This is a genomic window from Cutibacterium nasicola (assembly GCF_051303185.1).
Taxonomy (GTDB): domain Bacteria; phylum Actinomycetota; class Actinomycetes; order Propionibacteriales; family Propionibacteriaceae; genus Cutibacterium.
This window is the reverse complement of the sequence record NZ_JBPPGE010000006.1, coordinates 1-115,343: the sequence shown is the minus strand read 5'-3', so window position 1 is coordinate 115,343 and position 115,343 is coordinate 1. Positions and strand designations below refer to the sequence as shown.

Sequence of the window (115,343 nt, the reverse complement as noted above, 5' to 3'; positions counted from 1 at the left end):
CGGTTGGTGGCCTTGCCGATTCCCACCACATGCACCCCGTCAACGATCTCGTCACCGTCCTGGGCACCGATGAACCACACATCGGCGCCACGCTTGGCCAGGCTGGCGCATTCCTTGCGGAAGATGCGCCCGTCGCGTGGGTTGTGAACGGTCGAGACGTGACACACGCGGGCAAGGGACATACTCAGGCCTCCCCGTCACCAACGACGATGACCTTGACGCCGTCCCACCTGGCCGGGTCGACGACGTGACGACCGTCAACGAGGACCTTGACGCCGGGCAGATCGGCGGGTGTCAGCTCGGCGTACTCGGGGTGGTCGGCCTGCAGCAGGACTCCGTCGACGGGCTCACCGACGTGGTATGCCTTGAAACCAAACTTGCCGAGCTCGTCGTCGGTGAACATCGGGTCGTGGACGCTGACGTCAGCGCCGGCCTTGGCCAGGATCTCGACCGTTGGGAAGACGCCAGAGAAGGCAGTCTCCTTGACCTTGCCGCGGTAGGAAGCGCCGAGAACGACGACCTTCTTGCCGGACAGATCACCCAGCACCGAGGCAACCTGGTCGACACAGTACTGCGGCATCGTCATGTTGGCCTCGCGGGCGGTGCGCACGATGGTGGCTTCCGGGTCGGTCCACAGGTAGAGGCGCGGATAGACCGGGATGCAGTGGCCACCGACGGCGATACCGGGGCGGTGGATGTGAGAGTAGGGCTGCGAGTTGCAGGCGTCGATGACCTTGTAGACGTCAATGCCATTGGCGGCGGCGTACTTGCCGAACTGGTTGGCCAGGCCGATGTTGACATCGCGGTAGGTGGTCTCGGCGAGCTTGGCCATCTCGGCGGCCTCGGCGGTACCCATGTCCCAGACACCGTTGACGCGCGGCAGATCGTCACGGTCATCAAAGTCGAGAACCTGCTGGTAGAACTCCATGCCCTTGGCGGTGCCCTCGTCGTTCAGGCCACCGACGAGTTTCGGGTAGCGACGCAGGTCGGCGAAGACACGACCGGTGAGGACGCGCTCCGGGGAGAAGACGAGGTGGAAGTCCTTGCCCTCGGTCAGACCGGAGATCTCCTCGATCATCGGCTTCCAGCGGTTGCGGGTGGTACCGACCGGCAGGGTGGTCTCGTAGGAGATCAGGGTGTCCGGAGTGAGGTGGGCGGCCAGCGACTTGGTGGCGGCCTCCATCCAACCGAAGTCCGGCTCCCAGGTCTCGTCGTTGACGAACAGCGGGACGACGATGACGATCGCATCGGCGTCCGGAATCGCCTTGGAGTAATCCGTGGTGGCGGTGAGCTTGCCTGCCGGGACGAGCTTCTTCAGCTTCTCGTCGAGGTAGGCCTCACCGGGGAAGGGCTCGTTGCCCTTGTTGATCTCGTCCACGACGCGCTGCTGCACGTCGACGCCGATGACGTCGTGACCTTTCTCGGCGAACTGCACGGCCAGGGGAAGCCCGATCTTGCCCATGGCGACGACGGCAATTTTCATTCCTGAACTCCTTGGGATTCGCGGATACCCCGTCAGTCTATCCGGGAGGACCACCACAATGAGTTCGTGTTATGCTCCCACCATCACAGTCTTGCCCATGTCATGCGTCTGACTAGGAGTTTCATCCTGTTTGCGCTGGGTGGTTTTCATTGAGGAGGGCCGGTGTATCCCGCCGAGAGACACAAGTGGCTCATCGACACCGCCCGTGAGACCGGTCGAGTGTCGGTGTCCGATGCGTCGACCGCCCTGGGGGTTGTCCCGGAGACCATTCGGCGAGACCTCGATCAGCTGTGCAGCCAGAAGATGCTGAGACGCGTCCATGGTGGCGCCATCCCGATCGAGTTCGACCTGCTGGGAGATCAACCTCTCGACACCCGCGATTCCTCCGCAGTGAGCCAGAAGGAGCAAATCGCCAGGGCTGCGTTGTCCCACCTACCAGCAGACACGGGGTCGATCATCCTCGACGCTGGATCGACGACCGGTCGGCTCGCCGCAATCGTGCCCCCCACGAGGCGCGTCAGCGTGTTCACGAACTCATCGCCGATCGCCAGTACCATGGCCACCCACAGCGCCTGCGACGTGCACCTCCTGGGAGGGCGACTACGCCCGACCACTCAGGCGACCGTCGGAAATGTCGATGCCATTTCACGGCTGCGCGTCGACGTCGCCTTCATGGGTACCAACGGCATCTCTGCCGAACATGGCCTCTCCACCCCCGACGCCGACGAGGTCGCGACAAAGGCGGCGATGATCGCAAGCGCCCATCACGTCGTCGTGTTGGCCGACTCGCGAAAGATGGGGGCGGAGTCGACGATGAGGTTCGCGGAGCTGGGTGACGTGGACGTCATCATCACCGACTCCGGGGTGACCTCACACCAGGTCGAGATGCTGCAGAAGTCCGGCGTCGAGATCGTCATCGCCTGAGGTCGTCCACCACCGAGCGCGTTCTTCGTCACACGCCATCGCGCATCCGCCACGAGGTCACCCGTCCGTCGGCCCGCCGTGACACGTACACCCCCACCATGTGTGGTATTTCGGTTGCTGACACCGACTCCTGCAACTACAGGTGGCAGACAACCCCATTCACAACCGCGATCACCACACGGCGGACTGTATCGAGACGAGCCCGGCGGGCATCGACCACGAGGTAGCGCAGTGCGCATCCAACATTTACAACACAAAATATCTGTTTTGTTGTTGCTTTCCGTGTGTTTTTGGTTTAGAGTGTCACACATCCCAACATTGAAAGGCCTCTCACATCCGCGGGACCGTTGGGAGAAGCGACGAAGGAGTCCACGTGATCGTCACAGTCACGCTCAACCCGAGCATCGACCGCACTGCATCCCTACCTGGGCCGCTGCAGCGCGGCCAGGTGAACCGACTCGGTAATTCCACTGAGGTTGCCGCTGGCAAGGGCGTCAACATCTCCCGAGTCCTCTGCGGCGCTGGAGTCGACACCTGCGCCGTCGTTCCGGCGAGAACCAAGGACCAGCTGGTCACCGGCCTCGCCGACGACAAGATCCCACACGTTGCCGTCCCGATCTCAGCGTCGGCGAGGGTCAACCTCACCATCACCGAACCCGACGGCACCACAACCAAGATCAACCAACCCGGAGCCGCACTCACACCCGACGAACTGACCGCCGTCGAGGAGGTCATCCTCGAGACGTCAACCGACGCCGAATGGATCGTCCTGTCCGGGTCGCTACCCCCGGGTGTCCCCTCGAAGTGGTACGCCACCACGACCCGCCGTCTGCACGAAACCGGGGTCAAGGTCGCGGTCGACACCTCTGACGAGCCCCTGCAGGAGCTGTCCCGAGAACTCCCCGAATCAGCTCCCGACCTCGTCAAGCCCAATTCCGTCGAGCTCGGTCAGCTCTGCGGGATCGACGGCCACTGTCTGGAAGCCGCTGCCGAACAGGGCCATTTCGACGACGTCGTCGCTGCCGCCCGACGTCTGCACGGCATCGGCGAGGTGCTGGTCACCCTCGGAGGAGCGGGGGCCCTGCTGGTCACCGAGACCGATGCCTGGCACGCCTGGCCCGACCCGGTCGAGGTGAAATCGACCGTTGGCGCCGGTGACTCCTCCCTGGCCGGATACCTGCTGGCCCATACCCGCGGTGACCAGCCCGAGAACTGCCTGCGCACCGCCGTCGCCTGGGGCACGGCCGCCGCAGCCCTCCCAGGATCAACCATGCCGACCCCTTCCCAGGCCGACGCCATCCACGTCAGTTTTACCCACCTGTGAGATCGGAGAACCGATGAACGCCCCTCTCATCACCCCAGAACTGGTGTCGCTCGACGCCGATCTGGGCTCGACCAAGACCGAAGTCATCACCTCGGTCGCCGGAATCATCGCCCGGGCCGGACGCGCGGATGCCGAAGGCCTGACCCACGACGCCCTGGAGCGGGAGTCCAAGAGCCCGACCGGCATGCCCGGCGGATTCGCGATCCCCCACTGCCGCTCCGCAGCAGTGTCCCAGCCCTCACTCGGCTTCGCCCGCCTGTCCCCCGGGGTTGACTTCAACGGACCTGACGGGCCCGCTGACCTCGTCTTCATGATCGCCGCATCCGAGAACGGTGGCGCCGACCACATGAAGCTCCTCACGAAGCTGGCCCGCGCCCTCGTCAAGCCCGAGTTCGTCAAGCAGCTGCGTCAAGCTCCCGACGCCCAGACGGTCGTCGACCTCATCGGCGGAGTCGTCGACCCTCAGGAGGACGCACCTGCATCAGCAACCGCCACCGCAGCCGGGACCGACCTGACAGCCCCCGAGCAGACGCCCACCAGCCACATCGTCGCCATCACGGCTTGCCCAACCGGCATCGCCCACACCTACATGGCCGCCGACTACCTCACGGCTGCCGGTAAGAAAATGGGCGTTGACGTCAAGGTCGAGCCCCAGGGTTCCACCACCACCGAGCCTCTCAGCTCGTCCGACATCGAGGCCGCTGACGCCGTCATCTTCGCCACTGACGTCGGCGTCAAAGGTCGGGAACGCTTCGCCGGCAAGCCGGTCATCGAGTCCGGGGTCAAGCGCGCCGTCAACGAGCCCGAGAAGATGGTCGCCGAGGCCGTCGCGGCAGCCAAGGATCCCCACGCCCATCGCGTTCCCGCGAGCCACGGGGAACGCCAGGAGTCCGAGCAGACTGGTTCCCAGATTGGCTGGGGCAAGCGCATCCAGCAAGCCCTCATGACCGGTGTGTCCTACATGATTCCGTTCGTCGCGGCAGGTGGTCTGCTCATCGCCCTGGGATTCCTCTTCGGCGGATATGAGATCGCCACGGACGGCATGGACATCGCCCTCAACAACACCTTCAACAATCTTCCGGCACCCACGGCCCATGCCTTGGGTGGATCGGCCGCCATGACCTACATCGGCGCGGTTCTCTTTGCCGTCGGCCAAGCGGCTTTCGGCTTCCTGCTTCCCGCGCTGGCCGGCTACATCGGTTTCGGTATGGCTGATCGCCCCGGCATCGCCCCTGGGTTCGTGGCTGGTGCCATCGCCGGGGTCACCGGGGCCGGGTTCATCGGCGCCATCATCGGCGGTCTGCTGGGCGGCCTGGTCGCCTACTGGTTCACCCGCCTCAACCCGCCGCGCTGGCTGCGTGGCCTCATGCCGGTCGTCATCATCCCGCTCGTCGGATCCCTCATTGCCGGTGGCCTCATGTACGTGGTTCTCGGTCGGCCTCTGGCCGCCCTCACCAACGCCCTCAACAACTGGCTGGGTGGTATGAACGGGGCCTCGGCGGTCATCCTCGGAATCATTCTGGGCCTCATGATGTGCTCCGACCTCGGTGGTCCCATCAACAAGGCTGCCTACCTTTTCGCCACGACCAACCTCGCCGTCTCCAACGTCGGGTCTCTCAAGGTGATGGCCGCCGTCATGGCAGCAGGAATGGTCCCGCCCCTCGCGATGGCCCTGTCGACGACCCTGCGCCCGAAGCTCTACCAGCCGGCCGAGCGGGAGAACGGTACCGCTGCCTGGTTGCTGGGTGCCTCGTTCATCTCCGAAGGTGCCATCCCCTTCGCAGCCGCTGATCCACTGCGCGTCATCCCCTCGATGATGGTCGGCGGAGCTGTCACCGGCGCCCTGTCGATGGCTCTGGGCGCGGCCTCCAAGGCCCCCCATGGCGGAATCTTCGTCTTTTTCGCCATTGACCGGGTCTGGGCCTTCATTCTGGCCATTGTCGTCGGTACCGTCGTGGCAGCCTTGCTCGTGACCATCCTCAAGGCATCGGCCAAGCGCAAGGCCGAGGCCACCGCCTGAAATCTCCACACCACAACACACAATCCCGAAAGGAACACCATCATGGCCAGCAGAATCGTCAAGGTCGGATCCTCCGTCGGACTCCACGCCCGTCCCGCCGCCGTCATCTCACAGGAGGCTGCCAAGCTCGGCTCCACCGTCACCCTGGCCGCTGAGGAAGGAGAGCCGATCGACGCCAAGTCCGTGCTGGGCATCATGACCCTCGGCGCTGGCGCTGGCGATTCCGTCACGGTCGCCGGTGACAACGAGGATGATGTCAACACCATCGCTGATCTCATCGAGTCCGACCTCGACGCCTGATCCCGCTCCATACACGACGAGGGCCGTTGTCGCGATGACAGCGGCCCTCTCCACGTCCGCGTGGATGCGAACGTCGTCGGAACGTCGACCGACCGGTCCTTACCACCTCCCGTCTGGCTTTCGGACTGGACCAAGACGCTGGACGTTGGTGGAAAATCGGTTCCTGATCCCATCGGCTGCCACCTGGGATGGCACCAGGAGCTGTCAGCAACCCGATCGCCACACACGATGGAGGCACCTTGGCCAAGGCATGTCAGGCTGGGTGCCTCTGATACACAACCCAGTCGACTCGCCCCCGGCCTCCTCAGACACCTGCTCAACGTCCCCCATCTTCGCATCTTCGACTGGGTCCATGGCGAAGAGCACGATCGTCACCGCAGCCAGACCCTGACCGCAAGCCGCTGCCAGCAACCACACGCTCAACAAACCGGCGAGGATGAGCACGGTGGCTGGGTTGATCACCTGGGCTCGGGCTTGAGAAGGGCGGAACCTGCGATGTGGCCGTCGGTACTGTCCTTGGCGACGGGGCCATCTTTCCGGCCACCTGCTCGAAGAGCATGATGAAGAGCACCTGGCCCACCCACAGCGGGAGGAAGGACCACAGGTGACCACGCTCCCGGTCGGTGACCTTCGGGGAGCGGAACATCGTCAGGAAGTATCCCAGAGCCGTCACAAATGTGAGCTGACAACGGGTTCAGGCTAGTACCCAGCCGTACTGTCTGTTGATTCACCCCGAAAAACCACGGCTGAGCACGGATTTCCCGCACGAATCAGCGGTCTGAGGACACTTGTTCAGCAGGATCGTTCCCCGCAGTCGTCACCAGGCGGCAGGCAACCAGCGTGAAGAACCACCAGAACAGTGCGATCGGGAAGTTCTTGATGAGGTAGGTGTCCATCAGGAAGGCCGGTATCGTCGCGAGCACCCCGAGGCACAACACCGGGCAGTCTCCGCCAATCCCCCTGATGCACACCGCGATGACGGTGCCCAGGGAGACCAGCACCAGGGCAAGGCCGATCACCCCGAGCTCCCCCAGCACTTGGGCCACAACACTGTGAGCGTGCGGAAGACTGTAGCCGTACAGGGTCTGGCGCATGCCGTGGGAGGCCCCGGGCATGAAGGCGGACTCAAAGACGAACCATGGCCAGATGGTCCCATAGCCGGTTCCCATCAGGAAACGCCCCGGTGACTCAAGGACGACGCGCCCCGCCAGAGCCCACGTCCTCGCCCGCGCTGGGTCCACCAGCGACCCCGCCCGCAGCGTCAAGACGAGCCACATGGCAACTCCGGCCACCGCTATCCCCAGGATCGCAAGGATGGCCCATTGCTTATGGCTTCGTCCGCGATGAGGGCGTCCGAAGAAAAACAGACCGACGATGAACAGGGCCAGGCAGATGATCCCGGCACGGGACCCGGACGCCGCCACACAGGCCAGGTGGCTGACGACGGCCACGCTCGAGATGATCCGGTGACGGTTCCGGATGACGGCCTCGACGGCGACGGCCAAGGCGAGGATCAGCACTACGTGACAGATCGCAGCGCCACCGAGCCTGGTGGCAACCCGCCATCCGGTCGTATTACCGACTGAGTATTCGGCGACGAGCCCAATTGGGTTCGCGATCGCCATCAGAATGGACAGTCGCCACAGCGCTCCTTCGAGGTTCTCCACCGCGATGAGTCGGCACGCGAAGACAGCGACGAGAATCGTCATCGTCGCCTCGGCCAGGGGCACGACGAGGGCATAGAGCGGCATGTCCCTGATGACCCCCATGGAATCGTCATAGACGACATGGTCATGGAAGGGGATTGAGGCCGCCGCCCAGACCAGCAGAGCCAGGAAACTGCACACCACGATGGTGAGGGGGCCAGACCACTCCCGCGGAGTCGGTATCCCCCGTGCATCCCTGGCGATGCACAACACCTCCAGCACCACAGCAGCCGCTCCGAAGAGCGGGAGCATCAGAGGGCACGCGCCATTGCCGAAGAATGGCTGGGCCACCATGACATAGGTACAGGTGAGGAACAGGCACGCGACGACCACCTCGGCCCCCCAGCTGAACCATTGGGCGGGGTCGACCGAGCGCAATGACGTCACGACCCGCAGGTCGTCAGAGGAGTCGTGGTAACCAAAGATGCCAGCCATTCTACCCTTGGGGTTGTTGGTGATTCGGTCGCCCGGACCAGGCCGAACGCATCGATGAACGCAATCGGCCCGGCCCGATCATGACCAATGTGTCAGGAGGTCCTGATGAACTCCCCGGTGGCGGCGGAGTTGATCATCGCCTCGCAGACCTGGACAACCTTGGCGCCCTGGGCCATCGTCACGATGTCGGAGTCCTTGCCCAGCACGGCGTCACGGAAGTTCTCGTGCTCGGTGCGCAGCGGCTCGGGCTTGGGGATCGCGAACCTGGTGACGTCACCTTCGGCAACACCACGGAAGTTGGCGATGTCGTCCCACACCGTTGCAACCTTGGCGTTGGAGTAGAAGGTGAGGTCTGCGGTCAGAGTGTCCGCGACGAACATGCCCTTCTCACCTGTCACGAAGGTACGACGCTCCTTGGTCGGGGTCAGCCAGTTGACGAGGTGGTTGCTCATGAGCCCACCAGAGAGCTGGCAGGTCGCCGAGACCATGTCCTCGTAGTCCCGACCAGCCTTGAACATGGTGCGGGCAGCAACCAGCTCGAACTCACGCTGGGTGACCCAGGCGGTGAGGTCGATGTCGTGGCTGGCGAGGTCCTTGACGACGCCGACATCTGCGATACGGGCTGGGAAGGGGCCCTGACGGCGGGTGGCCACCTGGTAGAGGTCACCGAGATCGCCGTTCTCCAGACGCTTGCGCAGCGACTGCAAGGCCGGGTTGTACCGCTCGATGTGACCGACAGCACCTACCAGGCCCTTGCTCTGGAAGGCCTCGGCCAGACGGGTGGCAGCGGCGGTGTCGTAGGCAAGCGGCTTCTCGATGAGGGCGTGAACACCCGCCTCAGCCAGCTTGAGACCGATCTCCTCGTGGAACTTCGTCGGAGCAGCGACAACGCAGTAGTCGACCCCAGCCTTGATGACGGCGTCGACGTCGGGCAGGACAGGCAAGTCACCAGCGACCCCAAACGGGTCCTTGCCAGAGGCATCAGCAATCGCTACCAGGTCGACGCCGTCGATGGCGCGCAGGTTGCGAACATGGTTCTTGCCCATCGAGCCGATGCCGACCATGCCGGCGCGCAGGTTCGCCATCAGGCACCTGCCTTCGCGCACGAATTGACGCCGGCGACGATGCGCTCGAGGTCAGCCTGGGACAGCGACGGGTGAACCGGCAGCGAGACGCACTCGGCGGCAACCTTCTCGGTGTTCGGCAGCTCCAGACCCGGGGCGTACGGAGCCAGCGAGGGCAGACGGTGGTTCGGAATCGGGTAGTAGACACCCGAACCGACCTGATGCTCCTCCTTGAGGGCGGTGACGAAGCGGTCGCGCTGCTCGCCGGTGGCTCCCTCCAGGCGGATCGTGTACTGGTGGTACACGTGCACGTAGCCCTTCGGGACGGCGGGGGTGACGGCCTCGGTGATGTTCTCGGACAGGAAGGCGGCGTTCTCCTGACGGGTCTTCGTCCAGCCGGCCAGCTTGGTGAGCTGAACGCGACCGATGGAGGCGTGAATGTCGGTCATGCGGTTGTTGAGACCGACGTACTCGTTGGCGTAGCGCTTCTCCATGCCCTGGTTGCGAAGCATGGCAGCCTCACGAGCGACCTCCGGATCGGAGGTGGTGATCATCCCACCCTCACCCGAGGTCATGTTCTTGGTCGGGTAGAAGGAGAAGGCGCCGAAGGTGCCGAAGGTGCCGACATGCTTGCCGTCGATGCTGGCGGCGTGAGCCTGGGCACAGTCCTCAAAGACCTTGAGGCCGTGCTTCTCAGCGATCTTGAGGATCTCCGGCATGTTGGCCGGAAGACCATAGAGGTGCACCGGCATGATCGCGGCGGTTTTGTCGGTGACGGAAGCCTCGACGGAGACCGGATCCAGGTTGAAGGTCACCGGGTCGACGTCGGCGAAGACCGGCTTGGCGCCGGACAGGGCGACGGAGTTGCCGGTGGCGGCGAAGGTGAACGAGGGGACGATGACCTCGTCGCCCTCACCAATGCCAGCGGCCAGCAGGCCGATGTGCAGGGCTGAGGTGCCCGAGTTGACGGCCACGCAGTGGACTCCGTCAACGACCTGGGAGGAGAACTCCTCCTCGAAGGCGTGGACCTGAGGGCCCTGAGCGACCATGCCGGAGGCGATGACCTCGTCAACGGCCTTGTGCTCGTCGTCACCGAGGATCGGCTTGGCAGGTGGAATGAACTGGGCAGTCACGTTGAAAGCTCCTAACTGTTCGGACGGGATGTCCGGTTTGTGGGCGCCGCGGCACCCACAACGGGGTTGAATTGGGCGACGACGACCTCAGGCCTGCTCGCCCTCGCTGACGAGGGTCAGCGTGTCGGTGTCGGGATCCTCGACGAATCGGTCCCCGGTTCGCGAGTCGATCCACTTGTTTTCACCGTCGGGATCCAGCGGGAAGCCGGAACGGCCCACCCACTTGATTCGACGAGCCGGTACACCAGCCACCAAGGCGTAAGCCGGGACATCCTTGGTGACGACCGATCCGGCGGCCACCGTGGCCCACTCACCGATGGTGACGGGGGCGACGCACACGGAGCGAGCGCCGATGGCGCAGCCGCGCTTGCAGGTCACGCCCACCTGCTCCCAGTCGTCAGCCGACTTGAGGGAGCCGTCGGGGTTGATGGCGCGCGGGAAGTGGTCGTTGGTGAGCACCACCGCCGGGCCGATGAACACGCCGTCCTCCAGCTGCGCAGGCTCGTAGACGAGCGCGTAATTCTGGACCTTGCAGTTGTCACCGACGTGCACCCCCTCGCCGATGTAGGCGCCACGCCCGACGACGACGTTCTCGCCGAGGACGGCTCCGCCGCGCACCTGGGACAGGTGCCAGATCGACGAACCGTCGCCGATGGTCACACCGTCGTCCAGGTCAGCGGTGTCGATGATCCGTGGTTCACCCATGTGGGAAGCCTTTCATGCCGGTTGCATCGGGTCCAGCGTACTCGCGCCAACGACACGACGCCGACAGGGGCACTCTCAGTAGGCCGGACAGGTCACAGGACGGCGGCTCTCGAACGTGGCGGGGGCTCACTTCTGGCCAACTGAGATGGCTCGGGTCAGAACTCGGCGTCGACGCGGAAGCCGCCGCACGTCGTCACCCTGATACTTCTCAGACCTGCGCGGAGCCAGGCCGGGTCTGAGCAGGTACTGGCACCACAGCGCAATGGTGGCCATCTGGCACCAGACCACCGGGCTCTTGAGGTACGAACTGTTGGCCATGGCCAACAGCGGGCAGAGGAGCAGACTCACACCAACCGCCTGCAGCAGGAGCGTCTCGGTGTACCCGGGATGTCCCCCGGCACGGCGGATGGCTGCGACGAGGGCAGCCAGGGCCAGAGCGACGAGGACGACGCCAACGAGCAGGCCGTAGCCGACGAAGACCTCGGTGAAGCCGTTGTGCGGGTCGATGGCACCGTAGGTGCGCCACGGCGCAGCAGCGACCTCCACCGTGTACCGACCCGGTCCGATCCCGACGCCCTTGGTGTTCACGAACATCCATCCGGCGTTCTGGTACAGGTGCAGACGGGTCTGACCAGAGTTCGAGTTGAGGTTGACGATGAAAGTGTTGTAAGCGTCAATGAGCCTGGGAATCATCCCGGAGGCAATGACGACGATGGCACCGACGCACACCCCGATGGCTGCGATCATCGTCAGAACCCGGGAGCGCACGCACATCCAGGCCACCAGCACCAGACAAGCTGCCACGCAGAGTCGAGACCCGGTGAACCAGGTCACCGGCGGCACGAGGAGCGCGACGATGAAGTAGGTCCACTTCAGCCCGCCCTTCTCGAGCTGCCATCCCACGATGAGGGCAACCATGCCGGCAGTGATGAAGTAGGCGAAAAGGTTGGGGTTGACCATGAATGAGGCGATGTCGGTCGCCGTCCTGCGGACATAGGCCGGGGCACCCAACCGGTAGTTGGGCATGTGCTTGCCAGTGGCAATCTCGAACAAGCCAGGCAGGATCGCGATGATGACGCCTCCCAGCCAGGCCCGGCACATGAGGATGATCCAGGACAGCCCGTGGCCGACGAGGGTCACGGAAATCATCGTCACCAGACCGACGAGAACCCCCAGAATTTCCTTGAACCCCTCAGCATCCCGCATCAGGAACAGGCCCATGGCGATCCAGAACATGCCGACGGCGATGAGGACCTGGGAGACGATCTCCACCCGCGGGCGCGCCGCAAGAGCTGCCAACATCAGGACGATGACCAGCAAACGCACCGGGGGAAGTCCGGCAAGGGTGATCGTCGAAGCCCATGCTGACGCGAATGGCAACAGGATGAGGAAGAACTTCACGAACCACACTGCGAACCGGGAGGGCTGGGAGCTCGCAAGAGCAGCCCGCTGAGCCATCGTCGTCATGCCTGTGCCACCGCTACCATCCGGTCGACGAAGACGTCAAAGTTGTGATCGGCGTCGTACTTCTCGGCCACCAAACGGGCCACCTCCTGACGAGTCCGTTCGGACTTGACATCATTCATCCGCGTCGCGATGAACTCAGCCACCTCTGACGCTGACGGATCGGACGGCATCAGCCAGTCCGGAGGAAGGATCTCACGAACCCCGCCCACATCGGTACCGATGACCGGCACGCCGCGCACCATCGCCTCCATCATGGACACCGGGATGCCCTCCGAGGAGCTGGTGTTGACCAGGACGTCGGCCTCGTGGGTGCGGTACCAGTCGAAGAGCTCGTCGTGTCCGAGCTGGCCCAGCCACTCCACCTCGACCCCGCGAGGCTCGAGCCTTTCGGAAACCCGGGCAGCAAGCTCGTCATGGAGACGTCCCTCACCGGCGTGAACCCAGCGCAGCGTGGTCGATCCGCATCGCTGGGACAGCTCCGCCAGGGAGTCGATGAGCAGATCGAGCCGCTTGAAAGGTGTCATGGTGCTGACGGAGAAGACGGTGAAGACGCCGTCGGGACTGGGCCGGGACCACTCCCCGCACGAGGGGATGTCGACACCCAACCGGCTGACGACCACGTGGTTCTCATCAAATCCATAGCGGCTCACGCAGAACTCGGCGCCATCGGCGGCGATCGGGGCCAGCAGATCGACCTCGTCAACGATCTGGCGCACCGCGGGATGATGGCCCAGGGGATGACGATCCTCGTAGATGTCGGCGTTGTGAGCCCGGGAGGCCACGCGGCGCACTGCCCCCTGCTTCTTCGCCAGCGCAGCGCCCACTGTCGAGACGGCCAGCCAGTAGGTGTAGACGAGTTCGATCCCGCCGTGTTCCCTTGACAGTTCGGCCAAGGTGCGTCGAACCATGGTGATCTGGGCACAGGACCGCAAGGCGAAGACGAAGCGAGAACGGTCCAGACGGCCCAAGTTGGCGAGATCGCGGACTTCTCGCCAGAAGACGCCGGACGTCAGGGCGTCAAGAACTGACAGCGCACGCCCTTTCTGGCTTCCCCACTTCCTCAACAGGCGGGTGTCGAGGGTGACGCCCGCAGGAAGATCACGGGGTTGGACATTCGGCGCGTCGTTCTTCTCCGGCAAGACCACCATGTCGACGTCGCGACCCGTCCAGTGGGGCAATTCCGCGACAATGAACTGCTCGGCAGATCCGTAGGGGAACCGGGACGTCACCAGGACGACCAGCGGCTTGTCATGGTGCCGACCGGTTGATTGGCGCGAAACCCCTTGGGAAGGGCGGACACGGCGGACCCGCTGCGCGAGCCAGCGCTTCGCGCGTCCCACCACGCCGGAGAGTGCGCCGGATCGTCGCATGGCTGATGCTCCTTGGTTGTCCTACGGGCTATGGTGGTTCCAGCCTATACACACCTCCACCCCTGACAGATCGGTCGTTGGATGCAGCTACGTACAGTGTTCCGGAACGCGCGCCATTTCTTGGCCTCATCGGCGATTGTCGCCGTCATCGTCGCGATCGTCGCTGGGGTCGGCCACTACGCCATGTCCCATGCGAGCTACGAGGCCGAGGCCGACGTCTTGTTCACGTCAGAGGCCTTTGACACGTTCCAGAATCCGGCGGCGGCCTCGGAATACACCACCCACCTCGTCGCTTCCTATGCCGATTACCTCAGTTCCGCCGCGGTGCTGGAGCCCCTCGGCGCCAGCCTGGACCCGAGGGTGTCGTCAAAGTCGCTAGAGCAGGCCATCAAGGTGACCCCTTCCCCGATGTTCCTGCAGATCATCTACTCCAGCGACAATGAGGCCGACACCAAGAAGGTCGTCGACACCATGGTCACGGACCTCAAGAAGGCCGTTGCCCGGGTGCCGCATGCCAGCAACAACAAGCCGGTACTGTCCATCTCCAAGGCGACCGTCATCATCTCTCCGGTGCAGGGAAGTGAGCGCTCGGCCACCAAGAGCATGGTCGTCGGTGTGCTCATCGGCATCCTCGTCGCTCTCATCTACCTGTTCGTCCGAGCCATCCTGAACACCAGGATTCATTCGCCGGAGGACGTCGCCGAGGTCGTCGATTCCTCGGTTCTGGGCCGCGTTTCGGCATCCCCGACGACCAGCGAGATCACACCGCTGGCCCACAACATCTCCTTCATGCCGTCACGAGACGGCATTCGTACCGTCTCCTTGTGCCCCAGCTCCGGACCCACCCAGGCCGGAGTGATTGCCGCGGCTGTCGCCGACAGCCTGGCCCGCACCGGTACCAGGACGGTGCTCGTCGACGCCGATCTGGCTCATGGCAGCGCAACCCAGGCACGTGGTCTGGACCGTACCTGCGCTGGGCTGTCTGATCTGCTCGCCGGACGCGCTCATGACGGCGACGTCCTCGTCAGCGGCAAGGGAGACGAGGCCGACTTCATCTCGGCCGGAACGGCCACCGCCAACGGCGGCGAGCTGCTCGGCGGCGAGGCGCTGACGACTCTCCTGCACGAGCTGGGCCGTCGCTACGACAACGTGATCGTCAACGCCTCAGCAGGGTTCGAGGCCTCTGACTCCCTCACGGTCGCATCCAAGACCACCTCAGCGATCGCCGTCGTGGGGGAGGGAGTGACCTCGAAGCGCGAACTGAGCGATCACCTCGAGCTGTTGTCAATGTGCCACGCTCACCTGGATGGTGTGGTGCTCGCTCGTAAGAAGTAGGGGCTCCTGGATGACCTCATGTGGCGGTTGCCGGTTCCCGGCAACCGCCACATCTTTGACGACTTCCTCAACGCGGTCGGCGCCCGAATCGCCGCCCGGAGCCGCCGTCACAACATCGGGCTGGTCGAACTCCTGTCGTCTGATTCCTCACCGCTCGGCTCCACGGTGCCGGGCCCTTCCGGCGAGGCCACTGCCGAGCCAACACGCTCTGCGTTGCAGCCATGAGATGCCAACACGCAGCCAGCGATCAACCACCACCACGTCGACACGGCGAAGTTCTTCAGCAGATAGGTGTCAAAAACCCATGCAGCCGTGGTGGCCGCCAGCACCATCGAGGTCACCGCCCAGGTGGAGCGACGGCGGACGTCATGCCAGGCATTGACCCACAGCACGACGGCGGCTGCGCACAACACCAGGAACATGAGGACGCCCAACTCCGTGAGCACCGCGACGAAGACCGAATGAGCAGAGTTGAGGGCAACCCCGAACGGAGTGCCGATGATGCCGGCTCCCGGGGCCGCAATGAACTTGTCCTCGATGGAATACCACGGAAAGACCCGACCGGATCCCACGCCGAGAAGCAGGTACGTCCAGGAGCTGGAGACCGCGTCCCATCCCACCGAAGCGGCATGAAGACGGGCCGGCGAGGTCCATGTGGCCAGACGTTGCAGAGCGGGTACACGGATAACGAGGGCGACCAGCATCACCGCTGCGGCAGCCGCAACACCCCCCGCGATGCGCGGATGGTGTCGTCCCCAGGCTGCCAGCGCCCAGGCGCCGAAGATGAACAGCACGATGAGGGCGGCGCGGGAACCGGTGGCGATCGTCATGCCGACGGCAAGACATCCCACCATGGCCAGGGCAAGTTGCCGCGGACGCGTGCGAGCCATCCGAGAAGCGTCGAAGAAGACACCAGCTGCCAGGATGATCGCGACGTGGACAACCGCCGAGCCACCCATAGCGCTGGCAAGCCTGGGACTGCGGTGGATGGACGCCTGAACCGGCCAGTCCACGAGAGCGCCGAGAAGCACCGCAGCAGACCCCCCCAGGGTCGCCAGCCGACGAGCATGGCGAGACAGGACGAGTACCGTTGCCACCGCCGCCATCAAGGTGACCAAGGCTGTCACGGCTGGCATGACCTGGTGGATGCGTGGCACCGTCGTCCGCCACACGACAGCTTTCGGGGCCACCATCGCCGAGATCAGGGACCAGATCATGATGGTCGTGATCTCGGCGATGAAGATCCAGCCGGTTCGACTCATGGAATGACGTCGTCGCCATGCTGCTGGCGCCAGACACATCGTCACGACGGCGCATCCGACAAGCTGGATCGAGACGGTCCAAGGGGTCCACAGACCATGCCGGGTGTCGATGAGCTGCATCGCGAACAGGGTGATGACGACGACGGCGACGACGACCTTCTCGAGGGTTGGAAGACTCCCGACCCTGCGCGCGTATTCCAGCCTCAACTGGCCCACCTCCCGGTGAAAAAGCGCCAGCCCCACCACACCATGACGGCGAGATCAGCGACGACGATGATGCCCATGATTCCGCGCCACAGCAACACCAGACCGGGCGGTTTGGACGGGCCACGAGTGAGCTCAGCCAGCGCGACGAAGAGCGGGAACCACAACAGAGTGGCACGGTTGACGCTCATGTACCAATAACCGATCGAGAAGGCCACGACTTGGATACCAACCCAGGATGCCGAGGCCCAACGACGACGGATCAGACAATAGATCACGACGAGGATGCCCAGCACGACCGAGACAAGCTCGAGGCGAAACACGACCGCCACTCCGGCTGCCCCGGAGCCGTAGGTGACTTCCAAGGTCTCGGGGTGGGTCGCGGGAATGGTGTGTCGCAAGGTCTCGACAGGGGTGGTGAACCCACGTCCCCATCCCTTGGTCTGCGCCTGGGACCAAGCCGTCCACGACCCGGTCAGCCGATGCAGCCACACCACGAAGGCGACGAGAACAGCGGTTGGCACCAGGAGAGTCGAAAGCCGATTGACGATCTCGGTGGTACGGCGGCGTCGAGCAGCTTGACTGGTGGGACGATGCCGGTCGCCGTCACCCAGGACCGCCATCACGGCCAGGGCGCCGACGAGGAACAGTCCCGAGACACGGAAGGTGCACGCCAGCCCGGCAAGCAACGCGGCTGGCCACCACTTCCCGGACCGGGCACGCTCCCAGGACCAGAATGCAGCGGCGCAGAATGGGGATTCGGTGTACCCGACGACGGTGAAAACCGCTGTCGGGGCGATCAGCCACAGACACGCCGGTACCGTCCCACCGATACGAAACAGCGCCCAGGCCGCCAAGGCTGACCCGACCAGGCCGAGCAGGACTCCGGTGACCTCCATCGGTAGACCGACGAGGCTGCCGACCCTGAGCAGCGCCGGGAGTCCGGGGAAGAAGGCCATTTCCACGGGATCGGCGTACCCATTACGGGCGATGGACATGAAGTGCTGGACGTCCCAGTTGGCCATCACCTGGGAGAAGGTGCGGTGGCACCCGGCCATGATGGCCACGGCGACGATGAACAGGATCGCTCGGCTCCCCAACCATGTCTGGGTCACCAGGCGTCCATCATCGGCGGGGGTGAATGACGTCGCGACTCGCGTCGACCTCGTTGCTCCGGTGCGCGTCACCGGGCAGCCCCCGCGGCGGGTTCATCCTCGAGCGCCGGGTCTGGTAGGTGGTCAAGCACCCCACCGGTGGGATCGTCGGCATACCCCGCCCTGACGACGTCATTCCATGGCCGTCGGATGTCGTCGACAACACCCCATACGAACCAGATCTCACAGGCCAGACGCAGCAGGACGGAGGCCCAGTAGACGATGTCGGCGTCAGAACCGCCGGGCAGGGACAGCCCGCCCAGATGGGCCCAGACGGCCAACGAGTAGAAGCACTCCCCCACCATGAGGACGGCCCAGTCGCGAAGGTCGGGACGTGCCAGGGCCGCCAGCGGGACGAGCAGCAGCACCCACTGCGGCGAGTACACCTTGTTGGTGATGAAGAGGATCAGCAGGGCTGCGCAGGCCACCTGGGCGATGCGCGGACGCCTCGGGACCGTCATCGACAGCCATGCCAGACCGAGCAGGCCACCAATCGTCAAGGCACCGGTGATCCAGCCGATCCCGGGGATCGTACCGCCCGAGGAGTCCTGGATGACATACCAGATCGTTCCCAGACCGGTGCCCGACCAGAAAACCGACCGCAGACAGGTCCACCACGAGGTGAGGCCCAACCACGCCGCAGCGACGTGGCACACCACCAGCACGAGGAAACCCGACAACAGGTACCGTCCGAGTTCCGCCAGCCGGGTCGCGCGCAGACAGCACACCAGTACGGCGAAGGCCACCACGGCAGCCTGCAGGCTTCCGGCACAGGCCAGGCCGATGAGGATCCCGGCCAACCAGGGCCGACGACGCGACCACGCCAGCATCGACGTCGTGGCGAGGGCCACCGGGACCATGGAGAAGTCGATGAGACCGTTCAGGTAGACCGCCGGACACAGCACCACCCAGAAGACGTCCCAGGAACGGCGTCGAGCCTGGGTGGGGCCGCTCTCCCCGCCGACCGGAAGGTTGGCGTCTGAGCCGCGACCCAGCAGCATGACCGAGATGGCGACCGCCAGGAAAGCCACGAAGAGCACGACCTGGGCGACCCCCCAATAAGCATTCGCGGCGTCGAGAACCTGCTGGTCAGTGGCTTTCGGGGAGACCTGTGCGCCGAAGGCCCACACCATTCGGCGACAGAACGCCATGAGAACGGTCACGAGAGGGGGCTGAGCGATGTCGGGGTTCGAGAACAACGCTCCACCGTGACCCATCCCCGAGGACCGATAGATCGTCGGGATGTCCGAGTAGCACTGCCGCTGGTAAGGATCGACCGCCTTCGCCGCGTCATGCTGCACACATGGGGTGACCCGGTAGATGGTCAACAACCAGACCACGATCGCGCTCATGATGGCCCACCAGCCGGGATCGAAGAAGACGCCTCGTGGCCAGGCATGGCGACCAATACGCCCACCCAGACGGCGATCCAGCCCCAGTCGGGACACGCGGGATCGCTTCGGGGCGTCAAGAGCACGGCGGGCTGCGTAACCCATGGATCCGCCATTCGGGTGCGCGACGGCACGGCTGTCGGCAACCATGGCGTCGTCTTTCGGATCGGGAATGGTCACGTCGTCAGGCTACCCATTGTGGCCCGGACCACCGGGTTGGAGCCCGCCGCGCGTCGTCTCTCCCGTCGTGGGATGACCGGTGTGCGTCGGTCGGACGGTATGGGTTGGACGCCGGATGCGGGTCGTCTCGGTCTTGGTCGGTGACGGCGTGGAAGGCTCCTGAGTGGCCGAAGCCGTCGGTCTGGTGCTCGACGTCGTCGGGATGGAACTGGGAGACGCCGTCGCGGTCGAGGAGTCCGACGAGTTCGACGAGCCCGAGTCGGAATTCTCGTTGTCGTCAGACTTGCCCTCGGCCGGCACCACTGGCCGCTCAGTGTCGCCATAGTGCTTACCGGAGAGGTTCACCCAATCGGGGTCGGCGAATGACTTGTGAGGCATTCCCTTCATCGCCGTCGCCATGTAGTCCACCCAGGTCTGAGCCGGATACCCGCCGCCGTAGAAGCTCGACGCCCCCTCCCTGGCGTAGCGGTTGAGGTCCTCGTTGCCGCCATCACCGGCGACGAACATGACCGCGGTCGAGACCTGCCTGGTGTAGGCGACGAACCATGCCGCCGTCACCTGCTTTTCAACACCGGCGGTTCCCGTCTTGCCGGCAACCTCGTGGCCGAAGTCGGAGACGGCTCGCCCCGTACCTCCCCTGACCACTGACTGCAGGGCATAGGTGACGTCGTGGGCGATGTCAGCCTGGATGGTCTGTTTGGAGGGCTTGGACGCCTCGTAGACCGTCTTGCCGGAGGGATCGACCACCTTCGCCACCACGTGCGGGGTCACCTGCCTGCCACCGTTGGCGATCGTCGCATAGCCGCCAGCCTGGGCGAGCGGACTCACCTCGGCAGTACCCAGCGCGATGCGGTTGTTGAGGTCCCAGCCGGTGCCCTTGGGAAGCCCTGCATCGGTCGCGGCCTTGACGACCTCCTTCGGGCCGTGCTTCGTGTGGGCCACCAAGTCGACGAAGGCCGTGTTGATGGATTTCTCCGTGGCCCGATACAGACTGACGGTACCGAAACTCTCGTTGTTGTCGTTGCGGACCTCGGTCTTGTCGCTGTCCGGGGTGAACGGGTCACCCTCGAGACGGGAGCGCAGGCTGAAACCGTGACGCATCCCCGCGACCACGGCATAGGTCTTGAAGGTCGAGGCAGCAGGGCGGGGGGTGCGTGCCCAGTTGCGGGTGTTGGAGATGTAATCGTCGCCACCGTAAAGGGCAAGCACTCCGCCGGTACTGACGTCGACTGAGGCCAGCGCCGGATGAAGGTTCTTGGCACCCTTCTCCCCAGCATTGCGACCAGCGATCTTCTTGTACTTCTGGCCAGTCGCGACGGCTGCCTTCTGATCGTTGCGATCGAGGGTGGTAGTCACCTTCAGCCCACCCCCCTTGATCTGCTGGTCGGAGAACCCCTTGGCAGTCAACTCGTCATGAACCATCTTCATGAGGTAACCGTCGGTACCCGCCCACCGGTTGTAGTCGGGGACCTTCGGGAACTTCGGCAGCTCACGGTAGGCCTCGTCATGCTGGGCCTGAGTAATGTTGCCGGCCTCGAGCATGCCGTCGAGAACGTAGCGGTACCTCTGCAACAGCCTCTCGCGAGCAGCCACTCCCGCACTCGGGTCGAAGTTCACCGGGCTGTTGAGGACCGAGGCCAGCACCGCCGACTGGGACAAGGTGAGCTTGGACGCGTCAGTGTAGAAGAAGGCCTTGGCGGCAGCCTGAACACCGTAAGCACCACGACCGAAGTAAATGGTGTTGAGGTATCCGGCGAGGATGTCCTCCTTGGGCACTTCCTTACCCATCTTGACCGCAAGCAAGAGCTCCGTGAACTTGCGGCTCATGGTACGTTCCTGGGTCAGGTACAACACCTTGATGTATTGCTGGGTGATCGTCGAGCCACCCTGCATCTCGCCACCACGGGCAATGGCCCACGTGGCACGAACCATGCCCCTGACCGAGATGCCGGGATCAGTCCAGAAAGTGCGGTTCTCAGCCGAGACGACAGCATTGCGCAGGTCCTTCGGCATCGACTCATAAGGAATCGACTGACGGTTCTGCACCGAGAAGGACCCCAGCCGACTGCCGTCCCGGTAGTAGATGAACGAGGTGTTCGTCTGGAAGTCACGGTTGGGGTCGGGCAGCTCGGTGTGCTCATACGCGACGAAGACGCCGATGACGGCGATGATCGCCAGCGACAGGATCGTCACCAACAGGCCCCACAGGAACTTCTTCAGCTTGCCGTGACGGTTGCGCTTCGGCCTGGTGGCGGGAACTGCTCGTCGGACTGGCCTCTTGGCAGGTTTGTGATCAGCCATAAATGTCCTCCACGGTCGGCTGATGGCGAGGTGGGCGACGACGTCGACCATCCCCCAGGACGTAGTCGACGAGGATGTGGTTCCACAGACAGTCGGGACAAACCTCGACCTCATAGACGTGGAGCTCACCGAACTGGTGCTCCATCTCCTCCAGTTCATCAAGCGTGCGGATACGTCCCGAGTACTGACCCAGCTGGTGGCCGAAGACGTGGCGCAACAGGACCAACCGCGGCGACTCGCAGACCGGGCAGTCGTGGTCGAGGGACTCGCCGTGGTGCATGGCGGCGCGCACCAGCATGGGGTCGGCGTCGCACGCCGTAGGGGCATTGAGGTCGACCTGGGGGCTGAGCAACGCCTCCAGGGTGTGACGGCGTTGCAAGGCGTGGGACACCACGTTTCGCTGCGTCTGCATACCCTCCAGGGTACGGCGCGATGAGGACGAAGCGACGCAGGTGGTGTTGTGCACCGGGGTGCAGGAGAGGCTTTGAAGGCCCTCTTGCCCGCTTGTGGTGATCGGGGTGATGATCGTGGGCGGTGCTACGAGCGGTGACGACACCGAAGTTCAGAAACCACATCACCACCACGGACTGCCCCACGACGTCACCGGCTGCCCCTATGCTCGAACCCATGTCAGAAGGCCTCCATCTCCACCGCGCGACCCTTGACAACGGAATGCGCGTGGTCGTCAACCCGGACACCACCTCCCCCGGTGTTGCCGTCAACATCTGGTACCAGGTGGGATCGGCCGACGAGGAGATCGGCCATTTCGGCTTCGCCCACCTCTTCGAACACCTGATGTTCTCGGGCACCACGAGCGGCATCGCGTCGAGCGAGCACCTGGCCACCATCGAGGCGGTGGGAGGGTCGGCCAATGCGTCCACCAGCTTCGACCGCACCAATTACTACGAGACGGTTCCCGCCGGGGCGTTGGAGCTGGCGTTGTGGTTTGAGGCCGAGCGATTGGCCCACCTGGCCGTCACCGAGGAAAACCTCGCCACCCAGCGGGAGGTCGTCAAGGAGGAGAAGCGCCAGCGCTACGACAACACCCCTTATGGCGACCTGCTCGATCTGCTCCTGGACGGGCGATTCGGGCAGGCACACCCGTATGGGCACCCGGCCATCGGTTCGGTGCCTGACCTCGACGCCGCCCACCTCGACGACGTGACGGCCTTCCACTCCACCTGGTATCGACCCGACAACGCTGTTCTCGTCATCTCCGGGTGTGTCGAGGCTGACGAAGGTCTCGTTCTCGCCGAGAAGTACCTGGGCGCGGTACCCACTGCAACCGGAGATCTCCCGCCGCGCATTCAGGAACCAATTCGCCACGACAACCGACGGGTGGTCGTTGAGCGCCCGGTGCCTCGGACCGCGGTAACCCGGTGCTGGGCCACCCCGCCCATCACCGATCTCGACAGCCTCGCCGTGGCGATGGCCATGGACGTCATCGGGTCCGGGATGAGTTCGCGTCTCATCCGCATCCTGGAAAGGGAACGTCACTTGGTCGACGGCGTCGCGATGAACGACTTCGGGCTGTCGCGGGGGTCCTCGGCGGCCCTGGTGTCGGCCCACCTCAAGCCAGGAGTCCGCGAGGAGGAGCTGACCGGGGTCGTTGACGAGATCATCGCCGATTTCGCCACCAATGGACCGCACGAGGCCGAGCTGGAGCGAGCCCGGTCCCAGGTGGAGAGGGGTTGGTTGGAGTCCCTCGCCGTCGTCGACGAGCGGGCCGACCTGCTCAACATGCACGAGACCCTGCTGGGAGACGCCTGCCTTGTCAACACCCACCTCGACCGAGTGCGTGCGATCACCCCCGACCAGGTCGCCGAGGCCGCGAAACGGTGGCTTTCCCCCGACCAGTCATCGACCGTCGTCCACAAGGAGGCGTGATGGAGACCCTCAATGATCGTCCCGATGTGCGGCCCGGCTCGCCGTGGTCCTTCCCGGAGTGCATCGTCGAGACCCTGTCCACCGGACTGACGGTGGTGCGCGTGCCCATGCCCGGTCAGCGCATCATCACCATGGAAATCGGGTTGGACGCGCCCCTGAGCGTCGAGCCTGCTGGTCTCGAAGGTTTGGCCGGACTCGTCGTCCGCACCGCCGACGAGTCGACCGGCCCTCACCCCGGCGCCGCCTTTGCGGAGGTGATGGAATCGATCGGGGCCAGCTACGACGGGTCGGCTGGTCTGGCCGGCAGCCACGTTGGCGTCGACGTTCCCGCCACGAGGTTCGATGCCGCTGCCGAGCTCTTCGTCGAGCTGTTGCGGATCACCAGCCTGGCCCAGGCCGACGTCTCCCGCCAGATCGACATGGCACGAGCCTCCCTGGCCCAGACGGCTCAGCGTGGATCGGCCTTGTCCGGGCTCGCAGCCGCCCGTGCCCTGTGGCCGGAGGGGTCGAGGTCGGCGTTACCAACCATTGGCACCCTGACATCGGTAGAGAAGCTCGACGCCGAGGCTGTCCGGGAGTTCTGGGCCGCGCATTGGACCCTCAGCGATGCCGTGCTGGTGGTGGCCGGCGAAGGGGTCGAGGACCTCGATCTGTCGGTGTTCGAGCAATGGACGGCCACCGGGTCAGCGGCGGAGATCGTTCCGGCCACACCTCGGGTCGGTGGGCCACGAGTGATCCTCGTCGACCGCCCCGACGCCGTGCAGGCCGATGTGAGGATCCAGCAGGCCACGGTGGGGAGAGCCCACCCTGGGTGGGGAGCCCTCAAGGTGGCGTGTGGGGCCTTGGGCGGAACCTTCGGGTCGCGGCTCAACCAAGTGCTGCGCGAGGACAAGGGATGGTCCTATGGGGTCGGGATGTCAGCTCGTCCACTGCCTGACGGCGGGGTGACGACGGTCGCTGGGTCCTTCCGGACCGAGGTCGGGGCCGACGCCGTCGCCGAGGCGTTGAGTATTCTCACGTCCGAGGACGACCTGCGTGACGACGAGGTTGATTCCGCCCGTGACCACTTGGTGGGGATTGCTCCGCTGCAGTACGACACCGCCGGTTCGGTGGCTCATCAGGTGGCTGCTCTGGTGCGGGCGGGTCTGGCGCCAACCTGGGTCGACGATCACCTGGCTGCAGTGGCCTCGGTGAAGGCGGATGGTCAGGAATGGTCAGCCAACACTGCGTGGCGCCAACTTCTCAACCCCGACGACTGGCGCATCGGTATCTGCGGTCGAGCGGAGGATCTGGCTCCGGCATTGGCCAAGCGTGGGTTGGAGGCAGTCGTCGTCAGCCCCACCGAGGTGCTGTCGTAACTCGAACGTGTCAGGCGAATCTGCCAAAAACTGCTCCGAAAAGCGGGATGGCAACGTCACCATGGCAGTTTTTGGCAGATTTGGCTGATTGCTCCCAGGATGTGACTCGCCCAAACGCCCCATGTTCCTCTAGACTGTCCAAGTCCACGGGGCATTGGCGCAGTTGGTAGCGCGGCTGCTTTGCAAGCAGTAGGTCAGGGGTTCGAATCCCCTATGCTCCACCAGATCAGACGTATTAGCACACCTGACATCAGCCGGATGTGGGGCCGGCGGCGACGTGCTAGCGGGACCCTCGTGGTCGTGCCGCCCAGTGTCCAGGCATTTTTGATGACGTCCGCCAGGGCGATGCAAATTTGATCTTGGTGACGTTTCAGGGGTAAAGGAGGCCGATAGCGTCCGCTGAGTAGGCTTCGAGGGGCATGGCTGCCACGGCAGCCTCCAGTCGCTGTTTGGTAGCGGTGCGGTCGTGATGGCCTGAGACCGCTCAGCGAACCGCTGCTCGAAGGCGGCTGCAACCTGCGCGTAGGTAGCCGGGGCAATGACGACATACTGGGGGCAACCGGCGACGAGTTGTTCAGTAATGCCGACAGGTACGGCTTTCCTCGTGCACGTTGTGGTGCGGGTGGCTCGTCCGGTGCAGATGTAGCAGGCGAAGCGCACGCAAAATAAGTTGCAAGCGTTAGTCGCCCTGCAATCGCGACTTGCAGGTGTCTGCAGTCAGGGGCGGTGGCGGGGTGCCCAGGAGGGTCTGGACCTGCTGCCAGGTTTCGGGGTTGACGATGGGTTCGTGAGCGCCAGGTTGGAGAGCGCTTTGGTAGCGGACCTGCCCGATGTTGTCGACGATGGCGCACCGAGCGCTCCGGCGACGGCTGTGCCAAGATAAAGGCCGGAGATGTTCAGTGAACCGGCGGCCATGGCTGTCTCGAGAGCGGCTGCGACGGTGCTGGCCTGCATCGACCTATGCCTACCACTGCGGTAACGGGTGCTGAGCGTGGCGATGAGTGCGAGTACGTGTCAAGACTGCCAGACGTGCGCGGCGCGGACCGATGATGTTGGCCAAGGGCCCGCCGGGTAGCGCAGAGCGTATACCATCCAAGTCCACGATCAGAAGCAGAAGAGGAATCAAGCTGTCGCTGCCAAGGAGGGTGAGGGTGATAGGACCGAGGTAGTTATAGAACATCAGCCCACCGCACCGCACAGGAAGATCGCGAGAACCATGTGCCGACCGGACCTCCCTTGAACAATGCGACCGTAAACCCCGCTGTCACCACCGACAGGAAGGTCCCCTGCTTGCCCCTCGAGGCTCCTTGGGCAGCGACCGTGAACGCAGTGATAGACACCGCGACCGCGGACAGGCTAGTAATGATCCGGAATAGCAGCAGGCTGAACAGGCCGGCGCACGTGCACAACCCCGGTTCGCGATCACGAACATCGTCAGTCCTGCCATGAATACGTTCTTGTGTGTGAGAAAACAATCGAACAACACCGCAAACATGGACGCACCGAATGCGAAGGCAGGTGTGAATCCGGTGAGGAGCTGCCCGGCGGTTCCGGGCGTGGTGTTGAGGTCAGCAGCAACGCAGTTGAGGACGCCAGCGATACGAGAGGCAAAGATGGCGATGGGCAGAGCCGAGAGCCATAACGATGTTCGAGGCATGGGCTTCCCCGAAGATGGTCACGGACACAAAAGTGTTCTATGTTTCACGAATATCGAACAAGCTAGAGTCGGGGGCCTGAGGCCAGGGCACTCCGTGGATCAGTCCCCAGCTGCGGGAAGCTGTCCCTGATCCGTGTCTTGGCCGCGCTCTCCGACCCATTACGGCCGGGGATCGTTCAACTGCTCTCCGATGGTGAGAGGGGTGAGATCGATGCCCCGGTCTCTAAATCCACTCTCAGTCACCGCATGAAGGGACTCGCAGCTCCGTTCCCCGGCCTACTCCCGTCTCTCCTCGCAGCAGCCCTGGCGACGCGGCCCACGTTGGGTTGACGTAGCCGCATAAACTCACCAGTGAAGACTGCCACGCGTCTTGCAGATCGAGGAACGACGCCCCTTTGGGCGATGCGTGACCCTGCAAGGAATGGTCGCTGGACGTGTATTCGTCGAGCCGAAACCGACGGGCCGGAACCTCGATCTTCCAGAGATGTACCACTCCACAGTTGTTGTGCGGGGCGAGAGTTGATTATTGGCCGACCCGCAGCGAACGTTGATTCTAGCTCGAGGGTTTGATCAGGCTCACGCAGCGCCTGCAATGACTACCGTCACACGATCCACGAGAATGACCTTCGTCTCCACAGGGGAGGCGTGCTCCGGGGAGAAGAGTGCCAAGTTGACACCGTCGCTAACGGAGCTCCGGTAGATAACTCCTTGGTATCCTCGCTTCTTAATGAATTCACATAGGTACTGACTTGGTATGTACTCATATGCTGCGCTGCGGGGTTGCACGGGCTTCGTGAGCTCTTCACCTAAGCGTTCCAGTAACGGGAGTCCAGATCTAAGCGACATGATCTGCTCCGCATTCTCGAGTATGAACGGGGAGGCACTCTTTCGGGGATCTCGGAGATCGATTGCCCGGATAGGGCGAACTTGAAAAGTCGCAATGCAAGCCTTTTCACCTGTATGCGGCCGGACCTCAGAAACTGCCGTTGTCGCAGTTGAGCCGAGATATAGATATGGAATTCCTGCAGGATTTGCGCGCCCGTGCCCGGCGAGGTGAGCGGGCGGGGCGCCCATCTCGGAGAGAAAGAAGGGCTTGTCATCCGAGAGTAAGCGAGCGCGATGCCACACGTCGGTGATCTCCTTAAGCGCGCCGGCTGGCGCGACTAGCAACTCCAGCATCTCTGCAAGACGCTCGAGATCAATTGGCTTATCGAGGAACCAACGGTTACGGTGCATCATCTCATCACGGAGAGCATCCCATTGTTGAGGCTTCTCATTGATCCGCGGTCTTACAGGAACGAAGGAACGCCGGACGATCTCGCCATCATTGAGGATCTCGGCAAGGAGTTCCTTGGCGTGCGCCTCATCCATACTAGGGTTATCGAATAGACTCCAGTCTTCTGCGAGCAGGGCTGCCAGAGATCTACCCTCGCTTTTTTCGGCGTAGCAATCGACCAACATCTCGAACCATTGACTCAATGCAGAAGGGTTGATGGTGATTGTGTTCCGAGTTCCGCAGTAGCCGCAGTCGCCATCACGAGGCTGACCGGTGCCATCCCCAATAACCTTGGGAATAATACTCTGGGTTAGCCCCGGATCTCCGAAACAATTTGCGCAGCAGTATTTCTCAGTCATTACGGTTGACGTAATGATAGTTGGCGAGCGTCTCCAGGTGGTGTTTAATCGAAAGCTTCTTTACATACCCTAATCCAGGAAAGTGGCCGTGTTCGTTTAGGTTTCGGAACTCACGAATGGCGCTAGTCTCCAGAAGCTTCGAATCGCCAGAATCAAGTTTCATGATCATCTTACCCAAGGCCTGTGCAAACTTTCCGGCCGGATCGGTTGGCGTGTCGTTCGTATCAGACTTGAAATGATAAATGAACATCGCGTCATCTTGATCTGGGTCAATGAAGGTCAGATGGATAGCGACAGCATACGCGGGGCCGCCTCCTTCACTGTAGCTGTCTCCAACCGTCAGAAAGTCCCCATAACCGTCCATCCCTTCCTCCGGGAAAGTAATATGCAGGTCTGAGAATGCCTCAACGGGTGGATAGTCCGCATTCCTCATCTGGACGAAACCATCGCTGACCAAAATTCGCGGCTTTCCTTGGAAATGTCTCCTATAGAGGCGATTCGCGTGATCAGTCAAAAAGACGTTTCGGAAGCCCTCTGCAACTCCTCCAAGTTGATCCGATAGGGCTCGTGGGTCTGTAAACCCAGCGTGAATTAGGGTTGCCTCAAGTCTCTCGGGTTCCTTGGCCAGACCACGCACCCGACTTATCAGATCAAGTGCTTGATCTAGGCTAGTTTCACTCGTGAGGAGAATTCCACCTTTTATTACGTCACTACCTTGATAGTTCCGTTCAAGAAGCTCCAATATCTTCTCGCAATTCTCTCGATGATCTCCGTATCGCGGATTCACCACCACCACCGCCTGAGCCCCGACATCAGTCAAGGACATGAGTGTCTTGTCCAGACCTTCGAGGGATGCGCGCACCGGCTCAACAATGGGAACGAAACCGGATTCTCTGAGCAGAGCGACCGATTCGCGAATTGCGATTAGTTCAAACTGCTTACCTCGGAAATAGGGGTAGTACATGCGATCCTCATCTCCAGGCAAGAGCCGTGGCTAGTGGAGTGTCAACAGCTTCCTTGATGCGGACTCTGTTGCTGGGGGTCGGGTTTACGGCTAATGAGGCCGCTCGCACCGAAGCGGGAACGGAACTAATGAATGAGGCTAAGCTGGCCTGCGATCGGCTAGCCTTGAGAGTTTTAACCGTCTCTTCGTGGACGACGGTCGGTTCGAGAGTGGCGAAGATGCGCTGAAGCTCAGAGCGAATCTTTGTATTCGGTACGTCCGGAACTTCCCGCCCCAAACGGGACAAGATTGATGTCGCTTCATCAATTCGCAAGATGTCTAGGATCATCATCGGATTAACGCGTTCGGGCTTGTTCTGAGGATCCCGAGTGGTCTGAAATCTATACCTTTCAGATAGGGTGACGATTCCCACATCCTCGGGCGTAATGCGAAGAACCTCCGGCAAATGCGACTTGCTAACCACCACATTTACCGCAGCAAACACCTGACGATAATTTTCGAGTTGGTTTCTCAGTCGAGACAGAGAGTCGCGCTCAGACTTAATCTCATAGGCGGTAGAGGTCCCATTTAGGACGACAACGTCAGCCTTGCATGAGCCAGCACGAACCTCGCTGAGAAGCGTGGCAGTGTTCAAGTTGTGACGGCCAAGGAGGATCTTCTCTGTAATCGCAGTCCGGTAAACGTAGTCGTCACGAAATTTTGACTTACTGAGTAGCTCGAATGCTTGATTGAATGCGGTTCCCACAGTCGCTTCAGACGGCACGAATGCGCTGAGGCGGGTATGGAAAAGTAACCTTGCGAATAGCGGAGAGCGTGCGTACTTGCTGAAGTCTCGCAGTACCGCTGCAGAAAAGAGACGGCTAAGGGCTGCGGCTTCGTTCTTGTCGAGATCCATATGTCAACCCTCTTCTGCTCGGCCAGCTGGTGAACTCTTCGGGCTATACAAGACTATCGTCTGGTGAGCCAGATCGCTGCATGGCTCGCCGCCGCTCGACTAGTCATCAGATGGCATCCGAGGGGATGTCGAGTGGTCGAACCTGGCATACGTCACGTGGAACTCGACATCCTGCGCCTCGACGATATGTGGGAACCCCGGACTGACCATTGATTTCACGGCCGTCTCACCCAGCTCGCAGCGGAATCCACGTGGGTCGCTACCGGCAACTTCATGCGCTTCACGACGGACATCCCCTGGCCAACCGCCGCCCTGGTGGTTTGGGCACACCCGCCGGTACCGGACCTGTCGTCCCTACAATCGAGTGTATCCCTGGCGGGTGTACCCCTTGTCGCAAACTCTCAAGATCGAGGACTCTCCCCTCCTTGCCCATGGCACCTCCGAGAAGCTCGTGCACCTCGTCAACGACTTGTGACACGCGCACGACGCGAGTGGGAGGCCATCTTGACGGACACCTCGCCTGATGGACTGCTCAGACTAGGGCCTGAGTTCACTCCTGCAGATCAAGCACCAACCGATCCCTCGTTCTGGCGTCGGTGATGAGATACCGAGGGTTGCTCGGCCGGGCTCCAACTTTGTGCACAGCTGGGAAAATGTATAACCGCAAATACCCGGTGCCGATAGCGTACTCCGACCCCAGATCAGGCTCAGCATCATCTCGCGAGTCACGGTGTGCGAGATGAGCTCAGCCTGCACTGACCCGAAAGGATGACCGGCTCGCTATCCTCCTTCGTCCTGACCGATCCTCCTCGTCAGGGCCCGAATCTGCGCCAACAACTCATCCATCAAAAAGGCTTGGTGCCGTATCCGTCAGCCCCGGCCTCAATGGCCCTCTACCTCCCACGGACCCCGACCGCCCAGAGATCACCAGGATCGGCGCCTGGAACCAATCCCGCACCGTCTCAATGACCTGCACCCCTTCCAGACGCGGCATGCCGAGATCCAGCAGGATCTCGTAACCGTGTCGTAAAGCGGTCGCCGCCCCGCCCCCACTGATCCCATACGGGGGTGTACGGGATCCTCACGGTTTACCAACGGACGAGCGCCGAGCGGTTCAGAACGCGTGATGGGCGTCACCTTTCGGCTGAGGGGAAGCAGCCCTCCCGACCGCGATCAAATGCTTTGATGGCCTGCGCGACGACGGTGGCAGGATCGTCGGCGGCCATCACGGCGCGCACCATCGCAACCCCTGCGACGCCCGTCGTCGCCAGCGCAGCCACGTCGTCAACCTGGACGTCGCCGATCGCGACGATGGGCAGAGAACTCGCCTGCACCAGAGCCGGGTACCCCTCCACCCCCAGCGGCGGGCGTCCGGAGTCCTTCGTCGGGGTGGGCCGGAAGGGGCCGGCACCTAGGTAGTCCAAGGCGTCTGCGAAGGGCTCAGCCGACCTCACCAGGTCCAGGGTTCCGGTGGTGTAACCGACGATGGCGTCGGGCCCGAGCATGGCCCTGGCATCACGCACCGGAAGGTCCTCGACTCCCAGGTGCACACCGTGAACGTTCCCGCGGGCGCGCATCGCTGCCCAGGCGACGTCGGCCCTGTCATCGACCACAACCAGCGTCTTCGGGTTCGCACGATGCACCGCCTCGCCGACCCGAAGGACCAGTGACAGCAGGTCCCGGGTGGCCAGGGTCTTGGCTCGCACCTGGACGATTCCGGCACCGGCCCCGGCGGCCAGCGCAGCCGTCTCGACGGTGTGACGGTCGGTTCCCGAGGTCACCAGGTAGCAACGCAGGTCCAGGGTCATCTCGTCCCCTCCACTCCGGTTCTCGCGACCTCGTCAAGGGCGTCGAGCAGTTGCACACGAAAACTACCGGGCTCGCCGGCACGGGCCGCCGCGACCTCGCCGGCGACGTCGAACCAGGTGACGGCCGCGACCGCCGCCTCCATCGGATCGTCCACTGCCGCCAGGCATCCGGCAGTCAATGCCCCTAGTAGACAGCCTGTTCCGGTCACCCGGGCCATGAGCGGATGGCCTCGGGAGATCTTCTCGGCCACTCCGTCAGCAGTGACGACGACATCGGTCGGCCCCGACACCACCACGACTCCCCCGGTTCGTCGCGCCACCTCGACGGCCGCGTCAACGGCGTGCTCGGGGGTGTCGGCGGAGTCGGCCCCGCGTCCCCCTCGTCCTCCGACGAGAGCAAGGATCTCGGAGGCATTCCCCTTGACGACGTCGGGACCCTCGTTCAGAAACTCCCGAGCCATCCGGGTACGCACCGGGGCCAGCCCGATCGCGGTCGGGTCGAGGACCCACGGGATGTCTTTGGGCCGAGCGGCGACAGTGGCCGGAATACCAACCATGCCATCGGTGGACAGGGTGCCCAGGTTGACCGACAGGGCGTCAGCAGCCGAGACGACGACCGGAGCCTCCTCGAGGGTCTCGGTCATCATCGGGCGTAACCCGGCAGCCAGCAGGCCATCGGCCACCAGTGACATGCTCACCGTCGCGGTGAGGCAGTGAACCATGGGCGGATTACCTCGAGCAGCCGCCACCACCTCGTCAATCGTCATGCCACCCTCGCCACCTCGTCGATGTCAGCGTCAATGTCAGCCCCCGAAAGCCTCGGTCCGAGGGCGGCGCCCAGCACCACCAGCAAACCACCCAGCACGACGAGGACCAGCACCGCACCGAGGTGTCCGAACACTCTCTCCAGACCCGGCAGGTAGAAGGGGTACAGAGCCGGCAGGATGAGGGACAGGCTGTACCCCATGCCGTAACCGGTGGAACGCACCTCGGTCGGGAACCTCTCGGACAGGTAGGCCGAGATGGGACCGTAGGCCGACACCGTCGCCACCTGGAGGGCGACGGCGAAGACGGCTGCCCTGCCGGCCGAGGCGGAACTGATCGCTCCCCACCACAGCAGCGGGCCGAGCACCGCCGCGCTCATTCCCCAGCACACCAGCAGACGGCGTCGTCCCACCCTCGTGGACCAGTGCCCGGCCAGCGCCATGAAGATCGCCTGACCAACGGAGGCGACTCCCATCACCCAGGAGGTCGCCGTAGCCGTCAACCCGGCGTCGGTACGCAGTCGCGCGGTGAGGATCAGCACGGTGGTGTCGGTGAGCAGCCACAGCCCCGTCATGAGGGTGAACACCTGCCAGAAGGCCGGCGCCCACGCCCCGGCGATGACCTCACGCACACCGGGGGTCAGGGTTTTCCATGCCTCCTTGGAGTTGTCGGAGCGGTGGAAGAGAGGGGCGTCGCAGACTCGCCGGGAGTAGTAGACGATCATCCCGATGCTCATCGCAGCGCCCATGACGAACAGGATGCGCCATCCCCATGCGGCGTAGCGGTCCGGCCCGAGAGCGGCCAGCATGACGGCGACGGCGAAGGCGATCGATGCCTGGGCCCAGGGAGCCATCGACAGGATGACCCCGGACGCCAAGCCGCGTTTCTTGGGAGATGACCATTCCATCGCCAACGGGATGGCGGCGGAGTACTCACCGGCGACGAAGATCCCGCCCAGGAATCGCAGCAGCAGGATGAGCCCAATCGTCCACGCCCCGATGAGCTGGTGGGTGGGCATGACGGCAATGAGCCCCGCGCAGGTCGCGGTGCCGGCAATGGCCACCCGAGTGGTGCGGGTGCGTCCCAGCCGGTCGGAGATGCGTCCGAAGATCATCCCGCCGAGGGGGCGCCCCAGCAGCATGGCGATGACGACGAGGGCGCCCATGGAGGCGCTGGCCGAGGGCCCGGCGAGCACCGCCATCGCAGGGGCGAGGGCCGTCAGGGGCAGGAAGACGTGGATGTTGTCAATCCAGTTGCCGACGACGCCAGCACGCAGGGCGGCCCGTCCTTCGGGAGGCATCGTCAACGAGGTGTTCGTGGCGGTGCGCAGTGAAGTTGTGGTGGTCATGAAGGCAGGTCCTTGAAAGATGGTGTGTGTCTGAAGTGGGGTGATGGTGACTCAGACGCGCATTGCCTGGTCGAAGAACTCCAGTTCATGACGGCAGGCAGTCAGGTAGGCGTGGGCCGCGCGTGCCCGAGCAGCCGGGCCGGCCTGTTCGAAGGCCTTTTCGACGACATCGAGGGTGTGCGAGGTGGCCTTGGTGAACTCCGGGTCCCGATAGGTGTCGAGCCACAACGCATAGGGATGGCCTTCCGGAACCTGCGGCAATCCAGCTCCCACCTGGGCATACAGCCAGAAGCAGGGCAGGACCGACGCCACCCCGACGACGTAGTCGTCACCCAGGGTTCGTGCCAGTAGGAAATCCGTGTAGGCCGTCGTCACCGGACCAGCCGGAACATGATCGCGTCCCGCCAACCAGGTGCGATGCAGGGCGGCCTCCTCGACGATGCAGGTCTGGGATGACTGCGCCCACCACACCGAGTCCTGCGGATCGACGGCGCGAGCCGCAAGAGCGGCCAGAGCTCGTGAGTAACAGGCCAGGTACTGGGCGTCCTGCCCGAGGTAGAAGTTGAAGGCGTGTCCTGTCAAGGTGCCGTCGACGAGGGCAGCGACGAAGTCCGATGCCTGGATCTGACGGACCAGATCCTCGCTGGCCTGCCACAGGGCCGTCGTCCACGGACCAACCGGGGCCACCGCAGCCGTGGGTGCTGATTCCGACGAGCCGACCAGGGTCTCGGGAGATGCCAGCGGTTCAATCGGCCCGAACCAGGCCACCGCCGAGGCATCGGCGGACAGTCGTCGTGCCCGGTGGGAGTGGTCCACCGGACCGTGTCCCCGGCCTACCTTCAACTCTGACCCGTGCTGGATCGCCTCGTGCAGCCAGTTGGTGACCCAGCCCAGGGCGTCACCGGGAGCGTCCCCGGCACCCAGCCGAGTGGCCAGGGCCGAGGACAGCGAACATCCGGTGCCGTGGGTGTTCGTCGTCTCCACCCGAGTGATCTGTGCGGTGTACGTCGTCCCCTCCGGGGTCACCCAGATGTTGTCGACGCGCGAGGAGTCGAGATGGCCGGTCTTGACGATGACGGCGACCCCGGTCTCCTTGGCCCAGCCGCGCGCTTGTTCCAGGGCCTCCTCGGCATCCTTCGCCGGTTCACTCTGGCACAGCACTGCGAGCTCGGGGATGTTCGGGGTGATGACGGTTGCCCGGAGGCAGAACTCGCGCATGGCCACCTCAGCGTCAGGGGCGAGGAGCCTGTCCCCGCTGGTGGCGACCATGACCGGGTCGACGACGACAACGGGCGGACGGTGCTCGTCAAGGAACCCGGCGACCGTCTCGATGATCTCGACGGTGCCGAGCATGCCGGTCTTGACGGCGTCGATCGCCACGTCGTCACTGACCGCCGCCAACTGCTGCGTGAGGAACTCGGTGGGCGGGGTGTGGATCGCGCGCACCCCTTGGGTGTTCTGGGCCACCAGGGCGGTGACGGCGGCCATCGCGTACCCGCCAGCCGCGGTGATGGACTTGGTGTCGGCAGCAGTGCCGGCGCCCCCGGAGGGATCCGTTCCCGCAATCGAGAGGACGCGCGGGGCTGAGCCCTGCGACGAATTGATGGGTATGGAAGAAGTCATCGCGGACATCCCTTCGCCAGTGCGAACTAGATCAGGTTCCACGGGTGTGATCTCAGCGCCGATACGGCGCACCCCGTGTCCACAACCAAGTATGGCACCCGGCTACGACGAGGGGTTGCCCCCGAGCCCTGGCAACGCAGAACACCTGAGAAAACTCATGCGAACGTCTCATGACAATGGGGGTCCATCGCAGCCGATCGGCGCTATCGTGGGCAACGCTGGAGTTCACCGGAGAACTCTCCGGCGAAGTCGTATGAGGAGTGAATCATGACGAACTTCCAAAAGATTTATCAGCGCAGCTACCCGGTCAGCCCTGACGGCAACGCCTACGTCCACAACGACCTGGGCACCTACACCCACAACCGGCCCGTTCCCCCCGACGACGTCGCCGAGCGGAAGGCCTACATCGTCGGGTCCGGCATCGCCGCCCTGACCGCTGCCGCATTCCTCATCCGCGACGGCCAGATGCCCGGCGCCAACATCACGATCCTCGAGGAACTCACGGTTCCCGGCGGCGCCTTCGACGGCAACGGCGACACCGAGAAGGGTTTCATCGCCCGCGGTGGCCGCGAGATGGGTCAACACTTCGAGTGCTTCTGGGACATCATGCAGGACATTCCCGCCCTGGAAATGCCGGCCCCATACTCGGTACTTGACGAGTTCCGCATCACCAACGAGAACGACCCCAACGTCAACAACTGCCGCATCATCAACAACTGCGGACACAAACGTGACGCCTACCACATGGGCCTCAACAAGAAAGGTCAGCTGGCGATCGTCAAGCTCCTGCTGGCCAAGGAGTCAGACACCTACTACAAGTCCATCGAGGACTGGTTCGACGACGATTTCCTCAACTCGACCTTCTACACCCTGTGGAAGACGATGTTCGCCTTCGAGCAGTGGCAGTCGCTCACCGAGCTCAAGCGCTACATGCACCGCTTCCTGCAATACCTGCCCGGGTTCTCCGACCTGTCGTGCCTGCGGTTCTCCAAGTACAACCAGTACGACTCCTTCGTCGTGCCGCTAGTTCGCTGGCTGACCGACCAGGGCGTCAACTTCCAGTACGAGTCACTGGTCTTCGACGTCGACCTGGAGATCACGGCCCACCGCAAGATCGCCCGAGGTATTCTGTGGCGCGACAAGGAAGGCGGCGAGCATCGCATCGACATGACGCCGAAGGACCTCGTCCTCGTGACGAACGGTTCGCTCACTGAATGCACCGGATACGGCGACATGGACACCCCTGCCCCCTACCACAAGGACATGCAGGCCGGATGGGAGCTGTGGCGCAACCTCGTGAAGCGCTCCCCGGTCTTCGGGCGCCCCGACGTCTTCTGCGCCGACGCCGACAAGACGGTGTGGCAGTCGATCAGCTTCAACTTCATCGGCGCCGACCACCCGTTCCTGCGCAAGATCAAGGAACTGACGGGCAACGATCCGCTGTCCGGACGCACGGTGACCGGCGGCATCATCACCGCCGAAGACTCGTCGTGGTGCATTTCCCTGACGATGAACCGTCAGCCACAGTTCCATGGCCAGCCCAAGGACTGGGGTGTCGCATGGGCCTACGGCCTGTACCCGCTCAAGAAGGGCGACCTCATCAAGAAGCCGATGCTGGAATGCACCGGCGAGGAGCTACTCAAGGAATACTGTTACCACTTCGGTCTGCTCGACCAGTTCGAGGAAATCAAGGCCCACACGAAGGTGCGCATCGCGACGATGCCCCACGTCACGGCCTTCTTCATGCCGCGTGGCAAGGGCGACCGACCCGAGGTTATCCCCGACGGCTGCGTGAACCTGGCCTGCCTGGGACAGTTCGTCGAGACCCCCGACGACTGCATCTTCACCACCGAGGGATCGGCCCGTACCGCCATGATGGCCGTCTACGGGCTGCTCGACCTCGACCGTGACATCCCGCCGATCTGGCCGGCCCAGTACGACATCCGGGCCCTGCTGGCCTCCGCCAAGACACTCAATGATGGACGCCTGCCTGGCGGATGGTTGTTGTCGAAGCTGCTGCACAATACTTACTTCGAGGACATCCTGCCGTGACGTGCTGACGTCATGACGCCCTGACAGTGCGGCTTCGGGGCGGTCGCGATTGAATGGCACCGTGACCGCCCCGAACCATGTCCCCTCGTCCCCGCTGCCCGTCACCAGACTGCGTGACCTGCTGATGGCCGATGTCCCGGCGTCTCGCCTGGTCATCGCCTGCGACACCGTCGGTGGCATCGGTCCGCGTCCTGACGACTCCTACCCGGCTGACCCGGTGTGGTGTGCTCATCTGGGAGCGCGGGTGCCGCTGTTGGAGGTGTTGTGTGCCGGTGCGCACCCCCTCATCCTCGTCGACACCCTCTGCCAGGATCGAAGGTCCGCCGAGCCCATGATCGAAGAGTTCCGCCACTGCGCGGTCACCGCCGGAATTGACCCCCAGGCGGTCACGGGCTCAACGGAGGACAACGTCGCGACGACCCAGACCGGGATTGGCGTGACAGTCATCGGCGTCATGCCGGAAGGAGAGCCACCCAGGGCTCATGATGGTGACGTGCTGATCTGCGTGGGGGCACCCATCTCAGCCCCTGACGACGACGTCACCCCAGGCCGGAGGGAGATCGTGACCGTGTCAGAGGTGCGAGACCTGCTTGCCTCCGGGAAGGTCCACGACTGCGTCCCGGTGGGTTCTCATGGGATCGCCTGGGAGGCGGCGCAGCTCGCCTCCGCCGCAGGACTACGGGCTGAGTTGCGGAAGGTGGAGGTTGACCTGATGCACTCGGGAGGACCCTCGACCTGCCTCGTACTGGCCTGTGGTCCGGGTGCCGTCGAGGAACTGCACGCCCTGGTGGCCCCGCGACGGCCATGGACGGTCATTGGTCGGCTCGCATCAGAATCCTGAGGGCTCGATACCTGAGGATCACCACACCCCTTGCTCACCACCGTTCACATGGGTGTTACTCTGCGATTGCCTCGAATCGGACTCGGTCCGGGGCACTCCTCAGCGAGCGAAGTCGGTGAGAATCCGACACTGTCGCGCAACGGTGATGCCTCACGGCTCAGTCCGGTCGACTCCCTGCGGAGTGGCAGGTGACGACTCTCGCCGTAGGAGTCTGCCGGGCACACAACGCGCGTGTCACAGCGAGTCCTGCGGCATGACCGCAGGGAGAACCGCGTGAGTACCCCGAAGACCACGCCGAGGAAGATCTCGGCCCTCATCACCCTCCTCGTAGCCCCCAGCCTCGCGCTGGCAGGATGCTCGGGCTCCGAGGGCAAACCTACACCGAGCGACAAGCCGGCGGCATCGTCCTCCGCCAACACCGGCGGGAGTACGTCCGGCTGTATCAAGGACTTCGACTCCTCGAAGGACTACTTCCCCGACAAGGCGACCTTCCGTGATGCCCGTGGCCTCACCGTGTCGTACCACAAGTCGTACAAGGTGGTGACGGTCAAGAACCCGTCGAACACCGCGAAGAAACCCGTGCAGTACGTCCTGGTGCAGTGCGGCGCCCCGCAGCCGAAGCTGGACGGTGACCTCGCCAAGGCACAGCGGATCACCATCCCCACCACCAAGGTGGCGCTGGGTTCGACCACTGAGCCGATGAAGTTCCAGATGATGAACAAACTGGACGCCGTGGTCGGAATGGCCAGTGTGGACAAGGTCGGTGACCCGAAGACCCGTCAGGCCCTCAGGGATCACAAGGTCGCTGACTTCGGCGTCGGGGACGGCACCACCGAGGTCAACACCGAGAAGCTGGCCGCCCTGCGTCCCGACCTGTTCATCATCAGCGGCCACGACGACCCCGGCAAGTTCGCCAAGGTCAAGGAGATGGGTACCCCAGTCGTCGCCGAGCCCGACTTCCTCGAGAACACGCCGCTGGGACGAGCCGAGTGGATCAAGTACGACGCCCTCTTCGTCAACACCGAGAAGGTCGCCAACGAGAAGTACGACGAGATCGCCAAGAAATACCACGAGACGACCCAGCTCACGGCCAAGGTCAAGACGCGACCCAGCGTGCTCTACGGCTACCAGTTCAAGGGTGTCTGGTACATCAAGTCCAACGAGAACTACTCCATCCAGTTCCTGCGTGACGCAGGCGGCGAGTACGTCTTCACCGACGTCCACGGCGTGGTCTCATCGAAACTGGACACCGAGACGATCCTCAGGAAAGCCCATGACGCCGACTTCTGGATCGACGGTCAGATCAACGAGTCGGAAAAGGCCTCCCTTCCGGCCATCGTCAAGGACGACCCGCGCATGAAGGCCCTCAAGGCAGTGCGCACCGGCAGCGTCTGGAACGCCGTCCTGCGTGATGACCCGAAGCACGGAAACGACTACTGGCAGACCGGCGTCGTCCGTCCTGATCTGGTACTGGCAGACCTGTCCGCCATCCTGCATCCCGAGCTCAGCCCGAACCACGAGTTCACCTTCTACAAGAAGGCACCAGCCAAGTGACCGCGTCGCAACGGACGACGCAACGGCGGCGTGGGTTGCCGTTGCCCGTCCGCTTCGCGATCCTCATGGTGATCTTCATCGTGGTGACGATCGCCGGGCTGGCGCTGGGGTCGGTGAACATTCCCATCGGTGACGTCATGACGATCGTCACCGGGGGTACCGGCGTCGACCCGGTGTCCCTGACGATCGTCCAGGACGTCCGGGAGCCACGCACCATCACCGCCCTGCTGGTCGGGGCGGCCCTGGGGATCGCCGGCCTGGAGATGCAGACCCTGTTCCGCAACCCGCTGGCCGACCCCTATGTGCTCGGCATCTCCTCGGGTGCCAGCCTGGGCGTCGCCCTCGTCGTGCTCGGCACGGCGTCGTCGGTGGGTGCGGCGACCTTCGCCTCCGGACTGGGTATAGGACCCGATCTGTTGATCATGGTGGCAGCCGCTCTGGGAGCGGCCGTCGTCCTGTTCATCGTCATGCTGGCAGGACGATTCATCCACTCCTCGACGATCCTGCTGCTGCTCGGCGTCATGATCGGATACTTCGTGTCGTCGGGGGTCACCGTGCTGTTGTCGCGAGCCAGTCCGGAGCTCATCGCCCAGTACACCCGCTGGCAGTTCGGCAGCTACCACGGCGTGACGTGGCAGAACCTACGAGTCATGGTGCCGATCATGGTGGTCATGATCCTGGCCAGCCTGCTGCTCGCCAAGCCACTCAACGCCTTGTTGTTGGGGGAACGCTACGCCCAGACGATGGGAATGAACCTCAAGGCGGTGCGCACCCTGCTGGTGGCCAGTACCGCGATCCTCGCCGGCGCCGCCACCGCCTTCTGCGGGCCTATCAGCTTCCTCGGCATCGCCATCCCCCACCTCACCCGAGGGGTGCTCGGCACCGCGAATCACCGCCATCTGCTGCCCGGCTGCATCCTCACCGGTGGCTCCCTGGCCCTGATTGCCGACATCCTGGCCCAGTTGCCGGGTGATGACGTCCTGCCCGTCAATGCCGTCAACGCGGTCTTCGGCGCTCCGGTCGTCATGGTCATCCTCATCCGTTGGTATCGGGATGCGGAGGCGACGTGATCGGTCTTGCCATGACGGATTTGTCCGTCGGCTACACCTCGGGCCACCACGTCACGACGGTGTTGTCCGGGGTGACGGGATCGGTGGAGGCCGGTCGAATGATCGGGCTGGTCGGGCCGAACGGGGCCGGTAAGTCCACCCTGCTACGGTCGGTGGCCGGGTTACAGCCGACTCTGGGTGGCGAGGTGTCCCTCAACGGCACGCCGACGTCAAGGATGTCACGTCGTCACATCGCCCAGACCCTCTCGACGGTGCTGACCGACCGAGCATCGGTGGCCCGTCTCACCTGCCGCGACGTCGTCTCGCTGGGACGTCATCCGCATTCGGGAATCAGGGGACGGCTGAGGCCCCACGACCAGGCCGTCATCGACGAGTCCTTGGCCGCGGTGGGCGCCACCGAGTTGGCCGAGGCCTTCGTCGGCGAGTTGTCGGACGGGCAACGTCAACGAGTCATGGTGGCTCGGGCGCTGGCCCAGGAGCCATCCATCCTGCTGCTCGACGAGCCGACCTCCTTCCTCGACCCGCCGGGCCGTATCGCCCTGCTCGGGATGCTGCGTGACGTGTGTACAACCAGGGACATCGGCGTCGTGGTGTGCAGCCACGACATCGAGCCGGTGATGCGTTACGCCGACACCCTGTGGGTGGCCGGTCCCGGCACTGACGTGACGATCGGTGCCCCCGAGGACCTGGCCCGCACCGGCACCCTCGAGGAGGCCTTCCGGACCGAGGGGATCACCTTCGATCTCCGCACTCTCACCTTCTGGCAGTCCGACGATGGACGCCCGACGGCGCGGGTCGTGGGGTCGGGGGTGGACGCCGACCTGGCTCATCACACCCTAGCACGATCCGGGTACCGGGTGGTCGAGGACCCTGCGGACGCGAAAGTAACGGTGAGCGTTTCCGATGGCGGTTGGGAGGTCGACGGTCACGTGCTGGCGAACCTGTCACAGTTGCATGATCATCTCGCTGGTCGTCGGGAGGAGAGCACCCGGTCATGACCGTCCGCTACCTCGTGCTGTGGCCCACCGCCGCCTGTGACCTCGCCTGCCCCTACTGCTACCGACGAAACCGCCGGGGCGGCCGGATGAGCATCGAGGTGGCGGACGCGGCACTGGATCTCGTCGCCGATGGCGTGCGCGGCACCGGTCGGCCTGCCCACGTCCAGCTGGCCGGCGGGGAGCCGACCCTGGTGCCGGACCTCGTCGAGCACGTCGCCCGCCGGGTCGCAGCCATTCGAGGCGGGCGGGTCACCTGCGGCATACAGACCAATGCCATCCACCTCGATGGCGACATGGTCGCCATGCTGAGACGCCATCGGGTGCGTGTCGGGGTGAGCCTTGACGGGCCGCCACAGGTGCAGGAGCAGGCGCGTGGGTCGGCAGCACAGACCTTCCGGAGCCTGATTGAGCTGGCTCGAGCTGATGTCCCGGTGCGAGTGACGACGGTGCTCTCGGCCCTCAACGTCGACCATCTGGGGGAGTTGGCGGTCACCCTGGGCGGGCTTCCCCACGTCACCGGGTTCGGACTCGACCCACTGGTGCCGATCGGGAGCGCGGCCGGTCGGGAAGATCTGGTGCCGTCCGAGGAGGCCGTCGTCGCGGGGGTCACCGCCCTGCACCGATGCCTCGCGCAGGTCAACGCGATGCGGGCCGACCCGTTGCGCTGGCGTGAGCTGGAGACCGTTCGGGCAGCGCTGCGTCGCGCGCCGAGCGGTCCCACTCGCCCCGGGCCAGGACAACCGCGTCCACCAGCCACCGGGGAAACGTCCCGGATCCGATCCACATACCCCTGCTGCATCCGCACACCAACACCCGCCGACGATTCGAGCCACACCGGCACGTCGAGCCCTCGTGGCAATCCTGTTCGTAACGACGTCAACTGCCACGCAGACGTGGTCGACCCGTCCGGGCGAGCACTTCTGCCACTGGCAATGCCGAACCGACCGTACTGTCATGCGGCGGTCGGCGAATCCTTGGCGGTGGCTCCCGACGGGAGCGTCTACCCCTGTTCCCAGGCCGTCGGAGACGTGGCGTCCCGGGTCGGAACCATCGACGACGTCGACTGGGATGGCTTGAGGCGTCGTTTCGCGCACGATGTCCACACGTTGCGTGGACCGTGTCATCGCTGCGCCCTGGCGGACCGGTGCCCCGGCGACTGCCCGTCCCGGGTGGAGGCGAATGCGTTGGCCGACCCGGAACACCGTCACACCCCGCTCACCTGCCTCATCGACGACACCCTTGCCCGTCTGGAGATCGCGTCATGACCACCCTGTGCTTCTTCTCAGCCACCGGAGGGGAACTCACCCTCGTCAGCCAGGCCCTGGCTCGGATGCGTGCCGACGGGATCAACGTCACCCTCTTCGGCCGCACCAAGGACCAACTCCTCGATCCGGAGTTGTCCCGCGCCTTCGCCCGAGCAGCCGCTCGCAGTGACGCCGTCGTGCTGAGTCTCCACGGTGGGACGGCCTCCTGCCCGGCGTGGTCGGACCTCGTCGAGGCCTGGCAGGACCGTCGCTCCCGCGGCCTGCCGCTGCCGTGGATCCACGTCCAACCCACCTCCGGGGACGACGATGGGCTGCTGGCCGCCCAGGACTGGGCCAGTGGCCTGGACGACGGCACCTGGCAGGGCCTTGTCGGGCTGCTGGGGATGAACGGTCCGGTCAACGTCGAGTCGGCACTGCGAGTCCTCGTCGACCGGGTACACGGAGGCTCGGCCCCGATCCCCGACGTCGTCCCCGCCCCCACCGAGGGAATCTGGCATCCGCGTCACGGCCTGTTCACCAGCCTCGCCGAGTATCGGCAGCACCTGAACCCCGACCGACCCACTGTCGGGATCACCTTCCCGCGCAGCTACTGGCTGGAGCACAACACGGCCCACATCGAGGCCCTCGTCACCGCCGTCGAGGAGCTCGACGCCAACACGGTGCCGTTCTTCTGCCTGCGGCTGCCCGACGCGCGACGCGGCAACCCCGGCATGGCGCAGGTTCTGGAGAATCTGTTGCGTGACGACGAGGGCCGATGTGTCGTCGACACCCTGGTCGACGTCCACGGGATGTCCATGACGGCTGGCGTGCCCGCCAATGCCGACGCCTACCCGAATCTGGGGGTGAGTGTGCTGCACGCCCTCACCTCCTACGCCCCACGAGCTGCCTGGCAGGCCACCGCCCAGGGCATGGGGTCAATGGACGTCGCCACCCAGGCCGCGCAGCCGGAGTTCGACGGCGCCCTCATCACCAAGTTCCTGGCCACCCGGGAGGTCGACACCGTTGACGACCTCACCGGAGCCGTCGTGCCCCGCATGGTCCCGGTCCTGGGCCGGGCGCAGGCGATGGCAGAGCTGGCCCTGTCCTGGGCCCGGCTGGCTCGCACCCCAGCCGGTCAGCGCAAGGTGGCGATCGTCTTCCATCACCACCCGCCACGCAATGATCGCATCGGCTGTGCCTCCGGTCTGGACACCTTCGAGTCGGTGCGTCAGCTGCTCATCCGGATGGCCGACGAGGGGTACGACGTCCCGGAACAGTTCGAGACCGGCGACGACATCGCCCAGATGCTGTTGTCGTGCCTGACCTGCGACCAGCGCTGGCTCACCCCCGAGCAGATGCACGAGAGGGCCGAGGCCCACGCCGATCTGGAAATCTCGCGTCCCTGGTACCGGGGGCTGCCGGACTCCGTGCGGGAGTGCATGGACCGCAACTGGGGGCCGCATCCGGGCACCCTCTTCGTCCACGACGACGAGTTCTCCTTCGCCGGTCACCTCGACGGCAACGTGTTGCTGACGATCCAGCCACCGCGCGGGACATTCGAGGCCGTCACGGACTCTGCCATCCACGACCCGGTGCTGCCTCCCCCGCACCACTACCTGGCCCACTACCGCTGGATCCGTGACGTCTTCAAGGCCGACGCCGTCATCCATGTGGGCACGCACGGCAGTCTGGAATGGCTTCCCGGCAAGGGGCTGGGCCTGTCCGAGGAGTGCTACCCGGAGCTCGCCCTGGATCGGATGGTCAACATCTACCCCTACATCATCAACAACCCCGGCGAGGGCACCCAGGCCAAGAGGCGCAGTGCCGCCGCCCTCGTCGACCACCTCACCCCACCCATGCGTCAGGCCGGCCTGTACGACTCCACCGCCGAGATCGACCGCATCCTGCGCGAGCACGCCGGGGCGCAGTCACAGAGCCCGCAGCGCGCCCGCCTCGTCGCCGAGCAGGTGTGGGACGCCGTCGTCGAGGCCGGCTTGGACACCGATCTGGGCCTGACCGCAGGTGACGTCGACTCAGACCCCGCCGAGCTGCTCGACAAGGTCCATCACCACCTGCTCGAGCTGCAGGATCGCGAGATCTCCGACGGTCTGCACGTCCTCGGACAACTCGTCGCCGGCCAGGACGACCCCGCCGCGGCCGAGGTGGAGTACGTCGCCCAGCTCACCCGTCAACCCAACGGGCAGGTGCCGTCGCTGCGCGAGGCGGTGCTGGATGCCTGGGGAACGAGTCTCGACGAGGTCAGCACCAAGGCGGGCGAGCCGGTCACCGTCACCGCTGACCTGCCCGACGGGCTCAGCGGACGCGAGATCATCGAGGCCACTCACCGGCAGTGCGTCGACCTGCTGGCCCCAGTCGTCGCCTGTCACCACGGTGGATGCTTCGACACCGAAGGGGCCCACGACCTCGCCGTCCAGCTGTGCCGAGAACAGCTCGGTGCCGAACGGGGTGACGTCGTCGAGACCCTCACCTGGGTCGCCACCGACCTCATGCCGCGCCTGGACGCCACGACCGACGAGATCGAGTCGATCATGACGGCCCTGGACGGTGGATTCGTCTCCCCCGGACCGTCGGGAGCGCCCAGCCGTGGCAACGCCCACATCCTGCCGACCGGTCGAAACTTCTTCTCCCTCGACCCCGAGACCATGCCGACGCCAACCGGTTGGCGAGAGGGGGTCGAGCTCGCCGAGCAGCTGCTGGCCGGGTACGCCGAGGCCCACCCCGACCAGCCGTGGCCGCGCACCGTCGGTGTCGTGGTGTGGGGAACGGCCAACATGCGCAGCGGCGGGGCCGACATCGCCGAGATCCTGTACCTCATGGGGGTGCGCCCGGTCTGGGAGTCATCAGGCCTTGTCAGCGGGTTGCAGATCATCGACCCGGATGAACTGGGACGTCCTCGCATCGACGTCTCCCCGCGCATCTCCGGGCTGTTCCGGGACGCCTTCCCCAACCTCGTCGAGATGGTCGACCGGGCCGTTCGGATGGTCGCCGCCCTGCCGGAGGATGGCGACGACAACATGCTGCGTGCCCACGTCGAGGCCGACGTCGCCGACATGATCGCTCGCGGGATCGACGTCGGGCAGGCTCGCCGCAAGGCGACGCTGCGGGTCTTCGGTTGCCCACCCGGCGGATACGGCGCCGGTGTGGAGGAACTCATCGAGACCAAGGCGTGGCAGGACAAGGCCGATCTGGGTCGGGCCTACATCGCGGCCTCCTCCCACGCCTACGGCGAGGGGGTGTTCGGGGACGTGGAGCCCGAGCGATTCACCGCTGCGTTGTCGCGGATGGACGTCACCGTCAAGAACGAGGACACCCGCGAGTACGACATGCTCAGCTGCACCGACTTCTACAACTACTACGGCGGGCTCATCGTCGCTGCGACGACGGTGCGCGGTGAGGCACCGATGTCGTTCGTGGGTGACTCCTCCGATCCTGCCCGGATCGCCACACGCACCACCACGCAGGAGGCCCGGATCATCCTGCGCTCCCGAATCCTCAACCCGTCGTGGATCGAGGGTCTGCAGCGCCACGGGTACAAGGGGGCCGGAGACCTGTCCAAGGTGCTCGACATCCTCATCGGCTGGGACGCCACCGCCGACGTCGTCGACGACGGCCTGTGGGAGAAGGTGGCGCGTCGTTATGCCCTCGACCCGGCGATGCAGGAGTGGTTCCACGAGGTCAACCCGCACGCCCTGCACAACATCGTGGACAAGCTCCTTGACGCCGCCCAGCGCAACATCTGGCAGGCCGACCCGGGCACCGTCGAGGAGTTGCAGGACACCTACGCCGACATCGAGGGGACCATCGAGGAGGTCTCCGACGACCCGTGCTCGGGCACCGGCGGCACCCCCATCCGCCCCAGGAACCCCATCAGCTCTGGGGATACCACCGGCACCGGAGACTCCCACGGCTCGACGAGCACCACCAGCCCGGCCGAGACTGCCCCACCAAAAACCTCCGACGGGGGCTTGGACCTTGCCGCGCTGAACCTCACCTCACTGAGGTTGAACCGATGACGTCTGTTCCGATGATCTACCCGTTCACCGCCGTCGTCGGGCAGGACGAGGCCAGGAGCGCCCTGCTGCTGTGCGCCGTCAATCCTCGTATTGGCGGGGTGCTGCTCAGCGGGGAGAAGGGGACGGCCAAGTCGACGGTGGTCCGTGGCCTGGCCGAGTTGCTTCCCGGTCGGGTGATGCGCACCCTGGCACTGGGGACCACCGAGGACCGTCTCGTCGGTGGGCTGGATCTCGAGGCCACCCTGGCCACCGGCCGTCCAGTGCTGCAGCCCGGGTTGCTCAGTGAGGTCGATGGTGGGGTGCTCTACGTCGACGAGGTCAACCTCCTCGACGACCATCTCGTCGACCTGGTCATCGACGCCTGCGCCGGCACACTCCGGGTGGAGCGGGAGGGCCTGACAGCCACCCTGGCAAGCCGCTTCGTCCTAGTCGGGACCATGAACCCGGAGGAAGGTGCGCTGCGCCCCCAGTTGCTGGACCGGTTCGGACTGTGCGTCGAGGTGCACGGCGAGTCGGACCCGGACACCCGCGCCGAGATCATCCGTCGTCGTCTCGACCACGACGCCGACCCAACTGGGTTCGCACGCCGTTGGCAGGACGACCAGGAACGTCAGACCGCGGCCATCAGCAGGGCACAGCGCATCGTCGACCAGATCGCGCTGAACCGCACCGTCACCGAGCTCATCTGCTCGCTGTGCCGACACAACCACGTCGCCGGGCACCGGGGCGACGTCGTCATGGCAGAGGCCACTCGTGCCCATGCTGCCCTGGCCGGCCGCAGGACTGCCACCGAGGACGACGTGTTGGCGGTCAGCGAGATGGTGCTGCGACACCGCCGACGTGACGAGACGCCGGCTGACCCTCCCCCACCGCGAGACCAGCACCCCGAGAACCGTCCGGACCGGCCCGAGGACCCCTCCCGCAATCCTGATTCCACCCCCGAGGGGTCCGATCCACCTCAGAACTCGGAGCAGGGCCCCGACCCAGGCGTGGAAAATCTGCATGGGAACGACGATGCTGCCACCTCAGGTGGCACACCGGGCGATCACGCGCACGATGACCACGGCAACGCCGAGGACAGCGACCCCGATGACGATCTGGCAGGCGGGAACCAGCAGTCCGAGGGCCAGCGCGACGCGGATCGCGACAGCACCAAGAACCCATCCCACGGCAGCGACCAGGTGGCCGCCCTGGGTGAGGCATTCGCCGTGCGCCCCCTGGAACCCGAGCAGGATCGCCTCTCCCGGCGGGCCTCGGGGCGACGCCTGCGCACCCGTAGCGAGGGCCGTCGCGGCCGTTACGTCTCGTCCCGCCCCACCGACCGTCCCGACGATCTCGCCCTGGACGCCACCCTGCGAGCCGCAGCGATCCACCAGAAGTCGCGGCGGACCGGCCCGCACCGCTCGGGCAAGACGCCCTCCAGCGGGGCGATTCGCATCGAACCCGTCGACTGGCGTGCCAAGGTGCGGGTCGGTCGAGCTGGCTCCTGCGTGATCCTCGTCGTCGACTCCTCAGGGTCGATGGGGTCACGTGGCCGGATGACCGCATCCAAGGGGGCCGTGCTCTCACTACTACTCGACGCCTACGTCAAACGTGACCGGGTCTGCCTCATCGGGTTTCGTCGGGACCGGGCCGAGGTGCTGGTCCCGGTGACCTCCTCGGTGGAGGTGGCCCAGCGCTGCCTCGCCGAGCTGCCCGTCGGCGGACGCACCCCACTGGCAGCTGGACTGGTCAAGGCCTGTGAGGTGGTTCGCCCGCTGCTGCTCAAGGACCCCGAGCTGCGGCCGCTGCTGGTGCTCGTCACCGACGGACGCGGCAACGTCGGTCTGGACGCACGACCCAACGGTCGAGCCACCGACGAGGCAATCGCGTTGGCAACCGAGATCGGTGCCGACCGACGTCTCAGCTGGGTCGTCATCGACACCGAGGATCCACGCGGCATCCGGTTGTCCCGTGCTCGCGACATCGCCGCCGCGTTGGGCGGGCCGTGCCTGCACATCGACGACCTGCGCGCCGACGACCTCGTCAACGTCGTCTGCCAACTCGACCCCACTGCTCCCCGAAAGGACTGCTGACATGGCACCACGTCCCGTCTACCCCTTCTGCGCCATCGTCGGACAGGAGGAGATGAAACTCGCCCTCATCCTCGCCACCATCAGCCCCGACCTGTCCGGGGTGCTCATCCGCGGCGAGAAGGGCACCGCCAAGTCCACTGCGGTCCGCGGTCTGGCAGCCCTGCTCCCGCAGCACCGGGAGGTTTCCGGTGCCTACCACCTGTCCCCCGAGGAGTACTCGGCCCACGCCGAGGAGCTTGGCCTGCCGGCAACCATGCCCGAGCCGCGTACCGTCCAGGTGCCGGTCGTCGACCTGCCGGTGGGGGCCACCGAGGATCGCGTCACCGGCACCCTCGACATGGAGACTGCCCTGCGGGAGGGACGACGTCGCTTCGAACCCGGTCTGTTGGCTGCGGCCCACCGGGCGATCCTCTACGTCGACGAGGTCAACCTGCTCGACGACCACGTCGTCGACCTGCTGCTGGACTCGGCTGCCATGGGGGTCAACACCGTCGAGCGCGAGGGGGTCAGCGTCACCCATCCGGCACGGTTCACCCTGGTCGGCACCATGAACCCCGAGGAGGGAGAACTGCGTCCCCAGCTGCTCGACCGGTTCGGCCTGTGCGTCACCGTCGGTGGGGAGGACGACCCCGAGCAGCGCATCGAGGTCATCCGGCGTCGGCTGGCCTTCGAGGATGATCCGGCCAACTTCACGCGCAAGTGGGAACAGCAGGGCCACCAGATCAGCGAGAGGATCGGGCACGCCACCGAGCTCGTCAAGGAGGTCCAGATCGACGACGAGACCCTCATGACGGTCGCCCGCACCTGCATCAACGCCCATGTCGACGGCCACCGCGCCGACATCATGATGGTGCGGGCCGCTCGTGCCCTGGCAGCGTGGGAGGAACGCACCACGATCACCACCGAGAACCTCACCCAGGCCGCCCGGCTCGTCCTGCCGCACCGCATGAGGCGGCGTCCCCTCGAGTCGGTCGGCGGGCCGGGGGCAGCGTGATACGTACTGTCCACCGTCATTGGCGGCCGAGGCTGAGGTGGCTGCCCCACATCCCGAAACAGACCCCACCACCCTTTGACGTCTCCCTCATCAACGTCAACGAGGTCCACGAGGGCCGGGCCGTGGTGCGTCAGATGTCTCACGACGGGAAGCGGTGGCTGCTGCCCGGCTCGATCGCCTCAGCCCTCGTCAGCCTGGTCAACATCGGGGTGCCGATGGCCCTTGGCCGCGCCATCGATGACGGAGTGGTCGCGGCCAACGCCGCTGTCCTCGCCGGATGGCTGGCCCTGGTGGCGCTGGCCTACGTGGCCCGCGCGGTTGCCCAGACGGTGCGGATGCAGACCAATGTCGGTGCCGCACTGGCCGAGCACGACCTTCGCGTCCAGGCCCTCGACCGCATCACCGCCCCGGAGGGAATCGGGGGAAGGTCCCGCCTTCCCGGTGATCTCCTCGCCGTCGTCGTCACCGACGTCCGGGCAGTGTCACGGGCCTTCATCGCCCTGGCCTCGATCCCCGGCAACATCGTCACCCTGCTCGGTTCCCTCGTCGCGATGGCCCTCATCAACGGCTGGCTCGTGCTCGCAACGGTGTGCATCGTCCCGCTGCTCATCCTGCTGTCGGTCAAGGGGGTCGCCCCGGTCAAACGCAGCACCCGCCGGGAACGACGAGCCGAGGCCGCGGCAGCTGGGTCCGCCGCCGATCTCACCAGCGGACTGCGCGTCATCCAGGGTCTGTCAGCCGAGCATCGCGCCACCGAGCGGTTTCGGGTGGTCAGCCGAGAGGGGTTGGCGGCCAGCCTGCGCAACCGGCGGGTCAAGGGGGTTTACACCGGCATCATCAATGCTTCCGTCGGGGTTTTCATCACGGCACTGACGGTGCTCGCCGGATGGCTCACCCTCAAGGGTCACATCAGTGTCGGACAGCTCGTCACCGTGGTGGGTCTGGCGCAGACTCTCGGCCCGCCGCTTCGGGCCCTCGGCGTCGACACCGCATCCATGTTGGCCAGTGCGAACGCCTCCGGGGACAGATTCTGCGAGCTTCGGGACAGTCCGGCTGCCTGGCCGGTCCACCCCGACGACGGGGCTCGCACCACTCCCGGAGACGGCCCGGTGTCGCTCCACGTTCCTGTCGAGGAGCCGGACTTCTGTCTGGACGTCCCCGCCGGGACCCACCTGGGGATCGTCGCTCCACAACACGTGTGTGATGCCCTCGCCAACGCCATCGACCATGGCCCCCGAACCCTTCTCAACGGGGTGGCGGCCAGCCGCCTCAACCCTTCCCAGCGGCGACGTCTGGTCCTGGTGGCTCCACGCTGCCCAGAACTCTTCGACGACACTGCGCGGTCCAACATCGTGCTGGAGCGCCAGACGACGGTGGCCAAGCTCAACGCCGTCGTCGCCGCCGCCGCTCTGGACACCGTCGCCAAGGTGCTGCCGCGTGGTCTGGAGACCGAGGTCGGAGAGGGCGGACGTCATGTCTCCGGAGGCCAGCGTCAGCGGCTGGCCCTGGCGAGAGCGCTGCTGCACTCCCCTGACGGTCTGGTGCTGATTGACCCCACCACCAGCATCGACGCCGTCACGACCGCCACCATCGCGGAGCGGCTGCACGAGTTGAGGAAGGGACGCACCACCGTCATCGCCACCACCTCCCCGGCCCTGCTGGACCGGATGGACGAGGTGGTCATGCTCGACGGCGACGGTCGCGAGGTCGCCCGCGCCCCACACCGCGAGTTGCTGACCCGCGAGAACTACCGGGGGATGCTGTCATGAGCACTTCCCATTGGCTACCACTCGCCACTGCCGCCCAGGTTCGTCAGGACGTCCAACGGGCAGCACGTGGCGTGCGCGGGTACTTCGTCGGAGCGATCATGGTGATCACGGCGGCGGCCCTGCTGGACCTGGCCGTGCCGATGGCAACCGGGTGGATCATTGACGCCGCCCGGGCCCACCGTCCGCCATCATCCCTGCTCACCCCTGCCCTCGCCATGGCCGTTGCAGTGGTCGGGTCGGGGATCTGCAATGGTGCGGCCCAGGCCCTGACGCCTTCCTTCTTCACGACCATCGTCACCCGGTTACGGGAGTCGATGATCCAGGTCGGACTAGGGCTGGACCAGCAGCGGGTGGAGAGGGCCGGTACCGCCGACCTGGTCTCGCGCGCGTCCGACGACGTCCAAGCGGTACGCGATGCGGCGAATGGAGCCCTTCCACGCCTTGTCAACACCATGATCATGGTCATCGTGTCAGTGGGTGCGCTGGCCAGCCTGCATCCGGCCTTCTTCATCCCGGTGCTCCTCGCGGGGGTTCTCTACGGCCTGGCGATCCGGGAGTTCCTGCGTACTGCCCCGCCCGTGTACCGAGCTGAGAGACGGGCCTCGACGACCCAGTCGCAGCACATCCTCTCGACCATCCACGGGCTCGACGTGGTGCGGGCCTTCGGGCTGGAGAACCTGCGTACTCGAACGGTGGCAGGCGGATCCTGGCAGGCCATCCGATGGGGCCTTCGCGGACGATTCCTCGGGAACACGCTGGTCGTCAGGCTGTTGGCCGGGGAGGCCGTGGCAACCATTGGCGTCGCGTGGACGGGATACCTGCTCGTCGCCAGCAACAAGCTCAGCGTCGGTGCGGCCGCGACGGCGGTCCTGGTGTTGCTGAGGGTGTTCTCCCCAGCGCGGTTCCTGCTGATGTTCCTCAACAACCTGCAGGCCGCGTGGGTGTGTCTGCAGCGAGTGGTGGGTGTCATCCATGCCCGTCACGAGGAGCCGACCGTCGTCGAGCACACCCACCAGGGCCCGACGTCGGTTCACGTGGAAGGGCTGAGTTTCGGTTATCAGGACGGTCCGGAGGTTCTGCACGAGGTGAGCCTGACCATTCCTGCCGGGCACACCATGGTGCTCGTCGGGGAGTCCGGTGCTGGCAAGTCGACTCTGGCAGCACTCGTGGCAGGCCTGCTGGAACCTCGGTCTGGTCAGGTCGCCATGTCCCCAGCCCATGCCCGAACCGTGCTCATCAGCCAGGAAATCCACACCTTCTCGGGAAGCCTTCTCGACGACGTGGCGCTCGGGTTGCCGACCACCGTCGAGGACTGGTCTGACGACCAGGTTCGCGAGGCCGTCCTGGACGCTCTGGAACAGGTCGGTGCCGAGTGGGTGGAGAATCTGCCCGACGGCGTCGACACCGTGGTGGGACGACTGGGAACTCGGCTCTCCCCGGCCCAGGCCCAACAGGTGGCACTGGCCCGGGCCCTGCTGGCGGATCCCCCAGTCATCATCCTGGACGAGGCGACAGCCGAAGCCGGTAGCTCGGGAGCGGCTGCCCTCGACCGAGCCGCCGCTGAGGTCGTCACGGGAAGGACCGCTCTGGTGGTCGCTCACCGATTGTCCCAGGTGGCGATGGCCGACGAGGTCGCGGTCATGGAGGACGGGCGGATCGTGGAGGTCGGGCCTCCCGAACAGCTGTGCGCGGGCGACGGTCCTTTCGCCCAGCTGTGGCAGGTGTGGTCGAGCCAGCGTTGGGCCGCTCTCAGCCACACAGCTGCGCCACCGTCCGACGCCTACGCCGCGAACGACCGACGCAACTGACAGAAAAAATGGCGCAGTTGGAAAGAGATGGTCCCCGAGAACCTCCATTCCCCGGGGACCACGAGTGGGTCAGAGCGACATCACATGGTGGACTCCACCTTGTCAGCGATACCGGCATCGATGTTGCGCCAGTAGGTCAGGGTGTTGCCGATGACCGGCTCCTCCATGTCGAAGTTGGTCAGCAGATCGACCAGGGTGTCGACGAGGTCGCTGCGCTCCTTATCGGAGAAGACGTCATGGACCAAGGTGTGAGCCTGACCGAAGTCGTCGTCCTCAGTGTGCAGGGTCTGGGCGGCGCGAACGAGGTCGCCGTCGGTCTCCCAGCTGGTCTCCGAGCCGAGACGGTAGCCGGTGGCGTAGTCGCGGCGATAGGAGTTCGGGGCGTAGGTCGGGGCGGAACCGGCATGCTCGTAGACCATCTGGCCGTCAAAGGTGTACTGGTTCGTCGCGACGGTCGGACGGTTCACGGGCAGCTGCTCGTAGTTGACGCCCAGACGGTTGCGGGCGGCGTCGTTGTAGGCGAAGACGCGACCCAGCAGCATGCGATCGGGTGACAGACCCGTGCCCTCGACGGTGTTGAACGGGGAGAAGGCCGCCTGCTCGATCTCGGCGAAGAAGTTCTCCGGATTGCGCTCCAGGGTGAATGTGCCGATGGTGTGCAGCGGGTAGTCCTGGTGCGGCCACACCTTGGTGATGTCGAACGGGTTGAACCGGTAATCCTTGGCGTCCTCGTAGGGCATGAGCTGCACCTTGACGGTCCAGGACGGGTAGTCCCCGTCGGCGATGTGGTTGAACAGGTCCTCGCGATGAATGTCAGGGTGATCGCCGACGATGGCCTTGGCCTGGTCGGCGGTCATGTTGTGGACGCCCTGGTCGCTGATGAAGTGGTACTTCACCCAGGTGATCTTGCCCTCGGCGTTCACCCACGAGTAGGTGTGCGAGGAGTAGCCGTTCATGGTGCGGTAGCTGAGCGGAATGCCTCGCGGTCCCATGAGGTAGGCGACCTGGTGCGCCGACTCCGGGGAGAGACTCCAGTAGTCGTACATCATGTTCGGGCTACGCAGGCCGGAGTTCGGCAGCCGCTTCTGGGAACGGATGAAGTGCGGGAACTTCATCGGATCGCGCATGAAGAACACCGGAGTGTTGTTGCCGACCATGTCGAAGTTGCCCTCGTCGGTGTAGAACTTCAGCGAGAATCCGCGAACGTCACGCCAGGTGTCGGGGCTGCCGAGTTCACCTGCGACCGTGGAGAACCGGGCCAGCATCGGAGTGTCCTTGCCCTTCTGCAGGAAACCGGCCTTGGTGTACTCCGAGACGTCTGCGGTGACCTCGAGGTGGCCGAAGGCGCCGGAGCCCTTGGCGTGCGGTTTGCGCTCGGGGATGTTCTCGCGGTTGAAGTGTGCGAGGGTGTCAACCAGGTGAGCGTCGTGCAGTAGCACCGGACCGTCGGCGCCGACAGTCAGGGAATATTCATCGCTGGGCGCCGGGGAACCGTTCGTAGTGGTTGACGGCTTGCTGGGATCAATGGGCATGACGCCTCCGTTCATCGGGTACGTCCCACCCTGCCCCCGTGACAGGCTGTATCCAAGGGGGCAGTCACGTCGCGCTCGACACCGCGGCTCGTTGTGGCAAACGTGTGTAGTAATACCCCGGTCACCACCAGAGGTGGCAGTGGTCCCCGTCCCGAACGGGATTACCACACGCCGGCACGAGCGCCATCAACGTTGGGCTACCGAAGGCCGCGGACAACAATGGAGCCATGACAACCGTCACCAGGAATGACCAGAAGTCGCGGTACGAGGCTCACATTGGCGGTGGGCTCGCCGGGTTTGCCGACTTTCGACACGAGGGGAACGTCGTCGTCATGCCTCACACCGAAGTGTTCAACGCCTTCGGTGGTCAAGGTGTTGGAGGCGCGCTTGCCCGCTTCGCCCTTGACGACATCGCCTCCCAGGGTCTGGCGGTGCGACCAGACTGTTCCTTTATCAGGGGTTGGTTGGACAAGCATCCCGACCACCCCGCGAATGTGGCCTGAACTCAGCTCGGAACCACGGGGCTGGTGCAGCTGGCGGGAGCACACATAGTATTTTGAGGATCCGATAGTCGAAAAAGGATTCTCGTGCCCATGCCCTCCACCGGATCGCACTCCACCAGATCGCGTCGCGCCTGGCTCATGGTCGGGGCCGGCGTCGCTCTCCTGGCCGGTCTCGATGGCGCCTTGCTCCTCCTCGGTGTGTGGTCGCCCGTGATGTCGTCGCGGCTGGCCGCCTGGCACGGCCCTCTCATGGTCCTCGGATTCATCGGCACCGTCATCTGCCTGGAACGGGCGATCGCCCTCGGGGCACGTCTCGGCTATTGCGTCCCGGCCATTTCAGGGCTCGGTGTCATCGTCTTGCTGACGCCCAGCCCGCCATGGCTCGGTCTGGCCCTGCTCGCCCTGGCCCAACTCGGACTGCTGGGCATATACGTCCCGTTGTGGAGACGCAGCCACGACGATGCGACGGTCATCCAAATCACGGGGGCATTCTGCGCCGCGGGTGCCGCCGCCCTCCTCACCTCAGGGGCCGAGGTGCCCGACGTCGTCGGATGGTTGGCCTGCTACCTCATCCTGACGATCTGTGGGGAAAGACTCGAGCTTTCTCGTCTCACGATGTCGCGCAATCGCGCCCTCCCGGGACTGTGTCTGGCAGTCGTGGCAGCCCTCCTCGTCTGCGTGGTGAGCCCACAGATCGGGTACCGAGTACTGGGAGTCGTGCTCGTCGCTCTGGCGGCGTGGCTGTGTCGCAACGACGTCGCCCGCGGTGGGGTGCGCCGCGGCGGTCAGGGCGCCTACATCGGCATCCTGCTCATGGTCGGCTATCTGTGGCTCGGGGTGGCCGGCCTTGCATGGGCGGTCAGCGGACCCGTCACCTCCGGTAGAGCCTACGATGCCGTCGTCCACTCAGTATTCCTTGGATTCACGATGGGGATGATCCTCGGCCACGCCCCTATCATCCTGCCGGCTGTGTTGCGCGCACGACTCGAGTGGACGACATGGTTCTGGCTGCCAGCGTTCCTGCTGGAGGCCTCTTTGCTGGCACGTGTCGGAATCGGTGACGGCCTGGGCCGACCCGCCGTTGTGCAAGCTGGCGGCGTCATCAATGTGATCAGCCTCGTAGCCCTGGTGGCCGTCGTCGCCGCCCACGTCCGACCCCGCAACCAGTCCGGACCACACCCGCAATCCACACCTTGCGTCCAGTCAGGAGAGGCTCATGCCTGAAATCTCCCCCGTCGGTCACAAACCCGACACCAACAAACGCAATTGGCACCGTAAAGCCTCACGTCCGGTCTCCGGGTGGCTAGCGGCACTACTCATCGTGGCGATCACGAGCCCGTGGATCCCACAGTCGCGCTGGCTGTTGGTACACATGGTCACCTTGGGCGTCGCGACGACGTCAATCATGGTGTGGGGGCAATACTTCACCGAGGCGATCTTGCACAACAGCCTCACTGACACCGACCGTCGTCGCCAAGTGTTGCGTATCAGACTCTTGACGGTCGGCATCATCGTCACCTGTATGGGAATGGTGGCGACGTGGCCGTGGGTGACCGTCGGCGGGGCAGTGGTGGTCGGATGCGTGCTGACGTGGTACGCCTTCGCCTTGGCTCGCCAAGTCGGCCACGCGTTGCCGGGACGGTTCGCCTCCACGGTGTGGTTTTATTGCGCGGCCGCTAGTGTGCTGCCGCTGGGAGCGGCTCTCGGCGCGATTATGGCCTTTTCTCCCACTGAACCGTGGCGGACTCGTCTGTTGGTGGCTCACCAGGCGCTCAACCTGCTTGGGTTCGTGGGACTGACCGTCGTTGGCACCCTGGTCACGCTATGGCCCACGGTTTTGCGCACCAAGATGCAGCCTTCCCAGGATCGCCACGGCAAGATTGCGCTCTACATCATGCTCGGTGCGGTTGTGGTGACAACCACCGGGGCGCTGGCCGGGCTGTGGTGGCTGGCAGCCCTTGGGGTAACGGCGCACATCGTCGGGATCTGCATCGTGCTGGGCGACCTGGTGGCTTGCGCCATCCACAAGCCGCCGCGCGACTTCCCCGGATTCACCATGGGTGCCGCCATCTGCTGGATGCTGGTGTGGCTTGTCTGGCTGACGTGGAAGCTGGCAGTCAACGGAACCGGGCTGCTGGCTGACGACATCTTCACCCTCTCGGTGCCCGTCATCGTCGGTTTCCTGCTCCAGCTCCTCGTCGGAGCCATGAGTTACCTCATGCCGATGGTCATGGGTGGCGGGCCGAAGATCGTCCGGGCCACCAATGCCAAGATGCACGCCTTCGGATCGCTGCGAGCCACCATCACCAACGCCGGGCTCGTGCTGTGGGTGCTCGCCATAGGCACCTGGACTCGTCGCATCGGCATGGTGATGGCCGTCGCCGGGCTGGCGACATTCCTGCCTGCCACCGCAGCGATGGTGCGCACCGGCATTCCCCTCCTCAAGGAGAAGGGACGCCAGATGGCGGGCAGGACGGCCGCTGCCGAGAAGGGGACACCCACGGTCTCCTCCGGCAAGGCGACCGTCTCGTCTGCTGCCAAGCCCGCAGACACCACGTCCACAGGCTCCGACGCACCGAACCGTTCCGCCGTCGCCGGGATCACACCCAAGGGTGTCGACCCGGCTGTCACCGCTCCGACTGATCGTCGCTCCTTCGTCGGAGCCTTTGCCGGTGTTGCCACCGCCCTGACAGCAGCCGCCGTCGGTCACCGACTGGACCAGAACACGCCTGTCGAGGACGCCGATGGCCCAACAGCGGTCGCCGGGAAGGTGTCCCCCACCGGCCACACGACGACGGTCAGCGTCACTGCCGAGGGAATGAAGTACCACCCCAGCACCATCAGCGTCCCGGCCGGTGACGAGCTCGTCGTCGAGATCACCAACACGGACCGCAACCAAGTCCACGACCTGCAGTTCGCCAATGGCGCTCATTCACCACGCCTCGACCCGGGGGCCCGCGCGACCGTCAATGCTGGAATCATCACCGGCCCGACCGAGGGCTGGTGCACCATCGTCGGCCACAAGTCGATGGGGATGGTGCTCAAGGTTCAGGTAAGCGGGGTGTCAGGAGCCGGCGAGCACGACGACCACATGGGCTCAACGGATCCTCGCCGCACGATCGACCTCACCAAGGCTCCCGGCAAGGGGTTCGAGACCCGTGACGCCGTCGTCCCCCCGCTGCTGGCCGGACGCGTCCACAAGATGACCCTGACCGCAAAGGAGTCGGTGCAGGAGATCGCCCCGGGAACGACCATCGACGCCATGACCTACAACGGCCGCTACATGGCCCCGGTCGTCCACGCCCGGATCGGAGACGAGATGCGCGTGCACCTGGTCAACAAGGGGACAATGGGACACTCTCTCGACTTCCACGCCGGCACCGTGTCGCCCGACAAAGTCATGCGCACCATTGCACCGGGCCAGGAACTGGACTACAACTTCACCCTGCACCGCGCCGGGATCTGGCTCTACCACTGCTCCACCATGCCGATGTCTGCCCACATCGCGGCTGGCATGTTCGGCGCCGTCATCGTCGCCCCACACGACCTGCCGCGCGCCGATCGCGAGTACTACCTGGTGCAGTCGGAGACCTACCTCAGCGAGCACAACGGGGCCGAGGTCAACATGGCCAAGATAGCCAACGAGACCCCTGACCTGACGATGTTCAACGGTCACGCCAACCAGTACGTCTTCGAGCCGCTGAAGGCCAAGGCCGGGGAGCGAGTACGCATCTGGGTGCTGGCAGCCGGACCGAGCCGCGGGTGCTCCTTCCACGTCGTCGGGACCCAGTTCGACACCGTCTTCAAGGAGGGCGCCTACACCCTCAAGCGTGGCAATCCGGAGGGCGGGGGCTGCCAGGCCCTCGGCCTGTCCAGTGCCCAGGGTGGTTTCGTCGAGATGGTCTTCAAGGAGCCGGGCCACTACACCTTCGTCAACCACTCCTTCGTGGAGATGGAGCGCGGTGCCCGGGGAATCATTGAGGTGACGGCATGAGTGAGACCAGCCTGGTCGACCCAGGGTCCGAGAAAAGGGTCGACAAGGTTGCCGACGCGCTGCAGAAACGAGGCGGGTCCGCCACCAGCGCTGAAGTGGCCGCTGACCTGGGGATCCACCCCTCGACGGCGCGGTTCCACCTCGACCGCCTCGTCGAACAGGGACGCGTCGGGACCGCTCGTGAGCATCGCGCCACTCGAGGCCGTCCACACACCGTCTTCACCCTCGTCAACGACGAGGGACCGCGCGCCTACCGGCTGCTGGCCCAGATGCTGGTCGAGGACGTTGCCACCAGCGACGATCCCATCTCGACAGCCACACGCATAGGTCAGCGCTGGGGATGTCACCGTCTCGGGGACCTCGTCGCAGTCCTTGACGACATGGGCTTCTCCCCCGCCCCCGAGGAGGAAGAAATTGTGCTGCGTCACTGCCCCTTCCTGGACCTCGCCCTCGATCACCCACAGGTGGTCTGTGCCCTGCACTGCGGGGTCGTTGAGGGTGTGACGGGAAAAGCGGCGACCATCGACGCCAATCCAGGGACACGGTGCGTGGTCCACACCGTCGCCTGGAAGCCGTCGACACAACGGATGGTGCCCACAGGGCAGGGCCGCGGGCATCACAACTCAGTCAAGGAGGTCAGTCGCCAAGGCCCGTTCCGACCTCACGGGCTGCCTCAACCCACGGATGGTCCGCGGGCACGTACTTGACCTTGCCCGCGACCTCCTTAAGGGGAACGGTCGTCGTGTCCCCACCCTTGGCGGCCACCATGATGCCGAACTCACCGTCGTCGACGAGTTTGGCACCCATGGTTCCCAGGCGGGTGGCGAGCAGCCGGTCGTGGGCACACGGGATACCGCCGCGCTGCACGTAACCCAGGATCGAGACCCTCGACTCCAGACCGGTGGCCTCCTCGAGCCGGGCCGCGAGCTTGAGGGTGTTGTCGCGCATCGAGTGCTCGAGATCCTTCTTGGCCTTCTTGGCGGCAGCCTTCGTCTCCGAGGTCTTGGAGGCGTCGACGAGGGCCCGAGCCCCAGCCATGGCAGCCGAGTCAGCCTCGTCACGAGCTCCCTCGGCCACCGCGATCACGGAGAAGTTGAGCCCCTGCTTCCGACGGCTCTCCACCGCTTCGACAATGGAGTCAACCTTGTAGGGCACCTCGGGCAACAGGATGACGTCGGCCCCACCGGCGATGCCAGACCCTAGGGCAAGCCAGCCAGCACGGTGGCCCATGATCTCGGCCAGGATGATGCGGTGGTGGGAGTGGGCGGTGGAGTGCAGCCGATCGATGGCGTCCGTGGCGATCTCGAGCGCCGTCGAGAATCCGAAGGAGTCATCGGTCCCGACGATGTCGTTGTCAATGGTCTTGGGCAGGTGTAGGACGTTGAGTCCAGCCTTGGCGAGCTTGTAGGCATTCTTGGACGTGCCACCGCCACCCAAGGTGACCAGGGCATCGAGTCCCAGTTTCTCGTAATTGTCGACGATGGTGGGGACCATGTCCTTTTCCTCGCCATCAATGATCATGCGATTGACCTTGTCACGGCTGGTTCCAAGAATGGTTCCCCCGACAGTCAGGATGCCAGAGAGGGCACCTGGCCCCAGAATGATGGTGCGGTTGTCCGCCAGCCCGAGAAAGCCATCTTGAATACCAATCAGCTCCATGTCGTGCTGTCGGATGGCTGCCTTGCCAAATCCACGGATTGCGGCATTGAGTCCAGGGCAGTCACCACCAGCGGTGAGGATGCCGACCTTCTTCTTGGACATGACGACTCCTGATCTGTGTCGAGTGTGCTCCATCCTTCCATGAATGGCGTCACCAGCTGAAGGGTGTCGACGATGCTGCCGGTCTCCGTGGCAATCGGGTTCGTCGTCACGTCGGTTGCCAATCGTTGTGGCAGGCGGCGCCCTACCCAGCATGATTGCCACAGCGGTGACAAGGAGAAGCGGCGGGTGCGGGGTAACCGCACCCGTCAATACTCGAACGGCGGGTATCAGGCGCCCGCCCCCACCGTGGTAAACCCGCGAGGAACGGCGGAGGATGCCACTCCCCGTGGCACGGCACCCCCATTCCCACCGAATCACCACAGCCGCCGACGTCGGGCAGCAATTCACGTACGCCCCGACGGCACCGACGAGATGCGCCGGTTCTGCCAAGTGGCCCAGGTCGCCGTCGATCTAGCCCAGGAGGCGCAATGCCCGTAGCCACGAGGATCGCGGCAGCCCACCTCAGGGTCAGACGCAACGCAAGCCAACAAGGAATCGAGCGCAGCCATCGAGCAGTTCATCATCGGACCGATGACGTCGGCATCGTGGGCCTGCCTACTCGCACTAACCGCTCGAGCGCTCTGCTGATCCGACACCCGGGTGGGCCGACCCCCTCTCAGGATATCGGCGTGGGATCCAGCTTCCACACCTGCTCGGCGTAGTCGCGGATGGTGCGGTCCGAGGAGAACCGGCCGGACTTGGTGATGTTCACCCACGCCTTGCGGGCCCAGCCGCGGTCATCGGCATGGTCGGCAGCCATGGCATCCTTGACGGTGCGGTAGGACTCGAAGTCACCGAGCACGTAGTAGACGTCAGGGCCCTCCCAGCCGGGCTCCATGAGGCTCTGACGCAGGTCGTGGAACCAGCCGGAACCATTGTCGTCGAGGGTGCCGTCGGTCAGTGCATCGATGACTCGTTTGAGACCGGGCACGTTCTCGTAGTACCAGCGCGGGTCGTATCCGCGCTTGAGTACGGGCAGCTGCTCCTCGGTGGCGCCGAAGATGTAGGCGTTCTCGTCACCGACGGCGTCGAGGATCTCGACGTTGGCCCCGTCGAGGGTGCCCAGAGTGAGCGCGCCGTTCATCATGAACTTCATGTTCGAGGTGCCCGAGGCCTCCTTGCCGGCCATCGAGATCTGCTCGGAGACGTCGGCAGCCGGGATGATGTGCTCGGCTGGGGAGACGTTGTAGTTGTGGACGAAGACGGCCTTGATGCGACCGTTGATGTCCTCATCATTGTTGACCAGGCGAGCCACCTCGTTGATGAATTTGATGATCGCCTTGGCGTGGATGTAGCCGGGAGCGGCCTTGGCTCCGAAGACGAAGACTCGTTTGGGGACGTCGAGGGTCGGGTCGTCCTTGAGACGGAAGTACAGATCCAGCACGTAGAAGGCGTTGAGCAGCTGACGCTTGTACTCGTGCAGCCGCTTGATCTGGACGTCGAAGATGGCATCCGGATCGACCTCGACTCCCTCGCGCTCGGCCACCCAGGTCGCGAAGTCGACCTTGTTGGCGTGCTTGATCTCGTTGATACGGTCGTAAACCGAGTCGTCCACGGAGTCGGTGTGGTTGGCGAGCACCGAAAGGTCCTTGACCCAGGCGTCGGACCCGGTGACCTCGGTCAGCAGGGCTGCCAGACGCGGGTTGCACTGGTTGAGCCAACGCCGCGGGGTGACGCCGTTGGTCTTGTTGTTGAACCGCTCCGGCCAGATCGCGTGCCACTCCTTGAGGGTTTCGCGCTTGATGATCTCGGTGTGCAGGGCGGCGACACCGTTGATCGAGTACGAGGCGTAACAGGCGATCCACGCCATCCGCACCTGGTTGCCCGAGACCGGAGCCATGTACTCGATGGTCTGGCCGTCGAGGCCGCGCTTGCCCATGTCCTCACGGAAGCGACGATCAATCTCACGGACGATCTCGCAGATGCGCGGGAAGAGACGATCGAAGATCTGCATCTCCCACTTCTCAAGAGCCTCGGCCAGCACGGTGTGGTTGGTGTAGGCGAAGGTGTGGGTAACGATCTCCCAAGCCTCGTCCCAGCCCATGCCGTGCTCATCGAGCAGGATGCGCATGAGCTCGGGGATGGACAGCACCGGGTGGGTGTCGTTGAGCTGGATGGAGTTGTACTTGGCGAAGTCGGCGAGGTCCTCGCCGTGGTGCTTGACGTAATTGTCAACGATCTCCTGCAAGGAGGCCGAGCAGAAGAAGTACTGCTGACGGACCCGCAGCACCTTGCCCTCGAAGGTGGTGTCGTTGGGGTACAGCACACGCGAGATGTCGGAGGTGCGCTCCCGCTCGACGATGGCGTCGGTGAAGCGCTGGGAGTTGAAGGCCTGGTAGTCGAACTGCTCCATCGGCTCGGCCTTCCACAACCGCAGGGTTCCGACGTTGCGAGTTCCGTAACCGGTGATCGGCATGTCGTGGGGGATGGCACGCACCCACATGTCGGCGTAGCGGACGATGCGCTGCTGCTCCTCGCGGCGGATGACGAAGGGGTAGCCCTCCTCCATCCACGGGTCCGGGTGCTCGGTCTGGAAACCGTTGTCGAAGAGCTGCTTGAACAGGCCGTAACGGTAGAGGATGCCGTAGCCGGTAACGGGCAGTTCCAGGGTGGCGCAGGAGTCGAGGAAGCAGGCGGCCAGACGACCGAGGCCACCGTTGCCGAGGGCTGCGTCCGGCTCCTGCTCGAGCACCTGGGACAGGTCGATGCCGAAGCTGGCCAGGGCCTCCCGGGTCTCGTCGACCAGGCCGAGGTTCGACAGGTTATTGAGCAGGGCTCGTCCCATGAGGAACTCGGCGGAGAAGTAGTGCTCCTGACGTCCTGCCTTGTAGACGGCGTCAGTGGCCTCCCAGTCGTCGGCAATGCGGCCCACGACGGAGGCTGACAGTCCCTGCCACACCTCCATGGGGGTCGACGCGGCGACGGAACGTCCCGAGGTCGATCGCACCTGGGATGTGATTGCTGAAGTCAGATCCTGAGTCATGTGCCCTTCCTTGGTTGGGAGGATCGCCGCGCGGCGGCTGGTACATCCAGTCAGACTATCGCGAATCTGACGTATTCCCCGGAGCACGACCGATCCCGCCGTGGAACCCCAGCCCCCGTTTGCCGATGAGGACGAAGCCAGCCCACCCCAGCAGAACCGCCACGACAACGACCGGAATGCCCAATGCTCCGGCACGGGTCAACTCCAGGGCGAACACGGCCGCGAACAGGGGCGCGCGCTGTGTCATCGACAGCACACAACCGGCTCCCACAATGGCCATCACTGCGACTTGGGAGGGAGACTCCATTCCCACCGCTGCCGCGATGAGGGTACCAACGAGAGCACCGGACGCCAGGGACGGGGTGAGCAGACCACCGGCTGCTCCCGACCTCAGTGCCACCGTGGTGGCGAGGATTTTCCCGACGAGCAGAGTTGCCAACGTGGCCGGGGCGACGGGGTGAGCCAGCACCAGATTGACGATGACCTGGCCGTTTCCGACCACCTGAGGAGCCATGAGGGCGATGGTCGTCACTCCGACCGATCCGAGCGGCACCGTCCACCACAGTCGGGAGGTCATCGGGACGCAACGTTTCATCTGCCCGAAGAGCACGCCCATCCCCGCTCCGACGAGGGTGGCCACGGCGACGACAAGGACGATCCATCCCAGAGTGGACGGGGTGACCTCAACCACCGGGGAGCGGTAGACGGGTCGATCGTGGTTGAACAGCCATGCCGTCACCGTCGAGAGCACCGAGATGACGACCGCACTCCCCACCTGTCCCCAACCACGGCGGGTGCGCAGGTTCGGACGCACCGTCAGCTCCACGGCATAGAGGGCACCAGCAACCGGCACGTTGTAGACCGACGCCAGGCCAGCCCCGGCGGCGCTGGCCAACAGCACTCGTCTCGTCGCGGCGTCGACGCGAAAGCCATCTGACAGGCCCTGGGCAGCCAGGGCAGCCATCTGCCGAGGCGCAGCCTCTCGGCCCAAGGAGCTTCCCGACCCGACGACGACGAGCTGGGCAAGAGCGTCAACGATCGTTTCGACCGGCCGCAACCGCTTCGGGGAGGCGACGTCGACAGCCTGGCGTACCGAAATGATCGAGCCTGACGGACGCAGCCACCACCACGTCAGACCGGCGATGACCGCACCCACGACCGGGGCAACCAATCGTCGCCACAGGACGACCTCGCCGACACCGGTGGTCGAGAAGGACAGGGGGGCACCGAAGGCACAGGACTCGATGAGGTGCGACAGCTCGCTGGTAAGGCCACCGATGAGTCCGGACACCAGCCCCGTCAGGACGACGGCGGCGATGCATCGGAGACGTGAGGTGCCCACCTGACAGACGCTACCGTCCCACCCTCGAGATCACGTCCGTTGACTCACGCCTGAAAAGCAACGTAAATCGTCTCCAGGAATTCCTCAATGCCCTGGTAGGAGCCTTCTCGACCCAGACCAGACTCCTTGACACCGCCAAATGGGGCAGCTGCGTTGGAAAAGACACCGAGATTGGCACCGATCATGCCGGTCTCCAGCTTCTGACCCATCCGCAGGATTCGCGCGGTGTCACCGGTGAAAACGTAACCGGCCAGTCCGACGGGGACGGAGTTGGCGATGGCCAGAGCCTCTTCCTCGGTGCTGAAGGTGGTGATCGGGGCGACCGGTCCGAAGATCTCGGTCTGCATGATCTCGGCATCGGCGGGCACACCGGAAAGCACCGTCGGTGGGTAGAACCAACCCTTGCCCTCCGGAACCTCACCACCGCAGCGGACGGTCGCACCGGCCTCGACCGCGCAACGAACCAGGCCGTCGACCTTCTCGCGGTCCTGCTCTGTGATCATGGGTCCGACCTCGGACTTCTCGTCCAGACCGTCCCCGACGGTGAGGTCGGACATCATCTCGACCATCCGGTTGGTGAATTCCTCGGCCACCGACTCGTGGATGATGAACCGGTTGGCGGCGATGCAGGCCTGGCCCATGTTGCGCATCTTGGCGCCTTTGGCCCCGGCAATGGCCTGGTCGAGGTCGGCGTCCTCGAAGACGATGAAGGGGGCGTTGCCGCCCAGCTCCATCGACGTGCGCAGTACGTGCTTGGCAGCCTTCTCCAACAGGTTGGTGCCGACTCCGGTGGACCCGGTGAAGGAGAGCTTGCGAAGTCGTGGATCCTCCAGGATGGCGTCGGTGACGGCGTGGTCACGACCGGTGATGACGTTGACGACCCCGGCGGGCAGACCGGCGTTGACGAGGGTCTTGGCGAAGAGCAGTGTGGTCAGCGGGGTGGCCGAGGCCGGGCGGATGACCACGGTGCAGCCGGCGGCGAGGGCTGGGGCAATCTTGCGGGTGGCCATGGCCAGCGGGAAGTTCCACGGGGTGATGAACAGGCAGGGACCGACGGGACGCTTGGTGACGAGCTGGCGAACCTTGCCTTCCGGGAGCAGGCCGTAGTCACCGCGAATGCGCACTGCCTCCTCTGAGAACCAACGCAGGAACTCCCCGCCGTAGGTGACCTCTCCGTAGGACTCGGCCAGCGGCTTGCCCATCTCGAGGGTGATGAGTTTGGCGAAGTCGTCCTTGCGCTCGGTGACGAGCTCGAAAGCCTTGCGCAGGATCTCGCCACGCTCACGCGGGGCGGTGTCGGCCCAGGACCCCTGGGCACGGACAGCAGCGTCGAGGGCGTCGGTGCCCTGGTCGAGGGTGGCATCGGCGATGGCGACGAGTGGCTTCTCGGTGGAGGGGTCGAGGACGTCGAAGGTGCGCGACGCCTCGGCGTCCACCCATTCTCCGTCGATGAGCAGCTGGGTGGGGAGATCAGGGGGAAGCGAGCGGTCGTTGGTCGGCATGAACCCACCCTACGACGGGGTTTCGACGCTTTGAGGGAGTTCGGTGTTCACGGGGAGGGGAACACGGCCGGCACCACCGACAATCACAGGACGGTTACTTGAACAGCGCCACTCGGGTGTCGACCGAGATGAGTGCACACTTTGTAGACGTCGTCCAGGATTCCCGGAGACAGCACGGCCGATGGCGCACCCGCTGCCACACATGTGCCCTTCGACATCAGTACAAGGGTGTCGCAGAATCGTGCGGCCAGATTGATGTCGTGAAGTGCCACCACCACCGTCGACCTGAGGCGCCGCGACAGCTCCATCACCTTGAGTTGATGATGAATGTCAAGGTGGTTCGTCGGTTCATCCATGATCAGCAGGCCGGTCTGCTGCGCCAGCGCCCTCGCGATTGTCACCCGCTGCCGTTCTCCTCCAGAAATCCGTGAGAATGTCGACGTCGCGAGATCTCCAACCTCCATAAGCTCCATGGCTGCGCCGCACAGGGCAAGGTCGCCCTCGCTCAGCGACCGCCACGACTTCTTGTGAGGTGTCCTCCCCATCCGGACGATTTCCCCGCACGTCAGCGGGAACTCCGCGGGAGTCTCTTGGAGAACCACCGAAATGTGCCGGGAGGACCACTTCGTGTCTCGCGCCCAGACATCGACACCATCGACGGTCACCGTCCCCTTCGTAGGGCGTCTCGAGTGGAAGATTGAGCGCAGCATCGTCGACTTGCCGCTCCCATTGGGGCCGAGGATCCCCACCACCTGACCGGGATGGGCGACGAAGTCGACATCCTGGACGATGTGGCGCCCCTCGATGTCGACACCCAGGCCCGCGACCACCAGTTCTGCACCACTGACGATCATGACGTCTCCCCCAAGGTGCGTCGCAACAGGAACAGGAAGAATGGAGCCCCGACAAGCGCGGTCACAATACCTACCGGCAATTCCTGCGGCTCAATGGCCATCCGCGCCCCAACATCCGCCAGCACGGTGAAAATCGCACCCAGAAGCAGTCCTACGGGAAGGGTTCGGCGGTGATCTGCGCCAACCAGCATCCTCGTAATGTGCGGCATCACCAGGCCGACGAATCCTATGACGCCACACACCGCAACTGTCACACCGACAATTGCAGCTGCCACAACGAACATCCAGGTTCGGAACCGATCAACGTCCAGGCCGAGAGAACCCGCTGTCCCTTCCCCACCAAGAAGGAGGTTGAGATTTGACGCCTCAGCCAGGCATAAGAGCATTCCCACAGCGAGGACGAGGGTGGGGACGGGAAGGTTCTCCCACTTGGCGGCCCCGAAGCCTCCGAGACTCCAAAAGAGGACTTGCGACGCCAGTTGCGGATCCGGGGAGGTCAGAACCATGAAGTTGTTGACTGCCGACAACAGGGCCGAAACCGCCATGCCGGTGAGAACCAACGTGCCTGCAGAAAGGGTTTGCCTCCGTCTGGCGATCACCAAGACGAGTAGAAGCGTCAGGAACGCGCCTGCGAACGCGGCCAACCCGAGAGAGACCGCACCACCGAGGAGCAGACCAAACCGCATGACGGTAATGGCTCCGGTTGCAGCTCCCGACGACACGCCGAGCACCGTGGGGCTCGCCAGTGGGTTGCGAAGCAGCGCCTGCACGACTGTGCCGACAGTGGTCAGCGCCATCCCTGCGACTGCCGCCAGGAGCACACGAGGAAGCCGGACATCAGCAACGATCCTGTCGATCGACGCAGTCCAATCAACGGTGACGACACCTGCCGGCAGAGCCCGGTGCGCAACGACCTTCCATACTTGGACGAAGGGAACATGAACCGAGCCAATTGACAGCGCGAGTCCCAGGACAAGAATCAACGTGACGGCCAGTACGGACAAGACTATGACCAGGTGTCCACGATGCGAATCGCCACGCCACCTGTCTTCCCCGACAGATGCCGACTCGGATGGAAGGGCATTGAGGACAGCAACGAGTTCGTCCTGCCGTTTCACAGCCGTGGATGACTCATCAATGCCACCACGTGCACCCATCATCAGCCGTGGAACTGCTTGGCAAGCTGCTCGATACCTTCAGCCGAACGCGGGCCGGGCTGTGCCAACGAGAGACTGATCACCGGGAAGGCATTGTTCTTGACGGCCTTGGTGTCCTTCAGTGCCGGAATTGACTTCAACGTCTTGATCTTCTGATCGACACTCGGGGTCTTGTAGTCGTAAATCAGAATCATGTCTGGATCAGCTTTTGCAACCTGCTCCCACGACATCTTTCCCCACCGCAGCGGTTCATTCGCGAAGATGTTCTCGCCTCCCGCCGCATCGATCATCACCGATGCATAGGCCCACCCACCAACTGTCGTCGGGGCGTCCTCACCTGAGTTGTAGAGGAACACCTTGGGGCGCTCCTTCCCCTTCACGGACTTCTTGACGGCATTGACCTTGTCGTTGAACTTTCGAATCGATGCCTCAGCTCGGTCATTCACATCGAAGATCTGGCCGATGGTCCTGATCTCCTTGGTCTCATCATCCAAGGCCTTGACCTCATTGGTGCATCCCACAGGGCTGAGATGCGTCTTGATCCCCATCTTCTGTAGGTCTTCCCGGGTGTGACCGTTGCTCCTTGAGAAACCGTCCGGGTACCCGGAATACACGAAATCAGGATTTACGGACAAAAGCTTCTCCATGGAAGGCTGCCCAGCGGCCAAAACCGACACCGAGTCGTAGGCCTCCTTGTATTGGGCACCGATGGGGCGAGTGCGTTGGTATGCCGTCCCGACCATGCTCTTCTCCAGCCCTAGCTCGAGCATCGTCTCAGTCGCCGTCGACGTCAATGTCACTGCGCGCGTCGGGGCGGAATCGAACGTCTGCTTCACCCCACAGCTCTCCACCGTCAGCGGGTATGACGTGTGCCCGGCCTTCGAACCGGTTGCGTGGGACGACGCCGTCGAGGCGTTCTGCTCCGTGACGGCGCTCCCACAACCAGCCATGAATGAGACAGGAATCACTAATGCAGCGACAAGAGCGACCCTCCGCGTGTACCTTCGCGCCATCGCAATGGTCCTTCCGTTCCCACGCCAACGGTCACAGATGGGCCCCACGTAAGGGTTTCCAACCAAAAGCCATGACGCGAGCTTGTGTCGAGTGGATTTTCATCGGCAGGTCTTCGGACTGGGGTTCAACCCGTTTCAGCACCTTCCCAGGCCTCACTGGCCCAGTGGCATACGCCGAGACGGTCACCGTCACCGCTGCGCGTCAGCCCCGGAGTCACACCGGAGTTCCCTCACACCCATTTGGGTTACCGACACACATACCCTATCAATGAAGACCTTGAACTGATCGACACTCCCCTCACACAGGCATGTCGGGCAGGGCCCCCACAAGGCCCTTCGCATCTACATGCACCAGACCAATTGTGCGTCTACACCTCCATCCGCGAGGGAATCCAATCGCATAGGAATCCATGATCCTGATCGCCTCGGAAAAATTACCTCCTCGAGTCTGGACCTCATGGTACAATTCATCTTCAGAAACAACTCGATATTCCTCGAGAATTCTAATTTCTGCTGGAATCCCCAATTGTGCGAGGCCACCTGCAAGGAGTAGATGGCGAGCCTGTGAAACACGGACATCTTCCCCCTGTGCTGCTGCAAGGGCATGATCCCAGGCCGTCGGTGATCCAGTGGTGTCAATAATGATGACGTGCCGTCGAGCCTGCCGAACCAATGCTCGCAAGGACGCCGCCAGATCGAGGACCCAGTACAAGGACCATGCAGCAAGAACGGTGTCGAAAACCCTTCCTGTGTCCATGGGCCATTGCCCCTGGATCGTCTCGATCTTGACTTCCTCGGCTTCAGCATTCTCCGAAAGCACACGGAGCATGTCCTCTGAACGGTCTACGACAGTCACACGGCAGCCGCGTTGTGCCAGCGGAATCGCGAACCGTCCAGTTCCGCCGCCAACGTCAAGGATCGATGACTCAGGTTCGACGATGCTGGTCACGGTGCCGATCTGAGCCAGGGAACTGCACGTCAAACCTGCGTGCTGGTCGTAGACCGCTGCGTGCCCATGCCAAAACGCCTTTTCCTGTTCCAAAGATCTGCGCGCGGGGTCCGATCTCCTATCGTTCTCCCACAGTCCGAAGTAATCACTGATCCTCATCGGCGCCTCCCATGTTCATCGGGACCAATCCTGTGGCATCGCCATCCTCCTACCACGGGAGGACGCTCCGATTCGACCGCCAGCACGATGTGCGACGAGGGGCCCGGACGGCACAGTGGATGACATGTTGACGACAACCCGCCCCAACCCTCACGCCGTCGCCGAATCTGTCCGCGGCGCTGACCTGCGCGCCCTCGGACTGACGAAGACCTACGGGACGACTCGTGCCCTCGACCACGTCGACATCGCCGTCCCGGCCGGCCAGTCGGTCGCCGTCATGGGCCCGTCCGGATCGGGCAAGACCACCCTGCTGCACTGCTTGTCGGGGATCCTCTCGACCGACTCCGGAAGTATCGAGCTGGGTCTGCCCGACCGCGTCATCAACGTCGAGAGCCTCTCCAATGAGGGTCGGGCGCAGCTGCGTCGCCAGTCCCTGGGGTTCGTCTTCCAGCAGGGGATGCTCGTGCCCGAGCTCACCGCTGTGGAGAACACCGCCCTTCCCCTCATGCTCAATGGTGCCTCTCGATCGCAGGCCATCGGGTACGCGGCGCAGTGGCTGAGCTCAATGGGGCTGGGAGGCATGGAGGACCGACGCATCGGTCAGCTGTCAGGTGGCCAGGCCCAGCGGGTCGCCATCGCGCGGTCCCAGGTCATCGACCCGGCCATCGTCTTTGCCGACGAACCGACCGGCGCTCTCGACTCGGCGACCGCTGTCGAGGTGATGTCCATCCTGCTCTCCGCGACGACCGGGCGGGGACGGACCCTCGTCGTCGTCACCCACGACGAGGGCGTCGCCCGTCGCTGCCAGCGCATCCTGCGCCTGCAGGATGGCCGGATCGTCTCCGATGAGATGCGTCACTCCGACGGGAAGTGGTGACCATGACCACGACGCCCGCCATTGAACCAGGAACCGCGGATCAGCAGATCCCGTCGATCTGCATCCCCGAACCACTCGGGGCCACAGCGGGACGCCCGGCGACCTCGTCAATCCTCACCATGACCCTGCGTGCCTCGGCCGCCGACCACTCCACCTGGCGGCTCCCGGTTGTCGCTTTCGCGGTCATCACGACGATCATCCTTGACGTCACCGGCGGTGCTGTCATGATGTGGCACCTGTCTGGGGAGAACGCCGTCTTCTACCGGCTGACGTCCTCGATCGCCGTCATTCTGCTGGTGTTGCCGCTGACGACCCTGGCCTCCTCAGCTGCACGGTTGTCCGCCCGACGCCGCGACGACCGGCTGTCCTCCCTGCGACTCGTCGGCGCGTCCTCCCGTCTGCTGCGAGTCATCACCCTGGCCGAGGCTGGCCTGCAGGCCTTGGTCGGATCCCTGCTCGGCATCGTCGGCTACCTCATCTGCGTACCACCACTGGGACGGTTGTCCTTCAACGGCAGCCAGATCGGGGCAGGATCGGTCTTGCTCGAACCTGCGCCGGTGGCCGGGGTCATCCTGGCTTTGGTACTCCTCGCCCTCATCAGTTCCGCCATTGGCTTGCGCCGCGTCGACGTCTCTCCCCTCGGGGTGCGGATGCGTAGTCAACCCCGCTCGGTGTCGTGGATTCGGCTGGCCATCGGGGGTGCCATCGTCCTCGTCATTCTCTCCTCGAAGACTGTGCTCAGTGTCCTGGGAGGTCAGACCGGCGTGGTCGGTGTGTACGTCTTCCTCGCCATCGTGCTGGCGGCCGTCGTCGAGCTCGCCAACATCATCGGCCCCAAGCTGCTGTCGATGTACTTCAAGCACCGCCTCGACAAAGCCAGGAGCGCGACCGATCTGGTCGCTGCCCGTCAGGTGCTGGAGAACCCGCGCGCTGCCTGGACCCAGGTCGCCTCCCTGGCAGCGGTGTGCGTGGTGGGAATGCTCGCAGGAACCGGGGCCGCCATGATGCAGGCGGCGAGCACCGGCGCTGACCCGACTGCCCGGATCATCGGGCAGGATTTGCAAACCGGCACCATCCTGCTCATCGTCTTCGCCTTCGCCACGGTGGCCTGCTCAGTGGGGGTCAATCAGGCCTCTGCGATCCTCGACCGTCGCTCGGTCGAGGTGGGTCTGGACGTCGTCGGGATGGATCTGGCCGCCCAGGACAAGGTGCGACGGATCACCGTCATCTCACCGATGAGGTTTGCCATGGTGACAGGCCTGGTCGCCACCGGGCTGTTGGTCGTCCCGATGGTGGGGGTGGCCCTCGTCGTGAGGCCGGTGACGATCCTCGTGACGGTCGGCACCATTCTCATCGGTTCAGGCATGGTGCGACTTGGCCTGTGGGTGACCCGTCCGACCATGAGCCGGGTGCTCGACGACGGGCTGGCACGCACTGAATGAGACCGAACCGGATGAGGGGCCGCCTGGCATCGACGATCAGCTCCACTGGTCGTCGTCGGGGCCTTCGTCGATCCCCTCCATGCCGAATCGCCACACCTCGTCTATCCAACCCCTCCGGACCGAGCGGATCCGACTGGTCACGGCAATGGCACTGGCCAGCACGGCAAGACTCGCGAGGAGGGGTTTGTTCATGGTGTCACTCTAGATCGCCGCGGCGCTCCCTGGCCGCGCTGGCCGCCAGAAGTTCCTTGGCGCTGGTCTTACGCCGTCGTCCCACCGCGAGCAGGCTGGCGAGGAGAGCGGCCACCGCCCATGTGACGACGGCCAGCAAGGATCCGAAGCTGGGACTGTTCCCGGCCACGACGGCCTGCACAGCCTGCAACGCAGGTCGCAGCGGGGAGACGGCGTCGCCCCAGCACACCGGGGCGGGGACAGTGCTCGCCAGCCCGGCAGCAACACTCACCGTCACCAGGACGACGCTGATGAGCCGCCCCAGACCATGCAACCATGCGGCCAGGGCGTGGTTGACCAGGCCGAACATCACACCGACGAGGAGCAGCGATCCTCCCAGTCCGATCGACCTCGGCACCGACAGCCCCAGCGCCACCGCGGCAATGACGGTCAGCCCTATGCTCACCGCGACGGTCACGATGACGCCGACCGACATCGTCCGGGCCAGCAGCCCCAGGGTCGAGCGCGCGGAGCTCAGCGCTCGCGAGGGGACCGTGCGAGCCACCAGCCAGGTCACCAGGGCGGCGAGCCAGGCACCAAGGATGAGCAGAACCGCCACCGCGGCCACCGAGGTCGCAATGGCAGGCCCATCCCCATTGACGGGAGCGGACACGACGTCAGCCAGCTTGGTGCGGTCATTCTGAGAGTAGGTCGGCACCTTCTTGGCCCCAGCAGCGAGCTCACTGGCGAACGTGCCGGTGCCGTCGGTCAGTTTCTGGGCCCCACCGTTGAGTTTCGTCATCCCGGACGCGAAGGTGCCGACCCCCACGGAAGCCTTCATCACCCCGTCGGAGAGCTGGTTCACACCGCCGACGTAGTGGTTGACCCCGTGCTCGAGCTTCGGGGTTGAGGCAGCAGCCTTGGAGACCCCACCGGTGTAGGCGTCCACACCATCGGCGAAGGTCGCAGCCCCGGCGGAGAGCCTGGCCCCGCCCGCTTTGAGTTGCCGGGACTTGGTGGCCAGGGTCTGAGCGCCGGTGGCGGCCTGGTGGATGCCATCTCGCAGCTGGGCGATCTGGCCGACCATCGTAGGCAGCCCGGTACGCATCTCAGCCGTGAACGTGGCGACCCCTTGGGACAACTGCGAGGAGCCGTCAGCCAGTTGGTCGATGCCGTCGTCGATGCTCATGCCGGAGTTGGGATCCTTGATGGCCATCGCCTTGACGGCCACCGCCGAGCCAGCGCGCACGCCGAGGACGTACCCGTCGGTCATGGCGTCGTGGACGAGAGGCAGTAGGTTCTGGCAATCCTGCGCGGTGTGCTTCTTGGTGCAGCGCGCCAGGAAGTCCGCCTCAACATGGGACAGGGCCTCCTTGTTGAGTTCGGCAGTCTTCTCCCCGGAGGCGTACTGATGAATCTCAGTGCGATACCCGACCAGGCCATCCGTGAACTGATCGATCCCGTCTGCCAGCTGGCTGGCCCCGTCGGTGAGCTGGTTGAGCTGGGAGGTGTCGATCTTGCCGGTGGCCGCGCTGACCTTCTGGTCCATCGTCGTCAGGCCAGCGGACAGCTGACCGATTCCATCGACGACCTTGCCGGTGCCATTGGTGTAGGTCGCCACCCCGCTGGCCAGCCCATTCGCACCGTCACTGAGCTGGTTGCCCTTTTCAGACAGAGCGTTGAGGCCACCCGAGAGCTGGGAGACGCCGTCAGTGAGTGTGCCCCCGTTGGCCTGCAACTGCCGGGCTCCACCACTGAGCTTCGTCATGCCGGTGGCCAGGGTCCTCGCTCCGGCGGCTGACGTCTTCGTGCCATCGGCAAGTTTCGTCGCCCCGTCATCGAGCTTGGCGGCGGCGTCGGCCATCGTGCCCATCCGCTGGGCAAACTGGTTGAAGCCGATGTAGACGTTCTCGAGATACCCCGAGGTCAGGGTGGTGTTGAGGGAACGTCGCGCCACCTGGGCAGTGAGGGCCGCGATGGTGGTGTCGGAGACCGGTGAGGTCTGGGAGGTGGTGATGTCGATGAGGGCCGGCCTGGCCTTGGTGGCGTCATTGGCGGAGTAGGAGGTGGCGTCGGACGAGAAGGACTCTGGGATCGTCACGACCGCCGAGTAGGTGCCGTCTCGCAGCCCCTTGGCGGCCCCGTCGGCGTCGGTCAAGGTCCAGTCGACGGTGTGGCCGTCAGTGATGTGAGAGCCAGAATCGACCAGTTCCGCGGTGAGCTGGCGTCCGATGGGAACCAGTCGTCCACCGACCTTGACGGCCTTGTCCTCGTTGACAACCGCCGCCTTCACCTGGCCTAGCCGGTCAGTGGTCCGCCAGGTGGTGCCGACCAGGCCGGCCACCACCACCAACGGTACGAGGATCAGGGCGACCACCGCCGGCCACCGCAATCTGATCGTGGAGTGGGAACGTTCGGTCATCATCGGGTACCTCCGAGGGATGGCTCGGGTTGGTGTTCGGTCAGGTCATGAACGGCCTGTGGCTCCAGCCAGTCAATGCGGCCGGCACGCTGGGCTCCCAGGATCACGGCGGCCTCACCGGCCTGGTTCACCTCGACAATGAGGGATTCCAGCTGGTCGCGGTGGGACTGCTCGACGATCTGATCAGCGTGGTCTATGAGGAACAGACGCGGTGGGCGTCGCGGCGGATGGGTGAGGGCTGACACGGCTTCCTGCAGTTCCTCGGTGAGGTTCTTGCCGGCGGCATCGATGAGCCATGCCACCCGACGCACCACGGAGGCCCGCTCGGGGAGGAGACGGCCACCCGACCTCATCCGACCGTGGTCGATGGCAAGTCGTCCCCCGGCCGCCAGCAGCACGGCCGTGACCGAGCCCGGTGACCCCACGACGGCCTGCACCTCATGTGGCTCGACGTGCAGGTCGAGGCCGGCGAAGAGACCGTCGACCCCGATCCCCTCGGCGTGCAGGGCCTCGGTGTGGTCAGGGGTGGGCCATTCTGCGAATTGCTCCTCGTGGGCAATCCCCTCCCCCTCGATGTCGAGTCGGGGCAGGCGGCGATCCAGCCATGTCGGCAGCCACCAGGCCTTGTCACCGAGCAGGCTCATGACTGCCGGGACGAGGGTCATTCTCACCAGGAAGGCGTCGGCGAGAATGCCGATGGCCAGGGCCAGGGCGATCTCCTTGATGGCATTCATGCCCTCCGGGATGAAGAAGACGAAGACCGAGACCATGATGACAGCGGCTGCCGTGACGACCTTGCCCGAACCGATGAATCCCCTGATCACCGAACCCTTGGCGTCACCGGTGTGGACGTACTCCTCGCGCATTCTCGACACCAGGAAAACCTCGTAGTCCATGGCCAGGCCGAAGAGAATGCCCATGACGACGATCGGCATGAAGGAGATGATCGGGACAGGACGGTCGAGGTTGACCACGGACAGGCCGATGCCTCGGTTGAAAACCAGCTGTGCGACTCCGAAGGCGGTCAGCACCGAGAGCAGGTAACCGATGGTTGCCTTGATGGGGACCGCGATCGACCGGAACACCACCGTCAGCAGCACCAGGCACAGCCCGACGACGAAGATTCCAAAAGGCAGCAGGGCGGCTCCCAGACGGTCGGAGACGTCGAGCTTGATGGCCGTCAGTCCGGTGACGGCGGTGTCAACCCCGTACTTGTCGTGCCATTCGGACTTGTGGCCGCGCAGTTCGCGAACCAGGTCACTGGTCGCCTCGTCGGTGGGACCGGTGGTCGGCAGCACCTGGATCATGGCTGTGTCGGCGTTCTGGTTCGGAACGGCCAGGGCGACGGTGTCGACGCCAGGAAGCTTCTCGATGTCAGCCTTGAGCCCATTGACGATCTTCATCGGGGCGGTCGAGGTGACGATGTCGGCGGTGACGATGACCGGGCCGTTGAATCCTGGCCCGAACTTCTTCTCCAGGGCGTCATAGGTCTGACGGGCGGTGTTGTCGGCGGGCAGTTCCGCGGCGGTGGGCAGGCCGAGGTGGAGGTCCTTCATCGGAACGGCCAGGGCCCCCAGCCCCACCACGACGACGAGGATGGTCACCAGTGGGACGCGGGTGACGGTGCGCACCCACCACCCGAAGATCCCGCCGGAGCGTTCTCCCTTGCCAACCGCAGTGGTGCTGGTCGACGGTGCGTCCCCACCAGCTGTGGCATTGTCGTCACTGTTCGCCCCGGTTGCCATCGCAGTTGGCTTCGACCCCCGTCCGCGACGAGATTTCCACGGGCGCAGTCTCTCTCCCATGAGCCCCATGAAGGCCGGCAGCATTGTCAGGGCGATGACAACCGCCAGAGCGACACCGATGGCAGCGAAGACGCCCATGACGGTGAGGAAGGGAATGTTGGCGATGGCCAGGCCAATGAGGGCGATGAGGACCGTCGCCCCGGCGAACACCACCGCCGAACCCGAGGTCGCAACGGCTCGGGCGGCCGATTCCTGCACCTCAAAGCCGTCACGCAACTGGTCGCGGTGACGCGACAGGATGAACAGGGCGTAGTCGATCCCAACGGCCAGCCCCAGCATGACGGCAAGCATCGGTGTGACTGAGTTGACTGTCGTGAACCGGGTGAGGATCGCCATGATCAAGTACGTGATCCCCACCCCGAGGACGGCTGTGATGATCGGCATCCCGGCTGCCACCAGGGATCCCAAGGTGATGGCGAGGACGACGAGGGCCACCCCGACGCCGATGACCTCGGTGATCGACAAGGAGGGCAGCATGGCCTCGAAGGCCTGGCCACCGACGTGGACGTGTGACCCCGCCGGGAGGCCAGCCTGTATGTCGTGACCCACCTGTTGCAGGTCGTCACGCCCGGAATCGGGGAAGGTCACCGCGCTGACCTGTCTCAGTTCCACCTGGATGACGACTGCGGTGTGGTCCTTGTTGACCATCCCGGTGACGTACTTGCTCCACGGTGACGTCGCCCCGGCGACGTCCTTGAGGTCCTTGAGCTCCTCAACCCCCTTCTCGATCCGGGAGCGAATGGGTGTCGAGGAGATGTCGGTGCCATCGGGCACGGTGATGACGACGTTGGCGCTCAGCGCGGAGGCTTGCGGGAAGGTCACCTGGAGCTTGTCGTAGGCCAACTGGGAGGGAGCACCCGGGATGGTGAAGGAATCGTCGTAGTCGCTGTGCAGGGCGACCATTCCTAGCCCGAGCAGAACCAGCAGGCCCAGCCACAGGGCGACGACGGTCTTTGCTCTGCGAAAGCACCAGGCCCCAAGATCGTGAAGGAAGGAGGACATCATCACCCCGCAATGAACTCGCCCGCACACCACTCGACACAAGTATGTATTCGATGCAGTACCGAACCCGATACTGCATCGTATTCAACGATCGAGGTCCCCAGGAGCGTCATACCCATCGCCACCTTCGCCCGCATGGGTGTGCCGGGACCCACCGTCGAGGAGACCTGCGAGGAGACTGGTGTCACCCTCGGAGCCTTCCACCCCAACGTCATTCCAAAGGACGAGCTGCGGGAGGTGCTGAGCCGCTACGTCGACACGAACCTGGCTGCCCTGGGACACGGGTCGGGGAAACACCACTGGCCCCGCACGAGTGCGAGGCCAGTGACAGGTCGGGGGTTCGGAGGATCAGTAACCCAGGATCTCCTTGCGACGGGGCAGCCAGGCGACGGCGTCCCGAATGCCATCGGCCGGGGTCAACTCCGCGCTCCAACCGAGCAGGTCCTTGGCACGGTGTGAGACGGTGTATGCGCCTGCGACATCGCCGGGGCGCGACGGGCCGTAGACGACATTGAGAGCCTTGCCAGTACCTTCCTCGAAGGCCTTGACGAGCTCCTTGACGGTCACGCCGTTCCCGGTGCCGATGTTGAACACCTGGTAGGGCTCGTCGACGGTCACCTCGTCAAGGTGCTCCAGAGCGGCGACGTGGGCCTGGGCCAGGTCCCAGACGTGGATGAAGTCACGGATGCCGGAGCCGTCCCGGGTGGGCCACTCGACACCCGTGACGGTGAAAGTGGAGTCCTCCATCCAGGCGTCGATCATCTTGCCGAGCACGTGGGTGGGGTGTTCGATCTGCTGACCGGTACGCAGCTTGGGGTCCGAACCGATCGGGTTGAAGTAACGCAGGCTGAGTGCCTTGAGGTCGGAGGCGTGGGCGGCGTCACGCAGGATGAACTCCACCATGAACTTGGTGGTGGCATAAGGGGAACCGGGGTCCAGCGGGGACTCCTCGGTCACCTTGAACTCCTCGTCGGTGGCGTAAATGGACGCCGAGGAGGAAAACAGGACGCGATGCACACCGTTGCGCTCCATGCCCTTGAGCAGGGCGACGGTCTTGCCGACGTTGTTGTCGTAGTAAGTCAGCGGCTCATCCACCGACTCCGGGACGATGATCTTGGCCGCGCAGTGCACGACTGCGTCGATCTGGTTCTCGGTGAAGACGCGATCGAGCAGGTCTTGATCGGCGATGTCGCCCTCGTAGAAGGTGCGGTCGCGGACGAATTCGCGGCGTCCGGCGGACAGGTCGTCCAGGACGACGACCTCGTGTCCTGCTTCCTCGCATGCCGAACCGACCGTCGATCCGATGTAACCGGCCCCGCCGGTGATGAGAATCTTCATGAGAACCTTCCGTGTCGCCGTGATCTTCGGCCTCAATTCTAGGGGCCGTTCACTGGCCTGAGCAGCAGGCGCGAACCGTGCGTGGTGAAGTGGTCGCCCATCGTGCACATTGCCACCACAGATGGCATCACCTGGCATCAGGAACCAATCCGCCATGGTTGGTCGGCCTTCCTAGACTGGCGGACATGGAGGAGACCGGCTCGCAGACCCCAACCGCGGACAACCGTTCCACCGGGTCCCGCGGATCTGGTGTGCGCGCCCGACTCAACCGGTTCAACCCGACCCGGAACAACGTTCCGCAGATCTCCATCCCCGGCATGGAGGAGGTGCTGGACCCCAAGCTCGACGACGGTCGTCCGGCAGACACTGAAAAGGCGTGGTGGGGAGATGTCACCCTCACCCTCGCCATGGCCGTGGTGACGATCGTCCCTTACCTCGTAAGCCTGGCGGAACATCCCCATCCCGAGTACGCGGCGGCCCTCATCTCCTCCATGATCATGGTGGCCTCACTACCGATGCGCCGTGATCACCCCCTGCTCATGATGGCCCTGGTGGCCTTCGGCGCGGGCATCCAATTCATCTTCGTGCCCTTCCCGGTGCTGAGCATCTTCATCGTCCCCATCGCCTCCTACTCGGTGGCCAGATGGGTGGACGGTCACCAGTCTCGCTGGGTGCTGTGGATCGGAGCGCTGGGATCGGTCGTCGGCCCCATGAGATGGCAACCCACCATCGCTGCTGGATACGATCCCTCTTCGGGGAAGCCCTGGGTGCTGCTGATCCTGGCCATGATGGTTTGTGCAGGTCTGGTACTCACCCCTTATGCGGTGGGGCGACGACTGCGCGAGTCGGCCCTCATCGACTCCCAACAGCGCATCGTCAAGGCCCAGCGGTACCGAGCCATCCTCGCTGAACGTGAACAGCAGGCCAGGGTCGCCGAGGAGCGCACCCGCAGCGAGATCGCCCGTGAGCTCCATGACATCGTCGCGCACTCGCTGTCCGTCATGATCGTGCAGGCCGAGGGCGGCAAGGCGCTGGCGACGAAGAAGCCGGAGAAGGGTCCTGAGGTCCTCGACACCATCGCCGAGACCGGTCGCGAGGCCCTCGTCGAGATGCGCCGCATTGTCGGGGTGTTGCGACAGGACACCGATGCTGAGTACTCCCCCTCTCCCGGACTGGCGGAGATTCCGGAACTCGTCGAGAAGTCCGGGGTGAAGGTCACCTTCACCGTCACGGGACAGGAGCCGGTGGTCTCCCAGGCCCTCGGTCTGGTGGTCTACCGGGTCGTCCAGGAGGCCCTCACCAATGTCCTCAAACATGCTGGCCCCAGTGCCCACGCCTCGGTGACCCTGGCCTACTCGCCCACCGCGATCGACGTGGAGGTCCTCGACGACGGGTATGGGGCGGCCGTTCAGGGAGACGGACGAGGCCACGGCCTGCAGGGCATGCGTGAGCGGGTGACGTCGATGGGAGGGAGGCTGGAGGCCGGTCCGCGTACCGAGGCCGGGTTCCGGGTTCAGGCCGTCATTCCCATTTCCGCAGCGTGAGACGCCAGGACAGCTGAACAGGTCCGTGAGGAACTCGAAGCTGTGGTCACCACACATGAGATCCTGCAACCTGACGGGGTTGCCGCCAGCCGTGGTGGATGCGGGAGGTCAGGTACGAGTTGCCCCAGAACGTGGTGGATGACGGAAGGACGCACCGGATCGGTGTCGTGGGGACGACGATCATCGACCCGGGCCTGGGAGGTGCCCTTCGCAGGAGACAGGGTCCTCAGCATGGCTGCGAGCTACCTGTCCTCGTCGACAGATCAACCGGCCATGTGACATCAGGACGTCACCGTCGGAGGCCCTCGTCGTGACTTCTTCCCCGCACGGCACGGACTGTCCCGCAACGGCAAGGCTCTACCATTACTGGCAAGTACCTGGAGGTGCCATGCCTGATTCGATCCGCGTCATCCTCGTCGACGACCAGTCCCTCGTCCGCTCGGGATTCCGCATGCTCATCGAGGCCGAGGACGACATGGAGGTCGTCGCGGAGGCGTCCAGCGGCGTCGAAGCCCTTGACGTGCTGCGTCGAATGCCGGTCGACGTCGCTCTCATGGACATCCGGATGCCGAAGATGGACGGCGTCGAAGCCACTCGACGCATCACCGCGTCCCCGCTGGACACCAAGGTACTGATTCTGACCACCTTCGACCTTGACGAGTACGTCTACGCCGCCCTCAAGGCCGGCGCCTCTGGGTTCCTCCTCAAGGACGCCCGCCCCACCGAGCTGTTGAGTGCGATCCGCAACGTCGCTGCTGGCGACGCGGTCGTCGCACCATCGGCCACTCGACGCCTGCTCGACCACGTCGTCCCCACCCTGCCCAATGACCCCAAGGCTGCCGACAAGCGGCTGTCTGTGCTGACGGACCGCGAGCGGGAGGTGTTAGTGGAGATCGCCAAGGGGGCCACGAACGCCGAGATCGCCCAGACCCTCTACATGGCGGAAGGGACCGTGAAAACTCACATTGGCCGGCTACTATCGAAATTGGAGTGTCGAGACCGGGTTGGACTCGTGCTTTTTGCGCATGAAGTCGGCCTTCTCTGACAACTTCCGACCACACACATATATTCGATATTGGATGCATCTAGTATCCACATCATTTTTCACGTCACTTCAGGCGTGAGGGGCGTCGTCCACCCGTCGATGCCTCCTCGGGAACCATGAAAGGCATCATGAGCGACCACATCCGACCTTATGAATCTGAAGAGCCCTGGCAGCCGAGCGACGCGGCCTCGAGCGAGCCAGAATCCTTCGAGTCACCGCGACACGGTGCCCCGTCTGAGCACGGTGCCCCATCGGAGTGGGCCAAGCCCTCGCCCCAGCCCAGCGATGAGCAGGACCGACAGCCGGGTCAGCCGTGGGGACGGTCACAATCGCCTGATCCCCAATCGGCTCGCGCCGCCGAGCCCTTCCCGACAAAGGCTGGGCCTGCCCAGCCTTTCAGCTCGAGCGGTACGGTCCGTTCTGATGGTCTGGCTCCTGGGCTGTTGAACACTCCCTTCGAGACGGACGCCGCCGCCGGTATCGACCTCACCAAGGTCTTCGGAGAAGGAGCGACCCGGGTCACTGCCCTGGACTCCATCAGTGTTCGCTTCACCCGCGGCACTTTCACCGCGATCATGGGCCCATCCGGATCCGGCAAGTCGACTCTCATGCATTGCCTCGCTGGCCTGGACCGGATCACCTCCGGTCGAGTGTTCCTGGCTGGCCAGGAGATCTCGGGCCTTCCTGATCCCAAGCTGACGACGCTGCGTCGCGACAATGTCGGCTTCATCTTCCAGTCATTCAACCTGTTGCCGATGCTCACCGCCGAGGAGAACATCTTGCTCCCTCTCGACCTGGCCGGACGCAAGCCGGACAAGGCCCTGTGGGATCAGCTCATCACCGGCCTGGGGATCGCTGATCGCCTCAAGCACCGTCCCTCGGAGTTGTCGGGTGGCCAGCAGCAGCGTGTTGCTTGTGCCCGAGCCATGATCACCAAGCCCCACGTCGTCTTCGCCGACGAGCCCACCGGTGCTCTGGACTCCAAGTCGGGAGCGAACCTGTTGAGCTACCTGCGCCACTGCGTCGACGACCTGGGGCAGACGATCATCATGGTCACCCATGACGCCAAGGCCGCTTCCTATGCCGATCGCGCCCTCATGTTGCTGGACGGTCGCATCGTCGACGACATCGCCTCCCCCACCGCCGAAGCGGTGAACGAGGCCATGGCCGGGTTGGAGGGCTGATGTTCACCGAGGCTCTCAGAGAGCTGCGTCAGCATCCAGGCAGGATGGCCGCAACCCTCATCGCCATTGCGGTGTCCGTCGGGTTTCTCGTCGGCATCTCGATGTTCGTACGAACCCAGGGAATGGCCCTGGGAAAGGAACAGGCGGTTGCCACCTCGAAGGCTGACGTCGTCGTCTACAACGCCGATTTCGAGGCCAGCCCCGAGGACATCACTCAGGGAATTCGCGACACTCCCGGCGTCCAGACCGTCGACGTCGTCCAGTCGACCACCATGGCCGCTTCCCATGGCCAGGACTCCACGATGATCGACGTCCACAAGACGCCGGTCGAACCGTTCCGCTGGTCCTCGGTGACCTCGGGCAACTGGCCATCAGGGCCCGGTCAGATCGCGCTGTCCAAGGCAGCAGCCGAGAACCTGAACGTCAGTGTCGGGGACACCATCGACATCGCCGGGAACAGCATCAAGGTGGTGGGAATCACCGACGATGCGAACGCCCTGCAGACCGCTCCGGCCTACAGCACTGAGGACGTCGACGAATTCCCTCACACCTGGGTCGTCAAGACCGAGGACGGGACGACTCCCGACCAGCTCGTCACCAACCTTGAGAAGACCCTGCCCACCATCAAGGGTGCCCCCAAGTTCAACACCGGCGAGAAGTACGGATCGACGATCGAGACCGCGCCCGATCATCAGAAGAAGACCGTCACTGATCTGGCTCAGGGAGTCGAGGTCACCAAGTACCTGCTCATGGTCTTCGGGGCCATTGCTCTGCTGGTGGCTGCGATCATCATCACGACGACCTTCCTCATCCTGTTGGCCCAGCGACGCCGTCAGATCGGCCTCATGCGGGCTGTCGGAGCGTCGAGTGGCCAGGTGAAGAAGCGGGTTCTCGGCGAGGCAATCCTGCTGGGTGCCATCGGATCGGCCCTGGGCATCGTGCTCGGAATCCTGCTGACGGTCGCTGGCGCTGCCTACACGGGCGCCCTGGCCTTCGGGTTGGAATGGCCGTGGATGGACATCGTCATTGAGTTCTTCATTGGCATCGTCATCACGGTTCTGGCCGCCTTCCTGCCGGCGCTGCGGGCCACTCGCGTGGCACCTCTGGAGGCGCTGCGCCCAGTTCCGACGGTGGAGCAGAAGCGCCGGGTCGGTCTGGCACGGATAATCACCTGTTCCCTGCTCGCAGTGATCGGAGTCACCACCTCCGTGGTGGCGATCACCGGCCACGGCAGCGCCATCGTCGGTTGGGCCATCGTGTCGGCCATGTGCCTGTCGCTGGCCCTCCTCATCGCCACACCGTTGTACGTGCCGTGGCTCATCAAGGGGTTCGGACTCCTGTTGCGCCCGCTGGGGCCGACGGCTCGGCTCTCGACCTCCAACGCCACCCGTAACCCGACTCGTACCTCGTTGACGGCGGTATCCCTCATGCTGGCTATCGGGCTGTCGGTGACCCTGCAGGTCGGCATCTCCACGACCCGCACGACGGTCATGGATCAGATCGACGATCACTACCCGATCGACATCACCTTCACGAACCTTCCCAGCAATGACCCGAGCACCGGCGAGCCCAAGGCGGGAACCCTCGATTCGTCGGCCACCAAGGCGGTGCAGAACCTGCAGAACGTCAAGGAATCCGTCATCCTCAAGGGTGGGTTCGTCGAGACTGACATGTCTCCTCAAACCCACATCGTTTCTGCCGACAAGGACAAGATCGCCAAGGTCGCGCCCTCGATTGCCAAGGAGATGGAGCCTGGGGTCGCGCTGGTGACGTCAATGGGCAATCCTGCGAAGACGATGGATTTCTCGTCGCCCAGGGGAAAAACGTCTCTCAAGGTCAAGAAGGTCAACGGACTCCCCTATTCCGACGTCCTTCTCACCGAGGAGGACATGAGGCAGATCGTTCCCTCCGTGGGCGACCAGGCTGCCTGGGTCCATCTCGAGGACCGGAGCGATCTGTCCTCGGTGCTGACGGTGATGGTCTCCTCGACGTCGGCGGGCACCGATTCGCAGCACACGGAGGTTGGTGGTGGCGCCCTCATCGGCGGCATCATCGAGCTGGTCCTCAAGGCCCTGCTCATCGTCATGACGGCTCTGCTGGGTGTTGCCGTGCTCATCGCCCTCATCGGTGTGGCCAACACCTTGAGCCTGTCGGTACTGGAGCGACGGCGCGAGTCGGCACTGCTGCGAGCCATGGGCATGCAGCGGCGCGGGCTACGGCTGATGCTGCTCTACGAGTCGATCCAGGTCGGCATGGTCGGTGTCGTCGTCGGAATGGTGGCGGGGTTCTACTTCGCCTGGCTGGGCATCCGGTCGATATTCCGGGTGGCTTCGGACACGGTTCCGGTGCATTTCTCGATCGACTGGCCCTGGACCCTCGGTCTCATCGCAATCTGCTTGGTGGCGGCCTGCCTGGCATCGGTCCTCCCGGGGCGACGCGCTGCCATGGCTGCCCCCACTGAGACGCTGGCCGACGAGTGAGTCTTTCACCGCCCGATCTGCGTGATGACGACCGGCCGTGTCCTTCGGGGCACGGCCGGTCGTCTTGATGGAAGAGTCTTGTCGTCATGGCACCGGACAACACTCACGTGAAGACGGACAACACTGAGCTCCGCATGGGCAACATCCTGATCCCGGCAGACAACACCAGGGGCAACGTCCTCTCGGTGGACTTGGGTTCATCCCCGATCCCGAGAGGTGCTGCTATGACAACCATGATCGACAGCCGTCTGAACTCCCACTGGGCCGAGATGTGCGCTCACCCCCGCGCCGAATGGCGGGCCAACCTCTTCTGCACCGGGTGTACGCCCGCCGACCTTCCTCGGACACTGCGTGACGACGACACGGCTGCCATCCGGGCCCTCATCGCTGCTCGCAGTGGTGCGGGCCAGACATCCGAGTTCGCCGGGATGGCACTGATCCAGGCGATCCTGCCAGCCCTCGTCATCATGGCGCGCAGGGATCGGCGGGCATGTCTGGACGATTATGTCGGTCAGGCATGGCTGGTCATCGTCAATTTCCCGCTGCCGCGCAACCGCAAGGTGTGCACGAATCTGGCCCTGGACTGTCTGCACGTCCTCTCGTCGGGGCGACGTGGGGCGAACAAGGAAACGCCGGTCGAGATCATGGAGATCAGTACGCCTGAGATGCCGGACAACCCCGGTGAGGTTGCCTCGAAACTGCTCACCGCCGCCGAGGAATTGGGAATCATCACCTCAACCAGTGCGCCCGTGCTGCGCAGCGTATGGGTGGACGCCCTGGATTCCGCATCCGCAGCACGACGCCACGGAACGAGTCCAGAGGCAGTACGTGCCCGATGCTCGCGGGCGAGTCGAGCCATGAGGGAGCGTCGTGACGAGCTGCTCGCCGCGTCATGAATGGGGTTGTCATACCTGCGACGTATGCTGTTCGCCGTGACGAAGTTCAAGCGTGTCATGGCCCTGCTGGGGGTCATCTACCTGGCCACGGTGGGATGCCTGTACTTGGTGCTGGCCGAACGCAGCGACGATTTCATTCGCAACGGTCAGATCATCCGGGGAACCGTCACAGCCGTGTACCTGCACGACCCCGTCAATACCGGAGCCACCAGGTACCTCATGCACACCGAAGGCGGCAACGTCGCCACCATCACATACACCTATGAGGGTGTCACCGACACCGTGCCGTCGAATCCGTATCGCGACGTCAAGAAGTACCAGGTCGGACAGCAGGTCGATCTGGTTGTCCAGGCCGCCCCAGGGCGCCCTGAGGACACCATCGTCACCGTGCGCGACCGCACCATCCTCGGTCTGCGTCTCGTCCCGTGGGGGTTCTTGGCCTGCGCTGCCCTCATGGCAGCCTGGTTCTGGCGTGATCACCTCAAGCCTCAACGTCGCCGTCGCATCACGTCACACCGACGGACGCCAGCCACCGTCACGGAGTGATCGTCAGCAGCGACGGCCTCTCGCCCACCAGAGTGGCTCAATCGGCCAGCAGCCAGCCCAGAAACTCCTTGAGATCGCCCGTCTCACCGTCACGTCCGCCACGACCAATGTGCATTGGCGGTAAGGAAGGCTCCAGCGTGACCCCACGCATCTGCTCCATGAGGCCACCCGGGACGACGAGCTGGTAGTACTCACCGTTCTCGCCGATGGCCAGGGAGTGCTTGGCGTTGAGGTACCAGCCTCGTTTGTCCGTGCGCGCCTCATGGCCATCCATGAGTTGGGCGCGCAGCGGCTCGGGTGTCATGCCCTTGGCCCGAGCGGCGGCGAGGAAGTCGTCAATGAGCCGTTGAGCCTGGGCAGCCTCCTGTCGGCGAGCCCCCTCCTCGAGTTCGATGCGAAGTCGGGCGTCCTCGGCGCGTTTGCTGCTCACAGATTGAGGGTACGGCACCTCGGAGTTGGCGCAGACCTTGGGCGGCGTGAACGCGACACGCGAATGACCGAGCGGTGGTCTGATGTCATCGCCATGTCCTGACGGCTGGGACACACACCGCACCATCAATGGGAGCCATGTCCGATGACCGGCGGTCCTGTTCGCCGAGGGACGTCGTCTTTGTCGGCACGAGGGGACAAAGGTCGGGGCCGCGGAGTTCGTCGGCAGCCCCGATGATCAAGATCGATCAGAACAGTCCGACGGTCTCGCCGTTGTCGTCGATGTCGATGCGCTCGGCGGCTGGGTGACGACCCAGGCCCGGCATGGTCCGCATGTCACCACAGATCGCGTAGATGTACCCGGCGCCCACGGCGGCCCTCACCTCGCGGACGGGCAGCCGCCACCCGGTCGGGGCTCCCTTGAGGCAGGGGTCGTGGGACAAGGACAAATGAGTCTTGGCGATGACGACCGGGAAATTGCCGTAGCCAAGATCCTCGAGGTGAGCGAGCTCCTTGGCAGCAGCCGGGGCGGCGTCGACTCCGTCAGCCCCGTAGACCTTGGTGGCCACCTTGGTGAGCTTGTCGACCAGGGAGTCCTTGAGGTCGTAGGTGTAGCGGAAATCGGTGTTCTGGTCGCACGCCGCGACGACCGCGCGCGCCAGATCGACGGCACCGTCGCCACCGTCGATGACATGGGTCGAGGCGGCGAAGTGAGCACCGGCAACCTCTGCCACTTTGCGGATGGCATCGATCTCGTCGGGATGGTCACTCGGAAAGACATTGAGAGCCACCACCGGGGAGACACCGAAGTCGCGGACGATCTCAATGTGCTTGCGTAGGTTGGCGGCACCGGCCAGGACGTCATCAGGATTGTCCTCGAGCATGGCCGGGGGCAGCGGCTTTCCCGGAACGACCTGGTGGCGACCGGCGTGGGTCTTGAGCGCACGCACGGTGACGACGAGTACGGCGGCGTCGGGACGCATGCCGCCCACGCGACACTTGACGTTGAAGAATCGTTCGGCACCCATGTCGGCGCCGAATCCGGCCTCCGTCAGCAGGTAGTCGCCGCAACCGATGCCGACGCGGTCGGCGATGACCGACGAGTTGCCCGTGGCAATGTTGCCGAAAGGGCCTGCATGGACGAGTACCGGGCTGTTCTCGGTGGTCTGCAACAGGTTCGGCTTGATGGCGTCCTTGAGGATGACAGCCATCGATCCTGCGGCATGCAGGTCCTCGGCGGTAACCGGCTCCTTGGAACGGTTGTACCCGATGACGATACGGCCCAGCCGAGCGCGCAAGTCCGACAACGACGTGGCCAGTGCCAGGATGACGCCCACCTCGCTGGCAGCGGTGATGTCGAATCCGCTCTGACGGGGGACTCCGTCAATCCGTGACCCGAGGCCGACGATGGTGTTGCGCAGGGCCCGATCGTTGATGTCGACGACGCGACGCCATGAGATGGAGTGAGGCTCGATGTCGAGCTCGTTGCCGTGGTGCAGATGGTTGTCGATCATGGCGGCCAGCAGGTTGTGGGCCGCGCCGATGGCATGAAAGTCACCGGTCAGGTGCAGGTTAAGTTTTTCCATCGGCAGCACTTGGGAATACCCAGCCCCGGCGGCACCACCCTTGATGCCGAAGGTCGGGCCCATGGAGGGTTGGCGTAGAGCGAGCACGCTACGCTTTCCGATCTTCTCCAAGCCCTGCGCCAGACCGACGGCTGTGGTCGTCTTGCCTTCACCAAGGGGTGTGGGGGTGATGGCCGTGACGACGACGTATTTGCCACGCGAACGGTCTCTGTTGTGCTCGATGACATCGAGATCAACCTTGGCGACGTCACGCCCGTAGGGCTCGAGGTACTTTTCCTCAATGCCGGCCCGAGCCGCCACCTTTTCAATGGGGTCAAGGTGGGCCTCACGAGCAATTTCCAGATCCGACTTCATTGTCATGTCTCCCATCATGGCGTGTTGTCAGGCCCTTTGCACACCTTTGAGAACAGGCGTCGTCAGCTCTTGACCGTGGTCTCTTCCACATTACCCAGGTTTTCATTGAGGTCATCAGCGTAGGAACCGAGCAAGTTGCCGAGGGCTTCGTCCTCGCTCATGGGCCTGGCCAGCTGCCACAGGATGACACCGATGACGGCCCAGACGAGCAGGACCAGGTACTCACCCGGCCACACCAGTGAGCTGTTCGTTCCCGGCCAGATCGCCATGACGACCGTGACGAGGGCGCCGACAGCTCCCACCCAGGGCAACCATCCGGCATGGTAGCTGGAACGCAGGTGGGGGTACTTCTTCGGCAGGGCGGACAAGGTGATGACGACAATGATCCACACCAGTCCGAGGTATATGCCGCCGGTGTCGAGGAACCACAGCATGGCGCCCGGGCCGAGGGCTCCCAGCAGCAAGGTCATGACTGTGGTGAGCAGGATGGCCCTGCGCGGGACCCCGCTCCTCTCGTCGACGGCGGCGAGGCCCTCCGGAAGGAGCCTGGCCCTTGCCATCGCGACGACGATGCGGGAGACCGCCATGAACAGGCCGAGGAAGCTCGTCAGCAGGCCGCAAATGGCAATGACCCAGGCTCCCCAACCGAGGATCGGGAATCCGGCAACGGTGTAGGCGTCAATGGTGCCAAGGTTCATCTTGGCGACGTCCTGCCAAGGAACGATCCAGGCCGAAGAGGCCAGCACCAAGCAGTAGAACAGGGTGGCCGTCAGAACGGTGAGGACGGTGATGCGACCGATCCTGCGGGCGGGGATGTCGGCGTCCTCGGCCAGCGCTGCCACCAGCCCGAAGCCCGCCATGTAGGTCATACCGGGCACGACGAAGCGGAGGGTGTCACCGACAGCGTCGGCATCGGCACGGTAGGGCGGGATGAAGTTGCTCGGGCTTCCGAAGACCAGTGCCGTGACGACCAGCACCAGTCCGATGACGACCATGGCCACGAACAGGATGGTCTGGATCTGACCGGAAAGGCTCACTCCGAACCAGTTCATCGCCGCGATGATGAGAGTCAGGACGACGCCGATCATCAACACAGTCAAGTCGACTGATTCCCCATTCACTGAATACAGCGGCACGGATCCCAAATTCGGCCAAATCTTTTCCAAGAGATATCCGAAAGCCGTCACGTAAAAGGCGGTGGACGAAAGATAAGCGCCGATGAGGAGCCAACCCGTGACAAAGGATGCCCCTCTCCCGAGGCCGACGTAACAGTAGACGACCTCGCCTCCAGCTCGAGGAAACAGCGTTGTCAACTCGCTGTAAGCCAGAGCCATACAAGCTGCAAGCAAACCTCCGAGGAGCATGCCGAAAATCATGCCGCCAGCGCCATACCTGTCAAAGAATTTCGAGTTTGTGTAAATCCAACTCGAGCCGATCAATCCGGCTACCCCGAGCGCGAGGAGCTGGAAGAATCCTAGGCCCTTCTTGAGTTCAGCCACGGTATCTCCTTCATTGTCAGCCCAACACCGCATTGCATTGCACGGCATCAATTAGGATACGTGAACGACATTGTTGCAGACAGAACGACAGAGGCATCCGTGGGGCGGTTGCGCATGCGGTGAACACGGCGTCGATCCAACACCGACCGATACGAGTGGTTGGAATCTGGCTGACCTTCCCAGGTCCACACCCTGTCTTCGGTGAACTCCTCATGCAGCGACGTTCTTGGGCCCCTTTCGGCTGTCCCACACCAGTCATGCTCGCGCACACAGCGACGGATCCGTTCAGCATCTCCTTCCCACGACCCTCTAGTATCGAGGCAGGCCGGCCCTGAAGGAGACCATGTGTTCTGGCAGAACCTGTGCCACCTGTGGCGACGCCACGACTTCCGAAAGATCCTCGGAGTCCGCGTAGCCACACAGGCGGCCGATGGCACCCTGCAGGTAGGGATGGCCTCCTACGTGCTGCTTTCTCCCGAGCAGCAGCCTGACGCGTGGTCGATCGCGATGGTGCTGGCCATCACCTTGTTGCCGTTCAGCATCATCGGGCCCTTCATCTCTGTCGTTCTCGACCGTTGGTCACGTCAGCGAATCCTCGTCTACACCGACGGCCTGCGCTGCCTCATCGCGATTGGGCTGGGGATCTTGGTCTGGGACGGTGCACGTGACCGACCTTCTCATCTGGTCTTGCTCATCGGGTTGCTCATCGCGATGAGCCTCAACCGCTTCCTTCTCACGGCGTTGGTGGCGGGGCTGGAGTACACCATTGACAAACGCGACTACCTGACGGCGTCCTCGATCATGCCGACGATTGGTCCTCTGGGACTCATGATCGGTGCCGTCGTCGCTGCTGCCGTTCGCATGATTGCCGGACGCTACATGCCGGTTCACCACGCCGACACGATCATCTTCTGCATCTCGGCGGTCCTCTTCGCGATGTCAGTGGCACTCGGGCTGCAGTTCTCGCGCCGAGAGCTCGGGCCACCACTGGTGCACCGCTCCCGGACGATGCGTGCTGTTGCCGGGGAGGTCGTTGACGGCTTCCGGTATCTGGGAAGGGCGCCCCTGGTGGGTCATTCCCTCACTCTCATCGGCGCCCAGCGCGCACTGTTCGGCGTGTACTCGGTGGCAATGATCCTGGGTTACCGCAACCGCTTCCACGTGCAGTCCGACATCAACGGCGCCATGGCTGACATGACGATCTGGGCGGTGGCCATGGGTGCCGGCTTCGTGCTGTCGGCCGGATTCATGCCGATGCTGGTGCACAGGCTGGGCATGAGGAAGGCCCTCATCAGCCTGTTGGTCGGCACCGCCGTCATTCAGGCGTTCCCGGGAGCCGTCCCGAACCGCTGGGGTCTGCTGGTCGCCGGCTTTCTCATCGGCTTGTTTGCCCAGTCCCTCAAGGCCGGGGTCGACACCATCTGCCAGGCCCACATCTCTGATGGTTACAAGGGCCGGGTCTTCATCGCCTACGACATGGTCTACAACGCGTTGTTCGTGGGTGGCTCGGCCCTGGCGGCGCTCGTGCTGCCGGTGCACGGACTGTCGGGACCGCACATGATTGGTCTGGCACTGGCGTACCTGATGGTGGCCGGAGTCTTCACCCTGGCCACCCGCGCGCACGGTGACGATGTCTTCGACAAGGGCAGCGCCATGGGAGGTCTTCCCACGGGCAGTTCTCAGGACTGAACTCACACCACCCGGGCTCGAACGTGGCCTTCCATCGCTTCCTGCAGGACTGAGATCGTCTCCTCCGACAAATCGACGCCAAGGCGACGAGCCTGGCGCGACAGCACGTAGACCAACCGTTCAACCTCGCCACGGTCGTCGAGTTCGTCAGCGAGTTTGATGCGCGCCACCAACAGCACCTCGTCCTCAGGGCAGGCGACGGTGGCACGTGCCAAGGCTCGAGATGCCAGCTCGAAGTCGCGAGTCTCCGTGGCTCTACGAGCCACCTCCACCCCGATGTCACGGATCATCTGAATCATGTCGATGCGCCATTCCTCGGCCCAGTGCCACTGCCCGGGAGCGGCGTCAGCCAACGGAGCCCCACGAACGAGATCCAGGGCCGAGAGGAGGTTGGCCAGCGGAGCGGTCGAGACCCCTCCTGCAACAAGCAGTTCAAGCCGTTCCCAGTCGCTACTGACGACATCTGCCAGACGCAGGGAACCGTCATACCCTTCGGGCAGATAGGCCCTACCGTCATCGTCGGTGCCCAGCCATCGCCGCAGTCGGGAGACATTGGAGCGTCGGGTCGGCTCGGCGACCATGAGGGCGTCAGCCATCTGCACCGACCGTGCGCCCGGATGGCACAGCAACCAGGCACAATACTCGAGACACTGCCGACGGGCCTTGGTCGGCGGATTTCCGCGAGCTCCTACGAGGTCGACCGGGCCAAGGAGGCGCAGGACGGGAGAGGGCACTTCGCCGACGGGTACGGGCAACTGGGCGACATCGCTCAGTGCAGTGGGCGTGAGCACGTGTTCCTCCTCGACGGTCGTATGGGCATCACTGGGCGGTAGTACAACGCAGGTCTCGGCAACCATCGGCGGAGGACTGGACGTCCCCTCCCCTCGCCGTGGCCCCCACCAGGGGGCAGGCTCGGTATCAGTTCGAGCGGTGGTCTCGAGCAGCTCGACGACGGCACGGCGCATCGGTGCGGTGACGATCTGGGGTGTGAAAGCCTGACCGTCCAGCTCGGCATGGTCGGGGTCGGTGACGACGACCGTCCGACCACATGCACTCGGCATGACGACGACGATTCCCGCCTCGACCACAGACGACGAGGTAGGAAGGTCGAGTGGCCGAGAGGACAACACGACCCTGCTGATCGATGGGTGATGACCGCTGGACCGGTCAGGCAGGCCTGCCAGCCCCCTGACGACTTCATCGGCGCCAGCACATTGCACATCGTCACTGCCGGTCCGTGACAACCACGCGAGGTCGTCACCGACGGCGACGATGTCGATTCCGCCGGACCACGGCGCCGCGACCAGGGACAGGCCGATCGATGCCACCATCGCGGAGGCCAACTCGGCGGTGGCGTCAATCCCCAGGAGACCGTCGATGTCGGCAAGATCGATCAGGACCGGGGTGTGCGGGTCAGTGGTTCCCAGCACGACGGTCGTGGGAGTCAGCGTGTCGGCGCACACGGGCTCGGTGGCCATGGCGTCGCTGCCCCGCACTGGTGCGTCATCCACCTGATCTGCCGCGGCGTCAAGTATTCTCCTGGCGCGACGCGGTGGTCCTGACACGGTGGGAATCCGCCGTCCCATCGGGCGGGTGAAGAGCTGCTGTTGACGGCGGGCAGTGACCGTCCCGGCGACCCCTCCGGCCAAGAACAGGCTCAGGCCCGCCAGCCCGGTACGGAGGATCTCGGCAGGGTCCTGGCCGACCCCGGCGGAGACCATCTTTGTCTCGGGTTGAGCAGATGGGGCATCTGTTGCAGGCGCATCCGGCGGCAGTGCGCTCTGGGGCATCTCTGCATCGGGTGTCTCGCCGTCGTGGTCGGGGAAGGTTTTCTGCGGCTCTACGATGGCAGCTTCGTCCATGTCGGGCGCTGACGTCGTCGTGGCCTGCTGAGGCTGCGGGCCCGGCACCACAAGTTTCCAGCCCGGCTCGATGTGGTCGGGATCTGTGATGACTTCCCCATTGAGATGCCACAGAGTCGGCCAGGCTGCGGCATCACCGAGCCAGGTCCGTGCGAGCTCGCTGAGGGTGTCCCCCTCCTGGACAGTGATCGTTCGGACGCCATGGTCTCCAGCTGACGGGGTGAGCCGATCGAGCTCGTCAGCATCGAGAGGACGGCCAGCGCCAGTATGACCGCTGGGGACGGTCATGGTGACCCCGGGAAGAGCGAGTTCCTGACCGACGGCCAGGTGGTCGACGTCGATCCCGGGATTGGCGGCTGCGATACGTCGCCACGAGGTGCCGTCCCCGTACCAGGTTTCGGCTATCGTCCACAGGTCTTCATGGGCACCGATGGTGACAGTCATGACCTCCTCGTCAGGGGCGGACTCACCCTCAGCCCTCGCCTGCACCGCATCTACAGGCTGCGGCGCCGCGGCAGCCGTCGCCACGATCGGCACCGGAGTGGGCGGAACAGCCGAGCGTGTCAGAGGGGACAGGACTGTCAGACTCGCCACGAGCAGTCCGGCGGCGATGCCCTGAACTGTGCCCAGTCCCGGAAGCTTGATGTGGCGACGCTGACTGGTCACCAACCCAACAACCTCCGCAACCACACAGACCGTGAAGACCACCCATGCCAGCCAACCGACGACGGTCGCAATCACCAGCAGGATCGTCCCGTCGTCAGGGGTGATCCAGCTTGACGGACGCAGCATGGTGGTGGCGTCAAGGCGTCCCCATGCCACCAGGGCGGCCGGGGAACCGAGGACCAGGATGACGAGGGCCACGAAGGCCGCAAGACCGCGCACTCTGGCGCGGAGGGATGTGTTCTTCATGCGTGTCGCTCCCGATGGCTGTCGACGGTGGAATGTGCCCTCGACTCGACGTGGAGGGCTCCCGGCATTCCTGGGACGAGAAGGTCAGCGAGCCTGACGGTGCACCTCACCCGGGCCGAGATGAGTCCCGTGGACCCCACTGGCACGGCCAAGGCCGATGAATCGATGGTGATGGCAGGGTCGCTGCACCTCGTACCGGCGAGCTCTACCATGGCGACTCGCTGGCCCACCGCATGACCTTCGCCGACCGTCGAGGCGACCGATCCAGCGCGTGCGGCTACCTCGGCAGCCGACTGGGCATCGGCTCGCACCTCGGACAGCCGCCAACCCCCTGTCGCCACTGCGGCGATCATGAGAAGGCTGGGAAGAATGAGCGCAGCCTCGACGGCAAGTGCACCGCGCTGATGTCCCCGACACTGAGCATGTCGAATCATGTCCCCTCCTCGACGGCGACGGCGTGGCCATTGACAGGGACGACAGCTCCGAACAGCGTCGCTGCCTTGCCCTCGACGTCAACACGTACCAAGGAGTCAGTGGTTGACACCCGTACCCTGACATCGGCCAATTTGGAGGCCTGGGCCACGTCACGAGCAGCAGCTTCGGCATCACCACCATGGGAGCCACGCAAGGCTTGCACCCGGACTGCTGCCCGGGCTGCCTCGGTGGCTGTGGCCCGAGCCTGCAGCACGACCGAGGTCTGCACGACCCCGACCACCACGAGCAGGACCACAGGCCACACCAGCGACCATTGAAGGGATTCGGAAACCCCGCGCTCCCGGGTTCGTCGGTCCGCCTGTCTCGACCTCACTTCGGCAGGTTCGAGGTCACATATCCCTTGATCACGGTTACCACCACCGTTGCGATGGACACAGCACCCACCAAGAGAATGGCGTTCTCGGTTGATTGGCTGAGTCCCCTCTCGTCGTGCTTCTCGACGACCGGCGGGATGCCGGCCATCATCGGCAGGACGACGGACGCGACGGTATTGACATGTTTCATGGCGACCTCCTTGGTCATTCGCACCGGTCTCTCCGGTGACGTCACGAACCCTGTTGTGGGGCAGGGTGTTGAGGGTGCAGGGCGTGGTCATGACGCCACCCCAGCCATGATCAGAAGCGGTGGAGTGATGAGCACCAGGCCCAGGACGAGAACTGGGATGACCATCCAGATCGTCAAGGATTCGGAGGTCGTCTGGGCCTCGACCTTCTCCCGGTTGAGATGGGCGTCCCTCATGTCATTGACGCGTGCTCGCAGAGTTTCGGCCAGCGAGGCCCCTTGATCGTCGAGCCGAAGTACCTCAACGAGCTCAGCCAGCTCCGGGAGCCCCAGTTCCTCGGACAGAGTCTCCAGGCCAGCCCAGGGCGACTGTTGTTCCAATCGGGAACGCTCCAGCGTGGTGCGGATCCGGGCCAGGACCGGGTGATCACTCATCTGTGCAGCCTCGACGAGGGCTCGAGGTGCCGACTGATTTGCCAGCCTCGCCAATGTGACGAGGTCAATGTAGACCAGTACCGCTTCGGCAGCATCCTGGCGGACCGCTCTGGAGCGTGACCTGATCCGGGTGTCAGGAATGAACCATCCAAGAATGGCAAGCACAACCGCCAGTCCGACAGGAGTCACCGGGAGGGCGTCACCCCATATCGCTGTCACGACTCGGGCGAGGACGGGCATCGTCATTCCGCCCACCGCCATGACAGCCTTCTCGGCGACCAAGTCACCGGGAGTCCGGCCCTGCAGCGCGAGGGTTCGACGAGACTTCTCACTGATGAGACGTGGCCACCGTGCCGCAGCGCGTGCTCCCCATCTCTCCAGCCGTCCATCCTCGGAGGCTGGACCGGCGACGGCGTCCTGCCGGATAGGCGCGGACAACCCTGCCAGAGCGTCAGACAGCCTCAGAGGAGCACCACGTCTTCCCGCCATGACGACGATGGGAGCGGATGCCAGCAGTGCTCCACAGATCGCGGCAAGGACCTGGGTGGATTCAGTCATGGTCGGCCTCCCGTCTCAGCAGGATCCGGGCGCGCCGTCGAGGCCTGCTGCGTCGCGACAGGGCGATGAGTCCGACGAGGTACAACCCGGCGTAGCAGCACAGCAGCAGCTGGCCGACACCAGTGCGATAAGGAGCCACATATTCCCGTCCCAGGACGAATGCGCCAGCCAGCACGACGGCGATGATGACGCTGACCTGGCGGACGACGACTCGTGGCTTGGCTCGCTCAGCCCGGATTTCTCGAGCTGCACGAATCCGTTCCTGGAGGGATGCGGCCAGCGCATCAAGGGTGGTGGTGGCTCCCGTTCCCCCTCGCTCGGCTGCCATCATGATCGCGCCAATGACCTGGTCGGCGTCCGCGCTGTCGAGGTCGTCAGCAAGGCCTTGGAGGGCAGTTCGGGTGTCCCATCGCGAATCCAGCCGCGCCACCATGCGAGTGAGCGGTTCCACAAGCACTTCCGGGGCCTGACGACGCGTCGCTCGGATGGCGTCGATGACAGACTTGCCCGTCGACGCGGAACCGCTGACCAGACGCACCCACCGTTCCAAGGCGCGCATGACATCGAGGTCATGCCGTGGCGGGTCGACCAACAAGGCAGGGACGACGACAGCCAGAACCGGCACGATGACGATCAACACCGCCCAGCCCGTCACCAGGTACCCGAGGGCGCCGATCCCCAGACCAGTGAGTCCGTGGACGCGGCTGCGGCGGGGCAATCGGGAAAACCACTTGTCCACCGTTGTCCACAGGCTTGTGGATTGACCTGTGGACAACTGATGGATTGGGGCTGCCCCGATGACGACCAGAGTCAGTCCTCCGACCAGCAGAACCCCCAGCAACGCGGCGACTGGTGTACTCATGCCCATCTCGTCACCTCGGGCTCGTAGTGGGCGAGTTCAGCAACGAGGGCCGGGTCGGGGTGGAAGAGCCCAGGACTCGTGGGAGTCGGTGCGGCGTAGGTGAGATGAGTGATGGGACGACCGTTCTCCAACGCACCGGTCAATTGCCGTATTTCCGTGACGTGACGACTCCGGGTTCCTCCTCGCCAGGTGTCGTCGACCAAGGTGACGTGGACGAGGAAGGTGATGTTGTGGGCGATCTGGCGGTACGCCTCTTCGATCGTCATGACCCCGCCCATGGCGACTCGTCCAGCCAAACGATCCATGGTCGAGGTCGCGGAATGGGAGTGGGTGGTGCTCATGGTTCCGGCCCCAGCCTGCATCGCCTCGAACATGGCGGCTGCCTCGACACCGCGAACCTCGCCGACGACGAGGCGTGACAGATTCTGACGTAGCGCCTCCGGGATGAGATCAGCAACCGTGAATTCACCGAGGGAGCGACCATCCACCTTCTCCCCGAGCCCGACGGTGGCCTGTAGGGCGACCATGTTGTCGCGATCCGGGTTGAGGTGGGTCAGCAACTCATAGTCGGTTTCGAGGGTTCCGAACCGCTCAGTGGGCGGGATCGTGTCGACAAGGGCACGCAACAGGGTCGTCTTGCCAGCTCCCTGGTCTCCCGCAATGACGATGGATCGTCGGGCCAGCACGGCCGCGCGCAACAACATTCCGACGTGGTTGGGCATCATTCCGGTGGCGACGAGGTCATCGATCGTCACCCTCGTCAGGGTGTGGTGACGGATGACGACCGAGGGCCGGTAGGACAGCCCGAACCCGATGGCGTGCAGACGATATTCCGAGCCGAGAGCCACCGTCATCGTCGGATGGGCGTCGTCAAAGGGCCGCGGCGGGTTGGCGGACTCTCCCAGGAAGCGGATCGCCTCCACGAGTTCGTCATCGCTGTCGGCGACCGGTGGGCCCGATTCACGTCGTCCGTCTCCGTACTGGATGAAGACCCGATCACAGCCGTTGATCTCAATGTTCTCGGCATCAGTGATCTGAAAGAGGGGCTGCAGCCGCCCGAACCCGAAGATCGCGTCCATGACGGCGTTGATATAGGCCTCCTTGGTGCGCGTACTCCACAACGCCTGGCCTTCGACTGTGAGCTTCTCGGCGTGGGATTCGACCACCTGGCGCACAATCGACCGACCGAGCATCCTCACGTCATCGCCGCTGAGATCGATTCCGTTGCGCTCACGATGCGATGCTCGTTCCGAGGAGATGCGCTCCGACGCCGTGCGACGCAGGACGACAACTGTGCGCCAGTCAACGTCAGTCGTCTCGAGTCGTCTTGGCGTGGGGCGAGGAGCCGTTGCTGGAGAAGGCGTCACGGACGGCGACATCCGTGACAACAGACCAGCAAGGTCTTCCCGGCTCTCGATGGTGGCTACCGGGGTGTCATCGGCGTACCGGCATACCGCCGAAGAGGTCTCATCAATCGTCATGACGCCGCCCCCACGGCCAACGAGGTCATGGGCTGTGGCCCGTTGATGGTCTCGTTGGAGCGACGAAGTTTGAGTTCCATCGTCTCGGCGAGGGCCCGCAGACTCGAGGCGTACCGTCCACGACTCCACCTCTTCCCCGCCGGGTCGCCATCGGACAGGACAGCCGCAGCCTGAGGATCCCGAGCCACCTCTCCCAACACCGGCAGGCCAAATTGATGTCCGATCTCGTGCGAGCTGTACGGATGCCCAGAGCCCACGACAGCAAGTCCCACCGTTGCGGTGGTGGTTGAGGAGATCGCCTCAATCTCCTTCGATCGCATGGACAGCCCGGCAAGCTGTCGCAGACGCGATCCCGTCACGATTCCGATGAGTGAGGAGCGAGAAATGAGGCTCTCGGACAAGGCTTGTGGACCGATTCGACCACCGTCGACAATAACGTCGACCCCGGCCTGACCGAGATCGGTCATGGCGCTGACAAGACCTGGCCAGGCAGCACCCATGAGAGACGCCTGCCCAAGATGCCCGTAACCGCTGATGAGCCCGACCATCCTATTCTCGTCATCGTGGGGAAGCGGGATGCTTTCCTCCCACATGGCCTGGACCGGATCGGCACCGTCACGACAAGCAGCGGCCAATCCGATCAGCCCAGGGCGCGGCGAGACACGTCCTGCCAGGAATCCTGATTCGATGGCGTGGCCTGGGCACGGGTCAGCGTCAATGAGAATGACGTCGCGTGGCCAGCTCAATGCCAGACCCAGGGCGGTCGTCGTCAGACCAGGGGCTCCTCCAGAGCTGGTGAGAAGCAGGATCGCCATCATCGTCCCCTCTCAACCAGGGCGATGCGGTCCAGTGAGGCCAGGTCAGCGAGCCGGGCCGCACTGCCGGAATCCACCTCGACGTCGACCAGCCAGCCCCCGTGATCGCTGGTACCTTTCGGGGCTGCCACGACGACGGCGTCAAATTTCGAGAGCTGTAAGACGGTCTCGGGCTCCTTGTCAGAGCTGGTTTCCACCAAGATCACCTGAGCTCCGGCGGGAAGGGAGACGGTGGGTAGACGTCCAGCAGCGAGCTTGAGACCAACCCGAGCGCGCCCCGATGCCACCCGAAGCTCGCCGACCGAGTGGGAGCCGAGCAGTTGGCCGGCAGAAAGATCGACGAGAGCATGATGGCCAACAATCTCGTCGAGCTGAGATGCCGGGATGGTCGTCACCGCCCGATCGACGGCCACAGATGTCAGACCGATATCCGTATTGCGGACGATCTCGCCCTGCCCCACTGCTCGCGTCATGACGAGAACCTGATCTGTATGGGCTGCACTGTGCCAGGCGAATGCTCCGCCCAGGCCGCCCAGGCAGGCGCAGAGTACCCCGATGGCGATGAGACGGGGCGAGCGACGAAGCCGAGGTGCCGGCGTCGCCATGTGTGCAGGAGTCGTCGCAGACATGGCCGTGAAGCTATGTGCGCGCCTCGGCTGCTCTCAAGAGACTCACAGCACATCTGTGAACAACAGTTTCATGGGTGTTTCAGATCACACCGCTCACGATCGTCATCCACAGTTTGGCACCGCAGTTGTGGACACTCCTGTGGACAACAACATCTCGGACTCTGCCCTGGCGCCCCTGTCGGGATGGTCATGAGTGAATGGCGTATCACACCACAGACCGTCGCCACCCGTCAGAAGGTGGCCTATGAACATGGCGATTGTGCCATTCAGACACGCCGCATTGATACGGGGGCGAGCTCCCAACTCCTCATGGCTACGCCAAATGCACCTGACCGGTGAGGGTCCACCCCAACCCCGGGTCCACCGCCCCTGCCGAATCGCACACCACGACCTTGGCCGTCACATCGAGTTGCTCTGCTGTCTCATAGGGGTAATTCGCCCCCACCATGAATGACTCTCCAGGTCCCAACACATATGGCGGCCGAGCATTTCCGGGAGCAAAAGGAGTCGTCACCACCTTGTGCATGGCATCGGCCGCTGGCGCCGGCACCGACACCAAGGGCTGACGCCAACTCCAGTCCGGGTAACGCGCAGTGATCGTCACAGTTCCCAGCCCCAGGTTGATCGGTGCGGTGGAGAGATTCGTGATGATGTAACGAACCAGCACAATCGGCGATCCCTTGCGCACCACCGGCGTACCGTCATCCGGATCAACCATGACGGAATCCTTGGGAGCCTTCACGATGGCGGCCTGCTCGACCTCGATGCGGATGCGGTCGTCGCCAAAGCTCCCCAGTTTCGTGCCCGATCGCGTCACCGTGACAGCCCAGGACGGATGAGCATCAGTCCCGACGGTCGGCGAACTCGCCGAGGATGTCGGAGTGGGTTGCGGATCCGTCAAAGGTTTGAGGGTGCTGCATCCACAGATGAGGACACAGAGGAGCAGGGCACATACCACCACGCTGCGGCGCATCTGCTCACCCCCCACCTCATTCAACTCGTCCAGTCGGCGCGCAACAAGGCCATCGTCACCGAATCCCACCGACGTCCTTGCCACGACCGTGCTTGCGGAATCCTGCCACATTCTCGGTATCCCACAGCATTGGCACAGTGAATCATTCTGTCATTGCCACTCCAGGTCGTCAGAGTCACCACCAGCGCATCCGTCGTCGCGAAGGTCTCCTCAGTCCACAATCGCAACGCTCGACGACCCATCCCTCGTCCCCACAGATCAGGTCGGAACAACACGATTCCGAGCTCCCACCAGCCGTCTCCAGCTGGTGGGAGCTCGAACCGGGAGACGAATCCAGCGCGGTTCCCGTCCACCGTCACCACGGCTCGGTGGCCAGTCATGAGGCCCGAGCGCCATTCCTCGGCGAATTCCTCCAAAGTACGGTCATCGTCAGCCCCGAAATACGGCCCGTCCCACTGTTTCCACTGCGGATCGACAACCTCGACATCCCAGTGCCACAGCCACTCCAGGTCCGCCTCCACGAGTGGCCGGACATCAACCTCTCCGACCCGCTCAGGGTCGCCACCACGAGGAACATCGGTTGGAGGAATCACTCCCCCATTCTGCCCGCCAATCCCAACCCGCAGCGTGGCAGGCTGGACGCATGACCACTCCCATGGAACGCACAGCTCTGGTCCTCGAGGGGGTGGGATGCGCTCCTCGTACACCAGCGCCGTCATCGTCAGACTCTTGGACATGGGCTGGGAATTCCCACACGTGTCCGGCATCTCGGCTGGGGCAACACACACCCGTCAACTACATCTCTCGCGACCATTGGCGTACCCGGCAATGCTTCACCGACTTCGCCGACCCCCGATTCGGCAATCTCGGCACCTGGATCATCGGGCGCGGATTCTTCCACGCCGAATACATCTATCAGCGCACCGGTAGGCCCAACCAGGCACTCCCCTTCGACTTCCAGACCTTCTCCGAACCCACCCAGCAATCTCGTATTGACGCCACCCGTACCGACAACGGCCAGCAGACATGGTTCACCGGCGACGAGATGACCACCATGGACGACCTCATGGTGCGGGTACGGGCCTGCTCGACGATGCCTGGTTTCATGCCCCCAATGACCATTGACGGCGTCGAGTACGTCGACGGAGCCATCGGTGACGCGAGTGGCATCCCCATCGACGCCGCCCGGGAGATGCTGCGCGACCTCGAGGCCGATGGCAAGGCCTACGTCTTCTACCCGCGCGTCATGCCCGTCACCAACAAGGAGAAGGACGTCACAAGACTGCGTCAGGCCTATGCCCTCGGAATGGCGCAGGTCAACGCCGAGCTTCCGAAATGGCAGGACTTCCTGGGGGTCTGAAACTCAGCCCTTGGCCACAACAGCCAGCGCCTCGATCGCCCGGTCGTTCTCCGCAGGCAACCCCATCGACAAGCGGATCCCCTCGCTACTCCAGCACCGAGCATAGACGCCCTGGGAAGCCAACGCCTCGTCAACCCGATCGGTGTCGTCCCCTGTTGCCAGCCACAGGAAGTTCGCGTGGGAGGGGCTGACCTGCCACCCCTGCCCGACCAGCGCATCAAAGACCCTGGTGCGCTCGGCGATGATCTGTTGGACCCTCTCGTTGAGCTCGTCCTCGACGGCCAGCGACGCGACTGCAGCCTGCTGAGCCAGGGAGGTCACCGTGAATGGGGTGGCGACACGACGCAGGTCGTCACTGATCTCGGGGGTGGAGATCGCGAAACCAATACGTAGACCCGCCAAACCATAAGCCTTGGAAAAGGTCCGCAGCACGACGACGTTCGGGTGGTGGTCGAGAAGGCTGAGCCCGTCTACGGCGCCTTCCTCCTTGTTGAAGTGGCAGTAGGCCTCATCCATGACGACGACGACCTCCTCGGGCACTTTGGTCAGGAACTCCTCCACCTCGTTGGTGTGCAGGACCGTCCCGGTCGGGTTGTTGGGGGTGCACAGGAAGATGAGTCGGGTGAGGTCGGTGATCGCAGCAGCCATCGCGTCGAGGTCGTGACGCAGATCCTTCGTCAACGGCACCGGAACAGGGGTGGCCCCGGCGACTTGGGTCAAGATTGGGTAGGCCTCGAAGGAGCGCCACGGAAAGATGATCTCGTCGCCAGCACCGCACACGGCATGCATGAGTTGGCTGGCGACCTCGGTCGACCCAGCCCCGACGGCCACCTGGCGCATGTCGACGCCGACATGCTCAGCGATGACCGAGCGCACTTCCTCAGCACTCATCAACGGGTAACGGTTGAACCCGACGAGCATCCGGGTGACGGCCTCGACGACACTCGGCAACGGCCCGAACGGGTTCTCGTTGGACGACAGTTTGACGGTCCCCTCACCGGGAGCGGCCCCCTGCTTGTACAGCGGCAGTCCTCGAACAACATCCCGCCGACTCTGGCTCACGTCGTCCTCCCATCGTCGCTTCGGGAACTCTTTCACACCCTGACTTCCGAGCTGACGCTGTTTCGTCTGGCGGCACCCGGCATGGTGGTGGAGAACGGGTTTGTGATCGGTCCCCCTGCCACCGTGAATAGTAGCTCCGACCGTCAGCAACCGAATTACCACACGCGATCCCAGGCACCCTCTCACCAGCCACCAACGCCCCCAGACACGGACGTGGCGACGCTGGGGAGCGTCGCCACGTCAGATCTCAGAGGTGTCTCACAGCACCTTCGACAGGAAGTTCTTCGTCCTCTCGTGCTGAGGGTTGGAGAGCACCTCGACCGGATCTCCCTCCTCCACGAGGTATCCGTCAGACATGAACATCAGTTTGTCGGCGACCTCGCGAGCGAATCCCATCTCGTGGGTGACGACGGCCATCGTCATGCCGCCCTCGGCGAGGTCCCTCATGACGTCGAGCACCTCACCGACCATCTCGGGATCGAGGGCCGAGGTCGGCTCGTCGAAGAGCATGACGTCGGGATCCATAGCCAGGGCACGGGCGATCGCAACACGCTGCTTCTGACCACCTGACAGCTGTGAGGGACGGACGTCGGCCTTGTCGGCCATGTGCACCCGCTCCAGCATCTGACGGGCACGCTCGGCAGCCTCCTTCCTGTTGGCTTTCTTGAGCTGCACCGGAGCCAGCATGATGTTCTCGGCAACGGTCATGTTCGGGAACAGGTTGAAGTGCTGGAAGACCATTCCCACCTTCTGGCGCACCTTGTTGATGTCGGTGTCCTTGGCAGTGAGGTCCTGGCCCTCCACCTTGACGGTGCCGCTCGTCACCTCCTCCAGCAGGTTAAGGCAGCGCAGGAACGTTGACTTTCCGGACCCGGAAGGGCCGATGATGGACAACACCTCACCCTTGGTGATGGTGGCCGAGATGCCCTTGAGCACCTCCATCTCCCCGAAGGACTTGTGCAGGTCGATGACCTCGATCATGGGGCCGTCAAAGGAAGTTGCGGTGGTCACTTGTTCACCTTTCTGTCGACGAAGTTCGACAGCTTCGTCAGGGCGAAGATGACGATGAAGTAGATGATGCCGACCATCAGCCAGATATCGAAGGACCGGAAGTTCCGTGCGATGATCTGCTGGCCCTGATAGGTCAGCTCGGCGAATCCGATGACAGCCAGCAGCGAGGTGTCCTTGAGGCTGATGACGAACTGGTTGATGACAGCCGGGGTGCTGATCTTGACCGCCTGCGGAACGATGACCTTGCGCATCGACTGCATCCAGTTCAGGCCCAGGGATCGGGACGCCTCCATCTGCCCGGGATCAACGGACTGGATGCCGCCGCGAACGATTTCAGTCATGTAGGCACCGGCGTTGAGGGACAGGGTCAGGACGCCGGCCGTCAGTACGCCGATCTTGATCCCGGTCACCGTGGGCAGACCAAAGTAGAAGAAGAAGGCCTGGACCAGCAGCGGTGTCCCTCGGAAGACGTCGACGTAGATGGCCGCGATGACCTTGAGGATCCCGATACCGGACACCTTGCAGAACCCGAAGATGACGCCGAGCATCGCTGCGAACAGCAAGCTCAGCGCAGTGGCAGCCAGGGTCATTCCCAGACCCTTCATGAGCGCAGGGAAGCTGCTCACGAAGAGCTGCCAGAAGGACTGGTCGGCCTCAGCGTCGGGGGCCTTGAGGTACTTGTCGACCATTTTGTCGTAGGTGCCGTCGGCCCTGACGTCTGCCAAGCCCTTGTTGAAGGCATTCATGAGGGCCACATTGGTGCCCTTGAGGACCGCGAAACCATAGGACCCGCCAGCCACCTTGGGCGTGACGGTCTTGAAGCCATTGCCCTGGGCAATGCCGTAGGCCAGTACCGGGTAGTCGTCGAAGACGGCGACCGCGTTACCGGTCTGCACCTCGGAGTACATGGTGTCCGCCTTGTCCAAGGCCTTGACGGTGAATCCGTACTTCGTCGCGATGGACTTGGCATACATCAAGCCCTCGGCGCCAGTCTTGGCGACCACCGTCTTGCCCTTGAGGTCCTCGTACCCGGAGATGTCCGAATCCTTCTTGACGGCCATCTGCACGCCGGACTGAAAATACGGATCAGAGAAGTCGAAAACCTTCGTGCGCTCGTCGCTGATCGACATTCCGGCGATCACGGCGTCGGCCTGTTTCGCCTGGACGGCCTGGAGCGCAGCGTCGAAGCCGATCGCCTTGATGTCAACCTTGAATCCCTCACGGTTCGCGATCTCGCGGATGAGATCCATGTCGATACCGACCATCTCACCGGAGGAGTCACGGTACTCAAACGGTGCGAAGGTGGTGTCAGTGGCAATGATGAAGGTCTTGCCCTTGACCGACGAGGAGTCGTCGGCATGTGCCTGGGTCATTCCGGAACCCATGAGGGTCACCAGGCCCACGAAGGCAGCCATGATGAGACCCATGAGTCGTCTGACCCGCTGTGACACGTGAATCATGCGGTTTCTCCCAACTTGACGCCGCTGTGGCGCCACGGCGGGAATCGTAGTGATATCGGGGGCCTTCCCGCATTCGTGCCACAAGGCGCACCCGCCCGGGAAAACCCGAGCGGGTGTGCCTTCGCCCATTCCGACGGCGGCCTTACAGCACCCTGATCAGGAGACCAGCGCGAACACTCCCCACGTCAGCAGGAAGCCTGTCAGGCTGAAGATCGTCGACAGGACTGTCCAGGTGCGCAGGCCGTCCTTGACGCTGAGCCCAAGGTACTTCGTGACGATCCAGAAGCCAGAGTCGTTGATGTGCGACAGGCCGAGGCCACCGAAGCCAATCGCGAGCGTTACGAGCGCCACCTGGGTGCTGCTGTAGCCGACGTCGGCGATTGGCTGCGCCATCAGACCAGCGGCGGTGAGGATCGCGACGGTGGCCGAGCCCTGCGAAGCGCGCAGCGCGGCGGCGATCAGGAAGCCAGCGAGGATGACCGGCATGTGGAGGCCGATGAGCACTTCGGAGAATGCTTTGCCGATACCCGACGTGACCAGCACGTTCGCGAACACTCCGCCCGCGCCGGTGACGAACACAATTACTGCCACGTCCGGTAATGCCGAGTCGAGCACCAACCCTCGCTTCGCCAGCCCCCACCGCTGCTGATGGCCGACGACGAGGTAGGCCACGATCACTGCTGTGAGGAGTGCGAGCGGGGCGGCACCGATGACTGCCGCGAGTTTCTGCGGCATCGAGCCTTTGGCGAGCATCATGTTGCCCACAGTGCCGATCATGATTTGCACGATCGGCAGCAGGATGAGCGCGACGACGGTCCCGGCCCCCAGCGGCTGGCGAGTTCCGCCGTCGACAGGCTCCGCCTGCTTGGTGGCCGGCGACTCCCCGAGCGTGACGCTCTCGAGCTTGAACAGCTTTGCGGCTATGAAACCGATCACCGTGGTCACAGCGGCAATCGGCAGGCCGATGAGCAGTGACATGCCGTTGTCGGCACCCGTGATACCCGCAGCAGCAACCGGGCCCGGATGCGGAGGCAGGGCGACGTGCACCGTCAGCATTGCACCTGCCACGGGGAGGCCGATGCGCAGGGGATTGATCTTGGCTGCGCGAGCGAAGCCGAAGATGATCGGAGCAAGGATGATGAACCCCACATCGAAGAACACGGGAATGCCGAGGACGAATGCGGCCGCAGTCACGGAGGCGACGACGCGCTTCGGCCCCAGCGCGGCCGAGAAGCGCTGCGCGAGTGAGTCGGCACCGCCGGCCGTCTCGATCAGGCGCCCCAACATCGCGCCGAGACCGACGACGATCATCACGCTGGACAGTGTGTTGCCCATGCCCGTGGTCATCGTCGGGATGATGTCGAGCAATGGAATACCCGCTGCCAACGCGGTACCGAATGACACGAGCAGCATGGCAACGAATGCTGGCATCTTGACTTCGATAACCAGCAACAACAGCAGCACGATGGCACCGAGTGCGATGCCGAGCAGCGCTCCGGCTCCCATGTCAGCCCCGCTTTGGGGTGACGACGTCGATGATCGACGAATCGTCGCGCGCAGCCTGACCGTTCGCGTAGCCGAGCAGGTAAAGTTGTTCGGCTGCGGCCGCGACGGGAACGGCCATGCCCACCGACTTGGCGGTGGCCGTCACGATCCCCATGTCCTTCACGAAGATGTCTTCGCGTGACTTCACCTCAGCCTCCTCGCCGCGATAGCGTTGAATGGCGCGGGGACCGCGGTCGCCCAGCATGAAAGACGCGGCAGCGCCGGACATGAGCGCTTCAAGGGCCTTCTCTTGGTCCAGGCCAAGTTGGCCCGCGAGCGCCAGCGCCTCGCCTGCGGCGGCGATATGGACGCCGCAGAGGAGCTGGTTGACCGTCTTCATGGCCTGCCCCTTGCCGGGCGTTTCACCGACGAGCACCAGGTTGGAGGCCATGGCCTCGAGCACAGGAAGGGCGTGGGCATACACGTCGGGGTACGCTCCGACGACGACCAGCAGGTCACCCTTGCCCGCGCGGACGGGGCCTCCTGAGACGGGCGCGTCGACGAGGCCGATGCCGTCGTCCGCAAGCCGTTGCGCGACCTGCTCGACAGCAGCAATACCGACGGTGGAGGTGAGGATGATCGCGCTGCCCTTCGGCAACATCTCGACGATGCCCGCGCCGCCGTAGAGGAGCTCTTCGAGCTGGGCCTGATTGCGCACTGCGACAAGGGCGACGTCCGCGTCGGCGCAGGCCTCTCGCGCGCTGGCGCGGCAGGTGACCCCCTGTTCGGCTGCGAGCTGGGCGCGCTCGTCGGCGATGTCGAAGCCCGTCACGGTGAATGACTGAGTAAGCCAGGTGGCCATGGGCAGTCCCATGGCACCCAGGCCGAGAACGGCGATGTTCATGGTTAAATCCTTTCGGTTGGAGGGGAACAGCGATGGTGGTGGGATCAAGCTTGGGTGAGTTTCACGACGACTTCGGCCAGCGAATTGGCCTGCCCAACGTTGCCAGCGAACACGACGAACGGAATGCCGGCTGCGGGGCCGTCCTGGGCGGACCAGAGCGACACGATGCCCGGCAGCATCGGACCGACGACGTTAGCCCGCCGGAAGCCGAGCCCGTGCGTCGCCACGTCGGATGAGGTGATGCCACCCTTGGCGACGACGAACCGCGGCAACGTCTTCGCCAGCACCTGCTGCACCACCTCGACGACGGCCTCCGAGACTCTCCGAGCGATGTCGAGCGACGCCTGCCTGTCGGGGCCCGTGACGAGGGCGCGGGAAGTGCGGACGACCACATTCCCTTCGGCGAGGTGCTTTGCCGCGCGGGCAGCGACATCACGAACATGCTCATCCCGACGGCCCTCACCGACGATCTGCGCCACCTCGATTTCGAGCTCGAACGGCTGTTGCGTCTCGCGGAGAAGGTTGAGCTGGTGAGTGGTGAGATCCACGTGACTCCCAACGACGATCAGTCCGCCCGGCGTAACGTCACGACCGCTGCGGGAGGCGCGGATCTCGTCGACGCTCACGGGCTCCTTGACAGCCTGTCCGATGCGGCCGCGGAGAAACGGCGGACCTACGCGATACACGAAGTGTGAGCCAGCGGACTCTGCCGCGATGAGGGCGAGCGCCAGAGCGCGCAGGTCGTTCTCTTCCACAATGTCCACGACGATCGGCTGCCGGTTCGTCGCCGAGCGCAACAACGCGATGGCGCCCTCATGGTCGGCGCGGAGCGTGGCGAGATCGAGCACCAGCACGTCGGCGGCGGGGACGGCGCCGTCGGTCTTCTCCTCCACCCAGCGAGGCAGGTGCGACGAGGAGTAGCCGAACGTCGCGTCGCGCGCGAACTGCGTCTCGCCGACGGGTGAGAACCCCTCGGCCACGGATCCGGCGTAGTGGGTACCGCGTACCGTGATTCGGCCCGCGTCACCGAAGGCAGGGACGATGACCACGCCGTCGACGGGGCGCGCTCCATGCCGAGCTAGCTCGTCGGCGATGGTGTCGGGCTCCAACGGGAAGTGCCCGCGCAGCGTGGAGTCCGAGCGCGAGACAAAAGCGACGGGGTGCCCTTGACTGGCCTCGATCGCGGCGGCTACGACCTCCCTGTTGACGCGCGCTGCGTCGTCGGGGGCCAGCGACCGCGAGTTGGTCATGACGTAGACGGCGGGTTTCCCGCTCGAGAAGGCCCAGCGGAAGTCCTCGACCTCCCAGTGCGTGAGCACCGGAAGATCGGCGACGGACTGCGTGCCGGTGGGGTCGTCGTCGAGGACGACGTAGGTGGTGGTGTCGTTCGCTCTCGTACGCGCCTCGACGACGTCCGCTGCCGTCAGCTCACGCGCTGGGGGCATCCCGTCCAAGAGTTCGGCCAACAGGAAAGCCATGCTCTCACTCCTTTGTGCTCAGACCTCTGAGGTCTTTGCTTGATGGTAGACACACCGAAGAATGTTGCGCAAGGGATCGTCGGAGATTTGGCCGGCTCAGTGGTCCGAGGCAAACTTCGCGATGTCGTCGCGCGTCTGCGTCATGTGTGCCCGCATGGCGTTCTTGGCTGCCTCCGCGTCCCTGACCTTGATCGCCCGGAGGATGTCGCGGTGGTGGCGCGTCGCGCGCTCCCGCACCTCAACCTGCGCCGAGGTGACCCGACGGGAACGCTGGAGGGCATCGGTCAGCGAGTGCATGACGGGGGCGAGGAAGGGATTGCCTGTCGCGCGGAGAATGCACTCGTGGAAGTCGAGGTCGAGGCGGACGACCTCTTCGATGTCTTCCCTGGCGGCAGCCCGATCATAGTCTGCGAGGCATGTTCGCAGGGCGTCGAGGTCCTCGTCTGTACGGTGCTGCGCAGCAAGTCCGCAGGCGCCAACCTCGATCATCCGCCGCACCTCCGTGAGCTGACGGCCGAGTTCCCGGGGTGAGGTGGTGCGGGCGACGACGTTGATAAACGTGGGCAGGTCGCGCCACTCGCGCTGCTCGGTGACGTAGGTGCCACGGCCGTGCACGACGTTGAGGATGCCACGGTCGGTGAGCGCACGGACCGCTTCTCGCATCGTCGGGCGCGAGACACCAAGGAGATTCGCAAGGTCCTGTTCCGACGGCAACGCCTCGCCGGGCGCAAACGTGCCGTCGACGATGTGGTCCAAGATCGCGTCGATGGCCTCGTCGGCAAGGGGTCGTCGGGCCATACTCTCCTCCGTCCTCCCGGCATGACCAAGTATGGCCAGCCGGTGTGTAGGGACGAGTCTAGTGGTGGAGGCCCTTTCCTCACCTGATCGGAGGGAGGCAGCCGCCCACAGCATCGCTTGGTGCAGGATGCCGCCAAGGTGGCTGTCGCGCGTGAAGGTCGCCCCGTCGCAGTCGAGCGTGACCGTCGGCTACCTCGGGGCGGCGATCGCGGGCACGGCCGGTCAAGTCCCTCGTAGTGGTGTAGCGGTGTGTTCTTTCGCTTAGGTGGGGCGGGCAGTAAGCCTGACTTGATGCAGTTTTTCGGGGTTCGGTCGGGTGTGTTGGTCTGGCTAGGGGTTTCGTGTTCGATCGTGGCTGTTTTGGGGCACTAAGACGGTCCTGGGGGCCCGTATTGTGGGGGTCATGACCTATGTCCGGACGGTCCGCACGGGTTCGGGTGCGGTGGCGGTCCAGATCGCTGAGAAGCGACGGGGCAGGCGCATCATCGTGGAGTATGTGGGCTCGGCTCACAGTGACGAGGAACTGGCGGTACTCAAGACCACTGCCTGGGCCAGGATCGAGCAGTTGAGCGGCCAGGAGCCCTTGGACCTGGGCGTGGAGATCCCGGTTGCGGTCGAGGAGTCGTTCACCGAGCCCGTGGTCCAGGACAGGTTGACCGGTGAGGACTCTGGACGCCATGAGAGTTCAGCGCTTGCCAGGCCTGCGCAGGTCGTCTCGACGGCCTCGGACCTGTTGTGGTCTGTGCTGGACAGGGCCTATCGCCGCCTGGGATTCGACGCGGTTGCCGATCAGGTGTTCGAGCAGGTCGTTGTGGCCCGGATCGTCGAACCCACCTCGAAACTGGCTGTCGGGCGGGTCCTGACCGGTTTGGGTCAGGACCTGCCGCATCACACCACGATCTACCGGCACCTGGCTCGTGCCCAGGACCGCGACTACCGTGCCGTGATCACTGATGCCTGCCACCGGTACTCGGCCGGTGGCGGGGAGGTGACTCTGGTGCTCTATGACGTGACCACCCTGTACTTCGAGGCTGAGAACGAGGACAGTCTGCGCAAGGTCGGCTATTCGAAGGAACGCCGGGTTGATCCCCAGATCGTGGTCGGGCTCCTCGTGGACCGCTGGGGCTTTCCCCTCCAGATTGGCTGTTTTCCCGGCAACAAGGCCGAGACCACGACCCTGATCCCGATTGTTGAGGCCTACCGGTCGGCCCACGAGATCGCCGACATGGTGGTGGTCGCAGACGCCGGCATGCTGTCGGCCTCCAATCTGGAGGCCCTGGACGGTGCGGGTCTGCGGTTCATCGTGGGATCCCGGTCGGTAAAGGCCCCCAGCGACCTGGCCGGCCATTTCCACTGGAACGGCACGGCCTTCGATGACGGGCAGATCATCGACACGATCACACCCCGCACAGTGAGGAGGAAGACCTGCCACCCTCGCAGCAGACGGGCCGAGCCGGTCTGGGATCCAGCCGGGTCCACCGATAGCTGGCGGGCGGTCTGGCAGTACTCCCGCAAACGGGCCGTGCGGGACTCGGCCACATTGACGGCTCAGGAGAACCGCGCCAAAGCCGTGGTCGACGGTGACAGACCGGCCCGCAAGCCACGGTTCGTCAGCGCATCGGCGAACGGCTTGTCCTTGGATCACAAGGCGATCGACCGGGCCCGCCAACTGGTCGGGTTGAAGGGATACGTGACCAATATTCCAGTATCGGTGATGACTCCGGTCCAGGTGATCGGGGCCTACCACGACCTCTGGCACGTCGAGGACTCCTTCCGCATGGCCAAGTCCGACCTGCGGGCCCGGCCCATCTTCCACCGGCTCTCTGACTCCATCGAGGCCCACCTGACCACGGCATTCGCCGCCCTGGCAGTCTCGCGTTACCTACGACAGGTCACCGGCCTGTCGGTCAAACGGATCGTCCATACCCTCGCCCCACTACGCTCAGCGACCCTGGAGATCAACGGCTCGCTTCACACCATCAAGCCCCAGACCACACCCGAGGCCCGCGCCATCATCAACGCGATCGAGTCCGATGCGGGGCACTAAGCCAATGCAACAAGTCAGGT

84 protein-coding genes, 1 tRNA gene, 5 pseudogenes and 2 riboswitches (1 of these 92 running past the window's edge) are annotated in these 115,343 nt (G+C 64.4%); of the genes and pseudogenes, 34 read left to right on the top strand and 56 right to left on the bottom strand.

Annotated features, from left to right (window positions below; all coding sequences use genetic code 11):
• Both ACSJJT_RS10625 and ACSJJT_RS10620 read right to left on the bottom strand, forming a co-directional pair.
• Nucleotides 1-182, bottom strand: partial view of a glycosyltransferase gene (locus tag ACSJJT_RS10625; protein ID WP_435918244.1) — the beginning only. It extends 952 nt beyond the left edge of the window; only the first 182 of its 1,134 coding nucleotides appear in the window; it begins with the start codon at nt 180-182; its stop codon lies off the left edge, out of view.
• 2 nt (nt 183-184) lie between these two features.
• Complete coding sequence (locus ACSJJT_RS10620) at nt 185-1,483, bottom strand: nucleotide sugar dehydrogenase (RefSeq protein WP_435918243.1); 1,299 nt, start codon at nt 1,481-1,483, stop codon at nt 185-187.
• A gap of 162 nt (nt 1,484-1,645) precedes the next feature.
• Between ACSJJT_RS10620 and ACSJJT_RS10615 the strand changes: the two genes are divergently transcribed.
• The 4 genes from ACSJJT_RS10615 to ACSJJT_RS10600 all read left to right on the top strand — a co-directional run bounded on the left by ACSJJT_RS10615 (nt 1,646) and on the right by ACSJJT_RS10600 (nt 6,051).
• On the top strand, nt 1,646-2,407 hold the full coding sequence (locus tag ACSJJT_RS10615; protein ID WP_435918242.1) for a DeoR/GlpR family DNA-binding transcription regulator: 762 nt from the start codon (nt 1,646-1,648) through the stop codon (nt 2,405-2,407).
• A gap of 373 nt (nt 2,408-2,780) precedes the next feature.
• Complete coding sequence (locus ACSJJT_RS10610) at nt 2,781-3,731, top strand: 1-phosphofructokinase family hexose kinase (RefSeq protein ID WP_435918241.1); 951 nt, start codon at nt 2,781-2,783, stop codon at nt 3,729-3,731.
• Nucleotides 3,732-3,744: 13 nt separating this feature from the next.
• The gene (locus tag ACSJJT_RS10605) at nt 3,745-5,751 is read left to right on the top strand and encodes a PTS fructose transporter subunit IIABC (RefSeq protein WP_435918240.1); all 2,007 of its coding nucleotides are present in this window, start codon (nt 3,745-3,747) and stop codon (nt 5,749-5,751) included.
• 42 nt (nt 5,752-5,793) lie between these two features.
• Nucleotides 5,794-6,051, top strand: coding sequence for an HPr family phosphocarrier protein (locus ACSJJT_RS10600; RefSeq protein WP_435918239.1), 258 nt, complete (start codon nt 5,794-5,796; stop codon nt 6,049-6,051).
• A gap of 411 nt (nt 6,052-6,462) precedes the next feature.
• Here ACSJJT_RS10600 and ACSJJT_RS10595 read toward each other — a convergent pair.
• The 7 genes and pseudogenes from ACSJJT_RS10595 to ACSJJT_RS10565 all read right to left on the bottom strand — a co-directional run.
• A pseudogene (locus ACSJJT_RS10595) lies at nt 6,463-6,724 on the bottom strand (peptide MFS transporter); the annotation flags it as partial.
• 97 nt (nt 6,725-6,821) lie between these two features.
• Nucleotides 6,822-8,192, bottom strand: coding sequence for an O-antigen ligase family protein (locus ACSJJT_RS10590; protein ID WP_435918238.1), 1,371 nt, complete (start codon nt 8,190-8,192; stop codon nt 6,822-6,824).
• A 92-nt stretch (nt 8,193-8,284) separates the two neighbouring features.
• The gene (locus tag ACSJJT_RS10585; RefSeq protein WP_435918237.1) at nt 8,285-9,277 is read right to left on the bottom strand and encodes a Gfo/Idh/MocA family protein; all 993 of its coding nucleotides are present in this window, start codon (nt 9,275-9,277) and stop codon (nt 8,285-8,287) included.
• Complete coding sequence (locus ACSJJT_RS10580; RefSeq protein WP_435918236.1) at nt 9,277-10,389, bottom strand: DegT/DnrJ/EryC1/StrS family aminotransferase; 1,113 nt, start codon at nt 10,387-10,389, stop codon at nt 9,277-9,279. Before ACSJJT_RS10580 ends, ACSJJT_RS10585 begins: the two co-directional genes overlap by 1 nt.
• 87 nt (nt 10,390-10,476) lie before the next feature.
• The gene (locus ACSJJT_RS10575) at nt 10,477-11,094 is read right to left on the bottom strand and encodes an acyltransferase (protein ID WP_435918235.1); all 618 of its coding nucleotides are present in this window, start codon (nt 11,092-11,094) and stop codon (nt 10,477-10,479) included.
• A gap of 126 nt (nt 11,095-11,220) precedes the next feature.
• The gene (locus ACSJJT_RS10570) at nt 11,221-12,561 is read right to left on the bottom strand and encodes an O-antigen ligase family protein (RefSeq protein ID WP_435918234.1); all 1,341 of its coding nucleotides are present in this window, start codon (nt 12,559-12,561) and stop codon (nt 11,221-11,223) included.
• Nucleotides 12,558-13,931, bottom strand: a complete 1,374-nt coding sequence (locus ACSJJT_RS10565) for a glycosyltransferase (RefSeq protein WP_435918233.1) — start codon at nt 13,929-13,931, stop codon at nt 12,558-12,560. Before ACSJJT_RS10565 ends, ACSJJT_RS10570 begins: the two co-directional genes overlap by 4 nt.
• 81 nt (nt 13,932-14,012) lie before the next feature.
• Here ACSJJT_RS10565 and ACSJJT_RS10560 point away from each other — a divergent pair, with 81 nt between their 5' ends.
• Nucleotides 14,013-15,266 (top strand): tyrosine-protein kinase domain-containing protein, encoded by a 1,254-nt coding sequence (locus tag ACSJJT_RS10560; protein ID WP_435918232.1) that lies wholly within the window; start codon nt 14,013-14,015, stop codon nt 15,264-15,266.
• A 107-nt stretch (nt 15,267-15,373) separates the two neighbouring features.
• On the opposite strand, the gene ACSJJT_RS10555 is transcribed toward ACSJJT_RS10560, so the two are convergent.
• From ACSJJT_RS10555 to ACSJJT_RS10535, 5 genes are all read right to left on the bottom strand, one after another.
• On the bottom strand, nt 15,374-16,744 hold the full coding sequence (locus ACSJJT_RS10555) for an O-antigen ligase family protein (RefSeq protein ID WP_435918231.1): 1,371 nt from the start codon (nt 16,742-16,744) through the stop codon (nt 15,374-15,376).
• The gene (locus ACSJJT_RS10550; RefSeq protein WP_435918230.1) at nt 16,732-17,919 is read right to left on the bottom strand and encodes a mannosyltransferase family protein; all 1,188 of its coding nucleotides are present in this window, start codon (nt 17,917-17,919) and stop codon (nt 16,732-16,734) included. Before ACSJJT_RS10550 ends, ACSJJT_RS10555 begins: the two co-directional genes overlap by 13 nt.
• Nucleotides 17,916-19,295: a glycosyltransferase family protein gene (locus ACSJJT_RS10545; protein ID WP_435918315.1), complete on the bottom strand. Its 1,380-nt coding sequence runs from the start codon at nt 19,293-19,295 to the stop codon at nt 17,916-17,918. Before ACSJJT_RS10545 ends, ACSJJT_RS10550 begins: the two co-directional genes overlap by 4 nt.
• Before the next feature lie 171 nt (nt 19,296-19,466).
• Nucleotides 19,467-21,758 (bottom strand): transglycosylase domain-containing protein, encoded by a 2,292-nt coding sequence (locus ACSJJT_RS10540; protein WP_435918229.1) that lies wholly within the window; start codon nt 21,756-21,758, stop codon nt 19,467-19,469.
• Entirely contained in the window at nt 21,751-22,170 is a 420-nt protein-coding gene (locus ACSJJT_RS10535) for a DUF5318 family protein (protein WP_435918228.1), read from the bottom strand. Before ACSJJT_RS10535 ends, ACSJJT_RS10540 begins: the two co-directional genes overlap by 8 nt.
• A 203-nt stretch (nt 22,171-22,373) precedes the next feature.
• Here ACSJJT_RS10535 and ACSJJT_RS10530 point away from each other — a divergent pair, with 203 nt between their 5' ends.
• The 3 genes from ACSJJT_RS10530 (at nt 22,374) to ACSJJT_RS10520 (ending at nt 25,227) form a co-directional block, all read left to right on the top strand.
• Complete coding sequence (locus ACSJJT_RS10530; protein WP_435918227.1) at nt 22,374-23,645, top strand: M16 family metallopeptidase; 1,272 nt, start codon at nt 22,374-22,376, stop codon at nt 23,643-23,645.
• Nucleotides 23,646-23,752: 107 nt separating this feature from the next.
• Nucleotides 23,753-25,003, top strand: coding sequence for a M16 family metallopeptidase (locus ACSJJT_RS10525; RefSeq protein WP_435918314.1), 1,251 nt, complete (start codon nt 23,753-23,755; stop codon nt 25,001-25,003).
• A 148-nt stretch (nt 25,004-25,151) separates the two neighbouring features.
• Nucleotides 25,152-25,227: transfer RNA gene (locus ACSJJT_RS10520), tRNA-Ala, on the top strand.
• A gap of 2,009 nt (nt 25,228-27,236) precedes the next feature.
• On the opposite strand, the gene ACSJJT_RS10515 is transcribed toward ACSJJT_RS10520, so the two are convergent.
• The 8 genes and pseudogenes from ACSJJT_RS10515 to ACSJJT_RS10480 form a co-directional block, all read right to left on the bottom strand.
• On the bottom strand, nt 27,237-28,295 hold the full coding sequence (locus ACSJJT_RS10515; RefSeq protein ID WP_435918226.1) for an RES family NAD+ phosphorylase: 1,059 nt from the start codon (nt 28,293-28,295) through the stop codon (nt 27,237-27,239).
• Nucleotides 28,288-29,259 (bottom strand): sce7725 family protein, encoded by a 972-nt coding sequence (locus ACSJJT_RS10510; protein ID WP_435918225.1) that lies wholly within the window; start codon nt 29,257-29,259, stop codon nt 28,288-28,290. Before ACSJJT_RS10510 ends, ACSJJT_RS10515 begins: the two co-directional genes overlap by 8 nt.
• Nucleotides 29,260-29,266: 7 nt before the next feature.
• A complete protein-coding gene (locus ACSJJT_RS10505; protein WP_316088211.1) occupies nt 29,267-30,154 on the bottom strand; it encodes a sce7726 family protein in 888 nt (295 codons plus the stop codon).
• Nucleotides 30,155-30,704: 550 nt separating this feature from the next.
• Nucleotides 30,705-31,166: pseudogene (locus ACSJJT_RS10500) on the bottom strand (response regulator); the annotation flags it as partial.
• Between the two features lie 121 nt (nt 31,167-31,287).
• Nucleotides 31,288-31,962 (bottom strand): thiamine phosphate synthase, encoded by a 675-nt coding sequence (locus tag ACSJJT_RS10495; RefSeq protein ID WP_435918224.1) that lies wholly within the window; start codon nt 31,960-31,962, stop codon nt 31,288-31,290.
• Nucleotides 31,959-32,729, bottom strand: a complete 771-nt coding sequence (thiM, locus tag ACSJJT_RS10490) for a hydroxyethylthiazole kinase (protein ID WP_435918223.1) — start codon at nt 32,727-32,729, stop codon at nt 31,959-31,961. Before thiM ends, ACSJJT_RS10495 begins: the two co-directional genes overlap by 4 nt.
• The gene (locus ACSJJT_RS10485; RefSeq protein WP_435918222.1) at nt 32,726-34,075 is read right to left on the bottom strand and encodes an MFS transporter; all 1,350 of its coding nucleotides are present in this window, start codon (nt 34,073-34,075) and stop codon (nt 32,726-32,728) included. Before ACSJJT_RS10485 ends, thiM begins: the two co-directional genes overlap by 4 nt.
• A gap of 51 nt (nt 34,076-34,126) precedes the next feature.
• Nucleotides 34,127-35,707 carry a bifunctional hydroxymethylpyrimidine kinase/phosphomethylpyrimidine kinase gene (locus ACSJJT_RS10480; protein WP_221268593.1) on the bottom strand — a complete coding sequence of 527 codons (1,581 nt, stop codon included), beginning with the start codon at nt 35,705-35,707 and terminating at the stop codon, nt 34,127-34,129.
• Nucleotides 35,690-35,784, bottom strand: a riboswitch (TPP riboswitch). It overlaps the preceding gene by 18 nt.
• Nucleotides 35,785-35,965: 181 nt before the next feature.
• On the opposite strand from ACSJJT_RS10480, the gene ACSJJT_RS10475 reads away from it, so the two are divergent.
• The 11 genes and pseudogenes from ACSJJT_RS10475 to ACSJJT_RS10425 all read left to right on the top strand — a co-directional run.
• Nucleotides 35,966-37,750 carry an oleate hydratase gene (locus tag ACSJJT_RS10475; protein ID WP_435918221.1) on the top strand — a complete coding sequence of 595 codons (1,785 nt, stop codon included), beginning with the start codon at nt 35,966-35,968 and terminating at the stop codon, nt 37,748-37,750.
• Between the two features lie 61 nt (nt 37,751-37,811).
• The gene (locus ACSJJT_RS10470) at nt 37,812-38,591 is read left to right on the top strand and encodes an AIR synthase related protein (RefSeq protein WP_435918220.1); all 780 of its coding nucleotides are present in this window, start codon (nt 37,812-37,814) and stop codon (nt 38,589-38,591) included.
• A 273-nt stretch (nt 38,592-38,864) separates the two neighbouring features.
• Nucleotides 38,865-40,145 carry an ABC transporter substrate-binding protein gene (locus ACSJJT_RS10465; protein WP_435918219.1) on the top strand — a complete coding sequence of 427 codons (1,281 nt, stop codon included), beginning with the start codon at nt 38,865-38,867 and terminating at the stop codon, nt 40,143-40,145.
• Between the two features lie 65 nt (nt 40,146-40,210).
• Nucleotides 40,211-41,215: a FecCD family ABC transporter permease gene (locus ACSJJT_RS10460; RefSeq protein ID WP_435918313.1), complete on the top strand. Its 1,005-nt coding sequence runs from the start codon at nt 40,211-40,213 to the stop codon at nt 41,213-41,215.
• Between the two features lie 11 nt (nt 41,216-41,226).
• A complete protein-coding gene (locus ACSJJT_RS10455; protein WP_435918312.1) occupies nt 41,227-42,213 on the top strand; it encodes an ABC transporter ATP-binding protein in 987 nt (328 codons plus the stop codon).
• Nucleotides 42,210-43,478 (top strand): radical SAM protein, encoded by a 1,269-nt coding sequence (locus tag ACSJJT_RS10450; RefSeq protein WP_435918218.1) that lies wholly within the window; start codon nt 42,210-42,212, stop codon nt 43,476-43,478. The genes ACSJJT_RS10455 and ACSJJT_RS10450 overlap by 4 nt, the downstream gene beginning before the upstream one ends.
• On the top strand, nt 43,475-47,491 hold the full coding sequence (gene cobN / locus ACSJJT_RS10445) for a cobaltochelatase subunit CobN (protein ID WP_435918217.1): 4,017 nt from the start codon (nt 43,475-43,477) through the stop codon (nt 47,489-47,491). The genes ACSJJT_RS10450 and cobN overlap by 4 nt, the downstream gene beginning before the upstream one ends.
• An 11-nt stretch (nt 47,492-47,502) precedes the next feature.
• Nucleotides 47,503-49,566: a magnesium chelatase subunit D family protein gene (locus tag ACSJJT_RS10440; RefSeq protein WP_435918311.1), complete on the top strand. Its 2,064-nt coding sequence runs from the start codon at nt 47,503-47,505 to the stop codon at nt 49,564-49,566.
• Between the two features lies 1 nt (nt 49,567).
• Nucleotides 49,568-50,560 (top strand): magnesium chelatase ATPase subunit I, encoded by a 993-nt coding sequence (locus tag ACSJJT_RS10435; RefSeq protein WP_435918216.1) that lies wholly within the window; start codon nt 49,568-49,570, stop codon nt 50,558-50,560.
• A gap of 134 nt (nt 50,561-50,694) precedes the next feature.
• Nucleotides 50,695-52,329: an ABC transporter transmembrane domain-containing protein gene (locus tag ACSJJT_RS10430; RefSeq protein ID WP_435918310.1), complete on the top strand. Its 1,635-nt coding sequence runs from the start codon at nt 50,695-50,697 to the stop codon at nt 52,327-52,329.
• Nucleotides 52,326-54,065 (top strand): annotated as a pseudogene (locus tag ACSJJT_RS10425) (ABC transporter ATP-binding protein); the annotation flags it as partial. The gene ACSJJT_RS10430 and the pseudogene ACSJJT_RS10425, both read left to right, overlap by 4 nt.
• Before the next feature lie 152 nt (nt 54,066-54,217).
• Here ACSJJT_RS10425 and ACSJJT_RS10420 read toward each other — a convergent pair.
• Nucleotides 54,218-55,669 carry a catalase gene (locus tag ACSJJT_RS10420; protein WP_435918215.1) on the bottom strand — a complete coding sequence of 484 codons (1,452 nt, stop codon included), beginning with the start codon at nt 55,667-55,669 and terminating at the stop codon, nt 54,218-54,220.
• A 227-nt stretch (nt 55,670-55,896) separates the two neighbouring features.
• Between ACSJJT_RS10420 and ACSJJT_RS10415 the strand changes: the two genes are divergently transcribed.
• From ACSJJT_RS10415 to ACSJJT_RS10400, 4 genes and pseudogenes are all read left to right on the top strand, one after another.
• Nucleotides 55,897-56,172: a GNAT family N-acetyltransferase gene (locus ACSJJT_RS10415; protein ID WP_435918214.1), complete on the top strand. Its 276-nt coding sequence runs from the start codon at nt 55,897-55,899 to the stop codon at nt 56,170-56,172.
• Nucleotides 56,173-56,256: 84 nt separating this feature from the next.
• A complete protein-coding gene (locus ACSJJT_RS10410) occupies nt 56,257-57,396 on the top strand; it encodes a DUF8744 domain-containing protein (protein ID WP_500861883.1) in 1,140 nt (379 codons plus the stop codon).
• Nucleotides 57,389-60,166 (top strand): multicopper oxidase domain-containing protein, encoded by a 2,778-nt coding sequence (locus tag ACSJJT_RS10405; protein WP_435918212.1) that lies wholly within the window; start codon nt 57,389-57,391, stop codon nt 60,164-60,166. The genes ACSJJT_RS10410 and ACSJJT_RS10405 overlap by 8 nt, the downstream gene beginning before the upstream one ends.
• Nucleotides 60,163-60,726, top strand: a pseudogene (locus ACSJJT_RS10400) (helix-turn-helix transcriptional regulator); the annotation flags it as partial. The gene ACSJJT_RS10405 and the pseudogene ACSJJT_RS10400, both read left to right, overlap by 4 nt.
• 76 nt (nt 60,727-60,802) lie before the next feature.
• Here the strand turns inward: ACSJJT_RS10400 and ACSJJT_RS10395 are convergent.
• From ACSJJT_RS10395 to ACSJJT_RS10360, 8 genes are all read right to left on the bottom strand, one after another.
• On the bottom strand, nt 60,803-61,960 hold the full coding sequence (locus tag ACSJJT_RS10395) for a 6-phosphofructokinase (protein WP_435918211.1): 1,158 nt from the start codon (nt 61,958-61,960) through the stop codon (nt 60,803-60,805).
• 583 nt (nt 61,961-62,543) lie between these two features.
• The gene (locus ACSJJT_RS10390; RefSeq protein ID WP_435918210.1) at nt 62,544-64,910 is read right to left on the bottom strand and encodes a glycogen/starch/alpha-glucan phosphorylase; all 2,367 of its coding nucleotides are present in this window, start codon (nt 64,908-64,910) and stop codon (nt 62,544-62,546) included.
• Nucleotides 64,911-64,965: 55 nt separating this feature from the next.
• On the bottom strand, nt 64,966-66,252 hold the full coding sequence (locus ACSJJT_RS10385) for a chloride channel protein (protein WP_435918209.1): 1,287 nt from the start codon (nt 66,250-66,252) through the stop codon (nt 64,966-64,968).
• Nucleotides 66,253-66,296: 44 nt separating this feature from the next.
• Entirely contained in the window at nt 66,297-67,754 is a 1,458-nt protein-coding gene (locus tag ACSJJT_RS10380) for an NAD-dependent succinate-semialdehyde dehydrogenase (protein ID WP_435918208.1), read from the bottom strand.
• Between the two features lie 83 nt (nt 67,755-67,837).
• Entirely contained in the window at nt 67,838-68,608 is a 771-nt protein-coding gene (locus ACSJJT_RS10375; protein ID WP_065672958.1) for an ABC transporter ATP-binding protein, read from the bottom strand.
• On the bottom strand, nt 68,605-69,768 hold the full coding sequence (locus ACSJJT_RS10370) for a FecCD family ABC transporter permease (protein ID WP_065672957.1): 1,164 nt from the start codon (nt 69,766-69,768) through the stop codon (nt 68,605-68,607). The genes ACSJJT_RS10375 and ACSJJT_RS10370 overlap by 4 nt, the downstream gene beginning before the upstream one ends.
• On the bottom strand, nt 69,768-70,715 hold the full coding sequence (locus tag ACSJJT_RS10365; protein ID WP_435918207.1) for an ABC transporter substrate-binding protein: 948 nt from the start codon (nt 70,713-70,715) through the stop codon (nt 69,768-69,770). Before ACSJJT_RS10365 ends, ACSJJT_RS10370 begins: the two co-directional genes overlap by 1 nt.
• Before the next feature lie 150 nt (nt 70,716-70,865).
• Nucleotides 70,866-71,046: riboswitch (cobalamin riboswitch) on the bottom strand.
• Between the two features lie 30 nt (nt 71,047-71,076).
• Nucleotides 71,077-71,886: a class I SAM-dependent methyltransferase gene (locus ACSJJT_RS10360; protein WP_435918206.1), complete on the bottom strand. Its 810-nt coding sequence runs from the start codon at nt 71,884-71,886 to the stop codon at nt 71,077-71,079.
• Between the two features lie 124 nt (nt 71,887-72,010).
• Here ACSJJT_RS10360 and ACSJJT_RS10355 point away from each other — a divergent pair, with 124 nt between their 5' ends.
• Nucleotides 72,011-72,763, top strand: a complete 753-nt coding sequence (locus ACSJJT_RS10355; protein WP_435918205.1) for an ABC transporter ATP-binding protein — start codon at nt 72,011-72,013, stop codon at nt 72,761-72,763.
• On the top strand, nt 72,757-74,205 hold the full coding sequence (locus ACSJJT_RS10350) for an FtsX-like permease family protein (protein WP_435918204.1): 1,449 nt from the start codon (nt 72,757-72,759) through the stop codon (nt 74,203-74,205). The genes ACSJJT_RS10355 and ACSJJT_RS10350 overlap by 7 nt, the downstream gene beginning before the upstream one ends.
• Nucleotides 74,206-74,241: 36 nt before the next feature.
• Here ACSJJT_RS10350 and ACSJJT_RS10345 read toward each other — a convergent pair whose 3' ends face one another.
• From ACSJJT_RS10345 to galE, 4 genes are all read right to left on the bottom strand, one after another.
• Nucleotides 74,242-74,397 carry a hypothetical protein gene (locus tag ACSJJT_RS10345; RefSeq protein WP_435918203.1) on the bottom strand — a complete coding sequence of 52 codons (156 nt, stop codon included), beginning with the start codon at nt 74,395-74,397 and terminating at the stop codon, nt 74,242-74,244.
• 4 nt (nt 74,398-74,401) lie between these two features.
• The gene (locus tag ACSJJT_RS10340) at nt 74,402-76,801 is read right to left on the bottom strand and encodes a YhgE/Pip domain-containing protein (RefSeq protein WP_435918202.1); all 2,400 of its coding nucleotides are present in this window, start codon (nt 76,799-76,801) and stop codon (nt 74,402-74,404) included.
• On the bottom strand, nt 76,798-79,608 hold the full coding sequence (locus ACSJJT_RS10335; RefSeq protein ID WP_435918201.1) for an MMPL family transporter: 2,811 nt from the start codon (nt 79,606-79,608) through the stop codon (nt 76,798-76,800). The genes ACSJJT_RS10340 and ACSJJT_RS10335 overlap by 4 nt, the downstream gene beginning before the upstream one ends.
• A gap of 345 nt (nt 79,609-79,953) precedes the next feature.
• Nucleotides 79,954-80,943, bottom strand: coding sequence for a UDP-glucose 4-epimerase GalE (gene galE, locus ACSJJT_RS10330; protein WP_435918200.1), 990 nt, complete (start codon nt 80,941-80,943; stop codon nt 79,954-79,956).
• 185 nt (nt 80,944-81,128) lie between these two features.
• On the opposite strand from galE, the gene ACSJJT_RS10325 reads away from it, so the two are divergent.
• The 6 genes from ACSJJT_RS10325 to ACSJJT_RS10300 all read left to right on the top strand — a co-directional run bounded on the left by ACSJJT_RS10325 (nt 81,129) and on the right by ACSJJT_RS10300 (nt 88,638).
• Complete coding sequence (locus ACSJJT_RS10325) at nt 81,129-82,487, top strand: sensor histidine kinase (RefSeq protein ID WP_435918199.1); 1,359 nt, start codon at nt 81,129-81,131, stop codon at nt 82,485-82,487.
• Between the two features lie 388 nt (nt 82,488-82,875).
• On the top strand, nt 82,876-83,532 hold the full coding sequence (locus ACSJJT_RS10320; RefSeq protein WP_435918198.1) for a response regulator: 657 nt from the start codon (nt 82,876-82,878) through the stop codon (nt 83,530-83,532).
• Nucleotides 83,533-83,648: 116 nt separating this feature from the next.
• Nucleotides 83,649-84,716 carry an ABC transporter ATP-binding protein gene (locus ACSJJT_RS10315; RefSeq protein WP_435918197.1) on the top strand — a complete coding sequence of 356 codons (1,068 nt, stop codon included), beginning with the start codon at nt 83,649-83,651 and terminating at the stop codon, nt 84,714-84,716.
• Nucleotides 84,716-87,196, top strand: a complete 2,481-nt coding sequence (locus tag ACSJJT_RS10310) for an ABC transporter permease (protein ID WP_435918196.1) — start codon at nt 84,716-84,718, stop codon at nt 87,194-87,196. Before ACSJJT_RS10315 ends, ACSJJT_RS10310 begins: the two co-directional genes overlap by 1 nt.
• Nucleotides 87,197-87,420: 224 nt before the next feature.
• Nucleotides 87,421-88,092, top strand: coding sequence for a hypothetical protein (locus ACSJJT_RS10305; RefSeq protein WP_435918308.1), 672 nt, complete (start codon nt 87,421-87,423; stop codon nt 88,090-88,092).
• Between the two features lie 24 nt (nt 88,093-88,116).
• Nucleotides 88,117-88,638, top strand: coding sequence for a hypothetical protein (locus tag ACSJJT_RS10300; RefSeq protein ID WP_435918195.1), 522 nt, complete (start codon nt 88,117-88,119; stop codon nt 88,636-88,638).
• A 37-nt stretch (nt 88,639-88,675) separates the two neighbouring features.
• Here the strand turns inward: ACSJJT_RS10300 and ACSJJT_RS10295 are convergent, their stop codons facing one another.
• The 3 genes from ACSJJT_RS10295 to ACSJJT_RS10285 form a co-directional block, all read right to left on the bottom strand.
• The gene (locus tag ACSJJT_RS10295; RefSeq protein WP_435918307.1) at nt 88,676-89,086 is read right to left on the bottom strand and encodes a hypothetical protein; all 411 of its coding nucleotides are present in this window, start codon (nt 89,084-89,086) and stop codon (nt 88,676-88,678) included.
• Between the two features lie 229 nt (nt 89,087-89,315).
• A complete protein-coding gene (locus ACSJJT_RS10290) occupies nt 89,316-91,025 on the bottom strand; it encodes a formate--tetrahydrofolate ligase (protein ID WP_435918194.1) in 1,710 nt (569 codons plus the stop codon).
• Nucleotides 91,026-91,069: 44 nt separating this feature from the next.
• Complete coding sequence (locus ACSJJT_RS10285) at nt 91,070-92,506, bottom strand: APC family permease (RefSeq protein ID WP_435918193.1); 1,437 nt, start codon at nt 92,504-92,506, stop codon at nt 91,070-91,072.
• A 345-nt stretch (nt 92,507-92,851) separates the two neighbouring features.
• On the opposite strand from ACSJJT_RS10285, the gene ACSJJT_RS10280 reads away from it, so the two are divergent.
• Nucleotides 92,852-94,195: an MFS transporter gene (locus tag ACSJJT_RS10280; protein ID WP_435918192.1), complete on the top strand. Its 1,344-nt coding sequence runs from the start codon at nt 92,852-92,854 to the stop codon at nt 94,193-94,195.
• Between the two features lie 2 nt (nt 94,196-94,197).
• Here the strand turns inward: ACSJJT_RS10280 and ACSJJT_RS10275 are convergent, their stop codons facing one another.
• The 11 genes from ACSJJT_RS10275 to ACSJJT_RS10225 form a co-directional block, all read right to left on the bottom strand.
• The gene (locus ACSJJT_RS10275; protein WP_435918191.1) at nt 94,198-96,969 is read right to left on the bottom strand and encodes an AfsR/SARP family transcriptional regulator; all 2,772 of its coding nucleotides are present in this window, start codon (nt 96,967-96,969) and stop codon (nt 94,198-94,200) included.
• Nucleotides 96,966-97,403 (bottom strand): TadE/TadG family type IV pilus assembly protein, encoded by a 438-nt coding sequence (locus ACSJJT_RS10270; protein ID WP_435918190.1) that lies wholly within the window; start codon nt 97,401-97,403, stop codon nt 96,966-96,968. Before ACSJJT_RS10270 ends, ACSJJT_RS10275 begins: the two co-directional genes overlap by 4 nt.
• The gene (locus ACSJJT_RS10265) at nt 97,400-97,708 is read right to left on the bottom strand and encodes a TadE/TadG family type IV pilus assembly protein (RefSeq protein WP_435918189.1); all 309 of its coding nucleotides are present in this window, start codon (nt 97,706-97,708) and stop codon (nt 97,400-97,402) included. The genes ACSJJT_RS10270 and ACSJJT_RS10265 overlap by 4 nt, the downstream gene beginning before the upstream one ends.
• 65 nt (nt 97,709-97,773) lie before the next feature.
• Entirely contained in the window at nt 97,774-97,986 is a 213-nt protein-coding gene (locus ACSJJT_RS10260) for a hypothetical protein (protein WP_435918306.1), read from the bottom strand.
• A gap of 69 nt (nt 97,987-98,055) precedes the next feature.
• Nucleotides 98,056-98,958, bottom strand: a complete 903-nt coding sequence (locus ACSJJT_RS10255; protein ID WP_435918188.1) for a type II secretion system F family protein — start codon at nt 98,956-98,958, stop codon at nt 98,056-98,058.
• On the bottom strand, nt 98,951-99,826 hold the full coding sequence (locus tag ACSJJT_RS10250) for a type II secretion system F family protein (protein WP_435918187.1): 876 nt from the start codon (nt 99,824-99,826) through the stop codon (nt 98,951-98,953). Before ACSJJT_RS10250 ends, ACSJJT_RS10255 begins: the two co-directional genes overlap by 8 nt.
• Entirely contained in the window at nt 99,817-101,013 is a 1,197-nt protein-coding gene (locus ACSJJT_RS10245; RefSeq protein ID WP_435918305.1) for a TadA family conjugal transfer-associated ATPase, read from the bottom strand. Before ACSJJT_RS10245 ends, ACSJJT_RS10250 begins: the two co-directional genes overlap by 10 nt.
• Nucleotides 101,014-101,297: 284 nt before the next feature.
• Nucleotides 101,298-102,116, bottom strand: coding sequence for a hypothetical protein (locus ACSJJT_RS10240; protein WP_435918304.1), 819 nt, complete (start codon nt 102,114-102,116; stop codon nt 101,298-101,300).
• Nucleotides 102,116-102,589: an SAF domain-containing protein gene (locus tag ACSJJT_RS10235; protein WP_462981576.1), complete on the bottom strand. Its 474-nt coding sequence runs from the start codon at nt 102,587-102,589 to the stop codon at nt 102,116-102,118. Before ACSJJT_RS10235 ends, ACSJJT_RS10240 begins: the two co-directional genes overlap by 1 nt.
• A gap of 469 nt (nt 102,590-103,058) precedes the next feature.
• A complete protein-coding gene (locus tag ACSJJT_RS10230) occupies nt 103,059-103,718 on the bottom strand; it encodes a hypothetical protein (protein WP_435918302.1) in 660 nt (219 codons plus the stop codon).
• A 20-nt stretch (nt 103,719-103,738) separates the two neighbouring features.
• Nucleotides 103,739-104,311 (bottom strand): GNAT family N-acetyltransferase, encoded by a 573-nt coding sequence (locus ACSJJT_RS10225; RefSeq protein WP_435918186.1) that lies wholly within the window; start codon nt 104,309-104,311, stop codon nt 103,739-103,741.
• 50 nt (nt 104,312-104,361) lie between these two features.
• On the opposite strand from ACSJJT_RS10225, the pseudogene ACSJJT_RS10220 reads away from it, so the two are divergent.
• A pseudogene (locus ACSJJT_RS10220) lies at nt 104,362-105,078 on the top strand (patatin-like phospholipase family protein).
• A 3-nt stretch (nt 105,079-105,081) separates the two neighbouring features.
• Here ACSJJT_RS10220 and hisC read toward each other — a convergent pair.
• The 7 genes from hisC to ACSJJT_RS10185 all read right to left on the bottom strand — a co-directional run bounded on the left by hisC (nt 105,082) and on the right by ACSJJT_RS10185 (nt 113,276).
• The gene (hisC, locus tag ACSJJT_RS10215) at nt 105,082-106,140 is read right to left on the bottom strand and encodes a histidinol-phosphate transaminase (protein ID WP_435918185.1); all 1,059 of its coding nucleotides are present in this window, start codon (nt 106,138-106,140) and stop codon (nt 105,082-105,084) included.
• Between the two features lie 258 nt (nt 106,141-106,398).
• Nucleotides 106,399-107,151: an amino acid ABC transporter ATP-binding protein gene (locus ACSJJT_RS10210; protein ID WP_435918184.1), complete on the bottom strand. Its 753-nt coding sequence runs from the start codon at nt 107,149-107,151 to the stop codon at nt 106,399-106,401.
• On the bottom strand, nt 107,148-108,611 hold the full coding sequence (locus ACSJJT_RS10205) for an amino acid ABC transporter substrate-binding protein/permease (RefSeq protein ID WP_435918183.1): 1,464 nt from the start codon (nt 108,609-108,611) through the stop codon (nt 107,148-107,150). The genes ACSJJT_RS10210 and ACSJJT_RS10205 overlap by 4 nt, the downstream gene beginning before the upstream one ends.
• Nucleotides 108,612-108,767: 156 nt before the next feature.
• Nucleotides 108,768-110,117, bottom strand: coding sequence for a GntP family transporter (locus ACSJJT_RS10200; protein ID WP_435918182.1), 1,350 nt, complete (start codon nt 110,115-110,117; stop codon nt 108,768-108,770).
• Nucleotide 110,118: 1 nt separating this feature from the next.
• Nucleotides 110,119-111,000: an NAD(P)-dependent oxidoreductase gene (locus tag ACSJJT_RS10195; protein WP_435918181.1), complete on the bottom strand. Its 882-nt coding sequence runs from the start codon at nt 110,998-111,000 to the stop codon at nt 110,119-110,121.
• 44 nt (nt 111,001-111,044) lie between these two features.
• On the bottom strand, nt 111,045-112,478 hold the full coding sequence (locus tag ACSJJT_RS10190; protein WP_435918180.1) for a four-carbon acid sugar kinase family protein: 1,434 nt from the start codon (nt 112,476-112,478) through the stop codon (nt 111,045-111,047).
• A gap of 96 nt (nt 112,479-112,574) precedes the next feature.
• Nucleotides 112,575-113,276: a FadR/GntR family transcriptional regulator gene (locus ACSJJT_RS10185; protein WP_435918179.1), complete on the bottom strand. Its 702-nt coding sequence runs from the start codon at nt 113,274-113,276 to the stop codon at nt 112,575-112,577.
• 403 nt (nt 113,277-113,679) lie between these two features.
• Here ACSJJT_RS10185 and ACSJJT_RS10180 point away from each other — a divergent pair, with 403 nt between their 5' ends.
• Nucleotides 113,680-115,323, top strand: coding sequence for an IS1634 family transposase (locus ACSJJT_RS10180; RefSeq protein ID WP_435917672.1), 1,644 nt, complete (start codon nt 113,680-113,682; stop codon nt 115,321-115,323).
• Nucleotides 115,324-115,343 lie beyond the last annotated feature (20 nt).

Excerpts from the sequence above, each read along its gene's own strand:
- ACSJJT_RS10190 (WP_435918180.1), bottom strand. The coding sequence starts at position 112,478 with ATGGCTTTCCTGTTGGCCGAACTCTTGGACGGGATGCCCCCAGCGCGT.
- ACSJJT_RS10200 (WP_435918182.1), bottom strand. The coding sequence starts at position 110,117 with ATGGGAGCCGGAGCGCTGCTCGGCATCGCACTCGGTGCCATCGTGCTG.
- ACSJJT_RS10405 (WP_435918212.1), top strand. The coding sequence starts at position 57,389 with ATGCCTGAAATCTCCCCCGTCGGTCACAAACCCGACACCAACAAACGC.
- ACSJJT_RS10475 (WP_435918221.1), top strand. The coding sequence starts at position 35,966 with ATGACGAACTTCCAAAAGATTTATCAGCGCAGCTACCCGGTCAGCCCT.
- ACSJJT_RS10380 (WP_435918208.1), bottom strand. The coding sequence starts at position 67,754 with ATGCCGACCAACGACCGCTCGCTTCCCCCTGATCTCCCCACCCAGCTG.
- ACSJJT_RS10315 (WP_435918197.1), top strand. The coding sequence starts at position 83,649 with ATGAAAGGCATCATGAGCGACCACATCCGACCTTATGAATCTGAAGAG.
- ACSJJT_RS10585 (WP_435918237.1), bottom strand. The coding sequence starts at position 9,277 with ATGGCGAACCTGCGCGCCGGCATGGTCGGCATCGGCTCGATGGGCAAG.
- ACSJJT_RS10275 (WP_435918191.1), bottom strand. The coding sequence starts at position 96,969 with ATGAAGAACACATCCCTCCGCGCCAGAGTGCGCGGTCTTGCGGCCTTC.
- ACSJJT_RS10440 (WP_435918311.1), top strand. The coding sequence starts at position 47,503 with ATGATCTACCCGTTCACCGCCGTCGTCGGGCAGGACGAGGCCAGGAGC.
- ACSJJT_RS10435 (WP_435918216.1), top strand. The coding sequence starts at position 49,568 with ATGGCACCACGTCCCGTCTACCCCTTCTGCGCCATCGTCGGACAGGAG.
- ACSJJT_RS10375 (WP_065672958.1), bottom strand. The coding sequence starts at position 68,608 with ATGATCGTCAGTGGTGCAGAACTGGTGGTCGCGGGCCTGGGTGTCGAC.
- ACSJJT_RS10305 (WP_435918308.1), top strand. The coding sequence starts at position 87,421 with ATGACAACCATGATCGACAGCCGTCTGAACTCCCACTGGGCCGAGATG.
- ACSJJT_RS10495 (WP_435918224.1), bottom strand. The coding sequence starts at position 31,962 with ATGACCCTGGACCTGCGTTGCTACCTGGTGACCTCGGGAACCGACCGT.
- ACSJJT_RS10255 (WP_435918188.1), bottom strand. The coding sequence starts at position 98,958 with ATGACTGAATCCACCCAGGTCCTTGCCGCGATCTGTGGAGCACTGCTG.
- ACSJJT_RS10510 (WP_435918225.1), bottom strand. The coding sequence starts at position 29,259 with ATGTACTACCCCTATTTCCGAGGTAAGCAGTTTGAACTAATCGCAATT.
- ACSJJT_RS10320 (WP_435918198.1), top strand. The coding sequence starts at position 82,876 with ATGCCTGATTCGATCCGCGTCATCCTCGTCGACGACCAGTCCCTCGTC.
- ACSJJT_RS10355 (WP_435918205.1), top strand. The coding sequence starts at position 72,011 with ATGTTGACGACAACCCGCCCCAACCCTCACGCCGTCGCCGAATCTGTC.
- ACSJJT_RS10570 (WP_435918234.1), bottom strand. The coding sequence starts at position 12,561 with ATGACGACGATGGCTCAGCGGGCTGCTCTTGCGAGCTCCCAGCCCTCC.
- ACSJJT_RS10450 (WP_435918218.1), top strand. The coding sequence starts at position 42,210 with ATGACCGTCCGCTACCTCGTGCTGTGGCCCACCGCCGCCTGTGACCTC.
- ACSJJT_RS10290 (WP_435918194.1), bottom strand. The coding sequence starts at position 91,025 with ATGATGGGAGACATGACAATGAAGTCGGATCTGGAAATTGCTCGTGAG.
- ACSJJT_RS10540 (WP_435918229.1), bottom strand. The coding sequence starts at position 21,758 with ATGGCTGATCACAAACCTGCCAAGAGGCCAGTCCGACGAGCAGTTCCC.
- ACSJJT_RS10535 (WP_435918228.1), bottom strand. The coding sequence starts at position 22,170 with ATGCAGACGCAGCGAAACGTGGTGTCCCACGCCTTGCAACGCCGTCAC.
- ACSJJT_RS10345 (WP_435918203.1), bottom strand. The coding sequence starts at position 74,397 with ATGAACAAACCCCTCCTCGCGAGTCTTGCCGTGCTGGCCAGTGCCATT.
- ACSJJT_RS10185 (WP_435918179.1), bottom strand. The coding sequence starts at position 113,276 with ATGGCCCGACGACCCCTTGCCGACGAGGCCATCGACGCGATCTTGGAC.
- ACSJJT_RS10605 (WP_435918240.1), top strand. The coding sequence starts at position 3,745 with ATGAACGCCCCTCTCATCACCCCAGAACTGGTGTCGCTCGACGCCGAT.
- ACSJJT_RS10460 (WP_435918313.1), top strand. The coding sequence starts at position 40,211 with ATGGTGATCTTCATCGTGGTGACGATCGCCGGGCTGGCGCTGGGGTCG.
- ACSJJT_RS10455 (WP_435918312.1), top strand. The coding sequence starts at position 41,227 with ATGACGGATTTGTCCGTCGGCTACACCTCGGGCCACCACGTCACGACG.
- thiM (WP_435918223.1), bottom strand. The coding sequence starts at position 32,729 with ATGACGATTGACGAGGTGGTGGCGGCTGCTCGAGGTAATCCGCCCATG.
- ACSJJT_RS10310 (WP_435918196.1), top strand. The coding sequence starts at position 84,716 with ATGTTCACCGAGGCTCTCAGAGAGCTGCGTCAGCATCCAGGCAGGATG.
- ACSJJT_RS10480 (WP_221268593.1), bottom strand. The coding sequence starts at position 35,707 with ATGTCCGCGATGACTTCTTCCATACCCATCAATTCGTCGCAGGGCTCA.
- ACSJJT_RS10525 (WP_435918314.1), top strand. The coding sequence starts at position 23,753 with ATGCCCGGTCAGCGCATCATCACCATGGAAATCGGGTTGGACGCGCCC.
- ACSJJT_RS10270 (WP_435918190.1), bottom strand. The coding sequence starts at position 97,403 with ATGATTCGACATGCTCAGTGTCGGGGACATCAGCGCGGTGCACTTGCC.
- ACSJJT_RS10600 (WP_435918239.1), top strand. The coding sequence starts at position 5,794 with ATGGCCAGCAGAATCGTCAAGGTCGGATCCTCCGTCGGACTCCACGCC.
- ACSJJT_RS10365 (WP_435918207.1), bottom strand. The coding sequence starts at position 70,715 with ATGGCTGGTTGTGGGAGCGCCGTCACGGAGCAGAACGCCTCGACGGCG.
- cobN (WP_435918217.1), top strand. The coding sequence starts at position 43,475 with ATGACCACCCTGTGCTTCTTCTCAGCCACCGGAGGGGAACTCACCCTC.
- ACSJJT_RS10340 (WP_435918202.1), bottom strand. The coding sequence starts at position 76,801 with ATGATGACCGAACGTTCCCACTCCACGATCAGATTGCGGTGGCCGGCG.
- ACSJJT_RS10325 (WP_435918199.1), top strand. The coding sequence starts at position 81,129 with ATGGAGGAGACCGGCTCGCAGACCCCAACCGCGGACAACCGTTCCACC.
- ACSJJT_RS10565 (WP_435918233.1), bottom strand. The coding sequence starts at position 13,931 with ATGCGACGATCCGGCGCACTCTCCGGCGTGGTGGGACGCGCGAAGCGC.
- galE (WP_435918200.1), bottom strand. The coding sequence starts at position 80,943 with ATGAAGATTCTCATCACCGGCGGGGCCGGTTACATCGGATCGACGGTC.
- ACSJJT_RS10505 (WP_316088211.1), bottom strand. The coding sequence starts at position 30,154 with ATGGATCTCGACAAGAACGAAGCCGCAGCCCTTAGCCGTCTCTTTTCT.
- ACSJJT_RS10530 (WP_435918227.1), top strand. The coding sequence starts at position 22,374 with ATGCTCGAACCCATGTCAGAAGGCCTCCATCTCCACCGCGCGACCCTT.
- ACSJJT_RS10575 (WP_435918235.1), bottom strand. The coding sequence starts at position 11,094 with ATGGGTGAACCACGGATCATCGACACCGCTGACCTGGACGACGGTGTG.
- ACSJJT_RS10230 (WP_435918302.1), bottom strand. The coding sequence starts at position 103,718 with ATGCGCCGCAGCGTGGTGGTATGTGCCCTGCTCCTCTGTGTCCTCATC.
- ACSJJT_RS10240 (WP_435918304.1), bottom strand. The coding sequence starts at position 102,116 with ATGGCGATCCTGCTTCTCACCAGCTCTGGAGGAGCCCCTGGTCTGACG.
- ACSJJT_RS10235 (WP_462981576.1), bottom strand. The coding sequence starts at position 102,589 with ATGACGCGAGCAGTGGGGCAGGGCGAGATCGTCCGCAATACGGATATC.
- ACSJJT_RS10560 (WP_435918232.1), top strand. The coding sequence starts at position 14,013 with ATGCAGCTACGTACAGTGTTCCGGAACGCGCGCCATTTCTTGGCCTCA.
- ACSJJT_RS10245 (WP_435918305.1), bottom strand. The coding sequence starts at position 101,013 with ATGCTCGGTCGGTCGATTGTGCGCCAGGTGGTCGAATCCCACGCCGAG.
- ACSJJT_RS10260 (WP_435918306.1), bottom strand. The coding sequence starts at position 97,986 with ATGACCAAGGAGGTCGCCATGAAACATGTCAATACCGTCGCGTCCGTC.
- ACSJJT_RS10335 (WP_435918201.1), bottom strand. The coding sequence starts at position 79,608 with ATGATGTCCTCCTTCCTTCACGATCTTGGGGCCTGGTGCTTTCGCAGA.
- ACSJJT_RS10300 (WP_435918195.1), top strand. The coding sequence starts at position 88,117 with ATGCTGTTCGCCGTGACGAAGTTCAAGCGTGTCATGGCCCTGCTGGGG.
- ACSJJT_RS10390 (WP_435918210.1), bottom strand. The coding sequence starts at position 64,910 with ATGACTCAGGATCTGACTTCAGCAATCACATCCCAGGTGCGATCGACC.
- ACSJJT_RS10395 (WP_435918211.1), bottom strand. The coding sequence starts at position 61,960 with ATGGAGCACACTCGACACAGATCAGGAGTCGTCATGTCCAAGAAGAAG.
- ACSJJT_RS10370 (WP_065672957.1), bottom strand. The coding sequence starts at position 69,768 with ATGATGGGTGCACGTGGTGGCATTGATGAGTCATCCACGGCTGTGAAA.
- ACSJJT_RS10420 (WP_435918215.1), bottom strand. The coding sequence starts at position 55,669 with ATGCCCATTGATCCCAGCAAGCCGTCAACCACTACGAACGGTTCCCCG.
- ACSJJT_RS10360 (WP_435918206.1), bottom strand. The coding sequence starts at position 71,886 with ATGAGGATCAGTGATTACTTCGGACTGTGGGAGAACGATAGGAGATCG.
- ACSJJT_RS10485 (WP_435918222.1), bottom strand. The coding sequence starts at position 34,075 with ATGACCACCACAACTTCACTGCGCACCGCCACGAACACCTCGTTGACG.
- ACSJJT_RS10590 (WP_435918238.1), bottom strand. The coding sequence starts at position 8,192 with ATGGCTGGCATCTTTGGTTACCACGACTCCTCTGACGACCTGCGGGTC.
- ACSJJT_RS10195 (WP_435918181.1), bottom strand. The coding sequence starts at position 111,000 with ATGAACATCGCCGTTCTCGGCCTGGGTGCCATGGGACTGCCCATGGCC.
- ACSJJT_RS10250 (WP_435918187.1), bottom strand. The coding sequence starts at position 99,826 with ATGGGCATGAGTACACCAGTCGCCGCGTTGCTGGGGGTTCTGCTGGTC.
- ACSJJT_RS10415 (WP_435918214.1), top strand. The coding sequence starts at position 55,897 with ATGACAACCGTCACCAGGAATGACCAGAAGTCGCGGTACGAGGCTCAC.
- ACSJJT_RS10515 (WP_435918226.1), bottom strand. The coding sequence starts at position 28,295 with ATGACTGAGAAATACTGCTGCGCAAATTGTTTCGGAGATCCGGGGCTA.
- ACSJJT_RS10430 (WP_435918310.1), top strand. The coding sequence starts at position 50,695 with ATGTCTCACGACGGGAAGCGGTGGCTGCTGCCCGGCTCGATCGCCTCA.
- ACSJJT_RS10180 (WP_435917672.1), top strand. The coding sequence starts at position 113,680 with ATGACCTATGTCCGGACGGTCCGCACGGGTTCGGGTGCGGTGGCGGTC.
- ACSJJT_RS10620 (WP_435918243.1), bottom strand. The coding sequence starts at position 1,483 with ATGAAAATTGCCGTCGTCGCCATGGGCAAGATCGGGCTTCCCCTGGCC.
- ACSJJT_RS10205 (WP_435918183.1), bottom strand. The coding sequence starts at position 108,611 with ATGATTCACGTGTCACAGCGGGTCAGACGACTCATGGGTCTCATCATG.